General features: G+C 66.0%; 104 protein-coding genes and 1 pseudogene (2 of these 105 running past the window's edge). 65 read left to right on the top strand and 40 right to left on the bottom strand.

What is annotated here, in order from left to right; translation table 11 throughout:
* Together ACTRWB_RS03055 and ACTRWB_RS03050 are read right to left on the bottom strand one after the other, a co-directional pair.
* Positions 1-468, bottom strand: partial view of a hypothetical protein gene (locus ACTRWB_RS03055; RefSeq protein WP_446900887.1) — the 5' portion only. The gene continues 228 nt to the left of window position 1, outside the view; 468 of the gene's 696 nt are visible here — the first part of the coding sequence; its start codon is at positions 466-468; its stop codon lies beyond the left edge, outside the window.
* Positions 469-572: 104 nt separating this feature from the next.
* A complete protein-coding gene (locus ACTRWB_RS03050; RefSeq protein WP_343490816.1) occupies positions 573-1,031 on the bottom strand; it encodes a MerR family transcriptional regulator in 459 nt (152 codons plus the stop codon).
* Between the two features lie 77 nt (positions 1,032-1,108).
* Here ACTRWB_RS03050 and ACTRWB_RS03045 point away from each other — a divergent pair, with 77 nt between their 5' ends.
* The 4 genes from ACTRWB_RS03045 (at position 1,109) to ACTRWB_RS03030 (ending at position 4,336) form a co-directional block, all read left to right on the top strand.
* Positions 1,109-2,353, top strand: a complete 1,245-nt coding sequence (locus ACTRWB_RS03045; RefSeq protein WP_446900886.1) for an NADH:flavin oxidoreductase/NADH oxidase family protein — start codon at positions 1,109-1,111, stop codon at positions 2,351-2,353.
* A 193-nt stretch (positions 2,354-2,546) separates the two neighbouring features.
* Positions 2,547-2,930, top strand: coding sequence for a DUF2946 domain-containing protein (locus tag ACTRWB_RS03040; protein WP_446900885.1), 384 nt, complete (start codon positions 2,547-2,549; stop codon positions 2,928-2,930).
* A 106-nt stretch (positions 2,931-3,036) separates the two neighbouring features.
* Positions 3,037-3,954 carry a hypothetical protein gene (locus ACTRWB_RS03035; protein WP_446900884.1) on the top strand — a complete coding sequence of 306 codons (918 nt, stop codon included), beginning with the start codon at positions 3,037-3,039 and terminating at the stop codon, positions 3,952-3,954.
* Between the two features lie 16 nt (positions 3,955-3,970).
* Positions 3,971-4,336, top strand: a complete 366-nt coding sequence (locus ACTRWB_RS03030; RefSeq protein WP_129516488.1) for a copper resistance CopC family protein — start codon at positions 3,971-3,973, stop codon at positions 4,334-4,336.
* 70 nt (positions 4,337-4,406) lie between these two features.
* Here ACTRWB_RS03030 and ACTRWB_RS03025 read toward each other — a convergent pair whose 3' ends face one another.
* From ACTRWB_RS03025 to ACTRWB_RS03000, 6 genes are all read right to left on the bottom strand, one after another.
* Complete coding sequence (locus ACTRWB_RS03025; RefSeq protein WP_446900883.1) at positions 4,407-6,524, bottom strand: TonB-dependent receptor; 2,118 nt, start codon at positions 6,522-6,524, stop codon at positions 4,407-4,409.
* Between the two features lie 38 nt (positions 6,525-6,562).
* The gene (locus ACTRWB_RS03020; protein ID WP_446900882.1) at positions 6,563-8,026 is read right to left on the bottom strand and encodes a PepSY-associated TM helix domain-containing protein; all 1,464 of its coding nucleotides are present in this window, start codon (positions 8,024-8,026) and stop codon (positions 6,563-6,565) included.
* A 242-nt stretch (positions 8,027-8,268) separates the two neighbouring features.
* Entirely contained in the window at positions 8,269-8,754 is a 486-nt protein-coding gene (locus ACTRWB_RS03015; RefSeq protein WP_446901405.1) for a hypothetical protein, read from the bottom strand.
* An 88-nt stretch (positions 8,755-8,842) separates the two neighbouring features.
* Complete coding sequence (locus ACTRWB_RS03010; protein WP_446900881.1) at positions 8,843-9,388, bottom strand: hypothetical protein; 546 nt, start codon at positions 9,386-9,388, stop codon at positions 8,843-8,845.
* On the bottom strand, positions 9,385-9,618 hold the full coding sequence (locus tag ACTRWB_RS03005) for a hypothetical protein (protein WP_343490807.1): 234 nt from the start codon (positions 9,616-9,618) through the stop codon (positions 9,385-9,387). Before ACTRWB_RS03005 ends, ACTRWB_RS03010 begins: the two co-directional genes overlap by 4 nt.
* Positions 9,619-9,706: 88 nt before the next feature.
* Complete coding sequence (locus ACTRWB_RS03000) at positions 9,707-10,030, bottom strand: hypothetical protein (RefSeq protein ID WP_048251745.1); 324 nt, start codon at positions 10,028-10,030, stop codon at positions 9,707-9,709.
* Positions 10,031-10,623: 593 nt separating this feature from the next.
* Here ACTRWB_RS03000 and ACTRWB_RS02995 point away from each other — a divergent pair.
* Entirely contained in the window at positions 10,624-11,256 is a 633-nt protein-coding gene (locus tag ACTRWB_RS02995; RefSeq protein ID WP_412025304.1) for a LysE family translocator, read from the top strand.
* 63 nt (positions 11,257-11,319) lie between these two features.
* Here ACTRWB_RS02995 and ACTRWB_RS02990 read toward each other — a convergent pair whose 3' ends face one another.
* Positions 11,320-12,948 (bottom strand): NADP-dependent glyceraldehyde-3-phosphate dehydrogenase, encoded by a 1,629-nt coding sequence (locus ACTRWB_RS02990; RefSeq protein ID WP_419687936.1) that lies wholly within the window; start codon positions 12,946-12,948, stop codon positions 11,320-11,322.
* A 955-nt stretch (positions 12,949-13,903) separates the two neighbouring features.
* Between ACTRWB_RS02990 and ACTRWB_RS02985 the strand changes: the two genes are divergently transcribed.
* The gene (locus ACTRWB_RS02985) at positions 13,904-16,033 is read left to right on the top strand and encodes a TonB-dependent receptor (RefSeq protein WP_446900880.1); all 2,130 of its coding nucleotides are present in this window, start codon (positions 13,904-13,906) and stop codon (positions 16,031-16,033) included.
* 78 nt (positions 16,034-16,111) lie between these two features.
* Positions 16,112-16,582, top strand: a complete 471-nt coding sequence (locus ACTRWB_RS02980; protein ID WP_446900879.1) for a hypothetical protein — start codon at positions 16,112-16,114, stop codon at positions 16,580-16,582.
* A gap of 15 nt (positions 16,583-16,597) precedes the next feature.
* Here the strand turns inward: ACTRWB_RS02980 and ACTRWB_RS02975 are convergent, their stop codons facing one another.
* Positions 16,598-17,545: a LysR family transcriptional regulator gene (locus ACTRWB_RS02975; RefSeq protein ID WP_446900878.1), complete on the bottom strand. Its 948-nt coding sequence runs from the start codon at positions 17,543-17,545 to the stop codon at positions 16,598-16,600.
* Between the two features lie 225 nt (positions 17,546-17,770).
* Here ACTRWB_RS02975 and ACTRWB_RS02970 point away from each other — a divergent pair, with 225 nt between their 5' ends.
* Positions 17,771-18,799, top strand: coding sequence for a DUF1338 domain-containing protein (locus ACTRWB_RS02970; RefSeq protein WP_048251750.1), 1,029 nt, complete (start codon positions 17,771-17,773; stop codon positions 18,797-18,799).
* Positions 18,800-19,168: 369 nt separating this feature from the next.
* On the opposite strand, the gene ACTRWB_RS02965 is transcribed toward ACTRWB_RS02970, so the two are convergent.
* The 3 genes from ACTRWB_RS02965 to ACTRWB_RS02955 are packed head-to-tail and all read right to left on the bottom strand — an operon-like array spanning position 19,169 to position 19,991.
* Positions 19,169-19,366, bottom strand: coding sequence for a CsbD family protein (locus ACTRWB_RS02965; protein WP_048251752.1), 198 nt, complete (start codon positions 19,364-19,366; stop codon positions 19,169-19,171).
* Between the two features lie 52 nt (positions 19,367-19,418).
* A complete protein-coding gene (locus ACTRWB_RS02960; protein WP_343490800.1) occupies positions 19,419-19,769 on the bottom strand; it encodes a BON domain-containing protein in 351 nt (116 codons plus the stop codon).
* A gap of 57 nt (positions 19,770-19,826) precedes the next feature.
* Positions 19,827-19,991 (bottom strand): hypothetical protein, encoded by a 165-nt coding sequence (locus ACTRWB_RS02955; protein WP_343490799.1) that lies wholly within the window; start codon positions 19,989-19,991, stop codon positions 19,827-19,829.
* 368 nt (positions 19,992-20,359) lie between these two features.
* On the opposite strand from ACTRWB_RS02955, the gene ACTRWB_RS02950 reads away from it, so the two are divergent.
* The 4 genes from ACTRWB_RS02950 (at position 20,360) to ACTRWB_RS02935 (ending at position 25,109) form a co-directional block, all read left to right on the top strand.
* The gene (locus ACTRWB_RS02950; protein ID WP_412025297.1) at positions 20,360-21,892 is read left to right on the top strand and encodes a PAS domain S-box protein; all 1,533 of its coding nucleotides are present in this window, start codon (positions 20,360-20,362) and stop codon (positions 21,890-21,892) included.
* A gap of 140 nt (positions 21,893-22,032) precedes the next feature.
* Positions 22,033-22,224, top strand: coding sequence for a CsbD family protein (locus ACTRWB_RS02945; RefSeq protein WP_446900877.1), 192 nt, complete (start codon positions 22,033-22,035; stop codon positions 22,222-22,224).
* Between the two features lie 368 nt (positions 22,225-22,592).
* Positions 22,593-23,744 (top strand): branched-chain amino acid ABC transporter substrate-binding protein, encoded by a 1,152-nt coding sequence (locus ACTRWB_RS02940; protein WP_129516501.1) that lies wholly within the window; start codon positions 22,593-22,595, stop codon positions 23,742-23,744.
* Positions 23,745-23,936: 192 nt separating this feature from the next.
* Positions 23,937-25,109, top strand: a complete 1,173-nt coding sequence (locus ACTRWB_RS02935; protein WP_343490793.1) for an NAD(P)/FAD-dependent oxidoreductase — start codon at positions 23,937-23,939, stop codon at positions 25,107-25,109.
* Between the two features lie 94 nt (positions 25,110-25,203).
* Here ACTRWB_RS02935 and ACTRWB_RS02930 read toward each other — a convergent pair whose 3' ends face one another.
* Positions 25,204-26,385 carry a serine hydrolase domain-containing protein gene (locus tag ACTRWB_RS02930; RefSeq protein WP_446900876.1) on the bottom strand — a complete coding sequence of 394 codons (1,182 nt, stop codon included), beginning with the start codon at positions 26,383-26,385 and terminating at the stop codon, positions 25,204-25,206.
* Between the two features lie 344 nt (positions 26,386-26,729).
* Here ACTRWB_RS02930 and ACTRWB_RS02925 point away from each other — a divergent pair, with 344 nt between their 5' ends.
* The 3 genes from ACTRWB_RS02925 (at position 26,730) to ACTRWB_RS02915 (ending at position 30,139) form a co-directional block, all read left to right on the top strand.
* Complete coding sequence (locus tag ACTRWB_RS02925; RefSeq protein ID WP_446900875.1) at positions 26,730-27,119, top strand: hypothetical protein; 390 nt, start codon at positions 26,730-26,732, stop codon at positions 27,117-27,119.
* Between the two features lie 524 nt (positions 27,120-27,643).
* On the top strand, positions 27,644-29,224 hold the full coding sequence (locus ACTRWB_RS02920; RefSeq protein WP_446900874.1) for an isocitrate lyase: 1,581 nt from the start codon (positions 27,644-27,646) through the stop codon (positions 29,222-29,224).
* A 93-nt stretch (positions 29,225-29,317) separates the two neighbouring features.
* Positions 29,318-30,139: a hypothetical protein gene (locus tag ACTRWB_RS02915; RefSeq protein ID WP_446900873.1), complete on the top strand. Its 822-nt coding sequence runs from the start codon at positions 29,318-29,320 to the stop codon at positions 30,137-30,139.
* Between the two features lie 87 nt (positions 30,140-30,226).
* On the opposite strand, the gene ACTRWB_RS02910 is transcribed toward ACTRWB_RS02915, so the two are convergent.
* Entirely contained in the window at positions 30,227-31,198 is a 972-nt protein-coding gene (locus ACTRWB_RS02910) for a LysR substrate-binding domain-containing protein (RefSeq protein ID WP_446900872.1), read from the bottom strand.
* A 135-nt stretch (positions 31,199-31,333) separates the two neighbouring features.
* Between ACTRWB_RS02910 and ACTRWB_RS02905 the strand changes: the two genes are divergently transcribed.
* Positions 31,334-33,634 carry an NADP-dependent malic enzyme gene (locus ACTRWB_RS02905; protein WP_446900871.1) on the top strand — a complete coding sequence of 767 codons (2,301 nt, stop codon included), beginning with the start codon at positions 31,334-31,336 and terminating at the stop codon, positions 33,632-33,634.
* A 157-nt stretch (positions 33,635-33,791) separates the two neighbouring features.
* Here the strand turns inward: ACTRWB_RS02905 and ACTRWB_RS02900 are convergent, their stop codons facing one another.
* The 3 genes from ACTRWB_RS02900 to ACTRWB_RS02890 form a co-directional block, all read right to left on the bottom strand.
* Entirely contained in the window at positions 33,792-34,661 is an 870-nt protein-coding gene (locus ACTRWB_RS02900; RefSeq protein WP_446900870.1) for a PhzF family phenazine biosynthesis protein, read from the bottom strand.
* A gap of 162 nt (positions 34,662-34,823) precedes the next feature.
* Positions 34,824-35,189 (bottom strand): nuclear transport factor 2 family protein, encoded by a 366-nt coding sequence (locus ACTRWB_RS02895; RefSeq protein WP_446900869.1) that lies wholly within the window; start codon positions 35,187-35,189, stop codon positions 34,824-34,826.
* 198 nt (positions 35,190-35,387) lie between these two features.
* Positions 35,388-35,798: a GNAT family N-acetyltransferase gene (locus ACTRWB_RS02890; RefSeq protein WP_446900868.1), complete on the bottom strand. Its 411-nt coding sequence runs from the start codon at positions 35,796-35,798 to the stop codon at positions 35,388-35,390.
* An 85-nt stretch (positions 35,799-35,883) separates the two neighbouring features.
* Between ACTRWB_RS02890 and ACTRWB_RS02885 the strand changes: the two genes are divergently transcribed.
* Together ACTRWB_RS02885 and ACTRWB_RS02880 are read left to right on the top strand one after the other, a co-directional pair.
* The gene (locus ACTRWB_RS02885) at positions 35,884-36,078 is read left to right on the top strand and encodes a hypothetical protein (RefSeq protein WP_446900867.1); all 195 of its coding nucleotides are present in this window, start codon (positions 35,884-35,886) and stop codon (positions 36,076-36,078) included.
* 326 nt (positions 36,079-36,404) lie between these two features.
* Complete coding sequence (locus ACTRWB_RS02880; RefSeq protein WP_446901404.1) at positions 36,405-37,352, top strand: hypothetical protein; 948 nt, start codon at positions 36,405-36,407, stop codon at positions 37,350-37,352.
* Between the two features lie 35 nt (positions 37,353-37,387).
* On the opposite strand, the gene ACTRWB_RS02875 is transcribed toward ACTRWB_RS02880, so the two are convergent.
* Both ACTRWB_RS02875 and ACTRWB_RS02870 read right to left on the bottom strand, forming a co-directional pair.
* Positions 37,388-39,082 carry an NfrA family protein gene (locus ACTRWB_RS02875; protein ID WP_446900866.1) on the bottom strand — a complete coding sequence of 565 codons (1,695 nt, stop codon included), beginning with the start codon at positions 39,080-39,082 and terminating at the stop codon, positions 37,388-37,390.
* Positions 39,079-41,037: a glycosyl transferase family protein gene (locus tag ACTRWB_RS02870; RefSeq protein ID WP_446900865.1), complete on the bottom strand. Its 1,959-nt coding sequence runs from the start codon at positions 41,035-41,037 to the stop codon at positions 39,079-39,081. Before ACTRWB_RS02870 ends, ACTRWB_RS02875 begins: the two co-directional genes overlap by 4 nt.
* A 959-nt stretch (positions 41,038-41,996) precedes the next feature.
* Between ACTRWB_RS02870 and ACTRWB_RS02865 the strand changes: the two genes are divergently transcribed.
* The 6 genes from ACTRWB_RS02865 to ACTRWB_RS02840 all read left to right on the top strand — a co-directional run bounded on the left by ACTRWB_RS02865 (position 41,997) and on the right by ACTRWB_RS02840 (position 47,318).
* Positions 41,997-42,302: a hypothetical protein gene (locus tag ACTRWB_RS02865; protein ID WP_412025283.1), complete on the top strand. Its 306-nt coding sequence runs from the start codon at positions 41,997-41,999 to the stop codon at positions 42,300-42,302.
* A 12-nt stretch (positions 42,303-42,314) separates the two neighbouring features.
* The gene (locus ACTRWB_RS02860; protein WP_446900864.1) at positions 42,315-43,958 is read left to right on the top strand and encodes a DUF2334 domain-containing protein; all 1,644 of its coding nucleotides are present in this window, start codon (positions 42,315-42,317) and stop codon (positions 43,956-43,958) included.
* Positions 43,959-44,066: 108 nt separating this feature from the next.
* Complete coding sequence (locus tag ACTRWB_RS02855) at positions 44,067-45,035, top strand: hypothetical protein (protein ID WP_446900863.1); 969 nt, start codon at positions 44,067-44,069, stop codon at positions 45,033-45,035.
* A 193-nt stretch (positions 45,036-45,228) separates the two neighbouring features.
* Positions 45,229-46,428, top strand: coding sequence for an aminotransferase-like domain-containing protein (locus ACTRWB_RS02850; RefSeq protein WP_446900862.1), 1,200 nt, complete (start codon positions 45,229-45,231; stop codon positions 46,426-46,428).
* 12 nt (positions 46,429-46,440) lie between these two features.
* On the top strand, positions 46,441-46,620 hold the full coding sequence (locus ACTRWB_RS02845) for a hypothetical protein (RefSeq protein WP_048251775.1): 180 nt from the start codon (positions 46,441-46,443) through the stop codon (positions 46,618-46,620).
* A 101-nt stretch (positions 46,621-46,721) separates the two neighbouring features.
* A complete protein-coding gene (locus ACTRWB_RS02840; protein WP_446900861.1) occupies positions 46,722-47,318 on the top strand; it encodes a pyridoxamine 5'-phosphate oxidase family protein in 597 nt (198 codons plus the stop codon).
* 70 nt (positions 47,319-47,388) lie between these two features.
* Here ACTRWB_RS02840 and ACTRWB_RS02835 read toward each other — a convergent pair whose 3' ends face one another.
* Together ACTRWB_RS02835 and gcvA are read right to left on the bottom strand one after the other, a co-directional pair.
* Positions 47,389-47,709 (bottom strand): hypothetical protein, encoded by a 321-nt coding sequence (locus ACTRWB_RS02835; RefSeq protein ID WP_446900860.1) that lies wholly within the window; start codon positions 47,707-47,709, stop codon positions 47,389-47,391.
* Between the two features lie 5 nt (positions 47,710-47,714).
* Entirely contained in the window at positions 47,715-48,647 is a 933-nt protein-coding gene (gene gcvA, locus ACTRWB_RS02830) for a transcriptional regulator GcvA (protein WP_446900859.1), read from the bottom strand.
* A 134-nt stretch (positions 48,648-48,781) separates the two neighbouring features.
* Here gcvA and ACTRWB_RS02825 point away from each other — a divergent pair, with 134 nt between their 5' ends.
* Positions 48,782-49,486 carry an SDR family oxidoreductase gene (locus ACTRWB_RS02825; protein WP_048251800.1) on the top strand — a complete coding sequence of 235 codons (705 nt, stop codon included), beginning with the start codon at positions 48,782-48,784 and terminating at the stop codon, positions 49,484-49,486.
* 208 nt (positions 49,487-49,694) lie between these two features.
* Positions 49,695-50,972: an epoxide hydrolase family protein gene (locus ACTRWB_RS02820; protein WP_129516520.1), complete on the top strand. Its 1,278-nt coding sequence runs from the start codon at positions 49,695-49,697 to the stop codon at positions 50,970-50,972.
* 234 nt (positions 50,973-51,206) lie between these two features.
* Here the strand turns inward: ACTRWB_RS02820 and ACTRWB_RS02815 are convergent, their stop codons facing one another.
* The 3 genes from ACTRWB_RS02815 to ACTRWB_RS02805 all read right to left on the bottom strand — a co-directional run bounded on the left by ACTRWB_RS02815 (position 51,207) and on the right by ACTRWB_RS02805 (position 53,637).
* On the bottom strand, positions 51,207-51,989 hold the full coding sequence (locus ACTRWB_RS02815) for a hypothetical protein (RefSeq protein WP_446900858.1): 783 nt from the start codon (positions 51,987-51,989) through the stop codon (positions 51,207-51,209).
* Positions 51,990-52,104: 115 nt separating this feature from the next.
* A complete protein-coding gene (locus ACTRWB_RS02810; protein WP_412025276.1) occupies positions 52,105-52,932 on the bottom strand; it encodes a hypothetical protein in 828 nt (275 codons plus the stop codon).
* A gap of 117 nt (positions 52,933-53,049) precedes the next feature.
* Positions 53,050-53,637 (bottom strand): tetratricopeptide repeat protein, encoded by a 588-nt coding sequence (locus ACTRWB_RS02805; protein ID WP_446900857.1) that lies wholly within the window; start codon positions 53,635-53,637, stop codon positions 53,050-53,052.
* Between the two features lie 473 nt (positions 53,638-54,110).
* Here ACTRWB_RS02805 and ACTRWB_RS02800 point away from each other — a divergent pair, with 473 nt between their 5' ends.
* On the top strand, positions 54,111-54,713 hold the full coding sequence (locus ACTRWB_RS02800; RefSeq protein WP_446900856.1) for a TetR/AcrR family transcriptional regulator: 603 nt from the start codon (positions 54,111-54,113) through the stop codon (positions 54,711-54,713).
* A gap of 383 nt (positions 54,714-55,096) precedes the next feature.
* On the opposite strand, the gene ACTRWB_RS02795 is transcribed toward ACTRWB_RS02800, so the two are convergent.
* Positions 55,097-56,071, bottom strand: coding sequence for an alpha/beta fold hydrolase (locus ACTRWB_RS02795; RefSeq protein WP_446900855.1), 975 nt, complete (start codon positions 56,069-56,071; stop codon positions 55,097-55,099).
* A 494-nt stretch (positions 56,072-56,565) separates the two neighbouring features.
* On the opposite strand from ACTRWB_RS02795, the gene ACTRWB_RS02790 reads away from it, so the two are divergent.
* From ACTRWB_RS02790 to ACTRWB_RS02775, 4 genes are all read left to right on the top strand, one after another.
* Positions 56,566-57,609: an alpha/beta fold hydrolase gene (locus ACTRWB_RS02790; protein WP_446900854.1), complete on the top strand. Its 1,044-nt coding sequence runs from the start codon at positions 56,566-56,568 to the stop codon at positions 57,607-57,609.
* A complete protein-coding gene (locus ACTRWB_RS02785; protein ID WP_048248280.1) occupies positions 57,609-58,145 on the top strand; it encodes a cytochrome P460 family protein in 537 nt (178 codons plus the stop codon). Before ACTRWB_RS02790 ends, ACTRWB_RS02785 begins: the two co-directional genes overlap by 1 nt.
* 283 nt (positions 58,146-58,428) lie before the next feature.
* A complete protein-coding gene (locus ACTRWB_RS02780; RefSeq protein ID WP_446900853.1) occupies positions 58,429-58,758 on the top strand; it encodes a DUF4148 domain-containing protein in 330 nt (109 codons plus the stop codon).
* Positions 58,759-58,841: 83 nt separating this feature from the next.
* Positions 58,842-59,633: an alpha/beta fold hydrolase gene (locus tag ACTRWB_RS02775; protein WP_412025269.1), complete on the top strand. Its 792-nt coding sequence runs from the start codon at positions 58,842-58,844 to the stop codon at positions 59,631-59,633.
* Positions 59,634-59,691: 58 nt separating this feature from the next.
* Here ACTRWB_RS02775 and ACTRWB_RS02770 read toward each other — a convergent pair whose 3' ends face one another.
* Genes ACTRWB_RS02770 through ACTRWB_RS02760 form a run of 3 tightly spaced genes read right to left on the bottom strand, consistent with a single transcriptional unit; the run spans position 59,692 to position 61,626 of the window.
* Positions 59,692-60,300, bottom strand: coding sequence for a disulfide bond formation protein B (locus ACTRWB_RS02770; protein ID WP_446900852.1), 609 nt, complete (start codon positions 60,298-60,300; stop codon positions 59,692-59,694).
* A gap of 12 nt (positions 60,301-60,312) precedes the next feature.
* The gene (locus tag ACTRWB_RS02765; RefSeq protein ID WP_446900851.1) at positions 60,313-60,489 is read right to left on the bottom strand and encodes a DUF5993 family protein; all 177 of its coding nucleotides are present in this window, start codon (positions 60,487-60,489) and stop codon (positions 60,313-60,315) included.
* Positions 60,490-60,501: 12 nt separating this feature from the next.
* Positions 60,502-61,626, bottom strand: coding sequence for a TDT family transporter (locus ACTRWB_RS02760; protein WP_446900850.1), 1,125 nt, complete (start codon positions 61,624-61,626; stop codon positions 60,502-60,504).
* A gap of 105 nt (positions 61,627-61,731) precedes the next feature.
* Here ACTRWB_RS02760 and ACTRWB_RS02755 point away from each other — a divergent pair, with 105 nt between their 5' ends.
* Entirely contained in the window at positions 61,732-62,625 is an 894-nt protein-coding gene (locus tag ACTRWB_RS02755) for a LysR family transcriptional regulator (RefSeq protein ID WP_446900849.1), read from the top strand.
* Between the two features lie 85 nt (positions 62,626-62,710).
* On the opposite strand, the gene ACTRWB_RS02750 is transcribed toward ACTRWB_RS02755, so the two are convergent.
* The gene (locus tag ACTRWB_RS02750; RefSeq protein WP_446900848.1) at positions 62,711-63,070 is read right to left on the bottom strand and encodes a DUF4148 domain-containing protein; all 360 of its coding nucleotides are present in this window, start codon (positions 63,068-63,070) and stop codon (positions 62,711-62,713) included.
* A gap of 459 nt (positions 63,071-63,529) precedes the next feature.
* Between ACTRWB_RS02750 and ACTRWB_RS02745 the strand changes: the two genes are divergently transcribed.
* The 5 genes from ACTRWB_RS02745 (at position 63,530) to ACTRWB_RS02725 (ending at position 68,242) form a co-directional block, all read left to right on the top strand.
* The gene (locus tag ACTRWB_RS02745) at positions 63,530-64,000 is read left to right on the top strand and encodes a rhodanese-like domain-containing protein (protein ID WP_446900847.1); all 471 of its coding nucleotides are present in this window, start codon (positions 63,530-63,532) and stop codon (positions 63,998-64,000) included.
* A gap of 27 nt (positions 64,001-64,027) precedes the next feature.
* Complete coding sequence (epsC, locus tag ACTRWB_RS02740) at positions 64,028-64,966, top strand: serine O-acetyltransferase EpsC (RefSeq protein WP_446900846.1); 939 nt, start codon at positions 64,028-64,030, stop codon at positions 64,964-64,966.
* Positions 64,967-64,974: 8 nt separating this feature from the next.
* Positions 64,975-65,196, top strand: coding sequence for a helix-turn-helix domain-containing protein (locus ACTRWB_RS02735; protein ID WP_446900845.1), 222 nt, complete (start codon positions 64,975-64,977; stop codon positions 65,194-65,196).
* A 138-nt stretch (positions 65,197-65,334) separates the two neighbouring features.
* Positions 65,335-66,267, top strand: a complete 933-nt coding sequence (locus tag ACTRWB_RS02730) for a family 2A encapsulin nanocompartment shell protein (RefSeq protein WP_006479760.1) — start codon at positions 65,335-65,337, stop codon at positions 66,265-66,267.
* Positions 66,242-68,242, top strand: coding sequence for a family 2A encapsulin nanocompartment cargo protein cysteine desulfurase (locus tag ACTRWB_RS02725; protein WP_446900844.1), 2,001 nt, complete (start codon positions 66,242-66,244; stop codon positions 68,240-68,242). The genes ACTRWB_RS02730 and ACTRWB_RS02725 overlap by 26 nt, the downstream gene beginning before the upstream one ends.
* A gap of 57 nt (positions 68,243-68,299) precedes the next feature.
* Here ACTRWB_RS02725 and ACTRWB_RS02720 read toward each other — a convergent pair whose 3' ends face one another.
* The 4 genes from ACTRWB_RS02720 to ACTRWB_RS02705 form a co-directional block, all read right to left on the bottom strand.
* On the bottom strand, positions 68,300-69,193 hold the full coding sequence (locus ACTRWB_RS02720) for an amino acid kinase family protein (RefSeq protein ID WP_446900843.1): 894 nt from the start codon (positions 69,191-69,193) through the stop codon (positions 68,300-68,302).
* Positions 69,194-69,241: 48 nt separating this feature from the next.
* A complete protein-coding gene (locus ACTRWB_RS02715; protein WP_446900842.1) occupies positions 69,242-69,763 on the bottom strand; it encodes a PTS sugar transporter subunit IIA in 522 nt (173 codons plus the stop codon).
* A gap of 112 nt (positions 69,764-69,875) precedes the next feature.
* Positions 69,876-70,094, bottom strand: coding sequence for a hypothetical protein (locus ACTRWB_RS02710; RefSeq protein ID WP_446900841.1), 219 nt, complete (start codon positions 70,092-70,094; stop codon positions 69,876-69,878).
* A 58-nt stretch (positions 70,095-70,152) separates the two neighbouring features.
* Entirely contained in the window at positions 70,153-70,524 is a 372-nt protein-coding gene (locus ACTRWB_RS02705; RefSeq protein ID WP_193101316.1) for a DUF6697 family protein, read from the bottom strand.
* 84 nt (positions 70,525-70,608) lie between these two features.
* On the opposite strand from ACTRWB_RS02705, the gene ACTRWB_RS02700 reads away from it, so the two are divergent.
* The gene (locus tag ACTRWB_RS02700) at positions 70,609-70,854 is read left to right on the top strand and encodes a hypothetical protein (protein WP_446900840.1); all 246 of its coding nucleotides are present in this window, start codon (positions 70,609-70,611) and stop codon (positions 70,852-70,854) included.
* A gap of 299 nt (positions 70,855-71,153) precedes the next feature.
* Here ACTRWB_RS02700 and groL read toward each other — a convergent pair whose 3' ends face one another.
* From groL to ACTRWB_RS02685, 3 genes are all read right to left on the bottom strand, one after another.
* Positions 71,154-72,794 (bottom strand): chaperonin GroEL, encoded by a 1,641-nt coding sequence (gene groL, locus ACTRWB_RS02695; protein ID WP_446900839.1) that lies wholly within the window; start codon positions 72,792-72,794, stop codon positions 71,154-71,156.
* A gap of 12 nt (positions 72,795-72,806) precedes the next feature.
* Complete coding sequence (gene groES, locus ACTRWB_RS02690) at positions 72,807-73,097, bottom strand: co-chaperone GroES (protein ID WP_048248265.1); 291 nt, start codon at positions 73,095-73,097, stop codon at positions 72,807-72,809.
* Between the two features lie 153 nt (positions 73,098-73,250).
* Entirely contained in the window at positions 73,251-74,210 is a 960-nt protein-coding gene (locus ACTRWB_RS02685) for a LysR substrate-binding domain-containing protein (protein WP_193101312.1), read from the bottom strand.
* A 184-nt stretch (positions 74,211-74,394) separates the two neighbouring features.
* Here ACTRWB_RS02685 and ACTRWB_RS02680 point away from each other — a divergent pair, with 184 nt between their 5' ends.
* From ACTRWB_RS02680 to ACTRWB_RS02630, 11 genes are all read left to right on the top strand, one after another.
* Entirely contained in the window at positions 74,395-75,516 is a 1,122-nt protein-coding gene (locus tag ACTRWB_RS02680; protein ID WP_446901403.1) for a M20 aminoacylase family protein, read from the top strand.
* Positions 75,517-75,569: 53 nt separating this feature from the next.
* Positions 75,570-76,352, top strand: a complete 783-nt coding sequence (locus ACTRWB_RS02675) for an ABC transporter substrate-binding protein (protein ID WP_129516541.1) — start codon at positions 75,570-75,572, stop codon at positions 76,350-76,352.
* Positions 76,353-76,400: 48 nt separating this feature from the next.
* A complete protein-coding gene (locus ACTRWB_RS02670; protein WP_446900838.1) occupies positions 76,401-77,585 on the top strand; it encodes a porin in 1,185 nt (394 codons plus the stop codon).
* 247 nt (positions 77,586-77,832) lie between these two features.
* Complete coding sequence (locus ACTRWB_RS02665) at positions 77,833-78,726, top strand: DMT family transporter (RefSeq protein ID WP_446900837.1); 894 nt, start codon at positions 77,833-77,835, stop codon at positions 78,724-78,726.
* A 138-nt stretch (positions 78,727-78,864) separates the two neighbouring features.
* A complete protein-coding gene (locus ACTRWB_RS02660; RefSeq protein WP_446900836.1) occupies positions 78,865-79,584 on the top strand; it encodes an SDR family oxidoreductase in 720 nt (239 codons plus the stop codon).
* Positions 79,585-79,720: 136 nt separating this feature from the next.
* Entirely contained in the window at positions 79,721-81,691 is a 1,971-nt protein-coding gene (locus tag ACTRWB_RS02655) for an arylsulfatase (protein ID WP_446900835.1), read from the top strand.
* A 16-nt stretch (positions 81,692-81,707) separates the two neighbouring features.
* Entirely contained in the window at positions 81,708-82,757 is a 1,050-nt protein-coding gene (locus ACTRWB_RS02650; RefSeq protein ID WP_446900834.1) for a formylglycine-generating enzyme family protein, read from the top strand.
* A complete protein-coding gene (locus ACTRWB_RS02645; protein ID WP_446900833.1) occupies positions 82,754-83,563 on the top strand; it encodes a MetQ/NlpA family lipoprotein in 810 nt (269 codons plus the stop codon). The genes ACTRWB_RS02650 and ACTRWB_RS02645 overlap by 4 nt, the downstream gene beginning before the upstream one ends.
* Complete coding sequence (locus ACTRWB_RS02640; protein WP_446900832.1) at positions 83,557-84,549, top strand: YkgJ family cysteine cluster protein; 993 nt, start codon at positions 83,557-83,559, stop codon at positions 84,547-84,549. The genes ACTRWB_RS02645 and ACTRWB_RS02640 overlap by 7 nt, the downstream gene beginning before the upstream one ends.
* A 65-nt stretch (positions 84,550-84,614) precedes the next feature.
* A complete protein-coding gene (locus ACTRWB_RS02635) occupies positions 84,615-84,941 on the top strand; it encodes an antibiotic biosynthesis monooxygenase family protein (RefSeq protein WP_446900831.1) in 327 nt (108 codons plus the stop codon).
* Between the two features lie 197 nt (positions 84,942-85,138).
* On the top strand, positions 85,139-86,839 hold the full coding sequence (locus ACTRWB_RS02630; protein WP_446900830.1) for a hypothetical protein: 1,701 nt from the start codon (positions 85,139-85,141) through the stop codon (positions 86,837-86,839).
* A 159-nt stretch (positions 86,840-86,998) separates the two neighbouring features.
* Here ACTRWB_RS02630 and ACTRWB_RS02625 read toward each other — a convergent pair whose 3' ends face one another.
* Positions 86,999-87,931, bottom strand: coding sequence for a LysR family transcriptional regulator (locus ACTRWB_RS02625; RefSeq protein WP_048248252.1), 933 nt, complete (start codon positions 87,929-87,931; stop codon positions 86,999-87,001).
* A gap of 205 nt (positions 87,932-88,136) precedes the next feature.
* Between ACTRWB_RS02625 and ACTRWB_RS02620 the strand changes: the two genes are divergently transcribed.
* The 4 genes from ACTRWB_RS02620 to pdeR all read left to right on the top strand — a co-directional run bounded on the left by ACTRWB_RS02620 (position 88,137) and on the right by pdeR (position 96,617).
* Positions 88,137-88,910, top strand: coding sequence for a putative hydro-lyase (locus tag ACTRWB_RS02620; RefSeq protein WP_446900829.1), 774 nt, complete (start codon positions 88,137-88,139; stop codon positions 88,908-88,910).
* Between the two features lie 93 nt (positions 88,911-89,003).
* Positions 89,004-90,302: an MFS transporter gene (locus ACTRWB_RS02615; protein WP_193101299.1), complete on the top strand. Its 1,299-nt coding sequence runs from the start codon at positions 89,004-89,006 to the stop codon at positions 90,300-90,302.
* Positions 90,303-90,435: 133 nt separating this feature from the next.
* On the top strand, positions 90,436-94,089 hold the full coding sequence (locus tag ACTRWB_RS02610; RefSeq protein ID WP_446900828.1) for a hydantoinase B/oxoprolinase family protein: 3,654 nt from the start codon (positions 90,436-90,438) through the stop codon (positions 94,087-94,089).
* Between the two features lie 524 nt (positions 94,090-94,613).
* Positions 94,614-96,617 (top strand): cyclic di-GMP phosphodiesterase, encoded by a 2,004-nt coding sequence (gene pdeR, locus ACTRWB_RS02605; protein WP_446900827.1) that lies wholly within the window; start codon positions 94,614-94,616, stop codon positions 96,615-96,617.
* Positions 96,618-96,666: 49 nt separating this feature from the next.
* Here the strand turns inward: pdeR and ACTRWB_RS02600 are convergent, their stop codons facing one another.
* Complete coding sequence (locus ACTRWB_RS02600; RefSeq protein WP_446900826.1) at positions 96,667-97,530, bottom strand: crotonase/enoyl-CoA hydratase family protein; 864 nt, start codon at positions 97,528-97,530, stop codon at positions 96,667-96,669.
* A 134-nt stretch (positions 97,531-97,664) separates the two neighbouring features.
* Complete coding sequence (locus tag ACTRWB_RS02595; RefSeq protein ID WP_446900825.1) at positions 97,665-97,952, bottom strand: hypothetical protein; 288 nt, start codon at positions 97,950-97,952, stop codon at positions 97,665-97,667.
* 465 nt (positions 97,953-98,417) lie between these two features.
* Here ACTRWB_RS02595 and ACTRWB_RS02590 point away from each other — a divergent pair, with 465 nt between their 5' ends.
* The 12 genes and pseudogenes from ACTRWB_RS02590 to ACTRWB_RS02535 form a co-directional block, all read left to right on the top strand.
* Positions 98,418-99,140 carry a winged helix-turn-helix domain-containing protein gene (locus ACTRWB_RS02590; RefSeq protein WP_446900824.1) on the top strand — a complete coding sequence of 241 codons (723 nt, stop codon included), beginning with the start codon at positions 98,418-98,420 and terminating at the stop codon, positions 99,138-99,140.
* A 13-nt stretch (positions 99,141-99,153) separates the two neighbouring features.
* Positions 99,154-101,748: an ATP-binding protein gene (locus tag ACTRWB_RS02585; RefSeq protein ID WP_446900823.1), complete on the top strand. Its 2,595-nt coding sequence runs from the start codon at positions 99,154-99,156 to the stop codon at positions 101,746-101,748.
* Between the two features lie 157 nt (positions 101,749-101,905).
* On the top strand, positions 101,906-103,183 hold the full coding sequence (locus ACTRWB_RS02580) for an ABC transporter substrate-binding protein (protein WP_446900822.1): 1,278 nt from the start codon (positions 101,906-101,908) through the stop codon (positions 103,181-103,183).
* Positions 103,184-103,293: 110 nt separating this feature from the next.
* Positions 103,294-104,208, top strand: a complete 915-nt coding sequence (locus ACTRWB_RS02575) for a carbohydrate ABC transporter permease (protein ID WP_446900821.1) — start codon at positions 103,294-103,296, stop codon at positions 104,206-104,208.
* 3 nt (positions 104,209-104,211) lie between these two features.
* Positions 104,212-105,042, top strand: a complete 831-nt coding sequence (locus tag ACTRWB_RS02570; protein ID WP_048248244.1) for a carbohydrate ABC transporter permease — start codon at positions 104,212-104,214, stop codon at positions 105,040-105,042.
* 35 nt (positions 105,043-105,077) lie between these two features.
* The gene (locus ACTRWB_RS02565) at positions 105,078-106,214 is read left to right on the top strand and encodes an ABC transporter ATP-binding protein (RefSeq protein ID WP_446900820.1); all 1,137 of its coding nucleotides are present in this window, start codon (positions 105,078-105,080) and stop codon (positions 106,212-106,214) included.
* 98 nt (positions 106,215-106,312) lie between these two features.
* Complete coding sequence (locus tag ACTRWB_RS02560; RefSeq protein WP_048248242.1) at positions 106,313-107,122, top strand: ThuA domain-containing protein; 810 nt, start codon at positions 106,313-106,315, stop codon at positions 107,120-107,122.
* Positions 107,119-108,267: a Gfo/Idh/MocA family protein gene (locus ACTRWB_RS02555; protein ID WP_446900819.1), complete on the top strand. Its 1,149-nt coding sequence runs from the start codon at positions 107,119-107,121 to the stop codon at positions 108,265-108,267. The genes ACTRWB_RS02560 and ACTRWB_RS02555 overlap by 4 nt, the downstream gene beginning before the upstream one ends.
* A 148-nt stretch (positions 108,268-108,415) precedes the next feature.
* Positions 108,416-109,831 carry a carbohydrate porin gene (locus ACTRWB_RS02550; protein WP_446900818.1) on the top strand — a complete coding sequence of 472 codons (1,416 nt, stop codon included), beginning with the start codon at positions 108,416-108,418 and terminating at the stop codon, positions 109,829-109,831.
* Positions 109,819-110,760, top strand: a complete 942-nt coding sequence (locus ACTRWB_RS02545; RefSeq protein WP_446900817.1) for an aldo/keto reductase — start codon at positions 109,819-109,821, stop codon at positions 110,758-110,760. Before ACTRWB_RS02550 ends, ACTRWB_RS02545 begins: the two co-directional genes overlap by 13 nt.
* A gap of 39 nt (positions 110,761-110,799) precedes the next feature.
* A pseudogene (locus ACTRWB_RS02540) lies at positions 110,800-111,807 on the top strand (glucokinase); the annotation flags it as partial.
* Positions 111,808-111,991: 184 nt separating this feature from the next.
* Positions 111,992-113,069: the 5' portion of an APC family permease gene (locus tag ACTRWB_RS02535; RefSeq protein WP_048248239.1), read on the top strand. It continues 893 nt past the right edge of the window; 1,078 of the gene's 1,971 nt are visible here — the first part of the coding sequence; the start codon lies at positions 111,992-111,994; its stop codon lies beyond the right edge, outside the window.

Genomic DNA, 113,069 nt, shown 5'->3' with positions numbered 1-113,069 from the left:
GCGATCGCGCCAGTGGTTATGCCCCGCGAATACACCCTGTTCGACCGTGAACGTACGAGGCTCGACCGTGAGCGCGTTCTCCGCGACGCCATCGAGATACGGGTCGCCCATGCCGCCTTCGCCGGCTTTCATGATCACGGTGTCGTTGCGCGCGACCAGCCGGTAGCGCCCGTCCTTGCCCTGCAGGAAGACCAGCAGCGGACGCAGCGACGGCGTGCGCATCGAATCGCCGGGTTGATGCGCGACGACGACATAGCCGGGGCGGGTGCTGTCGGTCAGGCGTCCGGATGCGGCATCCAGTGCTTCGTAACCGGCGGGAAGCTGCGCGACGATGTCGTCAGGAAGGTCGGAGGTGTCGGGGCAGCGGATCGACGAAGACGTGTCGCCGCACTGCGTGGCGTATGCATTGCCGATGCCGAATGTCAGCAGCGCAGCGATGAGGAGTCCTTTGAAGCGGGGGATCGTCATGCGGTTCGAATCATGAGGTCGCGGTGCGGAAGCCGACGCGCGCGCGTCGTCTCGTGTCGCCGCAACGCGGAGGGATTGATCGGTAGGTGACGCAGCGTCACCGGTCATGCGCGCTTGCGCGTCGGCCGTGCGACGGGGGCCGGCGCCAGCGGTTCGTTGGCCTGCTCGCACAGCCGGTCGAGCATGCGTTGCGCGGCGCCCGCGCAATCCTCGCCGGCCGGCTTGTTCTCGATCTCGTCGATCAGTGTCTCCAGATGGCGCCGGTTCTGCGCGAGACGCTGTTCGAGCAGCGCGATTTCGTCGACCTTGTGCCGCAGCGCGACCAGCAGTTCGTCGCGCGGCCACGCGCCGAGATCGGGCGGCAGCACCGCACGGATTTCGTCGAGTGCGAAGCCCGCACGCTGCGCGCGGTCGATGATCGCGAGCCGCGTCAACGCTTCCGACCCGTATTCCCGATAGCCATTCGCCTGACGACGGGCAGGTTCGAGCAATCCGCTCGCTTCGTAGAAACGGATGCGCGACGCCGCGATGCCGCTGGCGCGCGCCAGTTCGCCGATTTTCATGCAGTGCTCCAAAGGGGCTTGACCTTAAAGTTGACTTTAAAGTTATCGTTGGGCATCGTCAATCGAGGATGCCCTCCATGAACCTGTTTACGCCCCTGACACTGCCCAACGGGGCGGTGATCCCGAACCGGCTGGCCAAGGCCGCGATGGAAGAGAACATGGCCGATGCGGATCACGCGCCGTCCGACGCGTTGCTGCGCCTGTACCAGGCGTGGGCCGACGGACAGGTCGGCCTGATGCTGACCGGCAACGTGATGGTGGACGGTCGCGCGATGACGGGGCCGAACGGTGTCGTGCTCGAGAGCGATGCGCATCTCGACCGCTTCCGCCGCTGGGCGCAGATCGCGCGATCGGGCGGCGGGCACGTGTGGATGCAGATCAACCACCCGGGGCGTCAGATGCAGGCGGCGCTCGGCCAGACGACACTCGCGCCGTCGGCCGTGCCGCTCGCGCTCGGTGCGCTGTCGAAGCAGTTCCCGGTGCCGAAGGAGATGACGGAAGCCGATATCGCCGAGGTGCGGCAGCGCTTCGTGCGTGCCGCGCAGCTCGCGGAGCAAAGCGGCTTTAGCGGCGTGCAGATTCACGCGGCGCACGGTTATCTGCTGAGCCAGTTTCTGTCGCCGCTGACCAACCGCCGGCAGGACCAATGGGGCGGCAGTATCGAAAATCGCGCGCGCCTGCTGCTCGATATCGTGCAAGAGGTGCGCGCGACGGTGTCGCCGGCATTCGTCGTCGCGGTGAAGCTGAACTCGGCCGATTTCCAGCGCGGCGGCTTCAGCGCGGAAGACGCGAAGCGCGTGGTCGAACTGCTGAATCCGCTCGGCGTCGATCTGGTCGAACTGTCGGGCGGCAGCTATGAAGTGCCGGCGATGCAGGGCGAAGCGCGCGACGGGCGCACGCTCGCCCGCGAAGCGTATTTCCTCGAATTCGCGCGCGACATCACGGCCGTCGCGCGGATGCCGCTGATGGTCACCGGCGGCATCCGGCGCCGCGCGGTCGCCGAGCAGGTGGTCGACAGCGGCGTGGCGATGGTCGGCATCGCGACCGCGCTGTCGATCGAGCCGAACCTGCCGCGCGACTGGCGGGCCGGCAAGGACAGCGCGCCGGTGTTGCAGCCGATCCGGTGGAAGAACAAGGCGCTGGGTGCGCTGGCCAACATGGCTGTCGTCAAGTTCCAGCTCACGCGGCTCAGCGAAGGGCGTCGCACGCACCCGCAGGTGTCGCCGCTGCGTGCGCTGGTCAGGCAGCAACTGGCCGCGCAGTGCCAGACGCGGCGCTACCGAAAGTGGATGGCGGGGCGCGCGGCGGCGCCACGCGCGTGATGCGCATGGGCACATCTGAAGCACCTGTTCCGGACTGAATGACCCGCCGCCCGGCGGGTCATTTTCCGGGCCGATACTTTCGGATTGCTTGCTGAAATATCGGGTTCGTTTACTGCATTATTCAGGCGCGTGAATGCAATTTCAGCGTGGCATAATTTGCCACCTTCATTGCATTCCACCTTCTTCGCGCGTCATGCACGTCGCTCGTTTCCGCAAACCCGGCAGCCTGATCGGATTGATCGCAATCCTGATGATGGCGCTCGCCCCCGCGGTTTCGCAGATGATGGCGTCGCGTCACCGGCTCGTCGATGTGCTGGCCGTCTATTGCTCGGCCAGCATCGACGAGGCGCCGGTCGCGCACGACGACGGCAAGCCCGCGCATCACACCAACGCGCACTGGCAAGCGTGTCCTTATTGCAGCTTCGTTGCGCATGCGACCGTGCTGCCGGGCCATCCGGTTGCTTTCGCCGTGCCGCTTGCCGACTCGCAGATGCCGGTTGTGTCGGCATCGGTTCCGGCTCGCATTCGTGTCGTCCACACCATCGCGCAATCGCGCGCGCCTCCCGCGTTCTCCTGAGTTCGTCTGAGCTTTCCATCTGATTAGCCGCCGCTTCGCGACCGAAGCGCGCGGCCGTTCGTCGCGCATGCGCGACGGCATCGAACGATAACTGGAGAACACATCCATGCCCCGCTTTACCGAACGGCACACGCCTCGCGCATGCGCCGCGCTGCTGGCCGCCATCGCCGGCCTGTCCCATGCGTCATTCGCGAACGCACACGCCGTGGTCGGCGATCGCGTTTTTCCCGCCACGATGACCGTGGACGATCCCGGTGTCGGCGACGAATTCGACACGCAGTTCGGCCACATCAAGTCGCCCGACGGCAACGGCGACAACATGAACGTCAATACCGTGTCGTACGAGTGGGACAAGCTGATCACGAAGAACCTCGCATTCAGCGTCGCGAGCCAGTACGTGTCGCAGAACGCCCCGGACGGCGGCTCCGCGAAGGGCTGGGACAACGTGACGCTCGGCGTGAAGTACCTCGCCTATACGAATCCGGCGCACGAGTTCATGGCATCGGTCGGCCTCAAGACCCAGATCGGCGGCACCGGCGCGAAATCGATCGCGAGCCCGTATTCCACGTTCACGCCGGCCGTCTATGTCGGCAAGGGCTTCGGCGATCTGCCCGCGTCGCTCGGCTACCTGCGCCCGTTCGCGATCACGGCCGAGCTCGGGCCGAACCTGACCACGGCGTCGTCCGACCAGGGCCCGAATTCGCTCGGCTGGGGCATGACGCTGCAATACAGCATCCCGTACCTGCAGCAGCAGGTGAAGAACCTCGGCCTGCCGCAGCCGCTCAGCAACATGATCTTCGTCGTCGAGGCGCCGATGAGCACCTGCACGGCGGGCGCGTGTTCGGGCCAGACAACCGGCACGATCAACCCGGGCGTACTGTGGCTCAATCGTTATGGGCAGTTCGGCGTCGAGGCGCAGATTCCGGTCAATCGCGCGAGCGGCAACCATATCGGTGTGCTGTTCGACGCGCACCTGTATTTCGACGACCTGTTCCCCGGCTCGCTCGGCAAGCCGCTCTTCTGATCGAGGGAGAAACCGCATGAACGTCCTGACCACGATGCGCACGGCCGCCGCCGCGCTGCTCCTCGCTGGCGCGCAACTCGCGCATGCGCATGCCTATCCGACGCATCAGGCGCCGTCCGCGGGCGAGACCGTGACCGCGTCACCGAAGCGCGTCGCGATCGATTTCGACGACGGGCTCGAACCCGCGTTCAGCTCGATCGCCGTCACCGATGCGCAGGGCCACGCCGTCACGAACGGCAAGGCCGAAGTCGACGCGTCGAACCGGAAGCACATGTCCGTGGCGCTGAACCCGCTGACGCCCGGCGTTTATACGGTCGCGTGGGTGGCCGTCGCGCTCGACGGCCACCGCACGCAGGGTCACTACGCGTTCACGGTGAAGTGATTGACGTGACGATGGCCGCGCCCGCCGCCGCGCATGTGCCGGCGGGCACGTCATGCCGCATCGCGTGGCGTCAGAACCGGTAGTTCGCCAGCACTTCGAGCCGCCGGTCGTTGCCGAGCAGATACTGCGTTTCGTTGTAGTACGCGGACTGCACGAAGCGGCGGTTGAACACGTTGTATGCGCGTGCCGTGATCGTCGTGTCCTTGCGCGGCTTCCACGCGAGGCCGAGGTCGACGGTCGTGTACGACGGCATCACGAGCTGGTTCGCCGTGTCGGCAAACCGCTTGCCGACGTATTTCACGCCGGCGATGCCCGTCCAGTCCGGCGCGAAACGCCAGCTTACCCACAGGTTCGCAAGACGCTGCGGCACCGACACCGGCACGTTGCCCGCACGCGAGATCATCGTGCCGCCTGACACCTGCTGAAAGTCGTCGTATTTCGCGCGCAGGATCGACACGTTCGCGTCGACGCGCCAGTCCTTCGCAATTTCCGCGCCGACCGTCGCTTCCAGCCCGCGCGACGACTGCTGGCCGACCTGGATCGACTGGTTCGGGTTCAGCGGATCGGCCGTCAGCAGGTTGCTCTTCACGATCCGGTACGCGGCCAGCGTCCATTCCGCCTTGCCATCCAGGAACGACTGCTTCACGCCGATCTCGATCTGCTTGCCGGTCGCGAGCGTGAAGTTCGCCTTCGACGCATTCAGCGACAGCAGCGAACTGACCGGATCGGCCGAGACCGAGTACTGGCCGTACACGGCGAGACCGGGCCGCACGTCGTACACGGTGCCGATGCGCCAGCCCGTGTTCGCGAACACCTTCGTGAACGCGCCGCCTTTTACGAGATCGTCGCGGTTCACGCTCGCGTGGTCGTAGCGCAGCCCGCCGATCACCGACCAGCGCGATGTGATTTCGAGTCGGTTCTCGGCGAACAGCGCGTACTGGTTCGCCTGGCTGCGGTACTTCGGATACGTACCCGCGGCGTTGATGAAACTGCCCGGATCGAAGTTGAACGGATCGACCGTCGACGTGCCGGAATACGGCGAGTTGTTGTCGTGCTGGAAGGTCGTGTGGTTGAACTCGAAACCCGCCGAGAACGTGTTGCGCATCCCGAGCAGCGCGCTGCTCACGGTGGCCGTCGTCACGTTGCCGTATTGCGCCTGGTCGTGGAAGATCTCCGTGTAGCTGCTGCGCCGGACCTGCGCGGTCGACGGCAGATACGTGTAGTACTCGGCGTCCTTCCAGTGACGGTTGCTCTTCATCCGGTACAGCGTGCTCGTCACGTTCAGGCTGTCGCTCGGCTGCCAGTTCGCCGACACCGTCGCCCAGCTGTCGCGGAACGCGATGTCGCTGTCGCCGACGTTGTAGTTCTTCTTGTCGAGCGCCGGATCGCGTACGCCGTTCACGAGCGGCACACCGAAATACTGCATCGGATGCTGGAAGCCCTGCGCGTACGAGGCCGTCACGTACAGGTCGGGCGTCACGTCGTAGCGCAGTGCACCCGAGATCGACAGGTTGCGCGAATCGCCGCGACCGACCCAGTTCGACGAGCGATTGCCGCTGATGTCGAAGCGGTACGACAGCTTGTCGTTGATCGCGCCGCCGCTGCCGAACGCGGCCCGTGCCGTGCCTTCGGTGCCGCCGCCGATCTGCAGTTCGTTCCGGATCGGTGTACGCGTGGGCTTCTTCGGCACGATGTTGACGACGCCGCCGATCGCGCCTTCGCCGTAGATCACCGACGCCGGGCCGCGCAGCACGTCGATATGGTCGACCGACCACGTATCGAACGGAAACGTGACGCCGATCGCGCCGTACGGGCGCACGCCGTCGTAGAGCTGCGTCACTGACGCCGCGCCGACGAAGCCGCGTGCGCCGAGCTCCGATCCGCCGTTGCCGGGATGCGGCGACTCGCTGATGCCGGCGGCGCGGCTTACTGCGTCGACAATCGAACTGTCGCCGCGCGTGTCGAGCGTCGCGCGGTCGATCTGCTCGACGCTCGCGGGCGTTTCGAGCGACGACAGCCCGAGATGGCTGCCCGTGTCGAGCGGCTGCGTCAACGGGGCCGCCTTCTGTGCGTCGACGCGAATCGGTGCGAGCGTCGTGCCGGTGCCCTTGATGTCGCTTTCCTGTGCCTGCCCGGCGGGTGCAAAAGTCGCGAGAACGGCGGCGGGCAGTATCAATCTGAACTTCATGCTTCGGAATCCTTTGAATCTATCTAATCGTTTTTCGATCACGCAGCCGTGCGCGCCGCACGGCCGAACAGCAGACGATCGATCAACCAGACCGCGACGATCGTGATCCCCATCAGCGGGAATACGATGCCGAGCAGCACGAGCCCCGCGATCCAGCCGCGCATCGGCGGCGTGCCGCGTTCGCGCGACGGCGCGCCGAGCTTGCCGGCCGGGCGGCGCTTCCACCACATCACCGTGCCGGTGACGGCCATCGCGGCCAGCCCGAGCGACAGCACCGCGCAGATGATCTGGTTCGCGAGCCCGAAATAACGACCCATGTGCAGCGACGTGCCGTACGACACGGCCTGCGACACCGCGCCGTAGTCGTCATAGCGGATGTCCTTCAACACCGCGCCGCTGTACTGGTCGATGTAGATCGTCCGCTCGGCTTTCGGGTCGGCCGGGAAGTACGACGCGGTGAACACGCCGTCCGGGCCCGACGGCAACGCAAGCGTGTAGCCGCTCGTCACGCCGAGCCCCGCAACGATCTCGATCGCGCGCGCCAGCGGCAGCGGTGCCGGCGTCGGTGCCGACGGCGAATGCGGCACGGGCACGTTGCCGACCGCCCACGGCGTTTGCGGCAACGGCAGGTCGTCCATCACCATCCCCGGCATCGACTCGCCCGATTCGTGATGATGGCCGGCCGGTGCGGCGGCCTGCGCGTGCATAGACTCTGCGGGTGCGCCCGGGCGTGTCGAGCGCAACGACGCGCCGCCCCATACGCCGTCCGGCGCGCCGAGGTTCACGGTCGCGGCCAGCGCCTTGAAGTTCTTGCCCCACGAGCCCGACCACGGCAGCCCCGTCAGGATGAACGCCACCGTGCCGGCCGCGAGCCAGATGCCCGCCGTCGCGTGGACGCTCTTCCACAGTGGCCGGCCGCGCAGCGACAGGTCGGGTCGCAGCGCACGTCCGACGCGCGCTGCGCCACGCGGCCACCACAGGGCGATGCCGGTCCCGATCATCACGAACGTCCAGCACGCGGCGAGCTCCATCAGCAACTCGCCCGTCTTGCCGAGCAGCAGCTTGCGATGCAGCATCCGGTCGACCTGCATGAAGCGGCGCTCGACGCTCAGCGTGCCGAGCACGCTGCCGTCGTACGGGTTCACGTACACGCTCTCGCGGCTGCCGTCGCGCAGCCGGAAGACATATTCGGCGCTGCGGTCCGGCGCGGTGGATACCTGGACCGAAACCGGCGTTGCACCGGCGGGCATCGCGGTACGCGCGTTCGCGAGCAGCGTGTCGGGGGCGAGCCGCGGCGTGGCGCGCGGCTCGACGACCAGCCGGTGCGGATACAGCAGCGGCTCGATCTGCGGCTGGAAGCAATAGAGCGTGCCCGTGATCGCGAGGATCACCAGGAACGGCATCACGAACAGGCCGGCATAGAAGTGCCAGCGCCAGAGCGTCCGGTAACCGGCGCTTGCGGAACGGGCAGGCGAGATCGCCTGCTCGACGGTGGTCGACATGGTGTCAGCTCCTCGTGGTCGTCGATCGGTCAGGCCGGCGTAAGCCGGCTGTCGTCAACGTGCGGCACACCCGCATGCACGCGCCGACGGAACGGGCAACGCGACGTCATGCGCACGCGGTGCGCAGGGCGGCGTCGCCCGCGCGGCGCGGGCATTCGGGTGAACGCTTGAATCGGGTGATGTGAAACGAACGACGTGAAGGCTCATGCACATCGACGTGCACGAGCCGCTAGGCGGAACGTTCAGCAGAACAGCGGAGGAGCGCGGGAAGGCGGGCGATCGTCGAATATCGATCGCGCGAAAGGAAGAGAGTCGAAGTGAATCCGGACACGCCGCGGCGCGGCGGCGGGGAACAGCAGCACCAGCAGCGCGAAGGACGCCAGCGCCGTGAACAGCGCCGCACTGAATGCGCAGAGGCTGTCGCCGTTCCCGGAGGACGCCGTCTTGCCGGCGTGCGCGTCATGCTTGAGCGCATCGACGAGCGCCAGCGCATCGTTGGCCGGTGTGATCGGCGCGCCCGCATCGAAACGGGCGTTCAGCGCGGCCACGTCGACGATCAGCGGGCCGCGGCCCGAACACAGCACCACCGAGCCCGCATCCGGACCGTCCGGATCGAGCATCACGGCACCCGACATCAGCGCGCGGGACAACAGCGTCACGAGGAGGAACCCCCACAGCAGCTGTCGCGCGACGCCTTGCCGGAGCAGGAAGCGGCGAAGTGCATTCATGGCGCGCGATTGTACATCCGTTTGCGGGGCCGGGCCGGCGGCAGCGCTGATGGGCGGCATAAGCCGTGGACAAGCGGAAACGGAGCTGCTAGGCCTGACCGAACGGTCCGTCGTCCGGCGGCGCGTTCGCGGGGCCGTACGACCAGGTGCCGTCCGCGCGCGCGGTCAGCACGTTGCCCGAGCGCCGGTCGTACAGATGCCACTGTTCGTCGGCCGGGTCGTCGCCGTAGGGCCAGGTCGTCAGTTTGCCGCCGAGGTCGAAGTCGAATGCCCACGAACCCGGTTGGTCACGCGGCGCGACCGATTGCAGGATCTGACCGTCGAGACGTTGCGCGGCGGCCGCGATGTCGCCGGACCGCGATTCGCTGTGTGCAAGCTCGCGACCGTCGAGCGCGATCGACCAGTGGCAGTAGCAGATCCACAGATGCCCGTTGCCGGCGACGGTCACGTGCCGCGACGCCAGCCGGTCGCGTGCCGCCGCGGACAGGTCGGGCGAACCGACGAGCGGCTCCCTGACATGCAGCGCTGGTTCCCCGAATTCGAACGTGAGAAAGCTGCCCTGGCCTTTCGTCACGGACCACGCGGGCGTATCGCAGATGGCCGGCCAGATCCGGTCGAAGTCGGCGGCGTTCACGGGATGCGTCTCGTATCGGCGGAACCGGTCGCGTCGTCGTCTTCGCTGAAATGATCGCCGGCGAGCAGATCGGAGAGCGCGGCCGGCGACAGCCGCGCGATCGTGCGCTCGACGTCGTGATCGTAGCGGCGATCGTTCGGATCGACATGCTTCTGCGCGCGGCGTCCGTCGCGCTGCACGAAGACGCCGAGTTCGCCGGCCAACCGGGATTGTCGGTTCCTGATGCTCATGCGGCGATGTCGTCGGGCATTCGCGCGAAGCGGGAAGGGCCGCCCGTGCCGTGATTGCCGGCCGCGGCGGCCGATGCGTGGCGCCGGCTCAAGCCGGATACGCGTCGTCGACCTTCAGGTTCGCGAGCCGGAACAGCGTGCGCAGCGTCTGCGGGTGAATGTCACGGTGCGCGGCGAGCGACGTCAGCATGAAGTCGAGCACCTTCGCATAGCGGAGCAGCACGAGGCAGCGCGCGAGATCGGGCGTGCGGGCACGCATGTCTTCGGCGAGGTGAACCATCTCGGTGGACAGCGTGCGTGCCATCTCGAGTTCCATCTGCTGTTTTTCGGTCCAGTCGGGCAACGGCTGTTCGAGCAGCTTCGCGAGAAAGAGCTGGAACGACGTGTCGGACGAATTGGGCAGCGCATCCATGAAGGGCCTCGTTGCTTGCGCGGATCGTTCGGGCGTATCCGGTGGACGTGCCCGAGGGTGGATTCATGGCCGCGCGGTGACCGGCGCGACTTTTACCCGAACGGAATGCAGGTTCCGTACCAGCGCCGCGATCCGATTGTTGAGCAATGTTGAGCCGCGCTACCGCACCGGTCGGCGAGTCCCGCCGGTACTGGGTTGCGGAGGCGGCCGAGGAGGGCGTCTACAGGCGTGGCGCGGCGGACGTCGGGCGTACGGCGAGGCTCGACGAAGTGAAATGCTTCACGGATGTAACGTAACGCCGGAATAAAACGCGTTGCGCGTTGCCGCCGGCGGACGGCCGAAACGTGCCGGCCCGCGCGTGCGGCCTGCGCCGGCAACGCGTTCGGCTTGTCGGAAGCATGGTATGAGAGGGCCGCCCTCGCCCGGCGGAACCGGCAGCGAATGCGCCAGTTGTTTCAGAACCGAGACGGTTTCGCGAGCGGCGCTTCGGCCGCGCGGCCGTCGAACTGGCCCAGCGATTGGCCGCGCAATTGTCCATGGGCAGATGGCGCGCGTTTGCCAACAATCTGCGGATCATCCCTGCGAGGTTCGACATGAGCGTCCACGCCTTCTTCTCGGCCAACCTGCTGCTTGCCTACACGGCCTATTTCATCGGTACGGCCAGCCCCGGGCCGAGCAATCTCGCGATCATGTCGGTCGCCGCGAACCAGGGCCGCAAGGCGGCGCTGGTGTTCGCGCTCGGCGTCATTTCCGGGTCGATGTGCTGGGCGACGGTGGCGGCGCTCGGCGTGTCGGCCGCGCTGCTCGCGTGGTCGAAACTGCTGGTCGCGATCAAGATCTTCGGCGGGCTGTATCTGCTGTGGCTCGCGTTCAAGTCGGGGCGCACGGCACTGGCGGGCCCGGCGGCGGCATCAGTGAATGCGGCGCGCGAGCAGCGGCTGTCGCGTTTCTACGTACGCGGCGCGATGCTGCACCTGACCAATCCGAAAGCCATCCTCGTATGGGTATCGATCGTCGCGCTGTCGTCGAACGGCGCGGGCGCGTCGCATGGCGCCGTCGTGCCGGGCTGCCTCGTGATCGGGTGCCTGGTGTTCGGCGGTTATGCGCTCGTGTTCTCGATGGATGGCGCACGCCGGCTGTACGTGCGCGGCCGGCGCGCGATGGAAGCGTGTCTCGCCGTCGTGTTCGGCGTGGCGGGGATCCGGTTGCTGGCGTCGAACGTGTAGCGCGCCGGAACGAACCCTCCGCCGCATCGGCGCACGGCGAAGGGTTCGCGCATCACGGTTGCTTCAGAAAATGAAGCCCGTATTGATGAACTTCGAGTAGTGATCCGACACGATCGAGTCGAGCAGCTGCTTGCTGCCGTCGGTCTGTTTCGCGGCGACCATTGAGCGGATCGAGAACGCGCGTAGCGCGTCGCTTACCGACAGCGTGCCCTCGGCCGAATCCTTGCGGCCCGCGAACGGGAACACATCGGGCCCGCGCTGGCACTGGCAGTTGATGTTCACGCGGCACACCTGGTTCACGAGCGGATCGACGAGCGCGCCGATCTGCGCCGGGTCGGAACCGAAGATGCTGACCTGCTGGCCGTGATCCGACGTCGTCACGTAGTCGAGCGCGGTGTCGACGTCGTCGAACGGCGCGACCGGAATGATCGGCCCGAACTGTTCCTCGCGGTACAGCTTCATCCCTTCGGACACCGGGTACACGACGGCCGGATAGAACAGCGTCTTGCTGAACTCGCCGCCCGAGTGGTTGACGACCTGCGCCCCCTTTTCCTTCGCATCGTCGATCGCGTCCGTCATGTAGGCCGTGCGATGCATGCCGGGCAGCGGCGTGATGCTGACGCCTTTTTCCCACGGCATGCCGATCTTCAGCTGTTCGAGCGCGGCGGTGAAGCGCTTCAGGAATTCGTCGACGATCGAGCGGTGCACGAGCAGCATCTTCAGCGCGGTGCAGCGCTGGCCGTTGAACGACAGCGCGCCGAGCAGGCATTCCTTCACGGTGAGATCGAGATCGGCGTCGGGCAGCACGATCGCCGCGTTCTTCGCGTCGAGGCCGAGGATCGCGCGCAGCCGGTGCGACTTCGGGTGCTGCTTCTTCAGGTGATCGGCCACCTTGCTCGACCCGATCAGCGCGAGCACGTTGATCTTGCCCGACGCGAGCATGTGCGGCACGACCACCGCGCCCGGCGCGTAGATCGTGTTGATCACGCCCTTCGGGAACGCATCGCGGAACGCTTCGAGCAGCGGCTCGAACAGCAGCGTGCCGTACTGCGGCGGCTTGAACACCACGGTGTTGCCCATCAGCAGCGCGGGGATCAGCGTCGCGAAGGTTTCGTTCAGCGGATAGTTGTACGGGCCCATGCACAGTACGACGCCGAGCGGCGTGCGGCGGATCTGGCCGATCGTGCCTTCCGCGATCACGAAGCGCGAGTTCGCGTTGTCGAGCTCCTTCAGCGCATCGATCGTCTGCGCCATGTACGTGACGGTGCGGTCGAACTCCTTCTGCGAATCGGCGAGGCTCTTGCCGATCTCCCACATGATCAGGTTCACGACCAGCTCGCGCTGCGCGACCATCCGCTTGATGAAGTCCTGCATGCACGCGATGCGCTGCTCGACCTTCATCGTCGGCCACTCGCCGCGGCCCGAGTCGTACGCGCGCACCGCGGCGTCGAGCGCCGCGTCGCTTTCCGTTTCGCCCATCACCGGGTAGCTGCCGATCTCCATCTGCTCGACGCTGCCGTCCGCCTGCCGCACGCACACGGGCGACAGCACGGTCTTGGTCGTACCGTCCCACGGCCGCAGTTCGCCGTCGACGAGCGACACGCGCTGGTGGATCGGCGAACTCAGCCGGAATTCGGCGGGGATGTCCTGATAGGCGGGAAACAGGTGCTGCAGGGAAGCGGAATCGGGCATGACGGTCTCGTTTGACGGGGTGTCCGGGAAGGACGGGCGATGCGAATCCTGAGCTGAGCGATCCTCGATCCTGAATCGGCATGATGACGCGCACACGACGAAGCGTCACGCGAGAACATGGCCGAATCAGCGACTGGAACCAGTTCCATTAAAAAGGAACGCCGACGCGAATGCAAGAATTGCCAAACCGTGGCGTGCGATCCGTAAGCATTCAGAAAGACTGTTGCCGAATAGCGGGAATAACGTGCCCGGTGCACCCGCAAACGTTTCCCGTTGACCAGATTGGGCGGATAATGGCGCGGCGCGACGAAGAAAAAAATGAAGCGAGCCTGAGAGAGCAGACGTAGTGAATAAAAGAAGAAGGTCCGCCGCGCTGCCGATGCGAGGTCGGCTGCCCGGAGCGCCGGGTCGGGATTGCCCGGTCCGGCGCGCACCGGACCTCGAATGCGTGCCGCCAGCTTCACCGGATCCTTCGTGATCCTCTCCAATCTCCCCGTCGTCGTATCCCGAATCCCATCTTCTGCGTGACCGTTTCCGCACGATGGACTTGATGCGGCAGACCGCATTCTTTCGTTGAGCTTTCGCCGACGCGTGAGTCGACAACACGAAAACGAAAGGTATTCGTCAGGAATCCGGAGCGCAATGCGTCCGCACGTTGCGGGCAGGCGACACGTCGCGCGCGACACAAAAAATTAATCGAAAACACGAATCATTCTCGTTTAATATTTCGCTCCGTTACGAGCCGTAACCCGATGTCACGGCTTTTTTCGTGCCGGTCGCGCCGGCCGGCATCCATCCGCGCCGGCCGTTCGCCGGTCGGCATGCGCGACGGGGTAATCCCCCGCGCGCCCTCTCGTCTTCACGGAAAGGCTTTCGCCGGTCGATGCGTCGCGGGGTTCGCGCGTTGGTCGGACGCGTTTCCGTTCGCCGTTTTCCTTCAGCTCCTACTTCAACGATGAAACTCAACAAAAGCGCCTGCCATGCGCTTCTGATCGCCACGTCGCTGGCCGGCGCACGCACTGCGTCCGCGCAAGCGAGTGACGCCGCGGCGACCTTGCCTGCCATTTCCGTCAACGCGACCGCCGAGCATGCGTCGTACGACGCGGGCCACTCGCGCGCGGCGACCAAGACCGACATGTCGCTGATGGACGTGCCGCAGACGGTGAACGTCGTTCCGCACGCGGTGATCGAGGACCAGAACGCGACGTCGATGCAGGACGCGTTGCGCAACGTGCCGGGCGTCGGCTTCTCGGTCGGCGACGGCCAGCGCGACCAGATCACGATCCGTGGTTTCAACAGCATCACGGACCAGTACGTCGACGGTATTCGTGACGACGCGCTTTACTATCGCGACTTGTCGAACGTTGACCGCGTCGAGGTACTGAAGGGGCCGGCGGCCGTGCTGTACGGTCGCGGTTCGGCGGGCGGCATCGTGAATCGCGTACTGAAGCGGCCGGAGGCGAACCCCGTGCGCGACGTGGGCGTGACGCTCGGCACGCACGGCGAGCGGCGCGGCGAATTCGACCTCGGCTGGAACGCGAACGACGCGGCGCGTTTCCGCATCACCGGCGCGGCCGAGAACTCGAACAGCTTTCGCGACCAGTTCCAGCTCAACCGCCAGGCGATCGCGCCGTCCGCTCAGTTCAAGCTCGACAGCGACACGGTGCTGAACGTCGAATTCGATTACCTGCACGACCGCCGCACGTCCGACCAGGGCCTGCCCGCGTATCTCGGCCGGCCGGTCGACGTGCCGATCAACACGTATTACGGCTCGGCCGACGCGGCGAGCAGCTCGTACAACGACGTGTCCGCGAAGAGCGCGACCGTGTCGCTCGATCACCGCTTCAGCGATTCGCTGTCGTTCCATGGCGCGATCCGCGCGTACGACTTCTCGCTCGAACGCAAGAACTACGTCACGTACGAGCCGATCAAGACCGCCGTGCATCCGGTCGTGACGCTCGACCAGTCGACGCGCCAGCGCACCGACCACGGCATCGACGGCCTGTTCGAACTCACGCAGAAGACGTCGCTGTTCGGCATGCGCCACGAGCTGCTGTACGGGCTGGAGCTGTCGCAGCAGCAGAAGTTCGACACGATCTACAGCGTGTCGAAGGTCGCGACCTACGATCTGTTCAATCCGCAGCCGGTGATCCTGCCCGGCGTGCCGACCGGCGCGCGTGCGAAGACGAATGCGTCGACCGTCGTCGGGCTCGCGGGCGTCTACGCGCAGGACCTGATCTCGCTGACCGAACACTGGAAGGTGCTCGCCGGCCTGCGCTTCGACTACCTGAACCAGATCCGCCACGACTACACGTCGTCGAACGTCAATCTCGACCGTACCGATCACGCGTGGAGCCCGCGCGTCGGCCTGATCTACGAACCGCTCGACTGGCTGACGCTGTACGGGTCGTTCAGCCAGTCGTTCTCGCCGCTCGCCGATACGCTGATCAGTTCCGGCGCATTTGCGAACGGCGCGGCGCTCGCGCCGCAGAAGACCACCGCGTATGAGCTCGGCTCGCGTTTCGATCTCGGCGGCAAGGCGACGGCCAGCGTCGCGCTGTTCGACATGCGCCAGACCAACCAGCAGATCGGCGACCCCGCGAATCCCGGGTATGCGCTGCCGATCGGCACGCAGCACGTGCACGGGATGGAGCTCGGTTTCACCGGCGAGATCGCGCCGAAGTGGTCGGTGTATGCGGGCTACGCGTACCTGAACGGCACGGTCGACGGTTCGGCGCAATCGACGGCGGCCGGCCTCGCGGTGTCGAGCAACACGCCGGGGCTGATGCCGCGCCACAGCGCGAACCTGTGGCTGAAGCGCGAGCTGCCGTACGGCTTCTATGCGGCGGCCGGCATGCAGTTCCAGTCGGCGCGCTATACGTCGGCGAGCGATCTCGTCACGCTGCCGTCGTTCACGGTGTTCAATCTCGGCGCCGGTTATCGCAGCAAGAAGGTCGACGTGACGCTCACGCTCGACAACCTGTTCGATCGCCGCTACTTCATCGCCGCGCACGGCAACGCGGACCTGTACAACATGCCCGGCGATCCGCGGACGCTGACCGCCACGGTGAAGTGGCACATGTAACGCACGCGCTGCGCGACAATGCAGGTCTTCTTCAGGATGACCTGCCTCTTACCGCCCATGATCCGGAAAGCGATTGACGTGTCGAACCTGCATGGCCGTGCCCGCATGTTGTGCGTGTGGCTGCTGGCGTGCAGCGCGGCCGCGGCGGGTGCGCAGCCGGTGCCGGCCGACGCCGAGCCGGACTGCCGCGCGGTGCATGTCGGGCGGGCGATCACGCTGTCGGGCCGTTACGCGCTCGATTACGGCGACGAATCGATCGGGTCGGACGTGTGGTTCGAAGAGGACGACGCATCGGCCCGGCGCTTGCCGGACCGCTCGCAACGCGCGGGCGTGATCGTGTTCACGAATCAGATCGACGCGAGGCGCGGCCTGCGAATGCCTGCCGCACAGCCCGATGGCGTGTGCCGGCTCGACGGGCGCGCGACGATCGTGATCCGCGATCTGGAAACGGCGTGCCCGGGGCTGGAGACGCCCGATCGCGCGCGGCTGGTGAAGGTGGTCGCGGCCGGCGTGCCGACGCGGCACGCGTGCGGCACCGCCGCGCCGTGACCTGAAGCCGGCGCGCTATTCAACGTCCTCGTCGTCCTCCGCGTCCGCGCCATCCACATCGCCCTCCGGCGCCGCATACGCGCTCGCCTGCTCGAGCAGCCAGCCGCGAAACAGCTCTAGCGGCTTGCTGTGGCTGAGCTCCGTCGGATACACGAGGTAGTACGCCGAATCGCCGACCGTCGCCGCGTCGCACGGCACGATCAGGCCGAGCTGCTGCAACTGTTCCTCGACGAAGAACTTCGGCACGAGCGCGATCCCGAGCCCGGCGGCGGCCGCGCTGATCAGCATCGTATGCAGCTCGTAGCGCACGCCCTGCATCGTGCGGATGTCCTCGACGCCGTGCGCCTCGAACCACTGCGCCCACGCGCCGGGGCGCGTCGTCGAGTGCAGCAGCGGGTACGCCAGCAGATCCTCCACGCGCTCGACCGGCCCGTCGAGCAGCGCGGGCGAGCAGATCGGCACGACTTCCTCGCCGAACAGGTAGTCGGACGACGTGCCGGGCCAGGTCGGCTTGCCGTAGTGGATCGCGGCTTCGAAGTGCGTGTCCTCGAACGAGAACAGGTCGGTGCGGCTGCCCATGTTCACGCGCACATCCGGCGTGCGGTCGTAGAAGCTCTTGATGCGCGGGATCAGCCAGTGCGATGCGAACGTCGGCAGTACCGCGAGCTCCAGATAGCCGCCGCCGCTGCCGTGCGCGATGATCGACAGCGTGTCGCGGTCGAGCGTTTCCAGCGCGCGCCGCACCTGCGTGCCGTAAAGCTTGCCGGCGCGGGTCAGCACGACGCGCTGTTTCACGCGCGCGAACAGCCGCACGCCGAGGCTGGCCTCGAGCGTCGCGATCTGGCGCGATACCGCGCTTTCGGTCAGGAACAGCTCCTTGGCCGCGTGCGTGAAGCTCTCGTGGCGCGCGGCGGCTTCGAAAGCCACGAGCGCGCCCATGTTGGGGATCTTGAATTTACGCATGATGCTCTATTCATCTGACGAACGGACCCGCCCGACGCGGGCCGGCGAGCGGGATCGGGGACAGCCAATAATTCCAAAAACTCATCACGTGTCAATTTAATCTCGCTTTACGCCCGGCTGCAACCCTTTGAATAATGCTCCCCACGCAAGGTCAGGCGCCCGTGGGGTGGCCGACCGACGAGTTGCCGGCACGTTTGCCGGCGGTCCCCCGAGACGAGAATCCTGATGCGCAATCCGAATATCGAGAGCTTGCTGACGAAGCTGCTGGGACAGGCGAAGACCGACGCCCTGTTCTCGACCCTGAACATGCCGGCCATCCTCGAAGAATGGGAAGACGGCGTCGTGACGCGCGCGGAAATCGCGCAGGCGATGAACATGGCGCTGTTCGAAGGGCTGCTCGAACGTTCGGCGAACGGCCGCGCGTACACGGCCGACGCGATCGAAAGCGGTGGCTCGGTCTATTTCGATCACGGCGCGCTGCGCACGGTGCGCTGGCCGCACACGGGCGCGCTGCCGCCGGGCGAAGCCGCGTTCACGCGCATCCTGCGTCCGCTCGGTTTCCGCCTGAACGGCCGCTACCCGCTCGACAAGCTCGGCATGACCGGCCGCGCGTATGCGCATGAAGATGCACCGGACGAGATCGCGCAGTTCTTCGTCAGCGAACTGCATCCGGAACGTTTCTCGAAGGAATTCCAGCAGGCCGTGACGAACGTCGTCAGCTCGTCGCGCGATCCGCTGTCGCCGGCAGCCGTCGCGATGCTGTGGGAAGTCGAACGCGAAGGCTGGCTGTCGCTCGACGCGGCGCACGCACTGCTGCCGGAGATCGTCGGCGCATTCTCCCGCCAGCACGACCTGCCGAACGAGCTCGACTACGAAACGCTGCTGCTGGAATCGGCGGAGATGGCGTGGATCTCGACCGAAGGCAACGCGTTCAACCATGCGACCGACCGCGTGACCGACGTGTTCAAGCTGTCCGACGACGAGAAGGCGAAGGGCCGGCCGATGAAGCCGGAAGTCGAGCGCTCGCGCTCGGGCCGCGTGTTCCAGACCGCCTATCGCGCGGATACCGTCGAGCGCGAATTCCGCACGCGCGACGGCGGCACGGTGAAGCGCAACGTGCCGGGTTCGTTCTACGAGTTCATCACGCGCAAGCGCACGTTCGACCAGGCGGCGCGCCGCTGGGTGACCGACCTGCGTTTCGATGCGGGCAACGCGCAGGGCATCTTCAAGATGACGGCGAACGCGGCGAAATAACGGACGGGAAGTGGGGGGCGTCGCGCCCCGCTGTCGAAGCGATGAGTCGATCGGGCAGGGCGCGCACGCGTCCTGCCCGATTTGCGTTGGGCGGCCGCGATGTGACGGAGCGCGCGCTGCCGATCGATCCGAAGCGGCGGTGGATCACCCTGTTGCTGGCGATCGCGTAGCGGGGTGAGTGGGGAGTTTGCAGAGACAGGCGGAGCGCGCCGGGCGCCACGCTGTCAGAAGATGTGGGTGATCAGGTAGAACAGCACCAGCAGCCCGGCCGGCACGCCGAGCAGCCAGGCGATCAGATATTTGCCCATGTCGTCGTCCTGGTGGCCGCGACGCCGACGGCGCCGCGGCGGGGTGAAGCTACCGGTCGCGTTACAGCTCGCGATCGAATTCCTTCAACTGCTTCTCGGCCGCATCGCGGGCGATCCCGTAACGCTCCTGGATCTTGCCTGCCAGATAGTCGCGATTGCCTTCCGCGACCGCGAGATCGTCGTCGGTCAGCTTGCCCCACTTGGCCTTCAGCTTGCCGGTGAGCTGCTTCCACTGGCCCTTGATTTTGTCTTCGTTCATCGTGTGCTCCTGTCGGAATGGGATAACGGCGCGGCGTCCGCCGCGCGGGAGGTCAGGCCTTCGCCTTCAGGCCGGATGCGTCGACGTGCTTCACGCCCTTGACCGCGCGTGACACGGCGATCGCCTTCTTCACGGCGATCTTCGAGGGCAGCACGCCCGTCAGCGTGACGGTGCCGTCGACCGTCTTCACGCCGATGTCGAAACTCTTCACGCCGTCGGTGGCGGCCAGCTGGCTCTTCACCTTGGTCGTGATCCACGTGTCGGTGACGGGCTGGCTCGATTCGGCCTTCATGCCGTTGTCGGCCGACGCGTCCTGCGCAACCGCGTTCGTGAGCGGTGCGGCACTCAGCAGGAAGGCCGCGCTGACGGCGAGCAGCGTCGAAAGGGGCTGGGTCTTGTTCATGGTCGGGTTCTCCGTCGGTTGACGTGTTGAATGGGTGAATGCGATCCGCGTGATCCGTTACCGGACGATCGGCGTGTCGTAGCCGGGTTCGCGCGGCGGGACGTCCGGGCGCGGAAAGTCGGGCGGCAGCGGAATCGGCGGGTCCGTGCCGGGCGGCGGTTCGGGCGGACTGTCCGGATGCGGTTCGGGCCGCGTCGGATCGGGTGTCTGATGAAGTTTCATCGTGCTTCTCCTCTGCGGTTCGGAAGGCAGCGCATGAGCGCCGATGCAGGACCAGCGTACCGGGGCGAACGCAGGCGGACATCGCGCAAATTCACCGGATCGGCTAGTGCGTTTGCACGGGGGGCGGAGATGGGGCGGGTGGGTACGTGTCGCCGGCGGCGCGGGGAAAGGCGTGCGCGACGGATGCTTGCCGGATCGGCGGGGTACCGTACGGCGGCGGTATGCCGTGCGAATGTACTATGGCGGATAGTGCATTCGCGCCTGTTGCGTCCATGCGCGGCAAGCGATCATCGCCACACGCGCCGTCCGGCGCGCGTCGACGAAGAGGCGACGCGGCCGTGGCCATACCGATCACGTGGAACGATTCGATGAACGAACAAGTGAACGAACAGGCGCTCAAGTCGCATACCGACCGGCGCCAGCTGCATCAGATCATCGCGGGGCTCACCGAGGGCGTGATCCTGGTCGAGCCCGACCAGCGGATCGTCTGGGCGAACGAGGCCGCGCTCGCGATGCATGGCGTGACCGAGCTGAAGGCGCTCGGCGCGACCGTCACCGAATATCGCGAGCGTTTCCGGTTGCGCTACCGGAACAACCACCCGGTGCGCGAGGGGCACTATCCGATGGATCGCGTGATCGCGGGCGAGGCGTTCAGCGACGTGACGGTCGAAGTCGAATCGGCCGCCGACGAAACCGTGAGCTGGGTTCACCGGATCCGCAGCCTCGTGCTGACGAACGCGGCCGGCGAGCCCGACTGTCTCGCACTGGTGCTGCACGACGCGACCGAATGGGCGAGCGCCGAGGAGCGCTTCGAGCGCACCTTCAACGCGAACCCGGCGCCGGCCGTGATCTGCCGGCTCGACGATCTGCGCTACGTGAAGGTCAACCAGGGCTTTCTCGACATGACCGGCCACGCGCGCGACGACGTGCTCGGCCGTTCGGTGTACGAGGTCGACGTGCTCGAACAGGCCGAACGGCGCGAGCTCGCGATCGAGCGGCTCGGCGAACGCGCGACGATCCCGCAGATGGAGGCCGTGCTGAAGCGCGCGGACGGCAGCACGAAGGCGGTGGTCGTCGCCGGGCAGCCGATCGACATGAACGACGAGGCCTGCATGCTGTTCACGTTCATGGATCTAGAACCGCGCAAGCAGGCCGAGCGCGCGCTGCGGCAGAGCGAGGAGCGGTTCGCGACGGCATTCCGGATGGCGCCGGTCGCGACCGCGATCGTCACGGCCGACCGTTTCGAGCTGCTCGACGTCAACGGCGCGTTTGCCGCGATGACGGGCCATGCGCAGGACGACCTGCTCGGCAAATCCGCGGACGAGATCGGACTGTGGGCCGAACGCGGCGCGTGGCCGCGCATCGAGGCCCGGTTCGCACGCGACGGCAACGTGCGCAACGCCGACGTGCAGATCCGCACGCGCGACGGCGACGTGCGCGATTGCGTGGTGTCGGCCGACCCGGTCGCGATTCACGGGCGCGACTGCCTGCTCGTCGCGCTGCTCGACATCAGCGATCGCAAGCGCACCGAGATGGAGCTCGTCTACGCGATCGAGACCGCGATGCAGGATGCGTCGTGGTTCAGCCGCACGCTGATCGAGAAGCTCGCGAACGTGCGGCGCGCGAATGCGCCGGACGCGGGCGCGCAACTGTCGGACCTGACCGCGCGCGAGCGCGACGTGTTCGACCTGCTGTGCCACGGCCTCGCGGACAAGGAAATCGCCGGCCGCCTCGGGCTCGCGCCGAACACCGTGCGCAATCACGTCGCGACGATCTACGCGAAACTCGACGTGCACAGCCGCGGCGAGGCGATCGTGTGGGCGCGCGAGCGCGGGATCGTCGGCGCGGCCGAAGCGAACGGCGCGCGCGGCGAGAAGGGCGGCGCGAAGGGCAAGGACTGACGCCGTCGGTACGAATGCACCATGCGTGCCGGTGCATTCGCATCTGCCGCGCGCGGCGCAGGCCTGCGAACCTGTCCACTCGGCGGCGCGGCGCGGGCCGTCACGCCGCCGGCTCTCTCCCACCATCGCAGGAGACGACCATGGACAGGAATCGCATCGAAGGCAAGCTGAAGCAGGTCAAGGGATCGCTCAAGGAAGCGCTCGGCAAGGTGACGGGCGACCGCAAGACGGAAGCGGACGGCGTCGCCGAACAGCAGGCCGGCAAGATCCAGGAGAAGGCCGGCGAGGCGGCCGATGCGGTGTGCAAGCCTGCGCGCACGGATCGGCACTGATCGATGATGCGCCGTCGGCATGACCACGGCCGGCCTTGATGGACGGGCGCCGGCGCGATACCCCTTTGATGTCTTCAATTCACGGCCCGCCGTCGCGCGGGCCGTGTGCCGTTCGGGCCCACGGAACTTGATGACAAATCCTCACTACGTAGTTCCGATATTTCGTTTGCTGCTCCGGTATTGGCTACCCACAATCCATTCACCTCTTTCGCGGCGTAAGGTTCTTCGGAGACGGAACCGCGGTGATCGGCCGGCGGGTCGGGCGCATTGAACGGCGCCCCGGCGGCGGACGCAATCACCGGCGTGCGGGAGGTCGCCGACGCGCGGCAGTCGCGCGTTGCATCCCGACTCACAGAAGAAGGACTGCCATGACGTTCCGTATTCGTTCGCTTTCCGGCGTCGCATTGACCGCCGCGCTCCTCGCGTTCCAGACGGGCGCGGCCCATGCGCAGGAGACGGTCGTCAAGGTCGGCGTGGCCGGCCCGCTGACGGGCGGCGGCGCCGCGTACGGCAAGGACATCGAGAACGGCGTGCGGATGGCCGTCGACGAAGCGAACGCCGCGCATACGACGGTGGGCGGCAAGCCCGTGAAGTTCGTCGTCGCATCGCAGGACGACCAGAGCGATCCGCGCACCGGCGTGCAGGCCGCGCAGCAGCTCGCCGATGCGCAGGTGGCCGTCGTGATCGGCCATTTCAATTCGGGCACGACGCTGCCCGCATCGAAGATCTACGCGAAGGCCGGCATTCCGATGATCACGCCGTCGGCGACCAATCCCGACATCACGCGCGCCGGGCTCGGCACCGTGTACCGCGTGATCGCGACCGACACGCAGAACGCCGGCAACGCGGGCGCCTATGCGGCGAGCGTGACCAAGGCGAAGCGCATCGCGATCATCGACGACCGCACCGCGTTCGGCCAGGGCGAAGCCGACGAGTTCGAGAAGGCCGTGAAGGCGAACGGCGGCACGATCGTCGCGCGCGAATTCACGAACGACAAGGCCGTCGACTTCAGCGCGCAGCTCACGAAGATCAAGAGCACGAATGCGGATCTCGTGTTCTTCGGCGGGCTCGACGCGCAGGCCGCGATGCTCGTGAAGCGCATGCGCCAGCTCGGCATCCGTGCGCAGTTCCTCGCGGGCGGCGGCGTGATGAACGCGAACTTCATCAAGCTGGCCGGCAATGCGGCGGAAGGCGCGGCCGTGTGGGAATACGGGCAGCCGCTGTCGCGCCTCGCGAAGGGCAAGCTGTTCGAAACGAAATTCAAGCAGAAGTACGGTGTCGACATGCTCGCGTATGCGCCGTTCGCATACGACGCGACGTGGATCGCGATCAATGCGATGCAGAAGGCGAACTCGACGAAGCCGGCCGATTTCAACGGCGCGCTGAAGGGCACGCGCTACGACGGCATCACGGGCACGATCGCGTTCACGAACACGGGCGACCTGAAGAACCCGAGTTCGACGCTGTATGAAGTGAAGAACGCCGCGTGGCAGCCCGTCACGACGAAATCGGCGGACTGAGCCCGAGCGCGCGCAGGCTTTCGCGGTGCTGCCGGACGTGCTGAAATACCCTGAGCGATTGGTTGCGATCGCGGCGCACGCCGGGGGCCTTGGCCGGGAAGTCTGCCCGCGCGGCGCCGCGCGCGACGCGGCACGAACAACCTTCGGGCACGGCCGGCTGGCCGCGCCTTTCATGTGCAACTGGAGTCAGTCGTGAGTTCTCAAGTCGTCATCGTCGGCGGTGGTGTGATCGGCAGCTCGATCGCCTATTTCCTGCGCGCCACCGATCCCACGGTATCCGTGACCGTCATCGAGCGCGACCCCACCTATGCAAGATCGTCGTCGGCGCTGTCGGCCGCGTCGATTCGCCAGCAGTTCTCGACGCCGCTGTCGATCGAGATGTCGCTGTTCGGCATCGACTTCCTGCGCACGATCGGCGAACGGCTCGAAGTGGACGGCAACCGGCCGTCGATCGATCTGCACGAAGGCGGTTACCTGTTCCTCGCGACGCCGGCGGGCGACGCGACGCTGCGCGAGAATCACGCGCTGCAGACCCGCCTCGGCGCGGATATCCGGTTGATGGATTGCGATGCGCTGCGCGCGAAGTTTCCGTGGCTGAACGTCGACGATCTCGTGTCGGGCGCGTATGGCGTGAGCGGCGAAGGCTGGTTCGACGGCTACGGGCTCGTGCAGGCGCTGCGCAAGAAAGCGCAGTCGCTGGGCGTGCGGTATGTGCCGGCCGATGTGAAGTCGGTGGTGCGCGACGGACGGAAGATCACGCATGTCGTGACGGGCGACGGCGAGCGCTACGCGTGCGACACGCTGGTCAATGCGGCCGGTGCGTGGACGCGCACGCTGTCGTCGATGATGGGCATCGATATTCCCGTTTATGCGCGGCGCCGCAGCATCTTCAACGTGTCGTCGCCGGCCAAGCTCACCGATTGCCCGCTGCTGATCGACCCGACCGGCGTGTATTTCCGGCCGGAAGGGCGCACGTATATCTGCGGGACGTCGCCGAGCCCGGACCGCGACCCGGACGACCTGCCGCTCGATGAAGTCGACCATGACCTGTTCGACGAGGTGATCTGGCCGACGCTCGCGAATCGCGTGCCCGAGTTCGAGGCGCTGCGCGTGGAGAACTGCTGGTCCGGATACTACGAGTACAACGTGTTCGACCACAACGCGATCATCGGTTATCACCCGGCGCTCGATAACGTCGTGTTCGCGAATGGTTACAGCGGGCACGGGCTGCAGCAGGGGCCCGCGACCGGGCGTGGTGTCAGCGAACTGATTCTGGGCGGGCGTTATGAAACGCTCGACCTGTCGTCGCTCGGCTGGGCGCGTGTGCTGGAAAACCGGCCGATCGTCGAAAAGAACGTCGTGTAGCGCGGCGTAACCGCCCGGTATGGGGTGGGCGGGATTCTCCTTGTGTCTCAAACCCATTGGCCCGACTGTGTCGGGCCTTTTTTCGTTTCGCGCGTTATCCGACGCCGTAGACGGCATCGCGCAGATCGAGCGTGTACCGGCCGTTCATCCCTTCGTAGAGCGTGTTCGACAGCGACACGACGGTCAGCCCGCGTGCGCGGTCGACGAACCACGAGTGACCGTAGACGCCGCCCCAGCGCCATGTGCCGACGGATTCTGGCGACGCAGCCGCCTGCGGGTCGTGCAACACCGAAAACCCGATCCCGAAGCCCGCGCCGGGCAGGTCGGCCAATTCGAAGTCGCCGGTCTGTACGCGGCCCATCTCGTCGACCAGGTCGACCGGCAGGATGGCGCCGCCACCCGCGCGCAGCGTGTCCAGCACAGTCAGCACGTCGCCGGCCGTACCGACCATCCCCGCACCGCCCGATGCGAACGCCTGCGCATCGAGTGCGCGCGACGGCGAGTACGTGACGCCGACGGTCCCTTCGTCGATGGGCACGGCTTCGTTCTCGGCGAGCCGGTGCGGCTGCGGCGTGTCGTTGACGTAGGGCGTAGCGAGCCGTGCGGGATCGCGTGCGACGAAAGCCGTTTCGCGCGCACCGAGCGGGCGGAGCACGAGCGCATCGATGGCGTCCGCGAGCGGCACGCCGCAGACGGCTTCGATCAGCGCGCCGATGACGTCGATCGACAGCGAATAGTTCCAGTGGGTGCCGGGCGCGAACAGCAGCGGCACGCTTGCGATCCGGCGCAGATTTTCGGCGAGCGTGATCGATGCGCCGTCCATCCCGTCGGACACGCCCGCGCGCGCATAGGGGCCATTCGCGTCGGGTTCGTGGTAGCGATAGTCGAGGCCGGCGGTATGCGTGAGCAGCTGGCGCACCGTGATCGCCGGCACGCGGCCGTCGGGCAGGGCCGGACGGAAATCGGGCAGCCAGCGGGTGACGTCGTCGTCGAGCGACAGCTTGTGCTGTGCCACGAGCGCCATCGCGGCCGTCGACACGATCGGTTTCGTCACCGATGCGAGTCTGAACAGCGTGTCTTCGCGCATCGGCGTGCGCGATTCGCGATCCGCGAACCCGGCCGCGCGGTGATAGACGAGTTCGCCGTGCCGGGCGACCAGGACGACCGCGCCGACCAGGCGCTGCGTGTCGAGTTGACGGGACAGTACCGCGTCGACGCGCCCGGCGAGCGCCGGATCGGCAGGAGACTGTTGTGACGATGCTGGGGAGGGGATCATCAAGCGCTCCGTCGTGAGGGGGCTGGTCGTCATATTAGGTGGCATTCGTCGGATCTGCCACGACGCCCATCCATCGGCCCGAAGCGAAGCCGGCGAGCAACACGCCGCGCGGTTACGCAGGCTGACGAACGACGCGGCCATTGCTTCGTCATATGAGGTAATAGCTGTAATCCGGCATGAAATCTTCTTTTCGGCGACACGGGCTAGACTGGCTTCGCCTTGTCCCCCCAAGGTGTTGTGATACCTCCGCTCGGCCCGCGCTCTCATGCGCGGGCCCATTTTTTCGAGCGGGCGTGACAGGCGATCGAACCATCGCCGACCGAAGCACATTGGAGAAACGTAGCGTGACAGTACGCCCGACAGGTCGTGATGCCGGTTCGCTCGTGCGCATCGTCGCGTTGAGCGCGGCGACGGCAAGCGCCGTGATGTTCGTCGTGCCGGCCGCGTTCGCGCAGGCCAGTGCGCCCGTCGTCAGCAGCGTGTTCGTGCACCCGCAGTACGACACGGGCAATAGCGCGATCAATGAAAACTTTCAGTACATCGCGCATCCGCCGATGCGGCCGATCGCAGCGAGCGAGCCCGCGGTCGTGCATGGCACGCACCGAGGCCGCCGCGGACAATCCGGCACCACGGGCACCCCGAGTGCAACGGGCGGCGGTTCGAACAACACGGCGGCCATGCCGCTCCCGACAATGCCGGCGGACGGGTCATCCGGCGCGCCCGTTTCGCAATAGCTTTTTTTGCCGAATCCTTCCAGCCACGTACGGTGACCGATGATCGATCGCAGGCTCGTGCGCGCTCGCCGGATCTCGCCCTGATCTCAAAGACATCGTGTAGCGCGGCGTGACCGCTCGATGTGGGGTGAGCGGGATCTCTCCTTGTATCTCGCTCATTGGCCCGACTTTGTCGGGCTTTTTTTATTGGCTGGCGCGATGGGCAACTGTCGACGCCGGCAAGCGTTGCCCGCGCCATCCGTGTTTGCGCCTTCCTCCAGCAGCCGAAAGGGCGTTTCGCATTGCGAAATCCACGTCGAATTCCCGCGGCGTCCCTTTTTCGCCGCTTGAAAACTTGTTTTGCATCGCAAAAACGGATGCCTATCTCATTGAAAAATAACGAAAAATTATCTCTTATGTCTTATATAAGACTTCACCGAGGCGCGTCGAAGCGGCGTTACTATTAAGTCATGCAGTTCGCTTCGAGAAACGGAGCGGCAGGCTCAACCATTTACTCAAACGCGCTTTGCTCCCAGGAGATTGACATGGCCCAGTATCAAGACGACATCAAGGCAGTTGCCGGTTTGAAAGAAAACCACGGCAGCGCGTGGAATGCCATCAGCCCCGAGTACGCCGCTCGCATGCGTGCGCAGAACAAGTTCAAGACGGGCCTGGATATCGCCAAGTACACCGCGAAGATCATGCGCGCCGACATGGCCGCGTACGATGCCGACCCGTCCAAGTACACGCAGTCGCTGGGTTGCTGGCACGGCTTCATCGGCCAGCAGAAGATGATCTCCATCAAGAAGCACTTCAACAGCACCGAGCGCCGCTACCTGTACCTGTCCGGCTGGATGGTGGCTGCGCTGCGCTCCGAGTTCGGCCCGCTGCCGGACCAGTCGATGCACGAAAAAACCTCCGTCAGCGCGCTGATCCGCGAGCTGTACACGTTCCTGCGCCAGGCCGACGCCCGTGAACTGGGCGGCCTGTTCCGCCAGCTGGATGCAGCCGAAGGCGCCGCCAAGGCCGCCATCCAGGACAAGATCGACAACCACGTCACCCACGTGGTGCCGATCATCGCCGACATCGACGCGGGTTTCGGCAACGCGGAAGCCACCTACCTGCTGGCCAAGCAGTTCATCGAAGCGGGCGCATGCTGCATTCAGATCGAGAACCAGGTGTCCGACGAGAAGCAGTGCGGCCACCAGGACGGTAAGGTCACGGTGCCGCACGAGGACTTCCTGGCCAAGATCCGCGCGATCCGCTACGCGTTCCTCGAACTGGGCGTGGACGACGGCATCATCGTGGCCCGTACCGACTCGCTGGGCGCCGGCCTGACCAAGCAGATCGCCGTGACCACCACGCCGGGCGACCTGGGCGACCAATACAACGCGTTCCTCGATTGCGACGAAATCTCGGCTGACGCACTCGGCAACGGCGACGTCGTGATCAAGCGCGACGGCAAGCTGCTGCGTCCGAAGCGCCTGCCGAGCAACCTGTTCCAGTTCCGCGCCGGCTCGGGCGAAGCGCGCTGCGTGCTGGATTGCATCACGTCGCTGCAGAACGGCGCCGACCTGCTGTGGATCGAAACCGAAAAGCCGCATATCGCGCAGATCGGCGGCATGGTCAGCGAGATCCGCAAGGTCATCCCGAACGCGAAGCTGGTGTACAACAACAGCCCGTCGTTCAACTGGACGCTGAACTTCCGTCAGCAGGCGTATGACGCGATGAAGGCCGAGGGCAAGGATGTGTCGTCATACGACCGCGCCCAGCTGATGAGCGTGGAATACGATCAGACCGAACTGGCGACGCTCGCCGACGAAAAGATCCGGACCTTCCAGGCCGATGCGTCGCGCGAAGCGGGTATCTTCCACCACCTGATCACGCTGCCGACCTACCACACGGCTGCACTGTCGACGGACAACCTGGCCAAGGAATACTTCGGCGACCAAGGCATGCTGGGTTATGTGGCCGGCGTGCAGCGCAAGGAAATCCGCGAGGGTATCGCCTGCGTCAAGCACCAGAACATGTCCGGCTCGGACATCGGCGACGACCACAAGGAATACTTCAGCGGCGAAGCGGCGCTGAAGGCGGCGGGCAAGGACAACACGATGAACCAGTTCTGATACCGGTCGTACTTCAGGCAAAACGCCAACCTGCGGGTTGGCGTTTTTTTGTTCGGAGAGCCGGCTCGCGCGGTTCTCGTCAAACAGGCTCTTGTGCGCTTCGATGCCGACGCAGTACGTGTGGTGTCGCCCATTCGTGACCGCGAAAGGCCGGGCAGCGCCGCCACCGTCCATTCGACAGGCGCGGCCGGATCATCGACAATCCGCGGCAATCAATACATGAGAGAGGGGGCGTGCATGCGCTGGGTCGGTAAGGCGCTCGGGGTGATCCTGAGCATTTCTGTCGTCGGCATCGCCGACGTTCGAGCGGCGTCCGGCGAACCTGCGTTCCCGCGCTTCACCCAGACGGAGGGCAAGCTCGATGCCGACGGGCTCCCGCTGTCCGGCGTGAAACTCTGCGTGCTTCCCGACCACGCCCCGTGCTTCGAAATGCCATCGACTCCGGTTCCCGGTTCCACCAAAGAGCGGTATCAGTTCGGCCTGAACCCACGGTCCGAACGGTTGCCGATTGCGTCGGGCGGGTCGTGGGTGTTCTTCTCGGGGACGTTCTCGGGCGGCGGCAGCGGGATGCTGGAGCGCGTTGCGGTATTGCGTTACGGCACGAACGGAACGATCGAGAACCTGATGCCGGTCATCACCGAAACGGAGATGGCCGATCGCGCGATGTGGAAGGTGCCGGACATCTCGCCGTATCCGCTGTTTGTTCGGGCCGACTATGTCTGGGCCAAGGACGAGAGTCACTTCGACAAGCATTTTTTCGACGTCGACGCGTGGACGTTCGATCCCGCAACCAGTCAGTACAAAAAGCGCTTTTCGTACCGGACAGCCAGGCGCTATGACCGGGGCGAGGGCTCGGATCATGTGCTGAGCGCCGAGCGTGGGGAAATACTGCGGCGTCTCACCGCCGGCCAGTAGCCGGCCGCGGGTGCATCGAGTATCCGTCGGGGCGAATGACCGTTTCCGGCGGGCCCGAAGCGCCATTCAACGCCGGCGCCGGAAGCGTTACCGCTGCGCGTCCCCGTACGTCGCCTTGCATACCTCGCGCAGCGCGTCGACGAGTAGGTCGCGTGCCGGCGAGTGCGAGTCGGCGGCGCGGGTAAACAGCGCGATGGGCGGCAGCGTCCAGACCAGCGAGTAAGGCACGATCGCCACGCCGGCAATCCGCACCAGTTCCTCCGCGATATCGGCCGGCACGATCGAGACGGCCTCGTCGCTCGACGCGATCATTTCGCCGATCAGCTTCGACGAATAGCTTTCGATGACCGGAACGGGGGGCGGAATGCCCGCCGACAGAAACAGGTCGGTCACCTGTTCCCGCATCGGCGTATGCGGCGCGCCGAGAATCCAGTCGAGCGCGTGCAGCTTGTTCCAGTCCAGCGTCGTGCGGGCCAGTTTGGCGGCAAGACGCCGGCTCGCGATCATGCGCGGCTGCTGCTGGTACAGGACTTCAAACGAAACCTGGCCCAGATCGATCGCCGAGGACGCGCGCCCGATCACGATGTCGACGCTGTGGTCCTTGAGCTGCAGCAGGAGCTGATCGCTGGTGCCTTCGTGAATCGTCACGGTCAGGCGCCGCTCCATGCGCGATTGCAGCCGCTTGAGCGCCGCCGACAGCATCTGGCCGGAAATGAACGGAATCACGCCGATGTGCAGGTGTGCCGCATGCCCGGCGGCGACGGTCTCCATCTCGCGGGCAAGGTGGTCGAGATCCTTGATCATCGCCTTCGCCCGTTCGAGCACGACCGCGCCGAGCGCGGTGGGCCGCATGCCGCGCGACGAGCGCTCGAACAGCGGCGTGCCGAACATGCTCTCCAGTTCGGACAGCGCGTTCGTCACGGCGGGCTGGCTGCTGGCCATGTGCTCCGCGACGCGCGTCAGCGACCCGTGCTGCTGGATCTGCAGCAACAGCACCAGATGCCGCATCTTCAGGCGTGCGCTCAGCCGCCTGACCACGTCGTTCGCGTCGAATGTCATCGGCCGACCACGCAACCATCATGAAAAAGTGATGGACCGATATTAAAACAGAATCATCCCCTTATGGCGGATCCCTAGAATCACCTCAATGGATCGCGCCGGGACTGGCCTGGCGCCCGTGCCCGGACCGAAAACATGAAACAGACCGAGACGCAGCAGCAGGCAGCCTTCGACTATCACGAATTTCCGACCCCGGGAAAGATCTCGGTCGTCGCGAGCAAGCCGCTCGTGACCCAGCGCGATCTTGCGCTCGCTTACACGCCGGGCGTCGCGGGGGTGTGCGAGGCGATCGCGGCCGATCCGCTGCAGGCGCACCGCTTCACGAGCCGCGGCAACCTGGTGGGCGTGATCACGAACGGCACCGCGGTGCTCGGTCTGGGCAATATCGGCCCGCTCGCGTCCAAGCCGGTCATGGAAGGCAAGGCCGTGCTCTTCAAGAAGTTCGCGGGGATCGACGTCTTCGATATCGAGATCAACGAAACCGATCCGGACAAGCTGGTCGACATCATCGCCGGCCTCGAACCGACCTTCGGCGGCATCAATCTCGAGGACATCAAGGCGCCGGAGTGCTTCACGGTCGAGCAGAAGCTGCGCGAACGCATGAAGATTCCCGTCTTCCATGACGATCAGCACGGCACCGCGATCACCGTATCGGCCGCGTTCATCAACGGGCTGAAGGTCGTCGGGAAGTCGATCAAGGAAGTGAAGGTCGTCACGTCGGGCGCCGGCGCGGCCGCGCTGGCCTGCCTGGACTTGCTGGTCGACGTCGGGCTTCCGGTCGAAAACATCTGGGTGACCGATATCGAAGGGGTCGTCTATCGCGGCCGGACCACGCTGATGGACCCGGCGAAGTCGCGCTTTGCGCAGGAAACCGACGCGCGCAAGCTGGCCGAAGTCATCGGCGGCGCGGATGTGTTCCTGGGCCTGTCGGTCGGCGGGATCCTGACCGCGGAGATGCTGAAGGCGATGGCGCCGCGTCCGCTGATCCTCGCGCTGGCCAATCCGACGCCGGAAATCTTTCCGGAACTGGCGCATGCGACGCGTGACGATGTCGTCATCGCGACCGGCCGCTCGGACTACCCGAACCAGGTCAACAACGTCCTGTGCTTCCCGTATATCTTCCGCGGCGCGCTGGACGTGGGCGCGACGACGATCACCCGCGAAATGGAGATCGCCGCGGTTCACGCGATCGCCGGGCTGGCCGAGGAAGAGCAGAACGAAGTCGTGGCCGCGGCCTATGGCGCATACGACGTCGCGTTCGGCGCGCAATACCTGATTCCGAAGCCGTTCGACCCGCGCCTGATCGTTCGTATCGCGCCGGCCGTGGCCAAGGCGGCGATGGAAGGCGGCGTGGCGACGCGCCCGCTGACGGATCTGGATGCCTACGTCGAGCAGCTGCAGCAATTCGTCTACCACTCCGGCGCGTTCATGAAGCCGTTGTTCGCGACGGCGCGTCGGCTCGTGCGTGACGGCGGCAAGGCGCGGATCGTCTTCACCGAGGGCGAAGACGAGCGCGTGCTGCGCGCCGTGCAGGTGATCGTCGACGAGAAGCTGGCCCGTCCGATCCTGGTCGGCCGTCCGGAGGTGCTGCTGGCGCGCATCGAGCGATTCGGCCTGCGTCTGCGACTCGGTCAGGATGTCGAAGTGACCAATCCGGAATATGACGAGCGGTTCCCGCAGTACTGGACGACGTACTGGGAGCTGCGGTGCCGCGACGGCATCTCGAAGGAAATGGCGCGGGTCGAGATGCGGCGTCGCCTGACCCTGATCGGCGCGATGATGGTGCGGCTCGGCGATGCGGACGGGATGATCTGCGGGACGGTGGGCGAGTATCACAATCACCTGCGCTTCGTCGACGAAGTGATTGGCAGGAAGCCGGGCGCGTCGACCTATGCGGCGATGAACATCCTGTTGCTCGATCAGCGGACGGTGGCGCTGGTGGATACGCACGTCAACGACAACCCCGATGCCGAGCAGATCGCGGAATTCACGATCGCCGCGGCCCGGCAGATGGAATGGCTGGACCTGACGCCGAAGGTGGCGTTGCTGTCGCGGTCGAATTTTGGGTCGGGGAGTGCGGCTTCGGGCGTGAAGATGCGCCGGGCGCTGGAGATCGTCCGGGAGCAGGCACCGGATATCGAAGCCGACGGCGAGATGCACGGCGACTGCGCGCTGGATGAAGGGCTGCGGTCGCGGCTGTTGCCGATGTCGCCGCTCAAGGGGGCGGCCAATCTGCTGGTCTGCCCGAACGTGGATGCGGGCAACATCGCGTACAACCTGCTGAAGACCGAGGCGGGCAGCAACGTGGCGGTGGGGCCGTTCCTGCTCGGCGTCAACGCGCCGGTGAACATCCTTACTTCGAGCGCGACCGTGCGGCGGATCGTGAATATGGCGGCGTTGACGGTGATCGAGGCGAATCGCAACGTGGCTGGCTGATCGATTGGCGCTCGTGGGAGCGGGCGATGCCCGCTCCCGTCAAGGCGTCCCATGTCGACGCGCTGGAACTGGCGCGAGCATGGGTCAGCGCTTGAGTGTTGTCGTCGTCGTCGGCACTGTTGGCGCAGATGGCATGGGCCATCCGCAATGAATCGCGTCAGGCCAGGGATCGAACGGCTCCCGACACCCGTATGCTCGCCCCGATCTCAGGGGTAATTTCCACGTGGATACGGCTGGGCATGCCCATGTCCACGCCCTGGATGATGTCGATCGAACCCTCGCGCAGCCATTCGATGTCCCGCAGATAACCCGCCAGGGCAGCCGCTGCAGCGCCGGTCGCCGGATCTTCGTACACGCCGCCTGCGGCGAAGGGATTGCGCGCATGAAACAGCCGTTGATGCTCCGCATACACCAGGGCGATCGTGGCAAAGCCGTGGGCCAGCATCAGTTCGCGGCCAGCCTCGAGGTCGTAGTGCATTTCCGACAGGCGGGCACGATCCGCAAGAGCCAGGACAAAATGCTTCGCGCCACCTTCTGCAATCGCAGGCGGCAGGCGCGGATCGAGATCGCCCTGGGCATAGCCAAACAAGGTCAGGACGTCCTGTACCAGATCGGCCGGCGCCGGCTCACTGTGCGTGGGAGGGGACTGCAAGGCCGCCAGCAAGGTTGCGCCGTCGCGATGCCCGTCGACCGTGATCTTCGCCTGATTGAGCTGCAGGTGGAACAGCCCGTCTCCTTCGCGCCGGGCAAGCGCGGCCCCGAGTGCAATGGTCGCGTGGCCACAGAAGGGGACCTCGATTTCCGGTGCGAAATAGCGCACCCGCCAGCCCGCCTCGACCGGAGCGGCGAACGCCGTTTCGGAATAGCCGACTTCCGCCGCAATCGCCTGCATGATCGACGCATCCGGTAGCGCGTCGCAGATCACGACGCCCGCAGGATTGCCACCGGCATTTCCGTCGGCGAATGAGGCCAGTCGTTCGACGGTGAAGGGGCTGGACGATGCAACGTGCTGTTCTTTCGTGCTCACGAAATTTCCTTCGTTGATGAAGTTGTTCGATGAAAAACTTTGGACGAGCCGGATTCTGGCCGTCTCACGTCATGCCCACGCGCGTTTGGCGATCAAGAGCAGTCGGGTTGCCGCACGGTTCGTCGACAGCGAGACCAAGGGCGTATCGGCAGCATGAATCCGCTAGCTCTGGTAGTGAGCGAATGCCTGCTTGACCTTTCCCGCCGGTCCAAAGTGGAATACTTCCAGCGCTGGCCGTCCGTTTGCCCCTCGGTAGTGAATCGCTACGCTGTCTACGCCTGCGAAAGTAGCGACCCACTCGAAATGCAGGTCGGGGATCATCTCAAGGGCTTTTGACCAATACGCCCTGACGTTTTTTGCGCCGCAAAGACGCCCGCTCGGCTCTCCCGCGATCCTGATGATCATGGGCGATGACATCTCAAAATCGTCGTCGTAATGCGCGAGGATACGATCGAGGTCGCGTGAATTCCATGCTTCGATCCATTCGCTGGCGAATCGGTCTGCAAACGCTTGAGTAATCACTTCCATGTTTTCTGTCGCTATCGAAGAGGTGCGTCTCATGGCATCGAGCCAGAGTAACGACGCAACGCTTCTCCCGACAGATACAGTTTTGAATACTCAGACCGGAACAGAAGACACGTGCACGCTGTGACGAGGGGTTCTCACGACATCGCGCCAATCAACGGGTGGCGTGTTGGAGCCAATCCAGTGAATGCGATCTTCCGGTCAGGCGATGCGGAGAAACATGCCCGCTTTTTCGGGAAGTACCGATGGCTGGAAGCCGTATCGCTCGTAGAACTTCGGTGTTCCATGATCCGCCATCAGGCTGACATAGGCGGTCGGCGGGGCATTCTCGTGAATGTAATCCATGAGTGCTCGCATGATCAGATCGCCTACGCCTTTCTTCTGGTGAGCGGGCAATACGGCGATATCCACGATCTCGAAGAAGCAACCGCCGTCGCCGATTACCCTGCCGATTCCGACCGGGACACTGCCCAAGTACGCGACGACGCTAAAAAGGCCATTCTTCAGCCCGATCGTTGCGGCTTGTTCCGACTTTCTGCTCAACCCGGCAGCGAGGCGAATCTCGATGTAGGTCGATACTGACGGCACTTCCTGATGGATGACGTACTCCATGTGAACCCTTCGAGATGATCGCGCCGGCCGATGGGGCGTGCTCGTCGAGCATCGCCAGGTCAGACCAACTGGGGTGAAGAATGGCATGCGTGCCCGCATTCAGTCCGCGGTCGTGGAAGGGAAGGATAGCTTGCTTTCGCTGCTGTCCCGGTTGTTGTCGTGGCAGGTGTCCGAACGTCGACGCGCCTGTGAACATCTTCACTTCCAGCCGACGGTGCAGCCGATCGTGAACATGGTGGCATTGGCTGCGATCGAAGCCAATCGCGTCGCATCTACCTGATCGACCGTCCGAAGCAGGACGACGATCGGTTCGCATTCCATCGCACAGCAGCAGGACCCGGGTGGTGACCGGTATCACTATTCGACCGCGTTGCGATCCAATGTTGCTGGATATTCGTTTAGGGATGCTGGACATATCTCCCTGCGGCATCGTGTCGCAACTTCTCCTGCGTGATGCGCAAACACCCACGCCTCGGATTCCGGCCTTGCACCGTTCCGTCGCCATTTCTGTCTGTATCATCCGATAATTAGCTTTTATTTTCGTCTAAAATCGCGCTTCTTCTTACTTTAGGATGGAAGGACGTTTTGAAAAAACTGACGAAAAACATCTCGCGCACGGCCGTTGCCGCGTGCATTGCTTATGCTGGGCTTTTGCCTTTGTCCCAGTCCGCCCAAGCCCAGGTCGAACCTCTGAAGAATCCCGTCTACGGCGTGACGCTCGACGATCTGACGAAACTGGATTCGATCATCGCGTCGCTGCAGAACCTGCCGTACCGGCCGACCGTGCGTGTCGTGTTCGATCCGGGTACGTCGGCCGCGGATTACTACGCACCGCTGCTGCGCCTGCACGCCGTCGCATACGTGATGGGCGAGGTCTACGATTCTTACTATTTCCCGACGGATCTCGCCACGTACAAGGCGCGAACGCAGGAATTGGTGTCGCAACTGAAGAACACCGTCGACGTGTGGGAGATCGCCAACGAAATCAACGGCGAATGGCTGCGTAACGACCCGAGCGGCACGAACTCGGTGGTCAATTCGGAAGAGCAGCAGATCGGCCAGATGGTCGCCGCGGCCAACACGATCGTGAAATCGAACGGCGGCAAGACTGCGATCACGCTGTACTACAACGACGACAGCAAGGGCAACAACTGCTGGGAGAAGCCCCTGGATTACTGGAAGACCTGGCCGACGACGTTCCTGTCCTCGACGGTTCGCCAGCAGGCCGACTACGCGCTGTTCAGCTACTACCCGTACCAGGATTGCCCGGGGCTGAACCCGACGTGGAAGAACGATTTCGCGGCGCTGGAAAGCATCTTCCCGAACGCGAAGGTCGGCTTCGGCGAAATCGGTACCTCGGAAACGTCCGCGCCGGCGTCGGTGCAGCAGAACCTGATCAAGACGTACTACCCGATGGTCAACACGATGAACGACCCGCGTTTCATCGGTGGTTTCTTCTGGTGGAACTACGTCGAACAGATGCTGCCGTACACGACGAGCTCGTACTTCCAGCTGCTGCGTCAAACCATCATCACCCTCAAGTCCCCCAACTGATTGCGCGTTCCGTACACAAGCGTCAGCGAAGTCGGTTAGAACCACAATGTCGCGCGTACCACGAGACCACGTGCGCGTGCCGCTGACGTCAACGGGAACCTGTATTGCACCGTCACATCGAGATAACTCGCCGGTGCGCTGTACTTGCCTTCACGAAACCAGTACCGGAACTGGACACCGGGGCCCGCACCGATCGCGGTCTTGTCCAGCTCACGGTTGTCGTGATCGCCGGCCACCGCGGCATGCGGATAAACGGTCAGCCTGTCGCTGATCGCCGTCAGACGCCAGGTGTGCCCGTAACGCAACTCCGAATAAATGATGTATCGGCCTGCCTTGATGAAGTACGCCCCTTCGACATAGGCCTGCCAGCTGCGCCAGCTCGGTTCGGTGACCTGCAGGTCGGTGCCCGCTTCCGATGAATAGCCCAGGCGCATCAGCCAGTCCGTCATCGACAGGCTGCCCACGTGAAATAGCCGCTCGGCCGTCAACACGACGTTCTGGTCGGGTATCGGCTTGTAACGCACGCCCACCGAACCCTGTACGGTCGGCATGCCGGTCACGTTGCCCGTCCCGTCGTAGGCCGTGCCGTATCCGCGCAGGAAGAACTGGAGAATGCGTCCGTTCTGATAGCCGATCTTCGGCGGCTGCCAGTACGCCTCGATACCCGGTTGCAGTACGCTGATGGTGCCTTGCGGACCGAATGCGGCCGACTGGTAAGGCGCGCTCAGCACGAAACCCCACGTGCGCTGAAGCTGCTCGACCTCTCGCCGATAGCCGAACTTGTGCTGCGCGTCGAACTTGTGTTCGTCCTCGTCGGCGTCGAGACTATGCTCGAACAGCTGGACGGACTGCTCGTTCAAACCGATACGCTTGGCCGCATACCCTGCGTCCGCGTAGTTCATCGCGTTGCCCGCGCCGCCGTCGAAACCTTCCTGGAACGCGTCGAGCGCCTCGCGATCCTTGTGCTCGCGCAGCAGGTCATAGGCCTCCTGCAGCTTCTGTTGCGCGGTATTGTCCACCGGCGTTTCCGGCGACTGCTCGGGCTGCTGGGCCTGCGCCACGATCGACTCGGCCATTTTCCGTTCGCCGTCCGTCGTCGCGTCGCTGGCGGCGAGATTCGCCACGCGGATCGCGCTGTCGCGATCACCCGACATCAGGCTCAACTGCGCGATACGCAGCTGAACCACGGCGGATTGTTCATCGGCCAACGGCGCCAGTGCAACGCCGGCTTCATGCGGACGCTTTGCCGCAAGCGCGCTGTCCGACCACGCAAGACGCAGGTTGCGCTGCTGCTCCTTGCTCCATTTGCCCGTCGCGACGGCGCCCGAGAAATCGCTGCACGCCACGTCATAACGCTCCTGCCGCTGCGCGAGGTAACCATGCTCGGCCATGACCGCCGCGCTCTTCGGAAAACGAACGCGCAACGATTCCACCATCGCATCCGCTTCGTCGATCCTTCCTTCCCGCTTGTAGACGTCGAGGAGCAACAATCCGAGCTGTTCGCTTCCCGGCTGAATCTTGAGGGCGCGCCGCGCATAGTCTTCCGCGCGGGGCAGGTCGCCGGCGCTGATCGCCTTGTATGCGCCATCGGCGAGGCGATAAGCGTTGCGGGTGAGCGGCTGCGCGGCGTAGGCCGGGCCTTGCCACGCCAGCGACACGGCGAGCGCCAGGGCGCTCAGCCGGATGCAGCGCGTGAGGCCGGTTGTGATCGGGAGTCGGGAGTGTTTCATGCCTGTTGTCCCGAGGGCTTTTTCACCGGGGATCCGTGCGATGTTGTGTCATCGGCGTCGCGCGCTCGTGCGAGTTCGACGAAGCGCGAGTGCCGGGCGAGTTCGGCTGCAATCTCGGCATCGCAGGCAATGAAATAGGCGACGTTCGCCTTCGCGCCGCGCCGCACGATATCCTGTTCGTCCGGCGTGAGCGGCCGCCCGACCGCAACGTTCAACGTGCCGTCGTCCGCGGTCGAAAACGGGACCGCCCGATACGCGTACTGCAGCTCGAACGCGAGCGAGTCCGCGAAGTGGCCGACCGCCACGTTGCCCAGGCTCACGCGGGGGAGTTCCGCTTGTTCCGCGATCGCATCCGCCAGCGATTCGGTGGAGATCGCGCTGATTTCGATCAACAGTTCGCCCAGCCGCTTGCCGCACGTCAACTGTTTCTCCAGGCTTGCCTGCAGTTGCTCCAGTGAAACCACACCCCAACCGACGAGGATCTCGCCAATCTTGAGGCGCGCTTTCCCGAGCTCGGCGTTCGACAGGTAGGTATGGCTGGTCTTGTCCCATGCGATGGGCTTGCCGCTTACGAGGTGGCCGATATAGATGCGCCATGCCCGGCAAACCGCATAGAAATTGATCAGGTTGTTGACGAACATCCTCGGAATCGACAGCAGCCCCTGGAGCGGACCGTTCAGCTTGCTGACAAAGTAGTAGCGCTGCCCGGCACGGACCACCAGCATGACGGTGTTCACCCAGAGCAGCGGGGCCATCCAGTCGCCCACCGTGACGAGAGAGGCGCTGACGGGAACGACATGGCCGAGCTGCTGAAGCGCCGAAATCGATACGAAATTGATCAGCACGCCATAAGCAACCACCGAAAACAGCGACGTCACGATGCCCTTGCGATCATGGAAGAACATGTAGCGGGTGAGGAAATTACCCTTCCAGCCGAGTTGTTCCCAGCCCTGAAACGAGATGCCGAGGATCCAGCGCGCACGCTGTCGATATGCGGTACGAAATGTCTTTGGAAAATACTCGCGCGTGGCCAGCAGGTTTCGATTGGCGACTTTGCCGTTTGCACGCGTGGCCCCTGCGTCGTGCGGGATATCCGAAAGCGGAAAACGGGCAAAGGTTTCCTTCATCCCGAGGTCTCTCAACCGAAAGCTGAAGTCGTAGTCTTCGGTCAGCGAACTGGTGTTGAACGGACAACCGTCGCGTTCTTTCATCGCCGCTTCGATGGCGCGCCTGCTGTAGCAGGACGCAACGCCCGCGCCCGGGACGACGCCGGTCAAACGGGCTCGTGCCGGCACATCCTTCTGGTGCGTTTCGCTGAAATCGTCCATATAGCAGCCGGCCACGAACTCGTTCCATTTCCGCGGCAATGACAGAACGGGAAGCTGGACCAGGTCGCTGTCCGCAATGGCATAACTGAGGTATTTGAGTTCGACCGGATGGATCACATCTTCGCAGTCGTGCATCACGACGCCCGCGAACTGAATATGATGAGTCGCTTCGTAGCGCAGGATGGCTTCGATGATCCAGTTCAGGCAATCGGCCTTGCAGGTCGGCCCGTCGTTCATGACCGTCGCGCGTGTCACGCGGCCCGGATACCGGCGAACCATCCGCTCGACCTCGGCCGTGGTTTCGGCGTCGTTGTGATAGGTGCCGACAAAGATGACATAGCGCTCGTATTCGATGGTCGCCAATGTGTTTTCGATCATTTTGGCGATCACGTCATATTCTTTCCACGCCGGCACCATCAGCGCCAAATAACGCTCTTCCTGGGCGCGCAGCATGCCGATATCAATTGTCGGTGTTTTTTCGCGACGCAGGACGCGCCCGATCTCGAATGACCAGTAACAGGCATCAAGCGTAAGGTCATCCAGTGTGCTTACCAAGATGACGATTGCGGTCATAATGGCAATAGCGTTAAGTGCATATAAATATGCAATCCATACTGTATTGGCCATCATTTATCCGAGATTTTCTCTTATATGTAATTCGTCTCCCGCATACCAACGCAGGGCGAAATCATCCTCGTCCTCGTCGTCCCCGTCACGCCCACTTCGTGGCTCGCACCACATTCATTTTCGTCGCTCGTAAAAGACTCGATCTGGCCTCGATTTTTTTCGATACGACCACGTAACATCGCTAAAGATGAAACATGTTCAGTGGGTGACTTTTGAAAGTCGGTGTTCCGCTTGCTTACCTCCGTCCTCATATTCTTCAACGCTTGCAGCCACGCTCGATTCAGCTCCTCGCAGCACGCCCCGTTTACCGTCTACTCGGTGCACTGCTCGTGAAGCAAGTCGTGCGCCATCGCTGCGCCGCCCTTGACCTTCCGGGCGTCGGGAGGTGACGTGCGGGATTGTCCCACCGAATCCGAGCCAAATGTTTCAGTGCTGAAACACGCGGTCGACTGATCCGATGAAAAGTGATTTTCAGACCCTTTGCCAGGCCCTGATTTTCACGAACGGGAATTCGTCATGCGATTGATACGCTCACGGACCGGAAAGATTCGCGCTGAACTCGAAAATCCGGCTCTGCAGTCGCCATTGCACGCGCGAGCCACCGAGTCGATTGCCGCGTCGTAATTTACCGGGCGCACGGAGTAACTGGTTTTCCCTGAATTGTCCGAACAGGCTTCACTCGTTTGTCAGATTAAATTCGCGGCACTGGCCACGTTGCATGCCTGAAACGTTTTATCGAGACAATTTCGGGTCGCCGCGACACGTCAAATCCGGTGCCTTGGTCCTATGCCCATTTGCGACCGTTGGTACGGTTCTAGCTTGAAAATCGAACTATCCAATCCGGGATTTTTTATCCGGTATCAGGCGTGAAACAAAAAACGACATAACGCCCCGATTATGAACGGCATGCCGCCGTGCTCGTTTAGTTAACGAGATGAACTTATTTTGCATATCAAAGGATGAAAATCATGCTTTCTCATCGCAATCGATATTTTGGGCGCGGGTTGAGCACCGTCGGATCACTCGTCACATTAATCTCCGCGCTCGCCTTCACCGTCGCGGTTCAGGATGCGAGTGCGCAGGAGACCAGCAATTCGTCCGGCCACAAGATCAAGCCGCCTCCGTTACCGAACGGTTCCGCCCAGGCGCAGGTGAAGGCGGGGATGTCCGACGAAGATTGGGAGAAGGCATACAAGGAGACGGGGCGTCCCAAGTTCGACAGGAAGTCCGTCAAGAGCAACGCCGGCAACATGCAACGCGACTAGGGAGAAACGGCCATGAAAAAGATCTTGCTCGTCATAGCCCTGCTTGCCGGACTCGCGCAAATGACGTTGCCGAGCACGGCGCACGCGCAGGCCACCACTGCCCATACGCTCGTGCTGTACGACAACCCGGCCAACGACCCGTATTCGAAGCTGGGCCTGATGTACAGCGTCATGTTGCGGAACCTGCTTGGCCACTTCAACGCGACGGTCGACCTGGTGCCGATCCAGAACTACACGGCCGGGATGGTCGCGAACCACGACGTGACGTTCTACATCGGCGACTACTACAACAACCCGATTCCGACGGCGTTCATGAGCGACGTGATGACCGCCACGAAGACCGTGGTCTGGTTCAAGTACAACTTGTGGCAGCTGGCATGGAACACGGCCTATACCTTCAACCAGACCTACGGGTTCAGCTTCCAGGGCATCGCCGGGTTGAACACGACGCCATCGTCGAGCAATCCGAATCCCGGCTTCTACGACACGGTCACGTACAAGAACCTGCCGATGGTCAAGTACTACGCGTATAACGCGTCGACCGGCGCGATCAATGCGGATCCGGATGTCGGGCTGACCCAGGTCATCGATGCCACCAAGGCGCAAGCACTCGTCACGATCAAGAACAGCGTGAGCGGCGCAACCGCGCCATACGTCATGCGCTCGGGCAAGCTCTGGTATTTCGCGGATGTGCCGTTTTCCTACATCGGGCCGACGGATCGATACCTGGTGATATGCGACATCCTGCACGACATCCTGCAGACCAATGCACCGGTGAATCACCGTGCGCTCGTCCGTCTGGAGGACCTCGACGCGTATACGACGACGAGTTCGATGACCTTGCTGACGAACTTCCTGTACTCGAAGAGGATTCCGTTCACGATGGCCACCATTCCCGTGTATACGGATCCGAACGGCTATTACAACGGCGGCGTGCCGGAAACGATCCATCTTGCGCAGGCAACGGGCCTCAAGAGTGCGCTGAACTACGCGATCGCGCGTGGCGGCTCGATCGTGATGCACGGCTATACGCACCAGTACGATTCGACGCCGAATCTCCAGAATGCGGTCAGCGGCAGCGACTATGAGTTCTGGTTTGCGGTCCAGAACCGTCCCGTCGATGAGGATTCCATCCCATGGGCGGAAGCCAGAATGGCCGCCGGTGTCCTCGAGTTCACCCTCAACGGCTACAAGATCGTCGGCTGGGCCGCACCGCAGTACCAGATGTCGCCGAACGCAGCGGCCGCCACGGCCCTCACGTTCCCGACGACGTTCCAGCGGGCCGTCTACTACACCGCGACCAATCCGCAACTCGGAACGGGTGCGCCCAACCAGGACTTCTCGGCCGGGCAGTTTTTCCCGTACATCATCAACTCCGATTACTACGGTGAACGGATCATTCCGGAGAACATGGGCAGTATCCAGTACAACATCTGCAATATCGACCCGTTCTCGTGCATCACGTACACGTGGCAGACACTCATCACCAATGCGCAATACGGTCTGGCGGTGCGGGACGGTTTCGCGTCCTTCTTCTTCCACCCGTACTGGCTTGAGCCCGAACTCGGATTGCCGGCCTACAAGGACTTCCAGAGCCTGGTCAACGGCATTGCGAATCTCGGCTACAAGTTCGTGGACGGCACGACGGCCAAGTGACGCGAACGTGGCGGCAGCCCCATGCGACCCGCATCGGCAATGCGGGTCGCACGTTTGCGTTGGGTCGGCTACGATGACACGCAAGAACGTTTCCGGGGAGCCAACACGATGACCACGTCCGTCGTTCCGGCCTTGCGCAAGCTTCAACGGCGTATGAGCCGATTCCGGCTGGCAGGGCGGCCGCGCCGGCGCGCTGATGCACCGCGTTCGCCCCGGGCGGCGACGCTCGCGGCAATCGGCACATCGCTCGTCGTCGCCGCATGCAGCTGGACCGCGCACGACGTTCACGCGGACGGCATCGTCTGGCAGGTGGACAACACGACGACGAATCCGGTCGGCAACTGGCAGGTGCTCGGCGTGCGCGACCTGCTGGTTCAATGGGTCGTCGTCGACGATACCGCGTACGTTGCGAACCCCCGCATCCGACCCGCGGCGCACCTTCCCGACTGGGAACGCATCGGCCGCGAGCCGTGGGCCAGAAACGTGATCCTGGGCCTGGCCGGCTACCAGGACGAAAAACGCGCGCGCACCCATCTGTCGACGCTCGCGGACCAGTCCGTCGAGATCGCACGCGCGCCGATCCCGTTGCATGTCACCGGCTACTACTTCCCGGTCGAAATCGATCCGACCTGGCAGGACGCGCCCAAGCTCGCCGAGATCCTGCAACGGCTGCCGCGTCCGCTTTGGGTGAGCGTCTACGACCAGACCAATATCGGCGGAAAGGCGCTGACGGACTGGCTCGCAGCGTGGCTGCCCGCCGACGTCGGGGTGTTCTTCCAGGACGGCTGCGGCGTCTATGCCCGCGAGCCGTCCGTCGCGCGCACCTACCTCGACGAGCTGACGTCGCGCCTGGGCAAACGGCGCGTGCGGGTCATCGCCGAGGCGTTCCGGCCGTCCGAGCATGGCGGTTTCCGGTCAGCCAGCGCCGACGAATTGAGCAAGCAGCTGCTGGCCTATCGGGGCTATCAGGTCTATCTGTTCGATGGCCCCCACTATGTGTCGGACGACCTCACGCGCGCGCTCATGACACGGACGGGCAAGCCGCCACCGGCCGAGCCTGCGGGGACCGCGCACTGAGTCGGCGCCACCCCGGCGTCACTGCACCATTTGATGACCAAACCGCAAGACCTAGTGCATAGATATCGTTTGCCGCGGCCTTAATGACTATCGACAATCGTGGCTCGAATTCGCCGCCGTGGCGCCAGAAGCGCCGCGGTGGCCGGTACCTGACGGCTATCCCGGCCGTCCGCGCCATCCAGCTCACGACGACATGTACGCGTTCACTCCCTCATTCCAGAATCCCGCCGGCTCGCCGATCCGCGAACTGTTCAAGTACCTGTCCGAACCGGGCATGATTTCCTTCGCGGGCGGTTATCCGGCCAGCGACCTGTTCGACGTCGACGGGCTGAACACGGCCGCCGCACGCGCGTACGCGCAGCCCGTGCGCTGCCTGCAATACGGCCCGACCGACGGCCTCGCCGAACTGAAGCAGCAATTGATCGCGCTGATGGCGCGTCGCGGCGTTGTGTGCACGCCGGCCGAACTGCTCGTCACGACCGGCTCGCAGCAGGGCCTCGACCTGCTGCTGCGCGTGATGGTGTCGCCGGGCGACGTGGTGCTGACCGAACAGCCGGCTTATCCGGCCACGCTGCAGGCGATGCGTCTGCAACAGGCGCGCATCGTGACGATCCCGGTCGACGGGGAAGGGCTCGACGTCGATCGTCTCGCGGCCCAGCTCGCATCGGGAGCGATCGCCCAGCCGAAGCTGCTCTACACGGTCCCGACCTTCGCGAACCCGACGGGCGCGACGCTCACGCGCGAACGCCGGCTGACGCTGCTGCGTCTCGCGGTGCAATACCGTTTCCTGATCATCGAGGACGATCCGTACGGCGACCTGCGTTTCGCGGGCGAAGCCGTGCCGTCGATGCTCGCGCTGGCCGACGAAGTGGACGGCGCGCGCGACTGGATCGTGCATTTCGCGAGCCTGTCGAAGATCGTCGCGCCGGGGCTGCGCGTGGGCTGGACGATCGCGCCGGCCGAGATCGCGCGGCGCTGCGTGATCGCGAAGCAGACGGTCGATCTGTGCAGCACGCCGTGGACGCAGGCGGCCGCCGCCGAATATCTGGCCGACGGTGCGCTCGAACGCCATCTGCCGCGCATCACGGCGGCCTACCAGCGCAAATGCGATGCGATGTGCGACGCGCTGCGCGACGGCTTCGGCGATGCGATCGAATTCCATCGCCCCGAAGGCGGGATGTTCGTGTGGGCGCGGATCGGTGCGGTGTCGTCGGACGTGCTGCTGCAACAGGCGATCGCGAACAAGATCGTGTTCGTGCCCGGCAAGGCGTTTTTCGCGGACAACGTCGACGCGGCGTCGCTGCGCCTGTCGTTCGCCGCGCCGGACGTCGAGGCGATCCGGGAAGGCGTGGCGCGCCTCGTGCGCGCGTATGAAGCGGCATTGGCCGCGTGAGGAGACCTGAACATGAAACTCACCGTCATTGACACGGTACCGTCGGGCGCTGGCGAAAACCGGCCGGTCGAACATCGGTCGTCGCAGATCAGCGCGGGGCCGCAGTATGTTGCCGACGTGCTCGGCCGTTTCGGCGCGGAGCCGACGACCGATGCGGGCGATGCCGCGCCGGCGGTGCTCGGCTACAACTGACCTGCGCGGCGGCAGCGGCCGGCGCGCCGCGCGGGTGCCGTCGCTGCAGCAAACGGTTAAGCTTGCGCGATCGAAACCCATGCGATCGCCGTTCTTCCATCATGTCCGACACCGCCTCCGAATCGCTCACGGAAACGTACGACCGTCTGTGGTCCTGCCTCGAATCCGGCGTCAGCATGCAGCGCTCGCCGTTCACGATGCTGCAGGCCGCGACGCTTGGCGTCGACGGTGCGCCGAAGGTGCGCACGATCGTGTTGCGCCAGGTGAGCCGTGCCGATCGCGTGCTGTCGTTTCATACCGATGCGCGTTCGGAGAAGGTCGCGGAGCTGCGCCGCGATCCGCGCATCGCGCTCGTCGCGAACGATCTCGACGCGCTCGTGCAGATTCGTGCGGAAGGCGTGGCATCGATCTGCGACGACGAAGCGCAACGGCGCGCGATCTGGCAATCGAGCCGTCCGCATACGCTGCTGCTGTATCGCGCACCGTTGCCACCGGGCACGCCGGTCGCGTCGCCTGAAGCCGCGCATGTCGCGGCGAGCGAGGGCGCCGCGCCAACCGACGACGGCTACGAAAACTTCTGCTTGCTGCACGTGACGGTCAAACGCCTTGATTGGCTCGAACTGGCGCGCGCCGGCCACCGTCGCGCGGTGTTCGACCTGAACGAAAGCGGTTATGAATCCCGCTGGATCGCACCCTGAGCGTGCCCAGGGTGGTCCGTTCGGATGCCGCCGTATTTTTCCTCCCATCCCATCGGATCGCCTCCCGGCGCTATATCGCCCAGGTCCCGAAATTCCTGCCCGGGCCGGCGGTCAGTTGCACGAATATTTTCCAGCTCGTCTCGGGATTGCCGTTGCAGACGGCGGCATCAAGTTCGTTCAGCGTCGCGGCGATGCCTTGATCGGCGCCGAAGTGTTCGTCGTTGAGCGTGCGCAGCAGCGGAATGAGCCGCTCGGCAATTTCGCCGGCAGCCGACGCGGCTTGCCCGGATTCAGGTGCGTCGCGCCACGCGAGAAGCGCGTGCCGTATCCGGTCTTCGACCTTGGCGGCTTCGAGAATATACGGGGTCATCGGGTGATCGAGATCGAGCATGGCGTTTATTCCGTGTCTGCGTGGCCGCGACTGGCGAGCGGGCCGGGAGGCCGCCCGTCCGACGCGGCCTGCCCGATCATCCAGCCGCGCATCACGGCGATCGCGTCGTCGTCGCGCCGCTCGGCCGGATACACGAGATAGAACCCCACCGATAACGGAAACGCGAAATCGAACGGCTTGCACAGCCTGCCGGCAGCGATGTCGCGTTCGACCAGGGGATCGGTCGCGAGCGCGATGCCCTGGCCGGCGACGGCCGCATCGATCGCGAGCGACGTCTGGTTGAAGCGTAGCCCCTTGTGCGGATCGACGTCGACGGATTCGGGCATCGCCGCAAGGAACTCGGGCCACAGGTCGTGCGCGTCGTGCAGCAGCACATGGCCGGCGAGCGCGCGCGGCGATGCGGGCGCGGCCAGCAGCGCGGGGCTGCAGACGGCGCTCACGTCGAGCGGGAACAGCGCATGCGTGGCGAGATGCTTGCCGAACGGCGGCTTGCCGAAGCGGATCGCGAGATCGACGCCGTCGTGGCGGAACGTCGCGAGCTGCTGGTCGGCGATCACGCGCACGTCGTAGTCGGGATGCGCGTCGGTGAACTGCGCGAGCCGCGGGATCAGCCACTTCGACGCGAACGACGGCGTCGTGCTGATGGTCAGCGCCGCGCGCCGCTTCACGAGCTTGTCGGTCGCGTCGGCGATTGCATGCAGCGCGCGCTGCACGTCGGAGAAATACGCGGCGCCGTCGTGCGTCAGCGCGAGGCCGCGCGGCAGGCGCTCGAACAGCTTCAGGCCGAGCACGTCCTCGAGGTGGCGCACCTGCTGCGCGACGGCGCCTTGCGTCACGCCGATCTCGTCGGCGGCGGCGCGGAAATTGAGGTGCCGCGCGGAGACTTCGAACGCACGAAGCGCATTCAGCGGCGGCAGGCGGGAGGGGCGAGGCGGCATCGGAAGGCTGTAGAAAAACTATCGTCTGGAGGCAGAAATACTGGTTCGACAGTCGTTTGTGATGCGCCTACATTACCACCATGGCGCGCCGAATGGCGGCTGCGCGGCGGCAGGATCCAAACGAGGAGCAGATCGTGACTGTAGAAAAAGTGGCGTTGATCACGGCGGCTGGCAAGGGCATGGGCGCGGCGATCGCGCGCGAACTGGCGGCGACGGGCTATCGCGTCGCACTGATGTCGCCGTCGGGCAGCGCGGTGGCGCTCGGCGAGGAACTGGGCGGCTTCGGCATCCAGGGCTCGGTGACGGAAGAGGCCGACATCGACCGGCTCGTGCAGGAGACGGTCGCGCGTTACGGCCGGATCGACGCGGTCGTGAACAACACCGGGCATCCGCCGAAGGGCGAGCTGCTGTCGATCGCCGACGAAAGCTGGCACGCGGGGCTCGACCTGATCCTGCTGAACGTGGTGCGCGTGATGCGCCGCGTGACGCCGATCTTCCAGAAGCAGGGCGGCGGCGCGGTGGTCAACATCTCGAGCTTCGCGGCGGATGCGCCCGAGCAGCCGATGCCGGTGTCGTCGGCGCTGCGCGCGGCGTTGAGCGCGTGGACGCGTCTTTACGCGGAACGTTATGCGGCCGAGAACATCCGGATGAACGCGGTGCTGCCGGGCTTCATCGACAGCTGGCCGGAAACGCCGGAGATCGTCGCGCGCATTCCGGCCGGCCGGTTCGGCAAGACGCAGGAGATCGCGAAGACGGTCGCGTTCCTGCTGTCGGACGGCGCGGGTTACATCACCGGGCAGAACATTCGCGTCGACGGCGCGATCGTCAAGGCGCTCTGAGCCACGCCGAGCGTCACACCGGCGAGCGGCCGCGCGGGCCGCTCGCCGTACAGCGGCTACAAACGCGTACAAACCAGACAAATCCGGGATACATCAGACCTTTCAAATGGGCGACGCCGCGTGACCCGGGCGCGCCGGATTGAAAGCCAAGGCGCGACCCCGCGCGCGGCATGTTCACTTTCCACTTCACGAAAGGAGATGCCGAACGATGTCTTCCACACCGTTTTCCCCGATGCGTCGCCACCTGCTGGCCACTTCCGTGGCCGCCGGGGTATCCGCGATGCTGCCCACCGCGCTGCATGCCGCGACCGGCGGCAGCGGCATACGCCCGTTCACCGCACACATTCCCGACGAAGCCGTGGCCGACCTGCGCCGCCGCATCGCCGCGACGCGCTGGCCGGGCCGCGAGACCGTCGCCGACGAATCGCAGGGCGTGCGGCTCGCGCGCATGCAGGCGCTGCTGCGCTACTGGGGCACCGACTACGACTGGCGCAAGGGCGAGGCGCGCCTGAACGGTTTCCCGATGTTCATCACGGAAATCGACGGGCTCGACATTCACTTCATCCACGTGCGGTCGCGGCACGAGAACGCGATGCCGATGATCATGACGCACGGCTGGCCCGGTTCGATCTTCGAGCTGCTGAAGGCGATCGGCCCGCTGACCGACCCGACCGCGCACGGCGCGAGCGCGGACGACGCGTTTCATGTCGTCGTGCCATCGTTGCCGGGCTTCGGCTTCTCGGGCCGGCCGACGCAGACAGGCTGGGGTTCCGACCACATCGCGCGTGCGTGGGGCGAGCTGATGGCGCGCCTCGGCTATACGCGCTTCGTATCGCAGGGCGGCGACTGCGGCTCGGTGATCTCGCACCGGATGGCGATGCAGCGCGTGCAGGGGCTGGCCGGGATCCACGTGAACATGCCGGCGACGGTGCCGCCGGATATCGCGACGCTGCTCGCCACCGATGCGCCCGCGCCGGCTTCGCTGTCGCCGAAGGAAAAGGCCGCGTACGAGAAGCTCGCGACGTTCTATCGCGACAACTGCGGCTACTCGGCGATGATGGTCACGCGCCCGCAGACGGTCGGTTATGCGCTCGCCGATTCGCCGTCGGGGCAGGCTGCATGGATGGTCGACAAGATCTCGCAGTGGACTTACAGCGGTGGCGTGCCTGAACGCTCGATTCCGCGCGACGAGATTCTCGACGACATCTCGCTGTACTGGCTGACGAACACCGCGACTTCGGCCGCGCAGATCTACTGGGAGGATCACTCGAACAACTTCAACGCGGTGGACATCTCGCTGCCGGCCGCGATCACGGTGTTTCCGGGCGAGATCTACCAGGCGCCGCGCAGCTGGGCCGAGCGCAGTTATCACAACCTGATCTACTTCAACGAAGTCGACAAGGGCGGGCATTTCGCGGCATGGGAAGAACCGGAACTGTTCGCACGCGAGGTGCGTGCGGGGTTCCGGCCGCTGCGTCGCGGGTAAGCGCGGGTTGATTGGCGAACGCGGGCCGGTTGTCGTGCGGCCCGCGTTCGTTTTTACGGAATCGCGTGCAGTGCCCGTGCGAGCTGCAGGATGCGGTGCGCGTTGGCTGCGCGCGTATCGGTCACGGTCGGGCTGTGGCCAGAACGTTCGCGTCGACCGCGCGATCGTCAAGGCGCTCTGAGCATCGACGCCGAACGGCGGCACATCCGTGCGTCACGCGGCGGCACCGCACGCTCAATAGGACTTGCCGGCAACGGTCGCTGACTCCAGCTCGCGGGTGATGATCTGGGTGCTGCCGATATTGGCCACCGACTTGACCAGGCCGACACCCGGCGCCAGCCAGTCGTCCGCGATCGTCGTGTTCGTCAGCGCCGCATTGGAGAGCGTCTCCGTGGTGTGATAGTGGCACGCATTCGCGAAGACCTTGCCGTTCCTGAGGCTGACGGTTTCGCGCGCGACATAAGCGCGCTGGATCGAGACGGAGGTTGGGGCCCCGCCCGACGGAAAGACAGGCGTATCCACGTAATTCACCGTCTCGCTTCCCGCGAGCCCGATCGTCTCGACATAGGGCGGCGAATTCACGTCCTGTAGCGCGAGGGTGCCCGAATTGTAGACATCGGTGCCGTAATTCGTGCGCACGCCGTTGCCGACGAGATAGTAGTGATTGGTCTGGATCGGCGAGCCGGCCGTGGTTTCGGCCTGCTGCGTCAACGCGATGCCCTGGAACTTCGCGGGCGCGAAGGTCCGTGTGTACACGCCGTTGTCGACGGGCTGGCTTTGCGACGTTGCTTGCGTATACATGTGCAACTTCACGGTATCGCCTTGCTGGTAAACCGGATCGCACTCGAGGTTCGAGGCGGTCGTCCCGCCGGTCGGGCTGCCCGAGCTGTTGCCGCCGCTGCCGCCGTTGTTGCTCGCGCCCGATCCGGTGCCGGACGGCGTGGGCGAAGGATTGTCGTCGCCGCCGCAGGCGGTCAGGGCCAGACAGGTCAATGCGATTAATGCAGCGGCTTTCATCGGGATCACCTCGAAACGTAAAGGACGAGAGAAGCCGGTACGCGCGGATCACGCCGCGCGCACGGACCGTCGGGAATCGGGAATCGGCCGGCGGCGCACCGCCGGCCCGTGAACGTCAGTTGACCTGGAGCTGGCCACCGCGGCCGAGGCCGCCCTTGACGTCCTGCGCCTTGTAGCTGCGCAATGCGACGACCATCTTGTTGTACGCGTCGATGAACGCGACGACGGTCGCCTTGCCTTCCGGCGTCGTCGAGAAGCCCGCAAGGGCGCCGCCTACACCACCGCCGAAACCACCGAGCGCCGCGCCGTAGTTGGTCGCCGTCGAACTGCCTTCGGCCGCCGCGATCTGCACGGCCGAGCGCACGTCGAACAACGTCAGCGTGACGACCGATGCCTTCGTCTGCAGGTGACCGGCCACCGCCGCCACCGCGCTGTTGCCGATCAGCCCGCCGATCATGCTGCCGATGCCGGCGATCGGCGAATCGTTGATGACGATCTGCGGTTCCATGTAGTAATCGGCCGCGACACGCTGGCCTTTCTGCTGCTTCGAGCCCGCGCGGTATTCGCCGGAGTTGCGCTGCAGCTGCGTGATGCGCGACAGGCGCGCGTCGCTCTTCTGGTTGCCGATCGACGTGATCACGAAGCAGTTCGACTGCTGCACGGCCAGGCGCAGCAGCGGATCGATGGTCGTCATCTTGGTCGCGCTGCCGAACGGGCCCCACCAGTCGGCATTGCGGCCGTCGTCGACGGCGATCGTGCCGAGCGGCGACGCGCAACGCTGCAGCCCCGAATCGGCACCGGCGCTCGTGCCGCCTGCTGCGGCGCCCGTCACGCCGGCGTTCTGGCCGCCGGGCGTCACCACGCCGCCGCAGCCCGCGACGGAGGCGCAAAGCGCTGCGACCAGCGCACCTTGAGTGAGACGATGGGAAAGGATGGTCTTCATGTCGTTATCGATCGAGTGAGTCGTTGTTCGGCTTATGTGTCCGTGCGAACTTCGTAAGCCCCCCGGGCTTGGCGCGATGATGGTCTCCCCGCTGCCGCCCCGTTGCTTCCAACCCGGTCAGTAGTACCAGTACGTCTGATTCCAGACGCCGTAGTACGGATAGCCCGAGTACCAGTAGCCGTAATAGACGTCACGCCATTGCGTGCGCCATTTCCAGTCTTCTTCGTCTTCCTTCTTGGCCTTGCGCGCGAGCTCGAGCAGCTTCTTCGATTCCTTGTCGCCGCGGCCCGCCGCGATCGACAGCCACTTGTCCGCTTCGCGCGGATCGGAGCCCATTTCCTCGAGACCGAACAGGTAGAAACTGCCGAGCGCCTTCTGCGCCTGCAGGTCGCCGCGCTCGGCTGCGTCGCGCATCCACTTGAGTGCCTGGTAGCTGTCCTGGCGCACGCCGTCGCCACGGAAATAACGCAGGCCGAGGTCGTAGGCGGCCTTCGGCTGGGTCTTCGCGGTTTGCTTGAGCGATACGATGCGCGGATCTTCACGGTCTTCCGAATCGTCCCTTTTTTGATAGGAGACCTGATCTTTAGGGCGATCGGAACAACCGGTGTCGTCGCAGATCCGTACCGTGTTGCTGGTCACGGACGGATCCTGCGCGCAAGCGGCCAGCAGCAACAGCAGCCCCGGTGCGAGTAAACGGCGATGCATTGTTACCTTCCTTGAGTTCTATTGGCGCCGCACTGCTTCGCGCTAACCCACCCCGTGATCGCGTACCGGTTTGCGCGCGGGACGGCGAATTTCATCCGCCAACGCCGACACGCGACCCAAAGCGCTCTCAGGTTCTTGTTTTGCCCTGCAATGTCGCTATAAGGTTTGACGCGCGAAAACGGGGCGGGCATCCGCACACTGCCCCGTCATTCGCCCAATTCCGCCGCGGCACCGTCAGGCACTGAATTCCTGTCCGAAAATCCGGATCTTTTAAAGCAACCGACATAAACTGGTATTTTCTAGTTTCAAATGATACATATCGGTCTATCCAAGAGTCAAGGTAACTTGCGAGTTTGTGTGACGGGCCCTGCTGGCCCGGCCGGGAGGCCGGCGGGGAGGGCGGACGTGACCGAGCGGTACGATGCTAGAATTGCTCGTCCCGTGCAGTTGGAAGAATCAAGGAGGAACCGTTCGTGCGAGCCAGCAAACGCCAGTTGGTGGTGGATAAAGCGACCGAGCTGTTCTCGAAGCACGGTTTTCATCCGGTGGGCGTCGACTGGATCATCGACGATTCCCGCGTCGCCCGGATGACGCTGTATCGGCATTTCCCGAGCAAGGACGAACTCATTCGGGAAGTGCTGGTCCAGCGCTACGACCTGATCGTGTCCAGCATCGACACGCAGTTGCTGCACGTCACCGATCCGGTCGAGCGTGTAAAGACGATCTTCGACTGGTACGAAGCCTGGTTCAATACGCCCGAATTTGCCGGGTGCCTGTTCGAGCGCGCGTTGGCCGAATTCGGCACGGCGTATCCGCCCATCTCGGATGTCGCGATCCGGTACCGCCGGAAAATGGTCGAATGGGTCGCCGAATTGCTCGCGGGCCTCGTGTCGCCCGACACGGCAAAACGACTGGCGGCCGTTTACATGATGCTGCTGGATGGTGCGACCGTCGACGCCAGGGCGTTCAACGACGCCGCGTCTGCGGCGCGCGCGTGGCAAGCCGCGAAAGCCCTTCTCGAACAGGCGATGCACGCCGAGGGTGCGATTGCGGACTACGATACGCACCGCGCGTAACGGCGCAATCATCGAACTGATCGTGCCGGTGTACCGCGACAATCCGTTCGATCGGAAAGCGCTTCCGTTTCACTGCTGACCACCTCCTGGCGCAGGGCAAAGGTCTCCGCAAGACTCGCTCTCGAATCTATCAGGATTCCTGAGTCAGATCAGCGTGCCGGCATCAACCACCCAATACGAATTACCCGTCTCTTGAACTGGACAGCGTGCCTGCCAGGTGTCCATCGCTGAACCGAGTGGATGGACACGAGGCGATCAACGCCTTCCGATCTTCGAAATGCTGAAGGCGGTCGGTCCGCTGACCGACTCGATCCCCGGAGCCGGCCGTCGCGCAGCAGGGCATTGACTGCCGGCACCTCGATTCCATGATCGCTGCACGGGATTTACGTGGGTTCGTGCTGTCGGCGGAGCAGCACGCTTTCGAGCCACGCATCGATATCGTGTTGAACGAGATCCTTGTTGTGGTCGTTCAATATTTCATGCCGGTCGCCGGGATAGAACCGGTATGTCAGCGCCAGATGCCCCTGGCGCATGTAACGGGCAATCAGCGCCTGGATCGAAATCGTATGTTCGCCTACCGGATCGTGGGTGCCGGCGATCACCAGAACCGGCAGGTCCACGGGAATTCTCGATTCATGCTCGGGGATCCACAGGTTACGGAAGCCGTCGAGCACGGAGTACAGCATGCTGTTGGAAAACGGCTTGCCGCAGAGTTCGTCGTCCAGAAAGTGCTGTACCTCGGCCGGGTCCGCCGTCATCCATTCGCAGCCGGTCGACGGTTGCCCCTGATGCACGAACGGCGCGTTGAATGCTTGCAGCACTTTGCCGAACAGCATCGCGGGTTGGTTGCCGTCGGCAGAACGCGCTACGACGCCGAGTTGCGCGAGCGTGTCGTCATCAACACCGGGCAATGCGCCCAGCGTGCCGCAAAGTACCGCGCCGGCCAGAAGAGAACCGTGGTTCTGGATGTGCGCTTGCGTGAGTGCGGAGCCCATGCTGTGGCCGAACGCAATCAAGGGCAGGTCGGGAAACTGCGTCCCGATCAGGCGGGATAGCTGGGCGATGTCGCTCGTCATGTCGGCCCACGCCGTGAGCCCGGCTTGCCCCAATGCAGCGGCCCCGGCGGTACGACCATGTCCGCGCAGATCAAGCGCGAAGACGACGTAGTGTCGAGCCGCCAGATAGCGGGCGAGCCGATCGTAGCGGCCGCCATGTTCGCAGATCCCGTGAGTGATCTGCACGGCCCCTCGCGGTGTCTCGTTGGCCGGCGGCGTCCATTTCCGGAAAAAGATCCTGGCGCCATCCACGTCTGACGAGAATGACGATTCTTCGTACCGGCAATCGGGTGATGCGGTCATGTCGGAGACTCCGTTTCACATTTGGGGGGAGAGGCTGTCGAGCGCGTGCATGTCTCGTGTTGTCGGAGCGACCGTGAAATGACGGCCTCGCTCTCGCGAAAACAGGACGGATGGTTCGTCTCGGGCGAGCATATCAGGAACGCGGGCCGGAGAATGGCGAAACCGGAGATTAACGACTGTTGATGGGCAATTGGCATTAGATGCGGGTGTTTTCTGTTGTGATTCGTTGAGTATTTTGTTGGCGAGAGGTTTGCCGATGCGTCAGGCGACGCGCGCCTGTTACGTCGCTTCTCGCGCGATTTTTGAATCGCTGTGTGTCGTGTTCGCACACAGATACGTTGCGATACAAAGCATCCGGACGGTTCGGATATAAAACCGGTGAAGCGTTTCACACGGCGGCGCGGTGCCACGCGCCGCCGCTGCGAACGGCGAACCCTGAGCGCCCGCCCGTGCCGCGGGCCCCTTCCTTAACGATCGACAATGGAGAACGAGTCATGCCTGATACCGTGAACACCCGCCGCCGCCTGATCCTGGGCACGACGCTGGCGAGCCTGAGCCTTGCCGACCTCGGGTTCGGCAACCTGGCGCGCGCGCAGTCGGCGCCCGATACAACGACCGCGAAGGGCGTGGCCGGCGCTGCGTCGCTGGGGACGATCCACCAGATCGACGCGGGCGTGCTCAACGTCGGGTATGCGGATCTCGGGCCGAAGAAGGGCCCCGTCGTGTTCCTGCTGCACGGCTGGCCGTACGACATCTACAGTTATGCGGAAGTCGCGCCGCTGCTCGTCGCGGCCGGTTATCGCGTGATCGTGCCGTACCTGCGCGGCTACGGCTCGACGACGTTCCGCTCGGCCGACACGGTGCGCAACGGGCAGCAGGCCGTGACGGCCGTCGACATCGTCGCGCTGATGGATGCGCTGAAGATCGACCGCGCGGTGTTCGGCGGTTACGACTGGGGTGCGCGCACGGCCGACATCATCGCGGCGCTGTGGCCACAGCGCGTGAAGGCGCTGGTGTCGGTGAGCGGCTACCTGATCGGCAGCCAGGAGGCGAACCGCAAGCCGCTGCCGCCGCAGGCGGAGTTCCAGTGGTGGTATCAGTTCTACTTCACGACCGAGCGCGGCGCGCTCGGCTACGCGGCGAATCGCGACGCGTTCAACAAATTGATCTGGCAGCTTGCTTCGCCGAAGTGGCAGTTCTCCGACGAAACCTACGCGCGCTCGGCCGCGTCGTTCCAGAACCCCGATCATGTGGCCGTCGTGATCCACAACTATCGCTGGCGCCTCGGGCTCGCGAAGGGCGAAGCGCAATACGACGACATCGAGCGGCGTCTCGCCGCCGGGCCGGCGATTACCGTGCCGACGATCACGATGGAAGGCGACGCGAACGGCGCGCCGCATCCGGAACCGGCCGCGTACGCGAAGAAGTTCACGGGCAAGTACCAGCACCGGACGATCACCGGTGGCATCGGCCACAACCTGCCGCAGGAAGCGCCGCAGGCGTTCGCCGATGCGATCCTGCAAGTGGAGCATCTGTGATGCGGGCGGGTGGTGGCATCCTGCGTCGCGGCATGGGCCGCACGCTCGTCGCAGGCGCGCTGCTGGCCGGCACGTTGTCGGCGAGCGGCCCTGCCGCGTTCGCGGAGCAGCCGAATCCCGCTGCTTCGCCGATCTACGGCGTGACGATTCCACCCGGCTACCGGAAGTGGGAAATGGTCGCGCCGGCCGAAGAGGCCGCGCCGCTCGACGAGCTGCGCGTGGTGCTCGGCAACCCTGTCGCGATCCGCGCGCTCGAACAGGCGACGCTGCCGTTCCCCGACGGCACGATCCTCGTGAAGCTCGCGTACAAGCGCAAGCAGTCCGACGAGTTCGCGCCGGCGACGGTGCCCGGCCAGGCGACGACCGTGCAGGTGATGGTGAAGGACTCGCGCCGTTATGCCGCGACGGGCGGCTGGGGTTTCGGGCGCTTCATCAACGGCGTGCCGGCCGACATCGGCCAGCATCAGACGTGCTTTGCGTGTCACCAGGCGCGCGTGAAGAACCACGACTATGTGTTCACGCGGTTGGCGCCATGACGTGATGCGGCATCGCGGGTTCGATGCAACGAAAGGCGTGCCGCGCGAGGCACGCCTTTTTTTCATGGTGCATGGGTGTGGCCGAACGCTTCGAATGGCGACTTTGTATCGCACTGTATCTGCGGCCGTTCCGGAAAAACTGGCATGCAGAAAGCACCGGTTTCGGAAACATGCCGGATACGTGAGCGGGTTCTACTGTCGACATGCAGCAAACATTCGATGCCAGACGTTTTTATCGGATGCCAAGTGATCGACACCTCAACTTTCGTCAAGGAGCATGCTCATGAAAACCGCCCGTATCCTCGCCGTTGCCGTCCTCGCCGCCATCCCCGCATTGTCGTTCGCCGATACCGGCCACGGCCTGACGCGCGCCGACGTGCGCGCCGAACTGGTCCGGCTGGAGCAGGCCGGCTACAACCCGGCACGTAGCGAACCGCATTACCCGGACGACGTCATCGCCGCCACACAGCGGGTTGCGCGTTCCGACCAGAACGGCCCGTCGAAGTCGCAAGGCGACAACGTGGCCGATGCTTCGGCAGCGGCCAGCCATCGCGACTCGGCACGTGCGCGTTCCTCGCAGAACGCCGCCGACGACCTGTACGCGCATTCGTGATGCGCTGCTGCGCCTGCCGCATGGGCGGGCGCAGCAGCCGCAGCAGCATGTTCAAACAACACAACAGAGCAAGGAGCAAAACGATGGCCGGTTCGATGAAACGGGTTCTGGTATCCGCCGCAGTGATCGGTGGATTGTTCGGTGCGGTTGCGGTGCAGGCCGCGCCGAAGGATGACCTGAAGGGCACGAATGTCGTGCTCGTGCATGGCGCGTTCGCCGACGGGTCGAGCTGGAACCGCGTGATTCCGCTGCTCGAGGCGCGCGGGCTGCATGTGGTGTCGGTGCAGAATCCGCTGAGCTCGCTCGCCGACGATGCGGCTGCAACGAAGCGCACGATCGACGAGCAGAAGGGGCCGGTCGTGCTGGTCGGTCATTCGTGGGCCGGTGTCGTGATCAGCGACGCGGGCAACGACGACAAGGTGAAGTCGCTCGTCTATGTCGCGGCGTTCGCGCCCGACGATGGCCAGTCGATCGCCGACGTCACGCAGGGGCTGCCGGCGCCCGCATGGGCCGGCGAGCTGCGCAAGGATGCGGGCGGGTTCACGCGGCTGTCGGACAAGGCGATCGCGCAGGATTTCGCGCCGGACCTGCCGCCCGCGCAACAGCGCATCGTCGCGGCGACCCAGGGGCCGTGGTACGGTGGTTGCATTTCTGAGAAGGTCTCGCAGGCCGCGTGGCATGCGAAACCGTCGTCGTTCGTCGTCGCGACGCAGGACCGGATGATCGATCCGAAGCTGCAGGAAACGATGGCGAAGCGGATCGGCGCAACGGTCACGCGCGTGAACGGCAGCCATGTCGCGATGCTGAGCCAGCCGAAGGCCGTGGCCGACGCGATCATCGCCGCCGCGGAACGCGCAAAGCAGGATACGCAGTAAGCGGATGCCGCGCCGCCGTCGTGCGGCGATGTCGACCGGCCGGCGCGGCACCCGATCGTCATTGACGACAGCTCGTCGGACCCGCGCCGGCGGGGGCTTCCGGATCGCCGCAGTACAGCAGGTGATAGTGCTGCGGATCGCTATAGAGTGCGTGGAAACCCGTTTCGACAAACACGGACACCAGGTTCCCGATCACGAGGGCCGCGAACAACCCGACCGCGAGCTTGACGAACGGCGACCGCCCGGTTTCGCCGGACCGCGCCACGCCGACGTGAATCGACTGCAGACGCGTCTGGAACGCAAGCATCAGCACGCAATAGATGATGCTTGCGGTCAGTGCGACATAGGATGCGGTGTACATGTGCATGCCCAGAATCGCACCGCCATAGGGCGGGGTGCCGGGCAACACGTGCAGGAACATCTGCATCAACCCGATCAGGCTGCCGACCAGCGCACCGACTGCGCTCAACGCGTAATTGGCGGGAGAAGGATTGCGGCCCCACACGTTCAACAGCAGTCCCGCGCCGAGCAGCATGAATGCAACCCGCTGGAGATTGCAGAGCGAGCACGGCAGTTCACCGTGCGCCAGCTGGAAATAGAACGCGACGAGCAGTACCGCATTGACGCTGTACAGCGCCAACAAATCGATCAGGCGATTGGCTTTCATTTTTTTGACCTCTTACCAGGAGCCGTAGGTGGCGAACTGCGGAATGTGATGCGATCCGTGATGAATGGCCCATACCGCGACCAGTAGCGTGGTCAGCCACCACGTCGCGCCAGCGGCCCTGTCGCGTCCCAGCAAGGACAGCAGGAGCGCAACGGTGGCGGACAGGAATGGAATGAATCCGATGAACATGATCGACCTCGATTAATTGGAAACTGTCGCCAGGCAAGGCGCATGAAACAGGCTGCCGTGCACCATCCCGCGGCATGTGCGCGCGATCACCATGGCCCACAAGCCGCCGAGCAACACGGCGAGCAACGTGCCGAATACGGCGAACCCCTCAAAACCCGTCGCGTGGTACAGGCTCAGCGACGCGGCGGTATAAACCCCCAGCGGAAACGTGAAACCCCACCAGCCGAGATTGAACGGCAGTCCTTCGCGGCAGTAGCGCATCGTGAAGAGCACGGCGCACGCGAGCCACCAGAGACCGGCGCTCCAGAGCAGAAGGCCGCCGACAATGCCGAAGTCCCGTGCTAGCACCGCCACGCTGGCCAACGGCGTACCGGCGAACGCAACCGGTGCCGCCTGACCGAGCGTCAGAAGACCGAGCGCGCCGGTACCGATCGGGCCGAGCGTTAACCAGCTCGACGGACCGAGGTCGCGGTGCGGCAACTTGTGGATGACGAGCCGGAAGAACACGAGCGTCAGAATCGCGAACGCGAGCGGCACCGAGATGGCCCACAGCACGTACCCCGCGCCGATCAGCAGGCGGGCCTGCGACCCAACGAAATGCGGCGCGAGGGTGGCCGCGCTCGACGCCGCCACTTCCGGTGCGACGATCGGCAGCAGCAGGACCGCGGTCAGGCGTTCGAACGTGTGTCCCTGCTCGGTGAACATCAAGAACGGCACGCCGATCGCGACGACGACCGACAGCAGCGCGTCGAAACACCACAACGCGTACGCGAGCGCATTGGCCTCGGCGTGCCCGCCCGTGAACAGGACGATGCCGTTGATGATCGGCACGAGGCCCATCGGCACCGCGCCGAGAAACATCGACTGGACCGGATGGTGCAGCAGCGGCCGAATCGTTTCCGGGAACCGGATCGCCCGGGCAGTCAACATCGCGGCGAAGGCGAGATACAGCACGATGTCGATGGCCCACAACGCCGATGCCAGTGCCCGCTGCCCGCTGAAGTGCAGCGGTAGTCCGGCGAGCACCAGCGACACGATGCCGTTTCCCATCGTCATCGCGAACCAGTTGGGCGTGAATTGCCGGATTCTGTCGGACAGGCCACGCGGCGCGCCGATGGTCGAGTTGGTCTTGGTCATTTGATTCTCCGTGTCGAAGAACTGCATGACTGGATTCTAGGGAGCGGCTTTGTATAATAAAAATACATCGTTTAGATGCTTCCTATATCACGATCATATACATCGATGAACTTCACTCACTTGGCCGCGTTTCACGCGGTTGTCGAAACCGGCAGCGTGACGGCGGCCTCCGAAAGACTGCACGTCAGCCAGCCCGCGCTCACACGCGAGATTCGGGAGCTTGAGGAACGGCTGGGCGTGACGCTGTTCGACCGCATGCCGCGCGGCATGCGGCCCACGGAAGCGGGCCGACTCCTCGCCGAATATGCCGCCCAGATTTTTTCGCTGGCCGATGTTGCCGAGGCGGCGGTCGGCGAGTTCGCCGGCCTCACGAGAGGTCAGCTCGGCATCGGTTCGAGCCGGACCATCGGCGTGTATCTGCTGCCGGCCGTGCTGGACGCATTCCGCACACGCTATCCGGGCATCACGGTCGATCTCCGGATTTCGAACAGCGAGAACATCGAAAACGCCGTCCTCGCGAACGAGCGCCAGATCGGCATGATCGAAGGGCCTTACGACAACACCGCATTCGATGCAGCCGTCATTGGCCGGGACGCACTGATCGCGGTAGCCGCGCCGACGCATCCGCTGGCGCGCAAACGTCAATTGACCGCCGATGCAATCGGAACAGCGGAGCTGGTCATGCGTGAACCCGGTTCGGGAACGCGAACGGTCGTCGAGCAGGCCTATGCGCAGCGAGGGTTGACGTTGGCGCCGAAGCTGTCGGTTGGCAGCGCCGAGGCGATCAAGCAACTGGTGAGGCTCGGCAATGCGATCGCCTGGGTCTCGCGTAGCACCGTCACCGAAGAACTCTCGTCCGGTGCGCTGGTACAACTGCCCGTCAAGGACCTCAAGATCGAGCGCAATCTCTGCATGATCTGGCGCAAGGGCGGCAGCTTGAGCCCGAGCGCGCAAGCGTTTCGCGAACTCGCCACGGACGTGTTCAAGCGTTCGCGGTGACGTGGACGGCAGTGCCCGAGTCGAGTCGCCGCATCTGCAGCGTTCCGGCTCGGGATGTCGCAGCGCGGATCGCCCGCGCTGCCCGTCAACGACCGGCCTGGACCGCGCCATGCTGCTGCGCGGCGGCCTGAGCCGCGACCCTCGCTTCGGCGGCCTGGATGTAGTCCGGATAGTGCGGATCGTCGCCCGCCGCGGGCTGGTAACCCGCCTGCTCGAGGCGCACGAGGTCGGCAATGACTTCGGCACGGGTCAAGGGCGCCGAAGTCGTATTCGCGAAGCTTGCGGTGGCGCTGGTCAGCGCGGCAGCAGCCAGTGCGAAACAAATGAGCGATTTCATATTCTTCTCCTGAAAGCGTAAAAAATGGACGCGCGCTGATACGGGCGCCGCGGTCGCAGGCAGAGCGATCGTCACGAATGAAATGCCGACGGAAAGCCGGTTTTTCATATTGGTATCCTTAATAAAGCAACGCGGAAAACGAACTGAATCGAATCCGTCTCGTTCGAGCGCGGAGATCAGACCATGCACGCGTCGATCGCTTCGCCTGTCTGGAACCCCGTCAATCGTGTCGGCGGGGCAATGTCGATATCTTGGGCCGAGACGCTATAGATGAAAAATATATCGTTGGTATCGACTTGATGCGTTCTTGATATATGAGCGCTGACGCGGGCCGTACCGTCGCTTCCATGCAGGTTCGCCGTAGCGACGAACTGCATCAATCCGCCCGATAGCGCACAACCGCGATAGCAATTCATTCGGCGCTGATTAGGAAATGAATTTTTATTGGTTCTGCCTGCCCGGCCGCACTCGCATAGTGGGGCTGACGGCTATAGACAGCACGCAAGCTGCAACGGCCGCATTCCCGGTGTTTTTGTTCATACGAATCCACGAAAACAAGGAAGTGTCATGACGGTTGCATTGGAAGCACGAACCGCTGCGCAGCAGGCGCTCGAAGACGCCCGCGCGGCGGCCGCATTGGCCGGCACGCCCTACGCGGGCGGTGTGGCGCCGGAAGCCGCGTGGGCGCTGTTCTCGGCGGGCGACGCGCTGCTGGTGGATGTGCGCACGGCCGAAGAACGGAAATTCGTCGGCCACGTACCGGCGTCGCTGCATGTGCCGTGGGCGACCGGCACGAGCCTGACGCGCAACCCGCGCTTCGTCCGCGAACTGGAAGCGAAGACCGGCAAGGACGCGGTGGTGCTGTTGTTGTGCCGCAGCGGCAACCGGTCCGCGCAGGCGGCCGAGGCCGCGGCGAAGGGCGGCTTCACGCAGGTATTCAACGTGCTCGAAGGGTTCGAGGGCGACCTCGACGAGCGGCAGCATCGCGGCGGCAGCAACGGCTGGCGCTTCCGCGGCCTGCCGTGGGCGCAGGACTGATTCACGGCCGAAACGGGAGAAGGCATCATGGCCGCATTCGAAATCGACGACATCGTTCAGTCGCTGCAAACCGTGCGCCGCGCGTGGCGCGAGAAGCAGCGTCGCTCGCTCGAACCGGGCGGGCGCGACCTGCCGGCGCGCGAGGCGCTCGCGCAGATCATCGGCGCGCTGAAAGGCGTGCTGTTCCCGATGCGGCTCGGGCCGCCCGACCTGCGCCAGGAGAGCGAGAACTTCCACGTGGCCCATGCGCTCGACGCGGCGCTGAACGCGCTGCTCGCGCAGGTGACGCTCGAGTTGCGCTATGCGGCGCGCCAGCGCAACGCCGACGGCACGATCGATCCGGTCGGCGATACCGCGTCGGCGGCCGTGCAGGCGTTCGCCGCGCGGCTGCCCGAGATTCGCCGGCTGCTCGACAGCGACGTGCTCGCCGCTTTCCACGGCGATCCGGCGGCCGGCAGTGTCGACGAGGTGCTGCTGTGCTACCCGGGCATCCTCGCGATGATCCACCACCGGCTCGCGCATGAGCTGTACCGGCTCGGCCTGCCGCTGCTCGCGCGGATCATCGCCGAGCAGGCGCACGCGGAAACGGGCATCGACATTCATCCGGGCGCGCGTATCGGCGCGGGTTTCTTCATCGACCACGGCACGGGTGTCGTGATCGGCGAAACGGCGATCATCGGCGAGCGCGTGCGCGTGTATCAGGCCGTCACGCTCGGCGCGAAGCGTTTCCCGCGCGATGCGGCCGGCCATCTGGAGAAAGGGCTCGCGCGCCATCCGATCGTCGAGGACGACGTGGTGATCTATGCGGGCGCAACGATACTCGGCCGCGTGACGATCGGGCGCGGCGCGGTGATCGGCGGCAACGTGTGGCTCACGCAGGACGTGGCGGCCGGCGCGAACGTCACGCAGGCCGTGCTGCGCAGCGAAGCGAACGCCGCGCCGCGCGCGGCGGCACCGGTCGCATAGGGCACGCCATGAGCGACCTCATCCATCACTTCGGCGCCAACGTGCGCAAGCTGCGCGAAGCGCGCACGTGGTCGCAGGAGCAGCTCGCCGAGCACGCGGGGCTGAACCGTTCGTATGTCGGCGAGATCGAGCGCGGCGAGGCGATCGCGTCGATCGTCACGGCCGACAAGATCGCGCGTGCGTTCGACGTGTCGATCTCGACGCTGCTGCCCAGTGCGTACGTCACCTGAGGCCGCCTCGTTACGTTTCCCTTTCGGTTGTGCGCGACCTGACGGCTATAGCATGTTGAGCCGGCAGGTGCGCGCTTCCGATAATCACCCCGCGTCATAAGCAATCCCGTTTTTCATCTTAAGAACCCGGAGCCACACATGTCGACCGTTGCAAGCGGCACGGCCGCGCTGAGCGATCACGCCGCCCGCCAACTAGCGAACGCTACCAAGACCGTCCCCCAGCTTTCCACGATCACGCCGCGCTGGCTGACCCACCTGCTGCAATGGGTGCCGGTCGAGGCCGGCATCTATCGGCTGAACCAGGTGAAGAACCCGGAAGCCGTGCGCGCCGCCTGCACGCAGCTCGAGGACGAAAGCGTGCTGCCGCAGACCTTCGTGCCTTACGAGGAGCAACCGCGCGAATACTTCCTGAATGCGGTGAGCACGGTGCTCGACGTGCATACGCGGATCTCCGATCTTTACAGCAGTCCTCACGACCAGATCAAGGAGCAGCTGCGCCTGACGATCGAGACGATCAAGGAGCTGCAGGAAAGCCAGCTGATCAACAACCCCGACTACGGGTTGCTGGCCAACGTGACCGACGAACAGCGAATCTTCCCGCTGACGGGCGCGCCGACGCCGGACGATCTCGACGAGCTGCTGACGAAGGTGTGGAAGGAACCCGCGTTTTTCCTCACGCACCCGCTCGCGATCGCCGCGTTCGGCCGCGAATGCACGCGGCGCGGCGTACCGCCGCCGACGGTCAGCCTGTTCGGTTCGCAGTTCCTCACGTGGCGCGGCATTCCGCTGATTCCGTCGGACAAGGTGCCGGTCGCGGACGGCAAGACCAAGATCCTGCTGCTGCGCGTCGGCGACAAGCGGCAGGGCGTCGTCGGCCTGTATCAGCCGGGCGTCGCGGGCGAGCAGGGGCCGGGCCTGTCGGTGCGTTTCATGGGGATCAACAACCAGGCGATCGCGTCGTACCTGATCTCGCTGTATTGCTCGCTTGCGGTCCATTCGCCGGATGCGCTGGCTGTCCTCGATGACGTCGAAATCGCCAAGTTCCATGACTATCCCGACACCTACCGTTAATCCCGGCCTGGCCGGCGGCGACGCGCTCGCGCTGCCGCACGCGCCGTTGCCGGCCGGGTTGCCCGACCCCGCGACGCTCGCGCGACTCGCATCCGAGTTCTTCGCGACACCGCCCGGGCAAGCCACGGCGCCCGGGCTGTCGGCGGGCAGCGGCGCGGTCGGCGGCGTGCCGTCGGCGCTGCCGGCTGCCGCGCCGATCCTTGCGTCGGTGAGCAACCCGGCGCCCGCCGGCTCGCCGCTCGCGGGGCCGGGCGGCACGGGCACCGGCGTGCCGGGCCTCGCACTGCCGCAGGGCAAGGCGGCCGGCACGAACCTCGCGCCGTCCGCGCCGACGCACGTGCTGTCGCTCGGCAATCGCGTGCCCGCGCTCGCGCCGCATGCGGCCGCGCAGAACGGGCTGCCCGACAACGTCGTGTCGATCGCACCCGCGCTCGAACCGCGCATCGGTGGCGCGGCGCTTGGCGTGCCGCAGGTGAATGCGGCCGCGTCGGAAGGTGCCGTGAAGCCGTCGCCGTACTACTTCACCGACGGTTCGCTGCAGGGCTGGCAGGCCACGCCGCAGGACATCGTCGTGCCGTCGAACGGCCTCGCGTCACCGGAAGCATTCGGGTTGCCGGGCGACGCTGCGCTGCGCGACCTGCTCGCCGTGCATCGTGACGCGCCGGTTTCGCGCGCATCGGGCGTGGACGTGCCGCGTTATTTCATCGACGATGCGCACGCGGTCGAGCCGCAACGCAACCTGCATCGTGGCGCGCACCCGCCGTTCGACGTGAACGCGATCCGCCGCGATTTCCCGATCCTGCAGGAGCGCGTGAACGGCAAACAGCTCGTGTGGTTCGACAACGCGGCGACCACTCACAAGCCGCAGGCCGTGATCGATCGCCTCGCGTATTTCTATGCGCACGAGAACTCGAACATCCACCGTGCCGCGCATGCGCTGGCCGGCCGCGCGACGGATGCTTACGAGCATGCGCGGGAAACGGTGCAGCGCTTCATCGGCGCAGCGTCGCCGGACGAGATCGTGTTCGTGCGCGGCACGACCGAGGCGATCAACCTGATCGCGAAGACGTGGGGTGTGCAGAACGTCGGCGAAGGCGACGAGATCATCGTGTCGCATCTCGAGCATCACGCGAACATCGTGCCGTGGCAGCAGCTTGCCGCGCAGAAGGGCGCGACGCTGCGCGTGATTCCGATCGACGATTCGGGGCAGGTGCTGCTCGACGAATACCGGAAGCTGCTCAACGACCGCACGAAGATCGTGTCCGTCACGCAGGTGTCGAACGCGCTCGGCACGGTCGTGCCGGTGAAGGAGATCGTCGAGCTCGCGCATCGCGCGGGCGCGAAGGCGCTGGTCGACGGTGCGCAGTCGATCTCGCACATGCGCGTCGACGTGCAGGCGCTCGATGCGGATTTCTTCGTGTTCTCCGGGCACAAGATCTACGGGCCGACCGGCATCGGCGTTGTGTACGGCAAGCGCGCGATCCTCGACGACATGCCGCCATGGCAAGGCGGCGGCAACATGATCGCGGACGTGACGTTCGAGCGCACGGTATTCCAGCCGCCGCCGAACCGGTTCGAGGCCGGCACCGGCAACATCGCGGATGCGGTCGGGCTCGGCGCGGCGCTCGACTACGTGAGCCGCGTCGGCATCGAGAACATCGCGCGTTACGAGCACGACCTGCTCGCGTATGCGACGAGCGTGCTCGCGCCGGTGCCGGGTGTGCGGCTCGTCGGCACCGCGCGCGACAAGGCGAGCGTGCTGTCGTTCGTGCTGAAGGGCTATGAGACCGAGGAAGTCGGGCAGGCGCTGAACGAAGAGGGCATCGCTGTGCGCTCGGGGCATCACTGCGCGCAGCCGATCCTGCGGCGTTTCGGGCTCGAGGCAACGGTGCGGCCGTCGCTCGCGTTCTACAACACGTGTGACGAGGTCGATGCGCTCGTTCGTGTGGTGCGGCGTCTCGCAACACGGCGTTGACGCTGCGCGCTTGCGGCGGCCCTCACGGGCTGCCGCAAGCGCTTTCTCGCTACCCGGTCAGAAACGCACGACCTGCTTCTGCTCGACCGTGAAGCCGTCGCGCAGCACGCACGCGGAATCGGCGAAGTAGCGGCGGGTTTCCGACAGCAGGTCGGTGTTGCCGCGACGGCAGAACACCACACCCGACCCTTCTTCCGTCAGCAGTTCGTCGATCAGCGATTCCGGTTGCCCGATATCGGCGAGATGGACGTTTTGCACGCCGTGCGCGAGTGCATCGAGCGCTTCCCGCACGCAGGGCGCCGCATCGGCGGCCGGATGCTCGGTGAGCCATTGCTCGAGTTCCGTGATGCCGTACAGCCCCGCGAGTTCGCCGAGTTCGCGCAGCAGTGCGCTGTCGACCATCATCACCAGCGTCACCGCGCCGGTGCGCTGTGCGAAGAGGCTGCCGAGCTGGTCCGGACGCAGCAGGCGATCCTCACCGGCGTCATCCGGCGCGACGGGCATCACCACGGGCACCAGCCCGTTCGCGAGAAACGCGTTCAACGCGGTGCCGTCGAATTGCGCGACCGGGTTCGTGTTCGTCCGGTCGGAATCAGCGCTGGCCACCAGCAGGCCGCCGTCGTGACCGTCGATGCCGATCGCCTTGACGCCGTGGCTGCCGATCAGGCGAACGAGTTCGTGGTTGACCTCGGCCATTGCGGCGCACGCGGCCTGGACGGACTGCGTGCCGGGCGCGGACGGTCTGCCCTGGACGACGACCGGACGAACGCCGGTGAGCGCGAGCAGCGCGACATCCTGCGCGAACGCCTGGCGAAAACGCGCATCGCGCGCGGCGCCGTCATCGACGATGACGACGGTCTGCCCGTGCAGGGCCTGCATGAACGGCAGCGAGCGAGCCAGTCCGGCCACGCGCCGTGATGAAAGGGTGGGACTTTCAGGGTCTGGGAACATGAGATGTCGAAAGAATGAAGGGAGTGCCTGTCGCCGCACGGTGCGGCGTCAGTGCGTGCGTTGCATGAGCCGGTGAATCTCGTCGGGCGTCAGCGCGTCGCGCGACGCCTGCCGGAACGCGCGATCGCTGAAACACCGCGCCGCGTCGGCGAGCAGTTCGAGGTGCGCGCGGTCGTCCTCTTTCGGCAGGACCAGCACGATGAATTCGCGCACGGGCTTGCGGTCCGGCGCGTTGAACGTGAACGGGTACAGTGCGCGAACGAACAGCGCGACGGCCGAGCCGAGTCCGTCGACCCGTGCATGCGGAATCGCGACGCCCTGGCCGAGGCCGGTCGAGCCGAGCTGTTCGCGTTTCGTCAGCTCGGTCCTGATCCGTTCCGCGGAAACCCCGCTGCTGCGCGCGATGTAGCGCGCGGCGAGGTCGAACAACTGGATCGCGCTCTCGACCGGCACGTCGAGCAGGATGTTGTCCGGCGGACACGAGTCGGCCAGCCGGGTCGCGAGCGGCATGCCGCCGCGCCGGTGGGGAAGGTCGGGTTGGCCGCCGACGGCGGCCTGCTGCGTTTGCATGCGGATCTCTCCGTGTCGGGATGACAGGGAAATCCTAGACAAAACCGCGTAAAGACGGTGTCAGATACGCGGGGGGCCGGCATTAAAATTGTGTATCGATCTGCGAACATCTTCAGGTGCCCGACAGCACGAATGGCAGCGTCGTCAGCAGAAAGATCGAGATGCCGACGACCGGCGCGCCGAACGCGATCGCCGCGAACGCCACCGCGGCGCTGGTCAGCACGAGGGTTCTCGACACCCGGCGGTGCCGGTCGTGTGCCGTCACCCTGTCTTCGCGGATGGCATCGGCCCGCGCGCCGATCACGTGTTTCCAGAACGTCAAGCCAAGCATGATTGCTCCTGTATGAAAGACGACCGAGACGGGGCGCGCGATGCGCCGTGCATGCGTATCAGCAACGCTTCAGCTTGAGCACGCGCGAGATCTGCCCGGACGTGAAGCTGCTGTTGCGCACGTAAGGCGCGCAGTCGAGCGGCGCCGTGAGCGATTCGCTGACGACGTACTGGCCGACAAAGCGGAACGCATCCGTTTCCATCTTGATGAACACCGGAATCGCGTCGCGTTGTGCGGCGAGCGTCCTGCCGGCCGCGCGTGCGGACGCGCTGCCGTCGCAGAGGATCACGTCGGGTGCGTGCGGGTTGAGGTCCGTGCGCAGGCAGGCGGCGACAACCTTGCCGTTCTTCGTCGGCAGGAACGCCTGTTTGCTGCCGCCGCATGCGGTGTGGATGAATTCGCGCGTGTATTGCTTGTCGATCTCGAACATGACCGGACTCCCGTATCGGAAATTTCCGTGAATGAATTCAGGTATACAAAGTAATTGGACCGGTTCGGCATGCCGGATTCGGGCATGCGATCGGTCATCGCCGGTAAGGCGGATCGATGGCGCGTCGTTGCACGGATGTGCCGCATGCAGTCGCTTGAGCGCACGATGCGCGATTACCGCATCGACGTCGTGTTCAAGCGTGCGCGGGAAAAACTACGGCGCGCACCGCCCGCCTGTCGGCAGGACGGTGGCTCGGGAAAAGGAGACGCAGGCGTCCTGCCTGTCAGGCAGAAAAGCAACTCGGAGGGCGAGGACTTCGGATGCGCATGATGCGTGCTCGGTGAGGGATAGCGAACACATTCTAGTGAACGCACGCGCGGCCGCAAGTAAAAAGGTCGTAAAGGTTGCGGCAGCGTTATCAACTTGTGAAACGACTGATGACACCGGATGAATCGATGCAACGATACGCCGCTGAAGCGTGTGCCCGACCGACGCGATTCGCTTGCATGCCAAGCCGGACGGACGGTTCGCATGGTCCAACGAAAAAACGCGTGACGACTGCCGTCGCCACGCGTTGCACGTTTCCACAAGGCCGCGCGCATACCGGCGAACCGGCGCGCGGCGCTGCGTCAGAAATCGAAACCCGGCCCACCCGCACCCGGCCCGCCCGGCCCCGCGACCGGCGCCGTATCCTTCGGCGCTTCGAACACGGTCGCATCGGTCGTCAGCAGCAGCCCGGCCACCGACGCCGCGTTCTGCAGCGCCGTGCGCGTGACCTTGGTCGGATCGAGCACGCCCGATTCGACGAGGTCACCGTACTCGCCGGTCTGCGCGTTGTACCCGAAGTTGCCCGAGCTTTCCGCGACCTTCGCGACGACGACACTCGCTTCCTCGCCCGCGTTCGTGACGATCTGGCGCAGCGGTTCCTCGAGCGCGCGCAGCACGATCTTGATGCCCGCGTCCTGGTCGGCGTTCACGCCCTTCAGTTCGCGGATCGCCTGCCGCACGCGGATCAGCGCGACACCGCCACCCGGCACGATGCCTTCCTCGACGGCCGCGCGCGTTGCGTGCAGCGCGTCGTCGACGCGATCCTTCTTTTCCTTCACCTCGATCTCGGTCGCACCGCCGACCTTGATCACCGCGACGCCGCCCGCGAGCTTCGCGACGCGTTCCTGCAGTTTTTCGCGATCGTAGTCGGACGTCGCTTCCTCGATCTGCACGCGGATCTGCTTCACGCGCGCTTCGATGTTCTTCGCATCGCCCGCGCCGTCGATCACGGTCGTGTTCTCCTTGCCAACCTCGATGCGCTTCGCCTGGCCGAGTTCGGCGAGCGTCGCCTTCTCGAGCGTCAGCCCCGTTTCCTCGGCGATGACCTGCCCGCCGGTGAGGATCGCGATGTCTTCGAGCAGCGCCTTGCGGCGATCGCCGAAGCCCGGCGCCTTGACGGCAACCGTCTTCAGGATCCCGCGGATGTTGTTCACGACGAGCGTCGCGAGCGCTTCGCCCTCGACATCCTCCGCGATGATCAGCAGCGGCCGGCCCGACTTCGCGACCTGTTCGAGCACCGGCAGCAGGTCGCGGATGTTCGAGATCTTCTTGTCGTGCAGCAGGATGTACGGGTTCTCGATTTCGGCGATCTGCTTGTCGGGATTGTTGATGAAGTACGGCGACAGGTAGCCGCGATCGAACTGCAGCCCCTCGACGACGTCGAGCTCGTCGGCGAGCGACTTGCCGTCCTCGACGGTGATCACGCCTTCCTTGCCGACGCGGTCGATCGCTTCGGCGATGCGCTGGCCGATCGACTCCTCGCCGTTCGCGGAGATCGTCGCGACCTGCGCGATTTCCTTGCTCGTGGTGGTCGGCTTGCTGATCTTCTTCAGTTCTTCGACGGCCGCCGCGACGGCCTTGTCGATGCCGCGCTTCAGGTCGAGCGGGTTGAGCCCGGCCGCGACGTATTTCTGGCCTTCGCGTACGATCGCCTGTGCGAGCACGGTGGCCGTGGTCGTACCGTCGCCGGCTGCGTCGCTGGTGCGCGACGCGACTTCCTTCACGAGCTGTGCGCCGATGTTCTGCAGCTTGTCCGCGAGTTCGATTTCCTTCGCGACCGACACGCCGTCCTTCGTGACGACCGGCGCGCCGAAGCTGCGTTCGAGCACGACGTTGCGGCCCTTCGGCCCGAGCGTAACCTTCACCGCGTTCGCGAGAATGTTCACGCCTTCGGTCAGCTTCGAACGTGCGACGTCGCTGAAAATGATTTCCTTGGCTGCCATGATTGCGCTCCGTTATTGATTGACGACCGCGACGATGTCTTCCTCGCGCAGCACGAGGAACTCATTGCCGTCCACCTTGACGGCCTGACCCGCGTACTTGCCGAACAGCACGCGCTCGCCGACCTGCAGGTCGAGCACGATGCGCTGGCCGTCCGCGTCCTTGCGGCCGGGGCCGACGGCGATCACTTCGCCCTGGTCGGGCTTCTCCGCGGCGCTGTCGGGGATCACGATGCCCGACGCGGTGGTGGTTTCCTGGTCGAGTCGTTTGACGATGACGCGGTCGTGCAAGGGGCGTAGGCTCATCTCTTCGTCCTGTCCTGTTCTGTCGAAATTGGCTGGCACTCTTCATCAGAGAGTGCTGACGAGTATAGAAACGAGCCGCGGCGCGATCCAATAACGGATTCGGAAATGCATTTGCGCGGATGCGCTATGGACGGGAGACGAGCGGGGCCGCCGTCAGATCAGCAGCGATACCGTCCTGAACAGCGCGAGATCTTCCTTGCGCGCCGATCGCGCATGGCGGCGGATCACGTGCAGCAGGCAATCGATGAAGCAGCGTGCCGCGTCGCTCAGCGTGCTGCTGCGACGTGTGACGATGCCGAGGTCGCGCGGCTCGAACGTCTCCTTCAACTGCAACGCACGCATCCGGTCGCCGAACGGCGGCACGGCGGCGAGAATCGTCGGGCACCACGTGCACATGTCGGCCTGCTCGAGCATCGTCTGCAGCATTGCGACCGATTGCGCGCGCACGATGCGCCGCTCGTCGATCTGCGCGCCGTGGCGCGTGAACAGGTAATCGACGAGTGCAGCCTGCCCGTCGGCCGCGAAATTCAGCACCCAGTCCCGGTCGAGCAGGTCGTGGATCGACCGCACGCGTTCGCACGGATGGCCGGCCCGCACCATGACCGAGGTGTCGTAGCGCAGCATCGGCTCGAACGCGAATTCCTGCGTGCCGCCCGGCTGGACATGGCCGAGCGCGAAGTCCATGCTGCCGTCGCGCAACAGCGGCTGGGCGACGGCCATCAGCGCTTCGTAGAGTTCGAGGCGTACGTCGGGCATCTGCTCGCGAAACCGCAGCACGGCTTCCGCGAGGAACGTCACCGTGAGCCACGGCGTCACGCCGATGCTCAGCCGGCCCTCGACGCGGCCGCGCATGCGTTCGAGGTCGCTTTGCGCATGTTCGAGCTGCTTCAGCACGAGTTTCGCGTGCGTGAGCAGCGTCTTGCCGTATTCGGTGAAGCCGATGCCTTCCGGCGCGCGCACGAGCAGCGGCAGCCGCTCGCTCGCTTCCAGCTCGCGCAGCGCGCGCGTGACGGCCGCCTGCGACAACCCGAGCAAGCGCGCCGCGCCGCGGATGCTCCCGGCCTCCGCGCTCGCGACGAGCGCCTGCAACTGATGCAGCTTCATCGTGCTCATGGTGCGATACCCGACAACGAAAGGTTGTCATCATAACGAAACCGCGGCTGTTCGCCGGGATTTTCGCTGCATACGATTCGGCCAGGCTCGGTCATCCGGGCGATCGACCAGCAGAACGTATCGAGGAGAATCGGGGTTGGACCACGAACACATTCCACCGGAAATGGCGGCCATCGAGGCGGAGATGATTGCGCTGCGCCACCGGCTGCACGCGCATCCCGAACTCGGCTTCGAGGAACACGCAACCAGCGAACTCGTGGCCGATTGCCTGACAACGTGGGGTTATCGGGTGACGCGCGGGCTCGGCGGCACGGGCGTGGTCGGCACACTGACGCGCGGCACCGGGAAACGGCTCGGGCTGCGCGCGGACATGGACGCGCTGCCGATTCGCGAGACCACCGGGCTGCCGCATGCGAGCCGGCGCGATGGCGTGATGCACGCGTGCGGCCACGATGGTCATACGGCGATGCTGCTGGCGGCGGCACGCTGCCTGACGGAACGCGCGCGCTTCGCGGGCACGCTGAACGTGATTTTCCAGCCGGCCGAAGAAGGGCTCGGCGGTGCGAAGCGAATGATCGACGACGGCCTGTTCGCGCAGTTCCCGTGCGATGCGGTGTTCGCGATGCATAACGTGCCGGGCCTGCCGGCCGGCGTGCTCGGTTTCTGCGACGGCCCGGCGATGGCGTCGGCCGACGAGGTGCGCGTGCGCGTGATCGGGCGCGGCGGGCATGGGGCCGCGCCGCATACGACGATCGATCCGGTGGTGGTGTGTGCGTCGATCGTGATGGCGTTGCAGACGGTGGTGTCGCGCAACGTGAATCCGCAGGAACTGGCGATCGTCTCGGCCGGCTCGATCCATGCGGGCACCGCATCGAACGTGATCCCGCAGCATGCGGAGCTCGAACTCAGCGTGCGCGCGTTGTCGCCGGACGTGCGCGCGCTGCTCGAACGGCGCATCCGCGCGATCGTGCACGGGCAGGCCGCGAGCTACGGCGCGACGGCCGAGATCGACTATCGATATGGCTATCCGGTGCTCGTCAATCATGCGGCGGAAACGGCCTTTGCGCGCGACGTAGCCCGCGAGTGGGGCGGCGACGCGGCGCTGATTCCGCATCTGCGGCCGATCGCGGCGAGCGAGGACTTCGCGTTCATGCTCGAGGTTTGCCCAGGCAGCTACCTGTCGATCGGCAACGGCGACGGCGCGGCCGGATGCGGGCTGCATCACCCGGGCTACGACTTCAACGATGCGTGCCTCTCGACCGGTGCGAGCTACTGGATCGCGCTCGCGGAGCGATACCTCGCATGAAGCGGTTGCACGATTTCAATTCACGAATCACGATTTACACAAGGAGACTGGCAATGAAACAGTGGATGGTGGCGCTCGCGGTGGCGCTGGCGGCAGGGACGGCGCATGCCGGCGACTGGACGGGCAAGGAGATCCGCCTCGCGGTCGATCCGACTTACCCGCCGCTCGAATACAAGCTGCCCGACGGCACGCTGACGGGCTTCGGGATCGACATCACGAACGCGTTGTGCGCGGAACTGCACGCGCGCTGCGTGTGGGTCGAGTCGAGCTTCGACGGGATGATTCCGGGGCTGCTCGCGCGCAAGTTCGACGTGATCGCGTCGTCGATGACGATCACGCCGAAGCGGATGCAGCAGATCGCGTTCACGAACCGGATCTCGAACGCGCCGGCGCGACTGGTCGTGCACAAGGGGTCGCCGCTGCTGCCGAGCGCCGAGTCGCTGAAGGGCAAGCGCGTGGGGGTCGAGCAGGGTTCCGCGCAGGCCGACTATGCGGTCGCGAACTGGCAGCCGGCCGGCGTGCAGGTCGTGTCGTACCAGAACCAGGATCAGGTGTACGCCGATCTCGTGACGGGGCGGCTCGATGCGGCGTTCCAGGCGTCGATCGCGGCCAGCGACGGGTTCCTGAAGAAACCGCAGGGCAAGGACTTCATGTTCGCGGGCGCGCCGATCGACGACGCGAAATACTTCGGGCAAGGCGACGGCCTCGGCTTGCGCAAGCAGGACAACGACCTGCGCGACGCGTTCAACCACGCGCTCGCGACGATTCTCGCGAACGGCACGTACCAGCGGATCAACCGCAAGTATTTCGACTTCGATATCTACGGCGGCAAGTAAGCGGCGGCGCACGCAACGTGCGCAGTCAGCCATAAATAAGGATTACGAATGAACTGGAGATCGATTCTCGTCGCGATTCCGGCGCTGTGCGCAGCGCCCGCGTTCGCACAGAGCAGTGTCACGCTTTACGGCCTTGTCGATGCCGGCATCGACTACACGAACAACGTCGGCGGCCATGGCGCGTGGCAGATGGCAAGCGGCTTCGCACAAGGCAGCCGCTGGGGGCTGAAGGGTACCGAGGACCTGGGCGGCGGTTACAGCGCGCTGTTCCAGATCGAGAGCGGCTTCAACGTGAACAACGGCACGCTCGCGCAGGGCGGCCGCATGTTCGGGCGTCAGGCCTACGTCGGGCTTGGCAGCACGCGCTTCGGCACGCTGACGCTCGGCCGGCAATACGATTCGGTCGTCGACTATCTCGCGCCGACGACCGCGAACGGGAGCTGGGGCGTTTATCCGTTCTCGCACCCGCTCGACAACGACAACACCGGCAACACGTTCCGCGTGAACAACACGGTAAAGTACGCGAGCCCGGATTTCTCCGGTTTCTCGTTTGGCGGCACCTACAGCTTCAGCAACGATACGGGTTTCGCGAACAACCGCGTATGGAGTGTCGGCGCGCAGTACGAGCAGGGCGGCCTGCTCGTCGGCGCGGCGTTCCTGAACGCGGACAACCCCGGCGCGACGTCGGGCGGTGCGATCGCCGGTTCGGGGTCGGTTGGCGCCGACGCGAATTTTGCGTCGGCACGGCTGCGGATCTTCGGGGCGGGCGTCAACTACACCGCAGGGCCCGCGACGGTCGGATTCGCGTACACGAACAGCAACGTCACGCGGCCGACCGCGAACGTCGGTTACCTGTTCGGCGACGAGACGATCGAGCCGGTGACGGGGCCGCTCGCGGGCGGCACGGTGACGGCGATCAAGTATCAGAACTTCGAAGTGAACGGCAAGTACCAGTTCACGCCGGCGTTGTTCGTCGGCGCGCAATACGTGTACACGACGGTGCGCTACGACGCGACGACGGGCGCCGCGAAGCCGAAGATCCATTCGCTCGGGTTGATGGCCGACTACAACCTGTCGAAACGCACGGACGTGTACCTGATGGGCGCGTATCAGCGGATAACCGGCGATGCGACCGGTTCGTCGCTCGATCAGGCGTATGTCCCTGGCGCGGCCGATCTGTCGTCGAACGGGAAGCAACTGATGGTGCATGCGGGGATCCGGCACCGGTTCTGACCGAACCTTGCCGGATGGGCGGCGGCCGGTCGCGCGCGGCCGGCTGACGCGGCGTATGATCACCGCACCACGCATACCCGAGGGCACGCCGTCATGAACAGGAAACTGCAGATCGTGATCGTCATCGGTATCGCGGTGACCGTGCTGAACGTCATCTATCACCTGATCCGCCGATGATGCGCCGGCCCGCCCGCTCCCCCGGCGCGCTCGGGCCGGACGCCCGTCCGGCGATGCAACGCGAGCGCGCATGACCGCGATCGACACCCCGATGGTCAGACAGCCACCCGGCTGGCTGCGCATCGCGCCCGCGCTGTTCCTGCTGCTGTGGGCCAGCGGTTTCGTGTTCCTGAAGCTCGGCCTGCGTTATGCCGATCCGCTCACGTTTCTCGCGCTGCGCTATGCGTGCGTCGTCGCATTGCTCGCTGGCCCGTTCCTGTGGCTGCGCCCCGCGTTGCCGCGCACGCGGCGCGAATGGCGCAACCTCGTTGTCGTCGGCCTGTTGCTGCAGGCCGGTTATTTCGCGTTTACGTACCTGAGCCTGAAGCTCGGCATGTCGGCCGGCGCGGTCGCGCTCGTCACGTCGCAGCAGCCGATTCTCGTCGGGCTGCTCGCACCGATGATCGCCGGCGAGCGCGTCGGCGTGCTGCGCTGGGTCGGGCTCGCGCTCGGCGCCGCGGGCGCGGTGCTGGTGATCCTCGCGCGCTCGTCGGTCGATGTCGCATCGCCGTGGGCGCTGGCGTTCGCGCTGCTCGCGCTCGCGTGCATCACCGGCGGCACGCTGTGGGAAAAGCGCTTCGGCACCGATGTGCATCCGGTCACAGCAAACCTCGTGCAATACACGGTCGGGCTGGCCGTCACCGCGCCGCTCGCGTTCGCGCTCGAACCGATGCACGTGCAATGGACCGCCGGCCTCGCCGGTTCGCTCGCGTACCTCGTGATCTGCAATTCGCTGATCGCGATCTCGCTGCTGCTCGCGATGGTGCAATACGGCGAAGCGTCGCGCGTGTCGGCGCTGTTCTTCCTGATTCCGCCTGCGACCGCGCTGATCGCACTGGTGGCGCTCGGCGAGACGATCGGTGCGCTCGCATGGCCCGGCATGGTGCTCGCGGCGGCCGGCTTGTTTCTGGTGATGCGTTATTGACGCGTGCACCGCATCCGGGCGTAGCGGTTGAACGAAGCGAGTGCCGCCGACCGTACGCGTTTTTCCGGCCCGGTTCACAATGGTCTGGAATGCGACTGCATCGCGACTTCTTCGCTTCCTTCCACAAAGGCACGAATCATGTCATCCCGTACCTGTCTCGTCACCGGCGCGTCGCGCGGCATCGGCTTCGCGGTCAGCACACTTCTGGCGCAGCGCGGCCATCGCGTCATCGGTCTCGCGCGACATGCGCAGGGCATCGATTTCCCCGGCGAATTGCTCGCGTGCGATCTCGCCGACATCGAGCAGGCGGCGGCAACCCTTGCGCGCATCGGCGAGCGGCACGACGTCGATGGCATCGTCAACAACGCGGGCATTGCGTTGCCGCAACCGCTCGGGCAGATCGATTTCCAGTCGCTGCAGGCCGTGTTCGATCTCAACGTGCGGGCCGCGATCCAGGTCACGCAGCACTTTGCCGATGCGATGAAGGTGCGCGGTCACGGGCGCATCGTCAACGTGTGCAGCCGCGCGATTTTCGGCAGCCTCGACCGCACGGCCTATTCAGCCGCGAAGAGCGCGCTGGTCGGCTGCACGCGCACGTGGGCGCTCGAACTGGCCGAACATGGCGTGACGGTCAACGCGGTTGCGCCGGGCCCGATCGAGACGGAACTGTTCCGCCAGACTCGCCCCGTCGGCAGCGAGGCCGAACGCAAGGTGCTCGCGACGATTCCCGCGCGCCGGCTCGGCACGCCCGACGACGTGGCGGCCGCGATCGGGTTTTTCCTGTCGGATGAAGCCGGTTTCGTCACGGGGCAGGTGCTGGCCGTGGACGGCGGCGGCAGCCTAGGCGGGCGGAGTTGATGCAAGGCGATGCGGGCTGCCGGCTCCGGCCTGCACCGCATATTCCCGCACCCCGTTAGCATGTGACGAATCCGACTTTGGGCGCCGCGCGCGCGACGCTAAGATCGCCGATCCCGTAGATCGAGCGCTCACAACAATGAAAAAGTCCGCTTCGCCGTTGCATGCTTTCCGTTTCCGTGTGGTCTGCGCCGCGATCGCCGGCACGCTGTCGCTGGCGTCGTGCGGCGGCGTCGACAGCGATGCGCCGTCGCAGTCCGCCGCGACCCCGCCGCAAGCCGACCCGACGCCGGCCGCCAAGCGCCCGAACATCCTGTACATCATGGCCGACGATCTCGGCTATTCCGACATCCATGCATTCGGCGGCGAGATCAACACGCCGAACCTCGATGCGCTCGTCGCATCGGGCCGCATCCTGTCGAATCACCACACCGGCACCGTCTGCGCGATCACGCGTGCGATGCTGGTGTCCGGCACCGATCACCATCTCGTCGGCGAAGGCACGATGGGCGTGCCGACCGACGAGCGGCGCGGGCTGCCCGGCTACGAGGGTTACCTGAATGATCGCGCGCTGTCGTTCGCGCAACTGCTGAAGGACGCCGGTTATCACACGTATATCGCGGGCAAGTGGCACATCGGCTCGGGGATCGTCGGCAGCGCGACCGGCAGCGGGCAGACGCCCGACCAGTGGGGTTTCGAGCGCAGCTACGTGTTGCTCGGCGGCGCGGCGACGAACCACTTCGCGCACGAGCCGGCCGGCTCGTCGAACTACACGGAAGACGGCCGCTACGTGCAGCCGGGCCAGCCCGGGCAACCGGGCGGCACCGGCGGCAGCCCGGCCGTGTTCTATTCGACCGATTTCTATACGCAGAAGCTGATCTCGTACATCGATTCGAACCAGCGCGACGGCAAGCCGTTCTTCGCGTACGCGGCCTACACGTCGCCGCACTGGCCGCTGCAGGTGCCCGACCCGTGGCTGCACAAGTACGCGGGCGTGTACGACGCCGGCTACGACGCGATCCGCAACGCGCGGATCGCGCGGCAGAAAGCGCTCGGCCTGATTCCCGCCGATTTCAAGCCGTTCGACGGCCTGCCCGAAACGACGGCGGCGTCGCCCGCGACGGCGAACAACGGCACCGCGAGCGCGAAATACATCAGCGCGGTGCATTCGGCCGCGGACGGCTACGGCGACTACGGCCCGGGCAAGGTCGACAAGCTGTGGTCGAGCCTGTCGCCGGCCGAGCGCAAGGCGCAGGCGCGCTACATGGAGATCTACGCGGGGATGGTCGAGAACCTCGACTACAACATCGGTCTGCTGATCCAGCACCTGAAGGACATCGGCCAGTACGACAACACGTTCATCATGTTCCAGTCGGACAACGGCGCGGAAGGCTGGCCGATCGACGGCGGCGCCGACCCGACCGCGACCGACACCGCGAACGGGCAGGAGCCGATCTATTCGACGCTCGGCACCGACAACGGCAAGCAGAACGCGCAGCGCCTGCAGTACGGGCTGCGCTGGGCCGAAGTGAGCGCGTCGCCGTTCCGGCTCACGAAGGGTTATTCGGCCGAAGGCGGCGTATCGACGCCGACGATCGTGCGCCTGCCGGGCCAGTCGCAGTCCTTGCCGACGCTGCGCGCGTTCACGCATGTGACCGACAACACGGCGACGTTCCTCGCGGTCGCGGGCGTCACACCGCCGTCGCAGCCGGCGCCGCCGCTCGTCAACACGCTGACGGGTGTCGACCAGAACAAGGGCAAGGTGATCTACAACAACCGCTACGTGTATCCGGTCACGGGCCAGTCGCTGCTGCCGGTGCTCACCGGATCGGCGACGGGCGAGGTGCATACGGTGCCGTTCGGCGACGAAGCGTACGGCCGCGCGTACCTGCGCAGCGGCGACGGCCGCTGGAAGGCGCTGTGGACGGAGCCGCCGCTCGGGCCGCCCGACGGCCACTGGCAGCTTTACGACCTCGCGTCGGATCGCGGCGAGACGACCGACGTGTCGGCGCAGAACCCGTCGGTGATCCAGACGCTCGTCGCCCAGTGGAAGACCTACATGAGCAACGTCGGCGGCGTCGAGCCGCTGCGTCCGCGCGGCTATTACTGAGCGAGAGGGCGACACGATGCGGTTCCGGTTCTGGACGATCGGCGCGGTGCTCGCCGCCACGCTGTTCGCCACTGCGTTCGCGGTGGGTTATGCGAATCCTGCCGCGCCGGCAGGTGGCGCGTTCGACGACGCGAATCGCGGCCGCGCGCTCGCGCCGCTCGGTTCGGAGCGGCAATGCGAGCGTTATTTGGGGCTGCCGGCGAAGTGGCGCGACGATCCGAAGGCCGGGATGGTGCACCTGCGCGGCGGCGCGTTCGTGTTCGGCAGCACGCGCGGTTATGCGGACGAGCGCCCGGTGGGCGACGGCCGCACGCATGTCGGTAGCTTCTGGATCGACCAGACCGACGTGACGATCGCGCAGTTCGCCGCATTCGTGCAGGCGACCGGCTACGTGACCGAGGCCGAGCAGCAGGGCGGCGCGGCGGTGTTCCATGTGCCGACGCGCGACGAGATGAATGCACGCGACCTCGCGTGGTGGTCGTGGGTGAAGGGCGCATCGTGGCGGCATCCGCGCGGGCCCGGCAGCGGCGTCGACGGGCTCGGCAACCTGCCCGTCACGCTCGTCACGCAGCGCGATGCGTTCGCGTATGCGCGCTGGCTCGGCCGCGACCTGCCGACCGAAGCCGAATGGGAGTACGCGGGCAAGGCCGGCCGTGACGATGCATCGCTCGACGCGGCGCCGCGCGACGCGCAGGGCAAGCCGGCCGCGAACTACTGGCAGGGCGTGTTTCCGGTGCTCGATACGGCCGAGGACGGTCACGCGGGGCTCGCGCCCGTCGGCTGCTACGCGGCGAACGGGTTCCGGCTCTACGACATGATCGGCAACGCCTGGGAATGGACGAAGGACGCGTACACGGGCCCGCACCAGTCGCACACGAACGGCGACACGGCGGCCGTCGCGCCGCCGACGCGCCGGCACGATACGCCGATGGTCATCAAGGGCGGCTCGTTCCTGTGCTCGCGCGACTACTGCGTGCGTTATCGCGCATCGTCGCGCGAACAGCAGGAAGCCGATCTCGGTGCTTCGCACATCGGCTTTCGCACGATCCTGAGGGATGCATCATGACGCGCGGCATGCGATTCGTTTCCGTGTGGCTGCTGGCCGCGTGCGGTGTCGTGCATCAGGGCTCGGCCGTTGCCGCGGAAGCCGCCGCGCCGGCCGTGCGCGTCGGCGTGACGCGCGGCGTGCATGCGCAGATCCTGGACGAAGTGAAGCGGGTCGCCGCGTCGCGCGGATTCGGCGTCGATGTCGTCGAATTCGACGATGCGTCGCGCATCGACGCGGCACTCGCCGACGGCCGGATCGACGCGGCCAGCTTCGAGGATGCGCAGCAGCTTGCCGCGACGCGCGCGCAGAAGCGCTACGCACTGGCGGAGGTCGCACCGACCGTCACGCTGCCGATGGCGCTTTATTCGCGCAAGCTGAAGAACCTGAACGAACTGCAGCCCGGCGCGACGGTCGCGATTCCGGCCGACCCGCGCGGGATGGCGCGTGCGCTCGTGCTGCTGCAGAACGATACGCTGGTGACGCTGCGCGAGCAGGCCGGCCTGCATGCGACGCTGCGCGACGTGACCGGCAACCGGCTCGGGCTGAAGCTCGTCGCGCTGCGCCGCGATCGTCTTTACGCCGCGCTCGACACGGCCGCGTTCGTCGCGATCGACAGCGACGAAGCCGCGCGCGTCGGGCTGCAGCCCGCACGTGACAGCATCAGCATCGAGGACGCGCGCTCGCCGTATGCGAACGTGCTGACGGTGCGCGATGCCGATCGCGCGAAACCGTGGGTGACGCAACTCGTCGCCGCGTATCACTCGGACGACGTCGCGCGCTTCATCCTCACGCGCTACCAGGACTCGGTGCGGCGGCCGTGGTAGACACGTACCGGCTCGCGTGCAACGCATGCGGACGCTGCTGCAACAGCGCGCCGACGCTGTCATTGCGCGAACTGCTCCGGCATCGGCACCGCTTCGTTGGCGCGCTGACGATCCGTCGCGTGCCTAAGCACCGGATCGGCGAGCGCTGGCGTGCGGGCGGGCGAGAGCATGCACTCGATGCGGACGACGTCGCGGCTGCCGATGCGCTGGCGGACCGCTTGTTCCATCGTTTCGGCGGCGCGGGCGGCGAATGGATCGCGCTGACGCTGCAGGGCTACGACTATCCGTCGCTCGGCCGTTGCGCGGCGCTGGCCGACGACGGCCGCTGCAGCGTGCATGCGGACAAACCGTCGATCTGCGGCGCGGTGCCGCTCGATCCGCTGCTGCCGGACCGCCTGCAGGCTCGCGTGCTCGCCGCGCGGCGCGATGAAACGGCATGGCTTGGCGCGAACTGCATCGTCGAATCGAAGGGCAAGGATGCACCGTCTTCCGGCGAGCCGGCATTCGCCATTCCACTGGTGACGGCCGGGCAAGTCGCCGATCGCGCGGCGCTCGACACGCATCGCGATGCGCTCGTGTTCGAGCGTGCGGTGTGGCGTGACGCGGTATTCGCATCGCTGACCGAGGGCGGGCAGGATCTGCGGCATGCGCTGTTGCGGCTGGCACCGGGCGGCTACCTGACCGTGTCGATCGTGCCCGTCCTGCTGGCCGTCGCGCCGGTTTCCGCACATTGCCGCGCGTTGTGCATCGACTTCATCGACGCACAACGCGTGTTGATCGGTGCGAGCATCGAAGCGGCGCTCGCACGCCGCCGCGTCGACGACCGGCCCGCGACGCGCGAGTTGCGCGGCTTCGCGCAGGCGCTGGAACGTGCGCGGCATGCGCTGGCGGCGATGCCGGCGCCCGCACCCGGAACGCGTGAAGACGCGCCGCGCATCGACGCGTGGCTCGACGATCGGCTCGACGCCGATACGCTCGCCGCGTGACGACCGCGGCACGCGGCGCGTGCCTTACACTTGGCGCTCTTTCAATCGCCTTCGATGGAGCGTGCATGTACGCGTCGACCTTCATTTTCCGTGCCGGACAATACGACGACGATTTCCACCGGCTCGACCGGCAGATCGCCGACATGGCCCGCGCGACGCCCGGCTACCTCGGCGAGGAAACGTGGGAGAACGCCGAGTCGGGGCTGATCCAGAACGTCTACTACTGGGAGTCGGAAGCGGCGCTGCAGCAGTTGATGCAGCATCCGGCGCATCTCGAAGCGAAAGCGCAGCAGGCGCGCTGGCTCGACGGTTATCGCGTCGTGATCTCGAAGGTGCTGCGCGAGTACGGCGACGGCAAGCTCGCGCAACCGCATGCGGGCCTCTCCACGTAACTGGCTGTCTGATTCATTTCTTTCGTATTACGGATAAATAACAACGAGCCGCAACCGGCGGCCCGCGTCCGCATGCGGGTTCAGGCGGGTCCGTGTGCAATCAATTCTTCATCAAGCATGGCTAAGGTGGCGGGGCTTCACGTCGTCAGTCTGTCCACCAACAACGTCCTCACTCGATGTCGTACGGAGCCTTGTCCATGCCGAATTTCGCCTTGTCCGCGAAGCGCACCCGCGCGCTGCGCGATCGAACCGTTCCCGTCGTCGCACTGACGCTGATTGCCGCCAGCATCGGCGCGCAGGCCGCCCCGCACGACGACGGCGACGCAAGCCGTTTCGAGCCGGGTTTCGTACCGGGCTTCCTGGTGCTCAGCCGCAGCGTCTACGACAACGTGTCGGGCAACGTCCAGCCCGGCGCGATCCTGCCGCCGAACTGCGCGAAGACCACCGGTGGCTGCGGTGCGGCGACCGGCGCACCGAACGACGGCACCTATCCGTATGTGTGGAACAACGACCACTACGACGGCAGCTTCGGCATCACGTCGCGCATCTTCCTCGACCAGATCACGCCGGCCGGCGGCGTCGTCGGCACGCTCGAAGTGCCCAACAGCCTGCACAAGGGCTTCGCGCACGACCAGCTCGTGACGAGCTTCAGCTCGAAGTCGGAACTCGGCCTGCACCTGTCGGCCGACGGCAACTACCTGACGTTCATGGGTTACGTCGCGCCGGTCAACGCGATCGACGTGTCGAATTCGAACACGCCGGCCGCGGTCGATACGACGAACCCGGACGGGCAGAACGTCTATCGCGCGATCGCACGCGTCGATCGTCACGGGCACTTCCGTTTCACCGAGACGAATGCGTACAGCGGCAACAACGGCCGCGCGGCGATCCTGAACAATCGCGACGGTCGCGAGATCTACTACACGTCGGGTAACGCAGGCAACGGTTCGAACCCGCAGCCCGACAATGTGATCCTCGGCGCGGGTGCGCAGATCATCGACGGCGCGAAGCACCATGAAGCGCAGCAGGACCCGGGTGTGCCGACGCCGCTCGCGAGCTTCTCGGTCACGGAACTCGGCGCGAAGGCCGACAAGATCGGCAAGGACGACAACTTCCGCGGCATCGCGGTGCACGACGACGTCGTGTACTACACGAAAGGCAGCGGCGGCAACGGCGTGAACACGGTGTACTTCGTCGATACGACCGGCACCGCGTGCCCGTCGGGCGTCGGCGTGCCGTCGCCGAAGGCGAAGCTGCCGACGGCGCCGCTCGCGTACAACCCGGCCACGCTGCAGACGACCGGCCTGCCGAACAACATGTGCGTGCTGGCCGGCTTCCCGACCACGCCGAACAAGACCGCGACGACGCTGTCCTACCCGTTCGGGATGTGGTTCGCCGACGCGAACACACTGTATGTCGCGGACGAAGGCGACGGCTACACGGGTGGCCCGGACCTGTACACGCATGCGGCCGCGCAGACGGGCGCCGGCCTGCAGAAGTGGGTGTACGACGCGAACGCGAAGCAGTGGAAGCTCGCGTACACGCTGCAGAACGGGCTGAAGCTCGGTCAGCCGTATTCGGTCGCCGGTTATCCGTTGGGCAACAATGCCGCGACGGGGCTGCCGTGGGCACCGGCGACGGCTGGCCTGCGCAACCTGACGGGCCGCGTCGAACGCGACGGCACGGTGACGATCTGGGCGATCACGTCGACGGTCAGCGGCAACGGCGATGTCGGCGCCGATCCGAACCAGCTGGTCGCGGTGCGCGACGTGCTGAAGAACACGAGCGCGACGACGGCCGCGCACGAGCAGTTCGCCGTGCTGCGGACGGCGAAATTCGCGGAAGTGCTGCGCGGCATCTCGTTCGCGCCGGGTACCGAAACGGGCCGGTCGCACTGACGCAGGCGATGCCCGGCTGATGCCGGGAGCAGGACGCACGGCCGCGGGTTTCCGCGGCCGTGTTCTTTTTGAAGGTCGGTGCGGCGTGCGTTCGGTCCGCGCGCTCCCGGACCGCGAACATCGCGTTCCGTATCGACGTCTGCGCGTCGACACACCACATCAAAGCGCTTCAACCAGCCGCCGCGTACTCTTCTCGCAGTATTCATGACACGCGGCCCGCGCGGCGATCGACGCGCCGTGCACGTATCGCGGTGCATCCGCGCGCCGCGACATCGACACGACGATCGACGGCGGCGACGGCTGCAGCGGCAGCTCGACGACTTCGCCGCTCTCGATCAGCGCATCGACGAACAGCACCGGAATCGCGGCGACGCCGAAGCCGTCGCGCACGAGCTGCACGATCACCGAGATCGACGGCGACCCGGTGATGCGCGTGTCCGACAGCGGCACGCCGTGCGCATGTGCGAGCGTGCGCACGATATCCTCGAGTGCACGGTGGGGTGCCGTGCCGCGCCCGTAGGTGAGGATCGGCTGGCGCAGCACCTGCCGCGCGAGGCCCGTGCGGGTGTTCGGCAGCAGCCCGGCGCGCGCGATCCAGCGCACCGGGTAGTTCGCGAGCGCGTCGCAGACGACCGACGCCTCGTCGCTGCCCTCGACGCGGATGATCAGGTCGAGTTCGCCCGCCATCAGCCGGCGCTGCAGCACCACACTCACGTCGACGGTCAGGTCGATCTCGAGTTCCGGATAGTCGGCGGCGAGGCGGCGCATATAGTGCGGCAACCAGCTATGCACGACCGTCTCGATCACGCCGAGCCGCAGCTTGCCACGCAGCGCGCTCTCGCCGGCCGCGGCGGCCTGCAGCTGCTGGGTCGCCTCGACCACGGCTTTCGCATAACCGAGCAGGTACTCGCCGTTCGGCGTGAGCCGGAATTCGCGGCTGTCGCGGTCGACGAGCACGGTCTGCAGCTCGTCCTCAAGCGCCTTCAGGCGCTGCGAGATCGCGGCCGGCGTCGCGTGCAGCTCGGCGGCCGTCGTGCGGAAGTTGCGCAGCTTCGCGAGCGTGACGAAGGTTTCGAGAAAACGCGTGTTCATGGCGGTCGGGCGGACGGTGGATGCGCAGCTTGCCGGTGAGGAAAAGTGAACGGGACCGGGGAAAACCCCAAGATCCGTTAAGAAATTCTATACACGAAGCGCAAAAAAACTCGTTGGCGACAAAATTTTTTCTTTTCTATTCTTCGCCGTATCCGATGACGCGACACCGTCATCCCGACGACATCCTGATCTGCGATAGAACCTCATGACGCCTTCCGAATTCCGCCAGTCCGTGCGCCGCGGCGCGTTCCGCGGCCCGACCGCAGGCCACTGCGGCCCGTTCGCGCAAGCCAACCTCGCGATCCTGCCCGACGCGTATGCGCACGATTTCCTGCGCTTCTGCCAGGCGAACCCGAAGGCGTGCCCGCTGCTCGGCGTCGGCGAACCGGGCGCGTTCCGGGTCGACGCGCTCGGCGAGGATCTCGACATCCGCACCGACGTGCCGAGCTACAACATTTACCGCGACGGCTGCCTGACCGAGCGCGTCGAGTCGCTGGAAGCGCTGTGGCGCGACGATTTCGTCGTATTCGCGATCGGCTGCTCGTTCTCGTTCGAGGACATGCTGGCCCGCGAAGGGATCGGGCTGCGCCACGTCGAGGAAGGGCGCAACGTGCCGATGTATCGCACGTCGATTCCGAACCGCCGCGCGGGCATCTTCGGCGGCCAGCTGGTCGTGTCGATGCGGCCGATGCGCGGCGCCGACGCGATCCGCGCGGTACAGATCACGAGCCGGTTCCCGGGCGTGCACGGCGCGCCGATTCATATCGGCCACCCGCAGGAACTGGGCATCGCGGATCTGAACGCGCCGGAATTCGGCGACGCGGTAACGATCCGCGACGGCGAACTGCCGGTGTTCTGGGCGTGCGGCGTGACGCCGCAAACCGCGCTGATGGACGCGAAGCTGCCGCTCGCGATCGCGCATACGCCCGGCCACATGCTGATGACCGACATCACCAACGCATCGCTGGCCGTGTTCTGATCCGGGATGGCGGCTGCCCGCACCACACCAGCACGACACACGCACGCACGACACCACACCGCTTTGACGGCGCATAACGACAGGAGCACCACCATGGAAAGCAAGACCCTCGCGGCCCCCGCCGCGGAGCCCGCGAGCCCCGAGCGCAACGGCCTGTTCTCGTGGTATGCCGACGCGCAGCCGCGTGAGCGCCGCGCCTTCTGGAGCTGCAAGGTCGGCTACATGCTCGACGGGATGGACACGCAGATGCTGTCGTTCGTGATCCCGACGCTGGTCGCGACCTGGGGCATTTCGCTCGCGGATGCGGGTTTCATCGGCACGATCACGCTGCTCGCGTCGGCGCTCGGCGGCTGGATCGCCGGCATCCTGTCCGACCGGATCGGCCGCGTGCGCACGCTGCAGCTCACCGTGCTGTGGTTCGCCGTGTTCACCGCGCTGTGCGGGCTCGCGCAGTCCTACCATCAGCTGCTCGCGGCGCGCGCGCTGATGGGGTTCGGCTTCGGCGGCGAATGGACGGCCGGCGCGGTGCTGATCGGCGAAGTGATCCGCGCGCGCGACCGCGGCAAGGCAGTCGGCCTCGTGCAGTCGGGCTGGGCGATCGGCTGGGGGCTGTGCGCGCTGCTGTATGCGCTGCTGTTCTCGGTGCTGCCGGCCGAGCAGGCATGGCGCGCGCTGTTTCTCGTCGGGCTGGCGCCGGCGCTGCTGGTCGTCGCGATCCGCCGCTACGTGAAGGAGCCGGACGTCTACGAGAAGGAGAAGGCCGCGCAGGCGAAGGTGGCCGATGCGCCGCGCCTCACCGAGATCTTCGCGCCGAAGCTGATCACGACGACGCTGCGCGCGGCGCTGCTGACGACCGGCGCGCAGGGCGGCTACTACGCGATCACGACGTGGCTGCCGACCTTCCTGAAGACCGAGCGGCACCTGACCGTGATGGGCACCGGCGGTTATCTCGCGATGATCATCTTCGGTTCGTGGGTCGGTTACCTGACGAGCGCGTACCTGACCGACCGTCTCGGCCGCAAGCCCAACTTCATCCTGTTCGCGGTCGGCTCGATGGTGATCGCGTTCGCGTACACGTCGCTGAACCTGACCAACGCGTCGATGCTGTGGCTCGGTTTCCCGCTCGGCTTCTTCGCATCGGGCATCTTCTCGGGGATGGGCGCGTTCCTCACCGAACTGTTCCCGACCCGCGTGCGCGGCTCCGGCCAGGGCTTCTGCTACAACGTGGGCCGCGCGATCGGCGCACTGTTCCCGTTCCTGATCGGCGCACTGTCGAAGGAATACGGGCTCGGCACGAGCATCGGGATCTTCGCGGTCGCCGCGTACGGCGTGGTGATCGTCGCCGCGCTGACGCTGCCCGAGACACGCGGCCGCGAACTCGACGCCGCGTAAGCCGCAAGCCACAAGCGGCAGGGCGGCCCGCCCTGCATGTTCTCCCCTTTTCATCGACACCGTGACATGGCGCGCGACGCGCGCCGTGCGGCGGCGCTCGTCCTTCGAATCAACGACGCATCGACCCGACATCATGACTGACCGACAAACTTCTCCCGTTTCCTCCGACGCCGCGCGCTGGCAATTCTGGATCGACCGCGGCGGTACCTTCACCGACATCGTCGCGCGCCGGCCCGACGGCACGCTCGTCACGCACAAGCTGCTGTCGGAGAACCCCGAGCAGTATCGCGACGCGGCCGTGGCCGGCATCCGCCACCTGCTCGGCCTCGCGCAAGGCGAGCCGATCACGCCCGAGCGCGTCGACATGGTGAAGATGGGCACGACGGTCGCGACCAACGCGCTGCTCGAACGCAAGGGCGAGCGCACCGCGCTCGCGACCACGCACGGCTTTCGCGACGTGCTGCGCATCGCGTACCAGAACCGGCCGCGCCTGTTCGATCTCGACATCGTGCTGCCCGATGCGCTGTACGAGACGGTCGTCGAGATCGACGAGCGCATCGGCGCGCATGGCGACGTCGTCGTGCCGCTCGATGTGCAGGGCGCCGAAGCGTCGCTGCGCCGCGTGTTCGACTCGGGCGTGCGCGCGCTCGCGATCGTGCTGATCCACGGCTATCGCTACACCGCGCACGAACGCGCGCTGGCCGAACTCGCGCGCCGCATCGGCTTCACGCAGCTATCGGTGTCGCACGAAGTGTCGCCGCTGATGAAGATGGTGTCGCGCGGCGATACGACCGTGGTCGACGCGTACCTGTCGCCGATCCTGCGCCGTTATGTCGAGCAGGTCGCACACGAGATGCCGGGCGTGAACCTGCAGTTCATGCAGAGCAGCGGCGGGCTGACGCGCGCCGATGCGTTCCAGGGCAAGGACGCGATCCTGTCGGGCCCGGCGGGCGGCATCGTCGGGATGGTGCGCGCCGCGCGCGCGGCCGGCTTCGGCCAGGTGATCGGCTTCGACATGGGCGGCACGTCGACCGACGTGTCGCACTACAACGGCGAGTTCGAGCGCGTGTTCGAGACGCAGGTGGCCGGCGTGCGGATGCGCGCGCCGATGATGAGCATCCATACGGTTGCCGCGGGCGGCGGCTCGGTGCTCGGCTTCGACGGCGCGCGGCTGCGCGTCGGGCCCGAATCGGCCGGCGCGAACCCGGGGCCGGCCGCGTACCGGCGCGGCGGCCCGCTGACGGTGACCGACTGCAACGTGATGCTCGGCAAGATCCAGCCCGATCATTTCCCGCGCGTGTTCGGCCCGCACGCGGACGAGCCGCTCGACCGCGACGGCGTGGTCGCGAAGTTCGCCGCGCTCGCCGACGAGATCCACGCGGCGACCGGGCGGCGCGAGACGCCCGAGGCGCTCGCCGAAGGTTTCCTGGAGATCGCGATCGGCAGCATGGCGAACGCGATCAAGAAGATCTCCGTGCAGCGCGGCCACGACGTGTCGCGCTACGTGCTGACGACGTTCGGCGGCGCGGGCGGCCAGCACGCGTGCGGCGTGGCCGACGCGCTCGGGATGACGCAGGTGTTCGCGCATCCGCTCGCGGGCGTGCTGTCCGCGTACGGGATGGGCCTCGCCGACCAGACCGCGATGCGCGAGCGCGCGGTCGAGGCCGTGCTGTCCGACGCATCGCTGCCGGCGCTGAACGCGGCGCTCGACCGGCTGGCCGACGAGGCCGTCGGCGCGCTGCTCGAACAGGGCGTGCCGCCGGAGCGGATCGCGACCGAGCGGCGCGTGCACCTGCGCTACCAGGGCACCGATTCGGCGCTCGACGTGCCGGCCGGCAGCGTCGACGCGATGCAGCAGGCGTTCGAGGACGCGTACCGGCAGCGTTACGCGTTCCTGATGCCCGGCACGCCGCTCGTCGCCGAGCTGGCGTCGGTCGAGGCGATCGGCCGCTCCGACGCGCCGGTCGACATCGCACCGCTCGCGCCGCGCGGGGCGGGCGGCGCGGGTGACGACGGCGCGCCGCGCGCCGATTCCGCCGTGCGCTTTTATTCCGGCAGCCAGTGGCACGACGCGGCGCTTTACGTGCGCGACACGCTGCTCGCCGGCGACGCGATCGACGGCCCGGCGATCATCGCGGAGAAGAACGGCACGACCGTCGTCGAGCCCGGCTGGTGCGCGCGGATGACCGCGCAGGGCAACCTCGTGCTGACGCGCACGACGCCGCTGCCGACGCGCCGCTCGCTCGGCACCGATGCCGATCCCGTGCGGCTCGAGATCTTCAACAACCTGTTCATGTCGATCGCCGAGCAGATGGGGCTGCGGCTGCAGAACACCGCGTACTCGGTGAACATCAAGGAGCGCCTCGACTTCTCGTGCGCGATCTTCGACGGCGACGGCAACCTGATCGCGAACGCGCCGCACATGCCGGTGCATCTCGGCTCGATGGGCGAGAGCATCCGCACGGTGATCGAGCGCAACCGCGGCCGCATGCGCGACGGCGACGTGTTCATGCTGAACGACCCGTATCACGGCGGCACGCACCTGCCGGACGTGACGGTGATCACGCCGGTGTTCGCGGATGGCGCGGACGCGCCGCTGTTCTACGTCGGCTCGCGTGGCCACCACGCGGACATCGGCGGCACGACGCCGGGCTCGATGCCGCCCGATTCGACCCATATCGACGAGGAAGGCGTGCTGATCGACAACTGGCAGCTCGTGTCGGCCGGCGTGCTGCGCGATGCCGACACGCGCGCGCTGCTCGCGTCGGGCCGCTACCCGGCGCGCAACGTCGAGCAGAACATGGCCGACCTGCGCGCGCAGGTCGCCGCGAACCAGAAGGGCGTCGACGAGCTGCGCCGGATGGTCGCGCAGTTCGGCCGCGACGTCGTGCTCGCGTTCATGGGGCACGTGCAGGACAACGCGGAAGAAGCCGTGCGGCGCGTGATCGGCGCGTTGCAGGACGGCGCGTACCGCTATCCGCTCGACAACGGCGCGGAGATTCGCGTCGCGATCCGTGTCGACCGCGGGGCGCGGCGCGCGGAGATCGATTTCACCGGTACGTCCGCGCAGCTCGACAACAACTTCAATGCGCCGAAGGCCGTCTGCATGGCCGCCGTGCTGTACGTGTTCCGCACGCTGGTGGGCGACGACATCCCGCTGAACGCCGGCTGCCTGAAGCCGCTCACGGTGATCGTGCCCGCGCGCTCGATGCTGAACCCCGAGTATCCGGCCGCGGTCGTGTCGGGCAACGTCGAGACGTCGTCGGCGATCACCAACGCGCTGTACGGCGCGCTCGGCTGCGTCGCGTCGAGCCAGGGCACGATGAACAACTTCACGTTCGGCAACGACCGATACCAGTATTACGAGACGATCGCGGGCGGCAGCGGCGCGGGCGACGGCTTCGCGGGCGTCGGCGCGGTGCAGACGCACATGACGAACTCGCGGCTCACCGATCCGGAGGTGCTCGAATGGCGCTACCCGGTGCGGCTCGACTCGCACCGGATCCGCGCCGGGTCGGGCGGCGGCGGGCGCTGGCGCGGCGGCGACGGCGCGGTGCGGCGGATCCGCTTCCTCGAGCCGATGACCGCGTCGATCCTGTCGAACAACCGGATCCATGCGCCGTTCGGCGCGGCGGGCGGCGCGGCCGGCGCGCTCGGCCGCAACACGATCGAGCGGGCGGACGGCACGGTCGAGGCGCTGGAACATATCGGGCGCGCGCAGATGGCGCCGGGCGACGTGTTCGTCGTCGAAACGCCGGGCGGCGGCGGTTACGGCACGGCGGGCTGACGGAATTGCAACGGACTGTGGAATAAAGCCGCGCATTCACGCACGAACAGAATCAAAAATGGCCGGAAGTCGGGTCGCCGGGATGCGATCCGACCCTGCCGCCACAGTCCTGAAATCTATCAGGCCCTATATTCAAGGGCCGGCCGCAAACGCCCATCCGGCGGGGCTTTCCGGCTGCCTCGCCGGCCCCGATGCGGGCCGCCGCACCCGCACCGGCGCACGCCGCCAATCATGAAAAATCCGGCTTGCCTACCGAGTCCCGATTCCTTGACACTCAGTTCTAAATGTGAGTGCCAATCCTGATCGTCATTTGATAAGATGGCTCTCATCATTCGTTAGGCAGAACCTGCGCGCGTGATGCGCGAACGCCGGGTCGCATTGGTCGGAAACGAGTACGGAACGAGGAACGTTGTCACGGCAATCACGGCTGCCCTGCCGGGAACGCGCGCTGCGCGGCCCGGGAAGGCGGTCGGCCAACTCGCCTCCGTCTACACTGTGCGTTTTTTCTGGATCGGGGCGTGTCCATGGATGACGAAAACGATAGCGCGGTGCTCGAGGCGCATGTCGGTACGCGCAGCCCCTGCTGGCGTCTCGGCAGCGACAGCAATGCGCTCGAGCTGGCCGCCGTCCGCGGCCTGACCAACGTCGCCGTTGCGCTGACGGTCGAGCAGGCCGCGCGCATCCGTGCGCTCACGGGCGTCACGTCGCACCTCGTGCTCGACATCGCGCTGTTCGGCAATCCGGTCAGCCTCCATCTCGTCGGCAGGAAGGTCAACACGACCGACTGGGCCGGCACGGCCTCCGCCTATTCCGATGCCGAGTCCGTCGCGGGCGATCTCGCGCACGGGCTCGCGTTCGCCGAGCAGGTCGTGTCCGAAGTGAATTCGCTCGTCGTGATCCTCGACCGCAACGGGATGGTGCAGCGCTTCAACCGCCTGTGCGAGGAAGTGACGGGCAAGCGCGAGGTCGACGTGATCGGCCGCAGCGCGTTCGAGCTGTTCATGAGCCCCGAGCAGGGCGCGCAGTCGCGCACCAACATCACGGGCTTTTTCGCGAGCAACCACTCGTACGCGGTCGAGCGCTACATCAACACGGTCAACGGGCCGCGCCTGTTCCAGTTCCGCAACAAGTTCGTGCAGAGCGGCAGCGGTGTCGAGGAGCAGTTCCTGATCTGCTCGGGCATCGACATCACCGAGGAGCGCAGCGCGCAGCACCGGCTCACCGAGCTGGCGAACACCGACGTGCTCACCGGGCTGCCGAACCGCCATGCGATCAGCGAGCGCATCCACGCGGCGATCGCCGACGAGAGTGTCGCATCGCGCGGCCAGGTCGGCATCCTGTTCCTCGACCTCGACAACTTCAAGCGCGTCAACGATCACTACGGGCACATCACCGGCGACCGCCTGCTGCAGGACGTGTCGGGGATCATCGGCGGCTGCCTGCCGTCCGGCGCGACGCTCGCGCGGCTCGGCGGCGACGAATTCCTCGTGCTGTTCGAGCACGGCACGCGGCCGCTGCTCGAAGCGACCGCGCAGATCATCCTCGAACGGCTGCGCACGCCGATCCACCTCGGGCTGATGGAGGTCTACACGAGTTGTTCGATCGGCATCGCGATGCATCCGCAGCACGGCGATTCGCTCGAAACGCTGATCCGCAGCGCGGACACCGCGATGTACGTCGCGAAGGAAGAGGGCAAGCATACGTACCGCGTGTTCTCGCTGGAGATGAACCAGAAGGTCGCGAAGTACATGTGGCTCGACACGAACCTGCGCAAGGCGCTCGAGGAAGAGCAGTTCGTGCTGCACTACCAGCCGGTCGTCGACATCGCGACGGGCGACGTGCACGGCGTCGAGGCGCTGATCCGCTGGCAGTCGCCCGATCGCGGGCTCGTCGCGCCGGTCGAGTTCATCCGCTTCGCGGAGGAGTCGGGCCTGATCGCGCCGCTCGGGCGCTGGGTGATGCGCACCGCGGCCGCGCAGGCCGCCGCGTGGAAGGCGAAGGGGCTCGGCATCCGGATCGCGGTGAACATGTCCGCGCGGCAGTTGCAGGACATGAACATCGTGCACCAGTTCGCGTCGATTCTCGACAGCGCGGGGCTGAAGCCCGGCATGCTCGACATCGAGCTGACCGAGAGCTGCTTCATCGAGGACGAGGAGTCCGCCATCGGGCTGATGCGGCAGTTCCGCCAGGTTGGCGCGGAGATCCATCTCGACGATTTCGGCACCGGCTATTCGTCGCTGTCGCAACTGTCGCGGCTGCCGCTCGACGCGATCAAGCTCGACCGCACGTTCATCACGGGCATCGACCGCAATCCGCGCTCGCAGGCGCTGGTGCGCTCGGTCGTGTCGCTCGCGAAGGCGCTGAATTTCGCGGTGGTCGCGGAAGGTGTCGAGACGCATGCGGAAGCCGACTTCCTCAAGCAGCTCGACGTCGATCACGCGCAGGGCTACTACTACGCGCGCCCGATGCCGGCCCAGGCATTCGAGGCGTGGCTCGCGGAGACGAGAAAGCTCAGGCTGATCGCCTGAGCTTCGGCTCGTAAGGGGCGCCGCCACCCAAGCGGCGGCGCCCGTCGCATTACACCGTGCGTAGCTTCGACACGCGCCGGTTCTGCAGCATCACGAGGCGTTCCATGTACGCGAGGTCCTTCGGCTCGATCGTGAACGCCGCATGCACCCACGCTTCCGTGATGTCCATCAGCTCGGAGCGCGACAGCTGGAACACGCGCTCGCGTGCACGCAGCATCGCGCGCACGCCGTTCAGCTTCGGTTTCGTCACGTCGATGAAGGTGCGCGTCGCGAGATACGCGTCACCGGCGTCGAACGTCTGGTCGATCAGCCCGCAGTCCTGGTACCACTCGGCCGCATGCGGTTCGCCGGTCGAGATCAGCGACTCCGCGAGGCCGCGGTTCGCCTTGCGCGCGACGAGCGAATAACCGCCCATGCCCGGGAACAGGTTGAACGCGATCTCGGGGAACCCGAGCTTCACGCCCTTCTGCGCGAGCACGAAATGATGCGCGAGCGCGGCCTCGAAGCCGCCGCCGAGCGCGCTGCCCTCGACCATCGCGATCGAGATCGCACCGGTGCCGAAGCCCGTGTAGATCTCGAACACGCCGTCGATGCAGGAGCGCGCATAGGCCATCAGTTGGTCGCGCCGGCCGCTGCGGATCGCGTCGACGAAGAAGCTCAGGTCGCCGCCGACGTTGAACAGCTCGGGGACGAGCGAGCCCGTCACCCAGAAGTCGAACGGCAGGCCCGAGTCGCGCGCGACGCGCGCCAGGTGGATGATGTCGGTGACGAGTTGCTGGTTGAAACACGGCCGCGGCTCCGATCGCAGCATCATCCACATGACGTTGCGGCCTTCTTCGTAGAAGGCCGTCAGTTGCGAGAGTTCGCCAGCTTCATAAAACGGGCGGCACGCCGGATGGGATAGGAGTTGCATGGTATGTCCTCGTGAGATGTGGTTATTGAAGACCGCGCGCCCGGCGCCATGCGGGAATCGGGTAACCCGCATGGCGTCGGGCGCGAGGCATTGACATTGTTGCGCGCACAATCTCGGCCGATGTGTTGAGTGGGTCACCCGATTGCGCCGTCGGCGAACACGCGGCGGCAGGAAAATCGGTTACACGCGAACGAATCGATGCGTGACCTTCGTGCGAGGCGGGAAGCCGGTTTCTCGCGGAGTTCGCGCAGGACGCGCGCGACTCGGCAGGCCGCGCAGGTATTTCGCGTGTGAATTTTTTGGGAGGGAAACCGGCAGCGACGGCGATGCGGAGCGATCGTCGCTGCAACGGAAACCGGATAGGCCGCGATCGAGCGATCGTGATCGGGGAGCGGCAACGCGACGTCGATTTCGTTCGTCATGCAGATCGATTGACGACATCACGGTGGATCGATGCGCGCGTCAGGTTCGCGTGACATGTCGGCGGCCGATCGGGTTCGGGCATCGGACCGCCTGCGCGGTCGGTGCTCCGGCTCGGCCCGTAAGCCCGATGCAATCGTGTGGCATTCCGTACCGTCTGCTCGCCCGTTCGGGCGGCGATCCGGGCAGGGTATTCACCGATCGCGACACGGTTGCGCCGCAATTTTGCGACGTTAGAATCCCGCGCGCGTTCTATTGCACCTCGCGCAGGCGAAAGCGGCGCCCCGCTATTCGTCATGTCGATATGCGTGCACGGGAACTTGCCAGGATCGGCCCGGATCGGCCACCATTCGCTTCCGGCCCGACTGCGTCATCCCACCGCAGTCCGGCCTCATACCGACAGAAATGCCAGCCCGCACCGCGCAGCCGATCGAATCGGCGCGCGACCGGCTTGGAGGAGAACACCCATGTCAGAAAAACATCGGATCCTGGTGCTGGACGACGATCCGGAAGTGCGCGTCTGGCTGAAGAGCGTGCTGGAAGAGGCCGGGTTCGAGGTCTCGGCCGTCGAGAGCGCCGCGCGGATGCAGCAGCAGCTCGCGGCCGCGCCGCACGCGCTCGTGATTCTCGACCTGAAGCTGCGCGGCGAGGACGGCCTGACGGTCGCGCGCGAGCTGCGGCGCCGTTCCGACGTGTCGATCATCATGATCAGCGGCCTGGGCGACGAGACGGATCGGGTCCTCGGCCTCGAGACCGCGGCCGACGATTTCGTCACGAAACCGTTCTCCGGGCGCGAACTGATCGCACGGGTGCGTGCCCAGCTGCGGCGCACGATCGAGCTGTCGATGCCGCGCCCCGCGTCGAACGGCGGCGGCCCGCGCTACTGCTTCGATGGCTGGACGATGGACCTGGCCGCGCGCACGCTGACGCACAACGGCGGCCCGTGCGCGCTGACGCAGGGCGAATTCGAGCTGCTCGCGGCGATGGTGCAGCAGCCGTCGCGGGTCTGGTCGCGCGACCAGTTGCTCGAACATACGCGCGGCTTCGGCATCGACGTGTACGACCGGACGATCGACGTGCTGATCCTGCGCCTGCGCCGCAAGATCGAGCCGAACCCCGAGCAGCCGACCTATATCCGCACGCAGCGTGGCATCGGCTACGTGTTCGTGGTGCCCGTCGTGCGCGTGTGACGCGATGCGCACGATGGTGAGGCTGTTGCCGCCCTGGAGTGTCCGGGCCAAGCTGATCGCGACGTTCCTGCTGCTGTTCGGCATCACGCTCGCGGTCGTGGTAGTCGGCGTGCTCGGCATGCGCGCGAACCAGAACGCGCTCGACGAATACGAGGCGAACGTGGTGCCGGAGATTGCCCGCGCGCTCGAGTTGTCGGACAAGGTCGCGCAGCTCGCCGCGGTCGCGCCGAGCATGATGCTGACCGATTCGCCGGACTTGCTGCACAACGACACCGAGCTGATGCGCGGCCTGCTCGGCGACATCCGGCGGCTGTCGCCGGGCTTCGGCAAGCAGCCGGGCCCCGCCGCGAAGGCGGGCGAGCAGCTCGCGGTGATCGACGATCTCGACGCGATCGACCAGGATCTCGCCCGGCTGCTGATCGTGTCGGGCAGGCAGCGGCAGCTCAAGGAGGAGCTGAGCGCGCTGCGCCTCGCGAACGACCGCATCGGCGACAGCATCGCGCGCGACAAGAGCGTGATCGCGCAGCGCGCGCCGACGCTGCTCGAGATCTGGGCCCGCACGGCCGGCGCGCTGCAGGCGGCCAACGCGGCGGAGCTCGGCAGCGCGGAAAGCGACAACGAAGCGCTGTGGCTGCGGGTGCGCGAACGCGCCGAAGACCGCCGCCAGCCGGCGCTTGCCGAGGCGCTGCAGCAACTCGACGGCGGCGCGCGCAGCGTGTTCGCGGTGCGCCGCGAGTTTCTGTCGAGCGAAGCGCAGACGGGTTATCTCGTCACGCTCCTGCGCGGCCACGCGGATCACCTGAGCGGCAAGTCGGCGCGTTACGTCGAGCGCTTGCGGCAGATCGCCAGCGAGCGCAGCGACAAGGTGCGCAAGGTCGCGGTCTCCAGCCAGTCGGGCCTGCTGCTGCTGGCCGTCGCGGGTGTCGTGGTGGCGCTGCTCGGCGTCGCGTATGCGAGCCGCATCCTGCACAAGCTGCAGGCGATGACGCGCGTGATGGCGCGACTCGCGAAAGGGATCACGTCCGACCGGATGCCGTCGACGCACCGGCCGGACGAGATCGGCGAGCTGGCGCGCGCGTTCGAGGTGTTCCGCACCAACCTGATCGAGAAGGAGCAACTGACCCACGGAATCGAGTCGCAGCGCCGCCTGCAGGAGTCGGTGCTCAACTCGATGAACGACGGGGTGTCCGTCCACGACACGCACGGCAGCCTGATCGCGTGGAATCCGACCTTCGCGACGCTGCTCGGGATCGACCCGGGCACGCTGCATGCGGGCCTGTCGCTCGCGATGCTGCGGCAGGCCATGCATCAGCCCGCGCGCTGGCGCCAGGTGTCGCGCGCGACCGCGACCCGCACGTCGGACGGCGCGCGCATCGCCGCGTCGGCCGAACTGCATCTGCGCGACCAGCGGACCCTCGAATTCCACTGCCAGCCGCTCCCGGACGGCGGATGGGTGGCGGTCTGCCGCGACCTGACGAGCCGGCGCGCGGTCGAGGCGGAGTTGCGCCAGGCGCAGAAGATGGACGTGCTCGGCCAGTTGACGGGCGGCGTCGCGCACGATTTCAACAACTTCCTCGTCGCGATACTCGGCAACCTGGAACTGCTGCTGCCGCGGCTCGACGGCCAGCAGGACGCGCAGACGATGGCCGAGCGGGCGCGCCGCGCGGCCGAACGCGCGTCGCGGCTCACGCGGCGGCTGCTCGCGTTCGCGCGGCGCCAGCCGCTGCAGGCCGAACGCGTGTCGGTCAGGGCGATGCTCGCGGAGATGCTCGATCTCGTCGAATACTCGGCGGGCCAGCGGGTGACCGTCGTGCTGGAGCCGGCCGCCGACGCGATGTGGGTGAACGTCGACCGCGGCCAGCTCGAGAACGCGGTGCTCAACCTGACGCTCAACAGCGCCGCCGCGATGCCGGGCGGCGGAACGCTGGCGCTGGCCGCGCGCCGCGCACCGGCCGCCGACGGTGCCGCCGAGCCTCACGCGATCGTGCTGAGCGTCACCGATACGGGCTGCGGGATCGCCCCGGTGCTGCTCGACAAGGTGATCGAGCCGTTCTTCACGACCAAGGCGGCCGGCGAGGGGAGCGGGCTCGGGCTCAGCAGCGTCTATGGCTTCGTGCGCCAGAGCGGCGGCGATCTGCACATCCACAGCGAGGTCGGCCACGGGACGCGCGTGGAGCTGTGGCTGCCCGAGAGCGCACCGCCCGAGCGGCGCGGCGCGCCGGCCGTCACGGTGGCCGCGCCCGTTGCCGGACCGGCCGGTGCGCGCGTGCTCGTGGTCGACGACGATCCCGAGGTGCGCGACACGGCGCTCAGCCAGTTCGCGGCGCTCGGCGCGCGGGCCGACGCGGTGGCCACCGGCGACGCGGCACTGCGCTGGCTGGCCGAGCACGGCCCCGTCACGCTCGTGCTGTCGGACATCTCGCTCGGCGCGGGCGGCAGCGGCATCGCGTTCGCGGCGCGGCTCGCCGAGCGCTGGCCGGCGCAGCGCGTCGCGCTCACCTCGGGCCTGCCGCCCGAGATTCATCAGACCCATCCCGACTGGCGCGCGGACCTGCCGTTCGTGCCGAAGCCGTTCGATCTGGCGGCGCTCGCCGCGCTGCTGGGCTGACGCGCGACCGCGATTGTTTCGATTGTTAATGGCGCGACGCGTTTCCGAAATTTTCGATTAACCGGACTGGAGTCTCATAGACCCACGGCACCCGGCGACGCGCTCGCGACACCGCGGCGCACGATTCGAACGATTCGAAAAAAACTGGAGACACCGAATGATGAAGCTCAAGGCAGGTTTGCTGACGATGGCGCTCGCGATGACGGCCGCCACGGCCACCAGCGCCGGCGCGGCGACGCTGCGGATCGCATGCGGCGCAGCCGGCGTCGACCAGGACATTTGCCAGGTCTCGGCGAAGCGGTGGGCCGAGAAGACCGGCAACGAGGTCGAGTTCATCAGCATGCCCAATAACTCGAGCGAAACGCTGGCGCTTTATCAGCAGTTGCTCGGCGGCGGTTCGGACAAGATCGACGTGATGCAGATCGATACGGTCTGGCCGGGCATCCTCGCGAACCACCTGATCGACCTGAAGCCGTACAGCAAGGGGCTGGAAAGCCAGTCGTTCCCGAGCATCGTCGCGAACGATACGGTGAACGGCAAGCTGGTCGCGATGCCGTGGTTCATCGATACGGGGCTGCTCTACTACCGCAAGGACCTGCTCGACAAATACCGCGTGAAGGTGCCCGCCACGTGGGAGGAGCTCGATGCCACCGCGCGCAAGGTCCAGTCGGGCGAGCGCGCCGCGGGCAACGAGAAGGTCTGGGGCTACGTGTGGCAAGGGCGCGCGTACGAAGGGCTGACCTGCGATGCGCTCGAATGGGTCAGCAGCTACAACGGCGGCACGGTGGTCGACGACAAGGGCCGCGTGACGATCGACAACCCGGGCGCGATCAAGGCGCTCGAGCAGTCGGCGAAATGGGTCGGCACGATCAGCCCGAAGGCCGTGCTGAACTACGGCGAAGAAGAGGCCCGCGGCGTGTTCCAGGCCGGCAACGCGGTGTTCATGCGCAACTGGCCGTACGCCTGGGCGATCGCGAATCGCACGGGCAGCCCGATCAAGGGCAAGGTCGGCATCGCGCCGCTGCCGAAGGGCGGCGCCGACGGTCGCCCGGCCGCCGCGCTGGGCGGATGGCAGCTCGCCGTGTCGCGCTACTCGCCGAACCCGAAACTGGCCGCCGATCTCGTGATGTACATGGCGAGCGCGGACGTGCAGAAGATGCGCGCGATCCAGGCGTCGTTCAACCCGACGATGCCGGCGCTCTACCGCGACAAGGACATCCTGCAGGCCAACCCGTTCATGGCCGACCTGTTGCCGACCTTCAGCACGGCGGTCGCGCGGCCGTCGACCGTGACCGGCGCGAAATACAACCAGGTCAGTAACCAGTTCTGGAATGCCGCGCACGACGTGCTCGCCGGCAGCGACACCGCCGCGAGTGCGCTCGCGCGGCTCGCCGCCACGCTCAACCGGCTTGCGCCGGGCGGCAGCTGGCACTGAGCGCCGCGGCGCGCGATTGATCGATCGGGCCGGCCTCCGCAGGGTGCCGGCCTGACAGGAGACATCGAATGAGAACCGGAAGCATCGAGATAAGTAGCACTCCTGCATTCGTGCAGGAACCTGTCCGGGCCCGAGCCGGGCTTGCCCGCGCGCGCCGGCGCCAGGCGTGGCTGCTGGTGGCACCCGCGCTGCTCACGCTGGCGGCGATCGCCGGCTGGCCGCTGCTGCGCACCGCGTGGTTCAGCCTGACCGACGCGCAACTGTCCGACCTGTCGCAGCGTCATTTCGTCGGCCTCGACAACTATCTCGGCGCGGCGGGCGTGCTGCGCGACCCGGCCTGGTGGCAGGCCGTCGGCAATACCGTGCTGTTCGCCGTCGTGTCGGTGGTGCTCGAGACGGGCACGGGCCTCGGCGTCGCGCTGCTGCTGGACGTGCCGTCGCGGCTGCGGACGCTGCTGCGCGCGGCCGTGCTCGTGCCGTGGGCGATCCCGACCGTCGTGTCCGCGAAGATCTGGAGCTGGATGCTCAACGACCAGTTCGGGATCGTCAACGCGATGCTGATGTCGATCGGCGCGATCCACGAGCCGCTCGCGTTTACCGCCGATGCGCACCTCGTGTTCCCGACCATCGTGCTCGTCGACGTGTGGAAGACCACGCCGTTCATGGCACTGCTGATGCTCGCCGCGCTGCAGACCGTGCCGCGTGATTGCTACGAGGCCGCGCGTGTCGACGGCGTGCCGCGCTGGCGCGTGTTCCGCTCGGTGACGCTGCCGCTGATCCTGCCCGGCGTGCTGGTCGCGATGATCTTCCGCTCGCTCGACGCGTTGCGCGTGTTCGACCTGATCTACGTGATGACGTCGAACAGCCGGATCACGAAAAGCATGTCGATCTATGTGCGCGAACAGCTGATCGATTTCCAGCAGGTCGGGTTCGGGTCGGCGTCGGCGATGTTGCTGTTCGTCACGATCGTGCTGTTCACCATCGGCTACATGGCGATCAGCCGCCGCCGGATTCAGGAGGCCTGACACATGAAGAAGCATCCGCTCGACATCGCGATTCACGGGCTGCTGTCGGCGCTCGTGCTGGTGATCTCGCTGTTCCCGTTCGTCTACATGATCGGCACGTCGATCAAGCATGGCGACGCGTTGTTCGATACATCGCTGTTTCCGGCGAGCCCATCGCTCGACAACTATCGCCAGCTGTTCCGCGACCAGCCGTTCGGCGCGTACCTGCTGAATTCGGCGCTCGTCGCGGGCGGCGCTGTCGCGCTGTCGCTCGCCGTGTCGGTGCTCGCCGCGTATGCGCTCGGCCGCGTGTCGTTCCGCGGACGCGGGGTGCTGATGATGTGCATTCTCGGCGTGTCGATGTTTCCGCAGGTCGCGATCCTGTCGGGCCTGTTCGAGCTGGTCCGCTCGCTCGGCCTGTATGACCACCTCGGCGCGCTCGTGCTGTCCGACCTGATCTTCACGCTGCCGTTCACGATCTGGATTCTCGTCACGTTCATGCGCGAGTTGCCGCGCGAGCTGGAGGAGGCGGCGCTCGTCGACGGCGTCGGCGTGTTCACGCTGATCTTCCGGATCTTCATGCCGCTGCTGCGGCCGGCGCTGGCCGCGACGTCGCTGCTCGCGTTCGTGTCGGCCTGGAACGAGTTCCTGTTCGCGCTGACCTTCATGATCTCGTCGAGTCAGCGCACGGTACCCGTCGCGATCACGATGATCTCGGGCGCGAGCAGTTACGAGTTGCCGTGGGGAACCATCATGGCCGCGTCGGTCATCGTCACCGTGCCGCTCGTGCTGCTGGTGCTGGTGTTCCAGCGGCAAATCGTCTCCGGCCTGACTGCCGGTGCGGTCAAGGGTTGACGCGTAGCGGCCCGAACAGGATCAAGAGGGAAAACATGAGTCAGATCAAGTTGAGCGGTCTTCGCAAGCAGTTCGGCACGACCCCCATCCTCAGCGACGTGAATCTCACGGTCGAGCAGGGCGAGTTCTGCGTGTTCATCGGCCCGTCGGGCTGCGGCAAGTCGACGTTGCTGCGGATCGTCGCCGGCCTCGAGGAACAAAGCGCGGGCGATGTTTGGATCGACGGTCGTTGCGTCAACACGTTTGCGCCCGCGCAGCGCGACATCGCGATGGTGTTCCAGAGCTATGCGCTCTATCCGCACATGTCCGTCTACGAAAACATGGCGTTCGGCCTGCGTCATCTGCGCCTGCCGAAGGACGAGATCGACCGGCGGGTGCGGCTCGCTTCCGAGTCGCTGCGCCTCGGCGAGTTGCTCGAACGCAAGCCCGGCGCATTGTCCGGCGGCCAGCGGCAGCGTGTCGCGATCGGCCGCGCGATCGTCCGCAAGCCGAAAGTATTCCTGTTCGACGAGCCGCTGTCGAACCTCGATGCGGCGCTGCGCGTGAAGACGCGTGTCGAGATCGCGAAGCTGCACCGCAGCCTCGACAGCACCAGCATGATCTACGTGACGCACGACCAGGTTGAGGCGATGACGCTCGCCGACAAGATCGTGCTGCTGCGGCCGCTCGAAGGGCGCAGCGGGGTCGCCAGCGTCGCGCAGATCGGCACGCCGCTCGATCTGTATCACCGCCCGGCGAGCCAGTTCGTCGCCGGTTTCATCGGCTCGCCCGCGATGAACTTCCTGCCGGCCAGCGTCGCGGCGGCCGGCAGCGGCGAGGTTCGTGTGCTGGTCCGCGACCATCCGCTTGGCGCCGACGTGTCCGGCGACGGCCTCGAGACGGGCGCCGGCGTGACCCTCGGCATCCGCCCCGAACACGTGCGGGTCGGCACCGGCGCCGTGACGGGCCAGGTCGCGCACGTCGAGCAGATGGGCGAACACACCTATCTGTATCTCGACACGCCGCTGTGCGACCAGCCGATCGTCGCGAAGACCGATGCCGCCGGCGCGCGGGTCGGCGAGCGCCTGCGCGTCGATCTGCCGGCAGGCGCGCTGCATCTGTTTCATCCGGACGGACGCGCGGCGGTACGCACGCCGCGCGAGCCTGCCGCGCCGGCGCTCGCGATCGCCTGAGCGGCGCGCGGTACCCGGCGAATCCAGCTACAGGTTTCAGGCGGCCACGGCGCATGGCCGCTGTCGAATGGGCGCCACATCATCGATAAAGGATAGTCATGCTAAACAAGAAGCTTTCAGTGATCGTATGGAACGAGTTCGAGCACGAACGGGAAAACGCGGGCGTGCGCGCGATCTATCCCGACGGCCTGCACCAGGTGATCGCCAGTGCGCTCGCCGAGACGCCGGCGCTTGGCCACGGTGCGTTGCCGCTCGAGATCGGCACCGCGACGCTCGACCAGCCCGAGCACGGCCTCAGCGAAGCGCGGCTCGCCGCGTGCGACGTGCTGATCTGGTGGGGACACAAGGCTCACGCGAAAGTCTCCGACGAGATCGTCGAGCGCGTGCAGCGCCGCGTGCTCGAAGGGATGGGCCTGATCGTGCTGCATTCCGGGCACTTCTCGAAGATCTTCCGCCGCCTGCTCGGCACGAACTGTTCGCTGAAGTGGCGCGAGGCAGCGGAGAAGGAACGGCTGTGGGTCGTCGAACCGTCGCATCCGATCGCGGCCGGGCTCGGTGAATATTTCGAGCTGCAGCACGAGGAAATGTACGGCGAGCGTTTCGACATCCCGCAGCCGGACAGCACCGTGTTCATCTCGTGGTTCGAGGGCGGCGAGGTGTTCCGCTCGGGCTGCTGCTGGGAGCGCGGTCACGGCCGGATCTTCTATTTCCGCCCCGGGCACGAAGCCTATCCGACCTATCACGACCGCAACGTGCAACGCGTGATCGCGAACGCGGTGCAGTGGGCCGCGCCGCGCGTGAACCTCGCCGACCGTTGCCCGAACTCGCCGCCGCTCGAAAAGCTCAGCGAGAAGAGCCAGCAGTTCGCGCACGTCGGCATCCAGCAAGGCGCAGGAGACCTCGCATGAACGACGATTACAAGGTTGAGCTGCCGGAAGCGGCGGCGATCGCGCGCGGCCGCCGCCTGCGTGTCGGCGTGATCGGGCTCGGGATCGGCCGCAAGCATATCGAAGGCTGGCGCGAGCATCCGGACGTCGACGTGGTTGCGATTGCCGACCCCGATGCGAAGCGGCTCGAGAAGGTCGGCGACGCGTTCGGCATCGACGCGCGTTATGCGTCGGCCGACGCGATGCTCGCAGCGGAAAAGCTCGATGTCGTCAGCGTCTGCACGCCGAACAAGTTCCATCGCGAGCTGACGCTCGCCGCGTTCGACGCCGGCTGCCACGTGCTGTGCGAGAAACCGATGGCGCTGAACGCGGACGAGGGGCGCGAGATGCTGATCGCCGCGCAGCGCGCCGGCAAGCGGCTGATGATCAATTTCTCGTACCGCTTCAGTGCGCAGTCGCGCGCGCTGAAGGCGCAGGTCGAAAGCGGCCTGTTCGGCGATTTCTATTTCGGGCGGACGGTCTGGCATCGCCGGCGCGGGATGCCCGGATTCGGTGGCTGGTTCGGCACGAAGGCGCTGGCGGGCGGCGGGCCGCTGATCGATCTCGGCGTGCATCGTCTCGACCTCGCGCTGTGGCTGATGGGCTATCCGAAACCCGTGTGGGTGATGGGCAGCACCTACGATCCGATCGCACGCGAGCTGGCGGCGCGCGCGGGCAAGACGTTCGACGTCGAGGATCTCGCGGCCGCGCTGATCCGCTTCGACAACGGCGCGACGCTCGCGCTCGAGGCGTCGTGGGCGACCAACATCCAGGAAGCGGAGCTGATGGAAACCCGCCTGCTCGGCACGCGTGCCGGGTTGTTGCAGAAGAACCTGAACGAGGGTTACACGTTCGACGCGCACGTGTTCATCGAGCAGAACGGCGCGCAGTTCGACATGCGCCTGAACCCGCCCGCGGAAGGCGCGCGTTCCGCGATGTACGACTACGCGGAAGCGATTCTGTGCGACGTCCCGCATCCCGCGCCCGGTGAGGAAGGGCTGATCGTGATGGAGATTCTCGACGCGATCTATGCGAGCGCGGCCGCGGGTGAGCCGATCCGCATTCACGCGCCGGGACCGGCGACCGTCGCCGCGTCGCCGGTGGTGGACCTCGACGTCGCGGGCTGAAGCCGCGCGCTGACTTCGTACCGGGCCGGCGCGCGGATCGTCCACCACGCCGGCCCGTCAGCAGCATGACGGACGACGCAGCACACACACCTATTCGATGACGCCGCGCATCGCACGCGGCGCACAAACAACGTTTGGAGACACGTTCATGATCGACGAAGCAGGCTGCGCCGCGCGCGGCCCCGCACGCACCCCGTTCAGGCTCACGCGGCTCGCCGCCGCTTTCTCGCTGGCCGTCGCGTCGGCCGCGCTGCATGCGGCACCGGACCCGGCAACGACAGTCGCCGACAGCGCGCCGGGCGGCCTCTCGCAGGCCACCGGCGTTGTGCCGGCCGACACGAGCCCCGCCAACGTGGTGACGCCGACACCGTCTTCGGCCTGGAACCAGCTGACGCCGTGGACGCAGTTCCATGGTTATATGCGGGCCGGCGTCGGCACGAGCGACGGCCATACGCAGGCCTGCTTCCAGTTGCCGGGCGCACCGAGCAAATACCGGCTCGGCAACGAATGCCAGGTCTACAGCGAGCTGGAGATCGACCAGACGCTGTACAAGTTCTCGAACGGCATGCAACTGTCGGCTGTCGGCATGGCGAGCCTCGTCAACGATCTCGATCGCGCGCCGACCTTCAGCGGAGATCACGGCAAGATTCGCCTGCCGGAGTCGTACGTGCAGCTCACGAACTTTCCGGGGCTCGACGACATGCGGGTCTGGTTCGGGCGCATCTACTACCGGCGCAACGACGTCCACATGAACGACTTCTATTACTGGAACCCGAGCGGCCTCGGCGCGGGCATCGAGAACGTGCCGATCGGTGGCGGCCTGAAACTCAGCTATGCGCTGTTCCGCGAGGACTACATCGACCAGCCGAACTATGCGACGCGCCATGACCTGCAACTGTCCGGCGTGCATCCGAACCCCGGCGGCGAACTGCAGTTCGGGCTGTCGTACATCCCGGCCCGCGCGCCGCTGCTGAATTCGAGCGGTGTGCTGCAGGACGCGCACAGCGGCTGGTCGTTCACGGTCCAGCACGTGCAGACCAACCTGCTCGGTGGCAAGAACAAGCTCGCGTTCCAGTATGGCGTCGGCCCGGGCACGGGCCTCAGCTACACGGGCACGCTGACGAACGACAACCGCTACAAGAGCTTTCGCGTGCTCGATGCGTTCGACTGGCAAGCGACGCAGAACTTCAGCGGCCAGGTGGTCGGCATCTATCAGCGCGACATCGCGCCGTCGGGCGGTTCGCAGACGTGGGTGTCGATGGGCGTGCGGCCCGTGTATGCGTTCACGCAGCACGTCAAGCTGCAGGGCGATCTCGGGCACGATCGCGTGACGCCGTCCGGCGGCCCGACGCGCACGCTGCTGAAGGCGAGCGTCGCGCTGACGCTCGCGATGGACCGGTCGTTCTGGTCGCGGCCGGAATTCCGCGTGTTCTACACGTATGCGCGCTGGAACCAGGCGGCGCAGGACGCGGCGGCGCCCGGCGATCCGTTGTCGACGACGGGCATTTTCGGTACCTCGCGCTCGGGCTCGACGGTCGGCGCGCAAGTCGAATGGTGGTGGTGACCGACATGACGGAACGCTGTACGACGATATCGATGGGGGCCGATGCCGCGCCGTTCTCGCGCATCGTGTTCGGGATGTGGCGGATCGGCGACTGGGCGTTGTCGGTCCGCGAGCGCCGTGCGCTGATCGAGGCGGCGCTGGAACTCGGCGTGACGAGCTTCGATCATGCGGACATCTACGGCGACTACACGGCCGAGGGCCTGTTCGGCGATGTGCTGGCCGATGCGCCGCACTTGCGCGAGCGGATGCAGATAATCACGAAGTGCGGGATCCGGCTCGTGTCCGCACGCCGGCCCGCGCACGGGATCAAGCACTACGACACACGCGCCGCGCATGTCGTCGCGTCGGTCGAGCAGTCGCTGCGCGCGCTGCGCACCGACCGGCTCGATCTGCTGCTGCTGCATCGGCCCGATCCGCTGATGGATGCCGACGAGGTCGCCGCGACCTTTGCCGCGCTTCGGCGCGACGGCAAGGTGAGGGACTTCGGCGTATCGAACTTTACGCCGGCGCAGGCTGCGTTGCTGCAGGACCGCATGGCGGCGCACGGCATGTCGCTCGCGACGAACCAGGTCGAATGCTCGCTGTTGCATCTCGCGCCGCTCGACGACGGCACGTTCGACCAGGCGCAGCACTGGCGCTGTCCGCCGATGCTGTGGTCGCCGCTCGCGGGCGGACGCGTGTTGACGGAGGCGTCGCCAGCCGCGATTCGGGTGCGCGAGAGCGCGGCGCGGATCGGCGACGCGCTCGGCGTGTCCGCGACGACGGTGCTGTTCGCGTGGCTGCTCGCGCTGCCGTGCCGGCCGCTGCCGATCGTCGGGTCGAGCCGGATCGCGGCGCTGCGCGAAGCGGTAGCGGCGACCGGCATCGCGCTCGGGCGCGAGCACTGGTTCGAACTGCTGGACGCGGCGCGCGGCGTGGAGGTGCCATGACCGTTGCGATCGACACACGATGACAATTCGGGAGATGGGATGAGCGTAGCAACCCTCAACGGGGACCCGGTCGCGCCGCGTGGCGTGCGTGCCGGCGAACCCCGCTTGCTGGCGGACATCGGCGGCACGCATGCGCGCTTCGCGCTGGAGACCGCGCTCGGCGGAATCGGCGACGTGCGCGTCTATCGATGCAGCGCCCATGCCGGCATGGACGACGCGGTGCGCGCGTTCCTGCGCGACACGGGCGGCGCACGGGTGCGGAACGCGGCGATCGCGATCGCCAATCCCGTGGACGGCGACATGGTCAGCATGACCAATCATGACTGGCGCTTCTCGATCGATGCGACGCGCCGCGCGCTCGGGTTCGACACGCTGCACGTCTTCAACGACTTCGCGGCGCTGGCGATGGCCGTGCCGCATCTGTCCGCCGGACAACGGCGGCAGGTCGGCGGCGGGCACGCGGCGCCCGCGGGTACGATCGGCGTGCTCGGCGCGGGAACGGGGCTGGGCGTCTCGGCGCTCGTGCGCGCGGGCGATGCATGGGTGCCGGTGTCCGGCGAGGGTGGGCATGTGTCGTTCGCGCCCGCCGATGCACGCGAGGCCGACGTGCTGCAGTTCGCGCGGGCGCGCTGGCCGCACGTGTCGTTCGAGCGGCTGGTCGCGGGCCCCGGCATCGCGGTGATTCACGCGGCGCTCGCCGCGCGCGACGGCTGCGACGCACCGCGGGCCGACGCAGCCGATACGGCCGCCATCATCGATCGCGCGCTCGCCGGCGACGCACGCTGCATGGCGACCCTGGATTGCTTCTGCGGCATGCTCGGCACGTTCGCGGGCAATCTGGCGCTGACGCTCGGCGCGACCGGCGGCATCCATATCGGCGGGGGCGTCGTGCCGCGCCTCGGGGTATTGTTCGATGCATCGCCGTTTCGAGCCCGCTTCGAGGCGAAGGGCCGTTTTGCCGCTTACCTCGCGAAAATTCCGACCTTCGTGATCACCGCACCGCATCCGGCGTTCGTCGGTGTGTCGCGCCTGCTCGCCCGCGCGTTGGGCGAGGTCGGCTGACGCGAGTCCGGTCGGCGCGATTGTAGTGTGACTGTCTGAAATAAGTCAGCATGTCGAAAGAAATCCGGCGCGCGACGCTGTCCTATGGAATACGCCGACTGGAAGTCGTCCCGGAACTCATTTACTTTTAGAGGAGTGTCGCCGAGGCGTCGTGCGTTCCGGAGGAGTCGTGACTGCATTCCAGAAGGTGTGGCAGTTGTTCGTCGGAAAGCCGCTGGACCCGCTCGATCCGCGCACGCGGCATGCAATCGCCGTGACGCCGTTGCTGGCCTGGGTCGGGCTCGGCGCCGACGGCCTGTCGTCGTCGTGCTACGGCCCGGAAGAGGCGTTCCTCGCGCTGGCGCACCACACGCCGCTCGCACTGTTCCTCGCGCTCGCGACGGCGGCGACCGTGTTCATCATCGCGCTCGGCTACAACCAGGTGATCGAGCTGTTCCCGACGGGCGGCGGCGGCTACCGCGTCGCGACCGCGCTGCTCGGTGCGAAGCCGGGGCTCGTGTCGGGTGCGGCGCTGCTGGTCGACTACGTGCTGACCGTCGCGACGTCGCTCGCGAGCGGCGTCGATGCGTTCTTCAGCCTGCTGCCCGTCAGCGCGCAGGCGTTCAAGCTCACCACCGAGATCGTGCTGATCCTGATGATGACGGGGCTCAACTTCCGCGGGATGCGCGAATCGATCATGGTGCTGCTGCCGATCTTCATCGGCTTCGTGATCCTGCACTTCGGGCTGATCGTGTATGGCGTCGCCGTGCACGGCAGCAACCTCGCGATGATCGTGCCCGATGCGGTGCACGAGGCGCACGGGATGTCGCAATCGCTCGGCGTCTTCGTGATGCTTGCGTTGCTGATGCGCGCGTTCTCGCTCGGCGGCGGCACGTATACCGGCCTCGAAGCCGTGTCGAACAACGTCAACATGCTGGCCGATCCGCGCGTGCCGAACGGCAAGGTGACGATGTGGTACATGTCGACGTCGCTCGCGTTCACGGCCGGCGGCATCATCCTGCTGTACATGCTGTGGCATGCGCGGCCCGTCGAAGGCGAGACGCTCAACGCAGTGGTATTCGGCAGCGTGATCGACCATCTCGGGCTCGGCTCGGCGTTCGCGCGCCACGCGTTGCTCGCGGCCGTGCTCGCGTTCGAGGCCGGGCTGCTGATGGTCGGTGCGCAGACGGGTTTTCTCGACGGTCCGGCCGTGCTGTCGAACATGGCGTCGGATTCATGGGTGCCGCGCCATTTCCGTGACCTGTCGA

The sequence above is a fragment of the Burkholderia sp. YIM B11467 genome (genome assembly GCF_052952715.1).
This window is presented reverse-complemented; position numbering and strand designations above follow the sequence as displayed.

Excerpts from the sequence above, each read along its gene's own strand:
- ACTRWB_RS03050 (WP_343490816.1), bottom strand. The coding sequence starts at position 1,031 with ATGAAAATCGGCGAACTGGCGCGCGCCAGCGGCATCGCGGCGTCGCGC.
- ACTRWB_RS03045 (WP_446900886.1), top strand. The coding sequence starts at position 1,109 with ATGAACCTGTTTACGCCCCTGACACTGCCCAACGGGGCGGTGATCCCG.
- ACTRWB_RS03040 (WP_446900885.1), top strand. The coding sequence starts at position 2,547 with ATGCACGTCGCTCGTTTCCGCAAACCCGGCAGCCTGATCGGATTGATC.
- ACTRWB_RS03035 (WP_446900884.1), top strand. The coding sequence starts at position 3,037 with ATGCCCCGCTTTACCGAACGGCACACGCCTCGCGCATGCGCCGCGCTG.
- ACTRWB_RS03030 (WP_129516488.1), top strand. The coding sequence starts at position 3,971 with ATGAACGTCCTGACCACGATGCGCACGGCCGCCGCCGCGCTGCTCCTC.
- ACTRWB_RS03025 (WP_446900883.1), bottom strand. The coding sequence starts at position 6,524 with ATGAAGTTCAGATTGATACTGCCCGCCGCCGTTCTCGCGACTTTTGCA.
- ACTRWB_RS03020 (WP_446900882.1), bottom strand. The coding sequence starts at position 8,026 with ATGTCGACCACCGTCGAGCAGGCGATCTCGCCTGCCCGTTCCGCAAGC.
- ACTRWB_RS03015 (WP_446901405.1), bottom strand. The coding sequence starts at position 8,754 with ATGAATGCACTTCGCCGCTTCCTGCTCCGGCAAGGCGTCGCGCGACAG.
- ACTRWB_RS03005 (WP_343490807.1), bottom strand. The coding sequence starts at position 9,618 with ATGAGCATCAGGAACCGACAATCCCGGTTGGCCGGCGAACTCGGCGTC.
- ACTRWB_RS03000 (WP_048251745.1), bottom strand. The coding sequence starts at position 10,030 with ATGGATGCGCTGCCCAATTCGTCCGACACGTCGTTCCAGCTCTTTCTC.
- ACTRWB_RS02995 (WP_412025304.1), top strand. The coding sequence starts at position 10,624 with ATGAGCGTCCACGCCTTCTTCTCGGCCAACCTGCTGCTTGCCTACACG.
- ACTRWB_RS02990 (WP_419687936.1), bottom strand. The coding sequence starts at position 12,948 with ATGCCCGATTCCGCTTCCCTGCAGCACCTGTTTCCCGCCTATCAGGAC.
- ACTRWB_RS02985 (WP_446900880.1), top strand. The coding sequence starts at position 13,904 with ATGAAACTCAACAAAAGCGCCTGCCATGCGCTTCTGATCGCCACGTCG.
- ACTRWB_RS02975 (WP_446900878.1), bottom strand. The coding sequence starts at position 17,545 with ATGCGTAAATTCAAGATCCCCAACATGGGCGCGCTCGTGGCTTTCGAA.
- ACTRWB_RS02970 (WP_048251750.1), top strand. The coding sequence starts at position 17,771 with ATGCGCAATCCGAATATCGAGAGCTTGCTGACGAAGCTGCTGGGACAG.
- ACTRWB_RS02965 (WP_048251752.1), bottom strand. The coding sequence starts at position 19,366 with ATGAACGAAGACAAAATCAAGGGCCAGTGGAAGCAGCTCACCGGCAAG.
- ACTRWB_RS02960 (WP_343490800.1), bottom strand. The coding sequence starts at position 19,769 with ATGAACAAGACCCAGCCCCTTTCGACGCTGCTCGCCGTCAGCGCGGCC.
- ACTRWB_RS02955 (WP_343490799.1), bottom strand. The coding sequence starts at position 19,991 with ATGAAACTTCATCAGACACCCGATCCGACGCGGCCCGAACCGCATCCG.
- ACTRWB_RS02950 (WP_412025297.1), top strand. The coding sequence starts at position 20,360 with ATGAACGAACAAGTGAACGAACAGGCGCTCAAGTCGCATACCGACCGG.
- ACTRWB_RS02945 (WP_446900877.1), top strand. The coding sequence starts at position 22,033 with ATGGACAGGAATCGCATCGAAGGCAAGCTGAAGCAGGTCAAGGGATCG.
- ACTRWB_RS02940 (WP_129516501.1), top strand. The coding sequence starts at position 22,593 with ATGACGTTCCGTATTCGTTCGCTTTCCGGCGTCGCATTGACCGCCGCG.
- ACTRWB_RS02930 (WP_446900876.1), bottom strand. The coding sequence starts at position 26,385 with ATGATCCCCTCCCCAGCATCGTCACAACAGTCTCCTGCCGATCCGGCG.
- ACTRWB_RS02920 (WP_446900874.1), top strand. The coding sequence starts at position 27,644 with ATGGCCCAGTATCAAGACGACATCAAGGCAGTTGCCGGTTTGAAAGAA.
- ACTRWB_RS02910 (WP_446900872.1), bottom strand. The coding sequence starts at position 31,198 with ATGACATTCGACGCGAACGACGTGGTCAGGCGGCTGAGCGCACGCCTG.
- ACTRWB_RS02905 (WP_446900871.1), top strand. The coding sequence starts at position 31,334 with ATGAAACAGACCGAGACGCAGCAGCAGGCAGCCTTCGACTATCACGAA.
- ACTRWB_RS02895 (WP_446900869.1), bottom strand. The coding sequence starts at position 35,189 with ATGGAAGTGATTACTCAAGCGTTTGCAGACCGATTCGCCAGCGAATGG.
- ACTRWB_RS02890 (WP_446900868.1), bottom strand. The coding sequence starts at position 35,798 with ATGGAGTACGTCATCCATCAGGAAGTGCCGTCAGTATCGACCTACATC.
- ACTRWB_RS02885 (WP_446900867.1), top strand. The coding sequence starts at position 35,884 with ATGCGTGCCCGCATTCAGTCCGCGGTCGTGGAAGGGAAGGATAGCTTG.
- ACTRWB_RS02875 (WP_446900866.1), bottom strand. The coding sequence starts at position 39,082 with ATGAAACACTCCCGACTCCCGATCACAACCGGCCTCACGCGCTGCATC.
- ACTRWB_RS02870 (WP_446900865.1), bottom strand. The coding sequence starts at position 41,037 with ATGGCCAATACAGTATGGATTGCATATTTATATGCACTTAACGCTATT.
- ACTRWB_RS02865 (WP_412025283.1), top strand. The coding sequence starts at position 41,997 with ATGAAAATCATGCTTTCTCATCGCAATCGATATTTTGGGCGCGGGTTG.
- ACTRWB_RS02860 (WP_446900864.1), top strand. The coding sequence starts at position 42,315 with ATGAAAAAGATCTTGCTCGTCATAGCCCTGCTTGCCGGACTCGCGCAA.
- ACTRWB_RS02855 (WP_446900863.1), top strand. The coding sequence starts at position 44,067 with ATGACCACGTCCGTCGTTCCGGCCTTGCGCAAGCTTCAACGGCGTATG.
- ACTRWB_RS02850 (WP_446900862.1), top strand. The coding sequence starts at position 45,229 with ATGTACGCGTTCACTCCCTCATTCCAGAATCCCGCCGGCTCGCCGATC.
- ACTRWB_RS02845 (WP_048251775.1), top strand. The coding sequence starts at position 46,441 with ATGAAACTCACCGTCATTGACACGGTACCGTCGGGCGCTGGCGAAAAC.
- ACTRWB_RS02840 (WP_446900861.1), top strand. The coding sequence starts at position 46,722 with ATGTCCGACACCGCCTCCGAATCGCTCACGGAAACGTACGACCGTCTG.
- ACTRWB_RS02835 (WP_446900860.1), bottom strand. The coding sequence starts at position 47,709 with ATGCTCGATCTCGATCACCCGATGACCCCGTATATTCTCGAAGCCGCC.
- gcvA (WP_446900859.1), bottom strand. The coding sequence starts at position 48,647 with ATGCCGCCTCGCCCCTCCCGCCTGCCGCCGCTGAATGCGCTTCGTGCG.
- ACTRWB_RS02820 (WP_129516520.1), top strand. The coding sequence starts at position 49,695 with ATGTCTTCCACACCGTTTTCCCCGATGCGTCGCCACCTGCTGGCCACT.
- ACTRWB_RS02815 (WP_446900858.1), bottom strand. The coding sequence starts at position 51,989 with ATGAAAGCCGCTGCATTAATCGCATTGACCTGTCTGGCCCTGACCGCC.
- ACTRWB_RS02810 (WP_412025276.1), bottom strand. The coding sequence starts at position 52,932 with ATGAAGACCATCCTTTCCCATCGTCTCACTCAAGGTGCGCTGGTCGCA.
- ACTRWB_RS02805 (WP_446900857.1), bottom strand. The coding sequence starts at position 53,637 with ATGCATCGCCGTTTACTCGCACCGGGGCTGCTGTTGCTGCTGGCCGCT.
- ACTRWB_RS02795 (WP_446900855.1), bottom strand. The coding sequence starts at position 56,071 with ATGACCGCATCACCCGATTGCCGGTACGAAGAATCGTCATTCTCGTCA.
- ACTRWB_RS02790 (WP_446900854.1), top strand. The coding sequence starts at position 56,566 with ATGCCTGATACCGTGAACACCCGCCGCCGCCTGATCCTGGGCACGACG.
- ACTRWB_RS02785 (WP_048248280.1), top strand. The coding sequence starts at position 57,609 with ATGCGGGCGGGTGGTGGCATCCTGCGTCGCGGCATGGGCCGCACGCTC.
- ACTRWB_RS02780 (WP_446900853.1), top strand. The coding sequence starts at position 58,429 with ATGAAAACCGCCCGTATCCTCGCCGTTGCCGTCCTCGCCGCCATCCCC.
- ACTRWB_RS02775 (WP_412025269.1), top strand. The coding sequence starts at position 58,842 with ATGGCCGGTTCGATGAAACGGGTTCTGGTATCCGCCGCAGTGATCGGT.
- ACTRWB_RS02770 (WP_446900852.1), bottom strand. The coding sequence starts at position 60,300 with ATGAAAGCCAATCGCCTGATCGATTTGTTGGCGCTGTACAGCGTCAAT.
- ACTRWB_RS02765 (WP_446900851.1), bottom strand. The coding sequence starts at position 60,489 with ATGTTCATCGGATTCATTCCATTCCTGTCCGCCACCGTTGCGCTCCTG.
- ACTRWB_RS02760 (WP_446900850.1), bottom strand. The coding sequence starts at position 61,626 with ATGACCAAGACCAACTCGACCATCGGCGCGCCGCGTGGCCTGTCCGAC.
- ACTRWB_RS02755 (WP_446900849.1), top strand. The coding sequence starts at position 61,732 with ATGAACTTCACTCACTTGGCCGCGTTTCACGCGGTTGTCGAAACCGGC.
- ACTRWB_RS02750 (WP_446900848.1), bottom strand. The coding sequence starts at position 63,070 with ATGAAAAACCGGCTTTCCGTCGGCATTTCATTCGTGACGATCGCTCTG.
- ACTRWB_RS02745 (WP_446900847.1), top strand. The coding sequence starts at position 63,530 with ATGACGGTTGCATTGGAAGCACGAACCGCTGCGCAGCAGGCGCTCGAA.
- epsC (WP_446900846.1), top strand. The coding sequence starts at position 64,028 with ATGGCCGCATTCGAAATCGACGACATCGTTCAGTCGCTGCAAACCGTG.
- ACTRWB_RS02735 (WP_446900845.1), top strand. The coding sequence starts at position 64,975 with ATGAGCGACCTCATCCATCACTTCGGCGCCAACGTGCGCAAGCTGCGC.
- ACTRWB_RS02730 (WP_006479760.1), top strand. The coding sequence starts at position 65,335 with ATGTCGACCGTTGCAAGCGGCACGGCCGCGCTGAGCGATCACGCCGCC.
- ACTRWB_RS02725 (WP_446900844.1), top strand. The coding sequence starts at position 66,242 with ATGACTATCCCGACACCTACCGTTAATCCCGGCCTGGCCGGCGGCGAC.
- ACTRWB_RS02720 (WP_446900843.1), bottom strand. The coding sequence starts at position 69,193 with ATGTTCCCAGACCCTGAAAGTCCCACCCTTTCATCACGGCGCGTGGCC.
- ACTRWB_RS02715 (WP_446900842.1), bottom strand. The coding sequence starts at position 69,763 with ATGCAAACGCAGCAGGCCGCCGTCGGCGGCCAACCCGACCTTCCCCAC.
- ACTRWB_RS02710 (WP_446900841.1), bottom strand. The coding sequence starts at position 70,094 with ATGCTTGGCTTGACGTTCTGGAAACACGTGATCGGCGCGCGGGCCGAT.
- ACTRWB_RS02705 (WP_193101316.1), bottom strand. The coding sequence starts at position 70,524 with ATGTTCGAGATCGACAAGCAATACACGCGCGAATTCATCCACACCGCA.
- ACTRWB_RS02700 (WP_446900840.1), top strand. The coding sequence starts at position 70,609 with ATGCGATCGGTCATCGCCGGTAAGGCGGATCGATGGCGCGTCGTTGCA.
- groL (WP_446900839.1), bottom strand. The coding sequence starts at position 72,794 with ATGGCAGCCAAGGAAATCATTTTCAGCGACGTCGCACGTTCGAAGCTG.
- groES (WP_048248265.1), bottom strand. The coding sequence starts at position 73,097 with ATGAGCCTACGCCCCTTGCACGACCGCGTCATCGTCAAACGACTCGAC.
- ACTRWB_RS02685 (WP_193101312.1), bottom strand. The coding sequence starts at position 74,210 with ATGAGCACGATGAAGCTGCATCAGTTGCAGGCGCTCGTCGCGAGCGCG.
- ACTRWB_RS02680 (WP_446901403.1), top strand. The coding sequence starts at position 74,395 with ATGATTGCGCTGCGCCACCGGCTGCACGCGCATCCCGAACTCGGCTTC.
- ACTRWB_RS02675 (WP_129516541.1), top strand. The coding sequence starts at position 75,570 with ATGAAACAGTGGATGGTGGCGCTCGCGGTGGCGCTGGCGGCAGGGACG.
- ACTRWB_RS02670 (WP_446900838.1), top strand. The coding sequence starts at position 76,401 with ATGAACTGGAGATCGATTCTCGTCGCGATTCCGGCGCTGTGCGCAGCG.
- ACTRWB_RS02665 (WP_446900837.1), top strand. The coding sequence starts at position 77,833 with ATGACCGCGATCGACACCCCGATGGTCAGACAGCCACCCGGCTGGCTG.
- ACTRWB_RS02660 (WP_446900836.1), top strand. The coding sequence starts at position 78,865 with ATGTCATCCCGTACCTGTCTCGTCACCGGCGCGTCGCGCGGCATCGGC.
- ACTRWB_RS02655 (WP_446900835.1), top strand. The coding sequence starts at position 79,721 with ATGAAAAAGTCCGCTTCGCCGTTGCATGCTTTCCGTTTCCGTGTGGTC.
- ACTRWB_RS02650 (WP_446900834.1), top strand. The coding sequence starts at position 81,708 with ATGCGGTTCCGGTTCTGGACGATCGGCGCGGTGCTCGCCGCCACGCTG.
- ACTRWB_RS02645 (WP_446900833.1), top strand. The coding sequence starts at position 82,754 with ATGACGCGCGGCATGCGATTCGTTTCCGTGTGGCTGCTGGCCGCGTGC.
- ACTRWB_RS02635 (WP_446900831.1), top strand. The coding sequence starts at position 84,615 with ATGTACGCGTCGACCTTCATTTTCCGTGCCGGACAATACGACGACGAT.
- ACTRWB_RS02630 (WP_446900830.1), top strand. The coding sequence starts at position 85,139 with ATGCCGAATTTCGCCTTGTCCGCGAAGCGCACCCGCGCGCTGCGCGAT.
- ACTRWB_RS02625 (WP_048248252.1), bottom strand. The coding sequence starts at position 87,931 with ATGAACACGCGTTTTCTCGAAACCTTCGTCACGCTCGCGAAGCTGCGC.
- ACTRWB_RS02620 (WP_446900829.1), top strand. The coding sequence starts at position 88,137 with ATGACGCCTTCCGAATTCCGCCAGTCCGTGCGCCGCGGCGCGTTCCGC.
- ACTRWB_RS02615 (WP_193101299.1), top strand. The coding sequence starts at position 89,004 with ATGGAAAGCAAGACCCTCGCGGCCCCCGCCGCGGAGCCCGCGAGCCCC.
- ACTRWB_RS02610 (WP_446900828.1), top strand. The coding sequence starts at position 90,436 with ATGACTGACCGACAAACTTCTCCCGTTTCCTCCGACGCCGCGCGCTGG.
- pdeR (WP_446900827.1), top strand. The coding sequence starts at position 94,614 with ATGGATGACGAAAACGATAGCGCGGTGCTCGAGGCGCATGTCGGTACG.
- ACTRWB_RS02600 (WP_446900826.1), bottom strand. The coding sequence starts at position 97,530 with ATGCAACTCCTATCCCATCCGGCGTGCCGCCCGTTTTATGAAGCTGGC.
- ACTRWB_RS02595 (WP_446900825.1), bottom strand. The coding sequence starts at position 97,952 with ATGACGAACGAAATCGACGTCGCGTTGCCGCTCCCCGATCACGATCGC.
- ACTRWB_RS02590 (WP_446900824.1), top strand. The coding sequence starts at position 98,418 with ATGTCAGAAAAACATCGGATCCTGGTGCTGGACGACGATCCGGAAGTG.
- ACTRWB_RS02585 (WP_446900823.1), top strand. The coding sequence starts at position 99,154 with ATGGTGAGGCTGTTGCCGCCCTGGAGTGTCCGGGCCAAGCTGATCGCG.
- ACTRWB_RS02580 (WP_446900822.1), top strand. The coding sequence starts at position 101,906 with ATGATGAAGCTCAAGGCAGGTTTGCTGACGATGGCGCTCGCGATGACG.
- ACTRWB_RS02570 (WP_048248244.1), top strand. The coding sequence starts at position 104,212 with ATGAAGAAGCATCCGCTCGACATCGCGATTCACGGGCTGCTGTCGGCG.
- ACTRWB_RS02565 (WP_446900820.1), top strand. The coding sequence starts at position 105,078 with ATGAGTCAGATCAAGTTGAGCGGTCTTCGCAAGCAGTTCGGCACGACC.
- ACTRWB_RS02560 (WP_048248242.1), top strand. The coding sequence starts at position 106,313 with ATGCTAAACAAGAAGCTTTCAGTGATCGTATGGAACGAGTTCGAGCAC.
- ACTRWB_RS02555 (WP_446900819.1), top strand. The coding sequence starts at position 107,119 with ATGAACGACGATTACAAGGTTGAGCTGCCGGAAGCGGCGGCGATCGCG.
- ACTRWB_RS02550 (WP_446900818.1), top strand. The coding sequence starts at position 108,416 with ATGATCGACGAAGCAGGCTGCGCCGCGCGCGGCCCCGCACGCACCCCG.
- ACTRWB_RS02545 (WP_446900817.1), top strand. The coding sequence starts at position 109,819 with ATGGTGGTGGTGACCGACATGACGGAACGCTGTACGACGATATCGATG.